Annotated in this window: 99 protein-coding genes and 2 pseudogenes (2 of these 101 cut by a window edge); 20 read left to right on the top strand and 81 right to left on the bottom strand. The window is 41.5% G+C overall.

The features are described from left to right. Window positions 1–219: the 3' portion of a DUF2750 domain-containing protein gene (locus tag BB427_RS11755; RefSeq protein ID WP_010605663.1), read on the top strand. It extends 138 nt beyond the left edge of the window; the window shows 219 of its 357 coding nt (coding positions 139–357); the start codon falls outside the window, past its left edge; its stop codon occupies window positions 217–219. A 43-nt stretch (window positions 220–262) separates the two neighbouring features. Here the strand turns inward: BB427_RS11755 and BB427_RS11750 are convergent, their stop codons facing one another. The 10 genes from BB427_RS11750 to ndk form a co-directional block, all read right to left on the bottom strand. Continuing rightward, window positions 263–649 (bottom strand): VOC family protein, encoded by a 387-nt coding sequence (locus BB427_RS11750; protein WP_045988585.1) that lies wholly within the window; start codon window positions 647–649, stop codon window positions 263–265. A gap of 397 nt (window positions 650–1,046) precedes the next feature. Further along, a complete protein-coding gene (gene der, locus BB427_RS11745) occupies window positions 1,047–2,516 on the bottom strand; it encodes a ribosome biogenesis GTPase Der (protein WP_039494393.1) in 1,470 nt (489 codons plus the stop codon). 74 nt (window positions 2,517–2,590) lie between these two features. Beyond that, window positions 2,591–3,772, bottom strand: a complete 1,182-nt coding sequence (bamB, locus tag BB427_RS11740) for an outer membrane protein assembly factor BamB (protein ID WP_069020892.1) — start codon at window positions 3,770–3,772, stop codon at window positions 2,591–2,593. Between the two features lie 9 nt (window positions 3,773–3,781). Then, complete coding sequence (locus BB427_RS11735) at window positions 3,782–4,399, bottom strand: YfgM family protein (protein WP_045987786.1); 618 nt, start codon at window positions 4,397–4,399, stop codon at window positions 3,782–3,784. A gap of 9 nt (window positions 4,400–4,408) precedes the next feature. Further along, entirely contained in the window at window positions 4,409–5,686 is a 1,278-nt protein-coding gene (gene hisS, locus BB427_RS11730; protein ID WP_045987785.1) for a histidine--tRNA ligase, read from the bottom strand. A 177-nt stretch (window positions 5,687–5,863) separates the two neighbouring features. Next, window positions 5,864–6,982, bottom strand: a complete 1,119-nt coding sequence (ispG, locus tag BB427_RS11725; RefSeq protein WP_017217050.1) for a flavodoxin-dependent (E)-4-hydroxy-3-methylbut-2-enyl-diphosphate synthase — start codon at window positions 6,980–6,982, stop codon at window positions 5,864–5,866. A gap of 5 nt (window positions 6,983–6,987) precedes the next feature. After that, window positions 6,988–7,839 carry a RodZ domain-containing protein gene (locus BB427_RS11720; RefSeq protein WP_239652594.1) on the bottom strand — a complete coding sequence of 284 codons (852 nt, stop codon included), beginning with the start codon at window positions 7,837–7,839 and terminating at the stop codon, window positions 6,988–6,990. An 8-nt stretch (window positions 7,840–7,847) separates the two neighbouring features. Continuing rightward, window positions 7,848–9,341 carry a type IV pilus biogenesis/stability protein PilW gene (gene pilW / locus BB427_RS11715; protein WP_069020891.1) on the bottom strand — a complete coding sequence of 498 codons (1,494 nt, stop codon included), beginning with the start codon at window positions 9,339–9,341 and terminating at the stop codon, window positions 7,848–7,850. 141 nt (window positions 9,342–9,482) lie between these two features. After that, window positions 9,483–10,619 (bottom strand): bifunctional tRNA (adenosine(37)-C2)-methyltransferase TrmG/ribosomal RNA large subunit methyltransferase RlmN, encoded by a 1,137-nt coding sequence (locus tag BB427_RS11710; RefSeq protein ID WP_069020890.1) that lies wholly within the window; start codon window positions 10,617–10,619, stop codon window positions 9,483–9,485. A gap of 195 nt (window positions 10,620–10,814) precedes the next feature. Continuing rightward, window positions 10,815–11,246 carry a nucleoside-diphosphate kinase gene (gene ndk / locus BB427_RS11705; protein ID WP_010377338.1) on the bottom strand — a complete coding sequence of 144 codons (432 nt, stop codon included), beginning with the start codon at window positions 11,244–11,246 and terminating at the stop codon, window positions 10,815–10,817. Between the two features lie 551 nt (window positions 11,247–11,797). Here ndk and trhP point away from each other — a divergent pair. The 7 genes from trhP to BB427_RS11670 all read left to right on the top strand — a co-directional run bounded on the left by trhP (window position 11,798) and on the right by BB427_RS11670 (window position 20,029). Further along, the gene (trhP, locus tag BB427_RS11700) at window positions 11,798–13,156 is read left to right on the top strand and encodes a prephenate-dependent tRNA uridine(34) hydroxylase TrhP (RefSeq protein ID WP_069020889.1); all 1,359 of its coding nucleotides are present in this window, start codon (window positions 11,798–11,800) and stop codon (window positions 13,154–13,156) included. A 2-nt stretch (window positions 13,157–13,158) separates the two neighbouring features. Beyond that, entirely contained in the window at window positions 13,159–13,404 is a 246-nt protein-coding gene (locus BB427_RS11695) for a YfhL family 4Fe-4S dicluster ferredoxin (RefSeq protein WP_010377334.1), read from the top strand. Between the two features lie 233 nt (window positions 13,405–13,637). Then, entirely contained in the window at window positions 13,638–16,325 is a 2,688-nt protein-coding gene (locus BB427_RS11690) for a PAS domain-containing sensor histidine kinase (RefSeq protein WP_069020888.1), read from the top strand. A 2-nt stretch (window positions 16,326–16,327) separates the two neighbouring features. After that, a complete protein-coding gene (locus tag BB427_RS11685; protein WP_010605674.1) occupies window positions 16,328–16,732 on the top strand; it encodes a response regulator in 405 nt (134 codons plus the stop codon). A gap of 2 nt (window positions 16,733–16,734) precedes the next feature. After that, window positions 16,735–17,667 (top strand): GGDEF domain-containing protein, encoded by a 933-nt coding sequence (locus tag BB427_RS11680; protein WP_010377329.1) that lies wholly within the window; start codon window positions 16,735–16,737, stop codon window positions 17,665–17,667. A gap of 357 nt (window positions 17,668–18,024) precedes the next feature. Beyond that, the gene (locus tag BB427_RS11675; RefSeq protein ID WP_069020887.1) at window positions 18,025–19,185 is read left to right on the top strand and encodes a M23 family metallopeptidase; all 1,161 of its coding nucleotides are present in this window, start codon (window positions 18,025–18,027) and stop codon (window positions 19,183–19,185) included. Between the two features lie 130 nt (window positions 19,186–19,315). Next, on the top strand, window positions 19,316–20,029 hold the full coding sequence (locus BB427_RS11670) for a response regulator transcription factor (protein ID WP_069020886.1): 714 nt from the start codon (window positions 19,316–19,318) through the stop codon (window positions 20,027–20,029). A gap of 92 nt (window positions 20,030–20,121) precedes the next feature. Here BB427_RS11670 and pyrE read toward each other — a convergent pair whose 3' ends face one another. Next, a complete protein-coding gene (gene pyrE / locus BB427_RS11665) occupies window positions 20,122–20,766 on the bottom strand; it encodes an orotate phosphoribosyltransferase (protein ID WP_017217061.1) in 645 nt (214 codons plus the stop codon). A 21-nt stretch (window positions 20,767–20,787) separates the two neighbouring features. After that, window positions 20,788–21,501: a ribonuclease PH gene (gene rph, locus BB427_RS11660; RefSeq protein ID WP_010377321.1), complete on the bottom strand. Its 714-nt coding sequence runs from the start codon at window positions 21,499–21,501 to the stop codon at window positions 20,788–20,790. Window positions 21,502–21,654: 153 nt separating this feature from the next. On the opposite strand from rph, the gene BB427_RS11655 reads away from it, so the two are divergent. Both BB427_RS11655 and BB427_RS11650 read left to right on the top strand, forming a co-directional pair. Further along, window positions 21,655–22,515: a YicC/YloC family endoribonuclease gene (locus tag BB427_RS11655; protein WP_069020885.1), complete on the top strand. Its 861-nt coding sequence runs from the start codon at window positions 21,655–21,657 to the stop codon at window positions 22,513–22,515. Between the two features lie 129 nt (window positions 22,516–22,644). Continuing rightward, entirely contained in the window at window positions 22,645–23,190 is a 546-nt protein-coding gene (locus BB427_RS11650; protein ID WP_069020884.1) for a DUF6933 domain-containing protein, read from the top strand. A gap of 16 nt (window positions 23,191–23,206) precedes the next feature. Here the strand turns inward: BB427_RS11650 and BB427_RS11645 are convergent. Beyond that, window positions 23,207–23,668: pseudogene (locus BB427_RS11645) on the bottom strand (DUF3427 domain-containing protein); the annotation flags it as partial. A gap of 246 nt (window positions 23,669–23,914) precedes the next feature. Between BB427_RS11645 and BB427_RS11640 the strand changes: the two are divergent. Continuing rightward, complete coding sequence (locus BB427_RS11640) at window positions 23,915–25,228, top strand: ATP-binding protein (RefSeq protein ID WP_069020882.1); 1,314 nt, start codon at window positions 23,915–23,917, stop codon at window positions 25,226–25,228. Between the two features lie 532 nt (window positions 25,229–25,760). Here BB427_RS11640 and BB427_RS11635 read toward each other — a convergent pair. The 3 genes from BB427_RS11635 to BB427_RS11625 form a co-directional block, all read right to left on the bottom strand. After that, window positions 25,761–27,644, bottom strand: a complete 1,884-nt coding sequence (locus BB427_RS11635) for a hypothetical protein (protein WP_069020881.1) — start codon at window positions 27,642–27,644, stop codon at window positions 25,761–25,763. Between the two features lie 137 nt (window positions 27,645–27,781). After that, window positions 27,782–30,214 (bottom strand): YbcC family protein, encoded by a 2,433-nt coding sequence (locus BB427_RS11630; RefSeq protein ID WP_069020880.1) that lies wholly within the window; start codon window positions 30,212–30,214, stop codon window positions 27,782–27,784. Then, on the bottom strand, window positions 30,214–31,782 hold the full coding sequence (locus BB427_RS11625; RefSeq protein ID WP_069020879.1) for an NADH-quinone oxidoreductase subunit L: 1,569 nt from the start codon (window positions 31,780–31,782) through the stop codon (window positions 30,214–30,216). The genes BB427_RS11630 and BB427_RS11625 overlap by 1 nt, the downstream gene beginning before the upstream one ends. 110 nt (window positions 31,783–31,892) lie before the next feature. Between BB427_RS11625 and BB427_RS11620 the strand changes: the two genes are divergently transcribed. Beyond that, window positions 31,893–32,786: a LysR family transcriptional regulator gene (locus BB427_RS11620; protein ID WP_045990266.1), complete on the top strand. Its 894-nt coding sequence runs from the start codon at window positions 31,893–31,895 to the stop codon at window positions 32,784–32,786. Window positions 32,787–32,949: 163 nt separating this feature from the next. Continuing rightward, a complete protein-coding gene (locus tag BB427_RS11615; RefSeq protein WP_069020878.1) occupies window positions 32,950–34,569 on the top strand; it encodes a DUF342 domain-containing protein in 1,620 nt (539 codons plus the stop codon). Between the two features lie 13 nt (window positions 34,570–34,582). On the opposite strand, the gene mutM is transcribed toward BB427_RS11615, so the two are convergent. Both mutM and BB427_RS11605 read right to left on the bottom strand, forming a co-directional pair. Further along, window positions 34,583–35,392 (bottom strand): bifunctional DNA-formamidopyrimidine glycosylase/DNA-(apurinic or apyrimidinic site) lyase, encoded by an 810-nt coding sequence (gene mutM, locus BB427_RS11610; RefSeq protein WP_069020877.1) that lies wholly within the window; start codon window positions 35,390–35,392, stop codon window positions 34,583–34,585. Between the two features lie 24 nt (window positions 35,393–35,416). Further along, window positions 35,417–35,902: a hypothetical protein gene (locus BB427_RS11605; protein ID WP_069020876.1), complete on the bottom strand. Its 486-nt coding sequence runs from the start codon at window positions 35,900–35,902 to the stop codon at window positions 35,417–35,419. A 207-nt stretch (window positions 35,903–36,109) separates the two neighbouring features. Between BB427_RS11605 and BB427_RS11600 the strand changes: the two genes are divergently transcribed. Together BB427_RS11600 and BB427_RS11595 are read left to right on the top strand one after the other, a co-directional pair. Further along, window positions 36,110–37,033 carry a manganese-dependent inorganic pyrophosphatase gene (locus tag BB427_RS11600; protein WP_069020875.1) on the top strand — a complete coding sequence of 308 codons (924 nt, stop codon included), beginning with the start codon at window positions 36,110–36,112 and terminating at the stop codon, window positions 37,031–37,033. Window positions 37,034–37,068: 35 nt separating this feature from the next. Further along, on the top strand, window positions 37,069–37,758 hold the full coding sequence (locus BB427_RS11595; RefSeq protein ID WP_069020874.1) for a helix-turn-helix transcriptional regulator: 690 nt from the start codon (window positions 37,069–37,071) through the stop codon (window positions 37,756–37,758). Here the strand turns inward: BB427_RS11595 and BB427_RS11590 are convergent. Then, a complete protein-coding gene (locus tag BB427_RS11590; protein ID WP_069020873.1) occupies window positions 37,755–38,153 on the bottom strand; it encodes a hypothetical protein in 399 nt (132 codons plus the stop codon). The two genes, BB427_RS11595 and BB427_RS11590, sit on opposite strands and share 4 nt — an antisense overlap. A gap of 237 nt (window positions 38,154–38,390) precedes the next feature. On the opposite strand from BB427_RS11590, the gene BB427_RS11585 reads away from it, so the two are divergent. Continuing rightward, the gene (locus BB427_RS11585; RefSeq protein ID WP_069020872.1) at window positions 38,391–39,092 is read left to right on the top strand and encodes a transglutaminase-like domain-containing protein; all 702 of its coding nucleotides are present in this window, start codon (window positions 38,391–38,393) and stop codon (window positions 39,090–39,092) included. Between the two features lie 57 nt (window positions 39,093–39,149). Here BB427_RS11585 and BB427_RS11580 read toward each other — a convergent pair whose 3' ends face one another. Together BB427_RS11580 and panP are read right to left on the bottom strand one after the other, a co-directional pair. After that, window positions 39,150–40,193 carry a sensor domain-containing diguanylate cyclase gene (locus BB427_RS11580; RefSeq protein WP_069020871.1) on the bottom strand — a complete coding sequence of 348 codons (1,044 nt, stop codon included), beginning with the start codon at window positions 40,191–40,193 and terminating at the stop codon, window positions 39,150–39,152. A gap of 210 nt (window positions 40,194–40,403) precedes the next feature. Next, the gene (gene panP, locus BB427_RS11575) at window positions 40,404–42,032 is read right to left on the bottom strand and encodes a pyridoxal-dependent aspartate 1-decarboxylase PanP (RefSeq protein WP_069020870.1); all 1,629 of its coding nucleotides are present in this window, start codon (window positions 42,030–42,032) and stop codon (window positions 40,404–40,406) included. Between the two features lie 468 nt (window positions 42,033–42,500). Here panP and BB427_RS11570 point away from each other — a divergent pair, with 468 nt between their 5' ends. After that, window positions 42,501–44,423, top strand: a complete 1,923-nt coding sequence (locus tag BB427_RS11570; protein ID WP_069020869.1) for an EAL domain-containing protein — start codon at window positions 42,501–42,503, stop codon at window positions 44,421–44,423. Between the two features lie 43 nt (window positions 44,424–44,466). On the opposite strand, the gene trmB is transcribed toward BB427_RS11570, so the two are convergent. The 10 genes from trmB to BB427_RS11520 form a co-directional block, all read right to left on the bottom strand. After that, window positions 44,467–45,132 carry a tRNA (guanine(46)-N(7))-methyltransferase TrmB gene (gene trmB, locus BB427_RS11565; RefSeq protein WP_069020868.1) on the bottom strand — a complete coding sequence of 222 codons (666 nt, stop codon included), beginning with the start codon at window positions 45,130–45,132 and terminating at the stop codon, window positions 44,467–44,469. A 93-nt stretch (window positions 45,133–45,225) separates the two neighbouring features. Beyond that, on the bottom strand, window positions 45,226–45,993 hold the full coding sequence (locus BB427_RS11560) for an ABC transporter permease (protein WP_069020867.1): 768 nt from the start codon (window positions 45,991–45,993) through the stop codon (window positions 45,226–45,228). 2 nt (window positions 45,994–45,995) lie between these two features. Further along, window positions 45,996–46,916, bottom strand: a complete 921-nt coding sequence (locus BB427_RS11555; protein ID WP_010605732.1) for an ABC transporter ATP-binding protein — start codon at window positions 46,914–46,916, stop codon at window positions 45,996–45,998. 6 nt (window positions 46,917–46,922) lie between these two features. Further along, on the bottom strand, window positions 46,923–47,546 hold the full coding sequence (locus BB427_RS11550; RefSeq protein ID WP_069020866.1) for a flavin prenyltransferase UbiX: 624 nt from the start codon (window positions 47,544–47,546) through the stop codon (window positions 46,923–46,925). Between the two features lie 5 nt (window positions 47,547–47,551). Further along, window positions 47,552–48,895: a UDP-N-acetylmuramate:L-alanyl-gamma-D-glutamyl-meso-diaminopimelate ligase gene (gene mpl, locus BB427_RS11545; RefSeq protein ID WP_069020865.1), complete on the bottom strand. Its 1,344-nt coding sequence runs from the start codon at window positions 48,893–48,895 to the stop codon at window positions 47,552–47,554. Between the two features lie 176 nt (window positions 48,896–49,071). Beyond that, window positions 49,072–49,302 carry a hypothetical protein gene (locus BB427_RS11540; protein WP_069020864.1) on the bottom strand — a complete coding sequence of 77 codons (231 nt, stop codon included), beginning with the start codon at window positions 49,300–49,302 and terminating at the stop codon, window positions 49,072–49,074. Then, a complete protein-coding gene (locus BB427_RS11535; RefSeq protein WP_069020863.1) occupies window positions 49,278–50,051 on the bottom strand; it encodes a CsgG/HfaB family protein in 774 nt (257 codons plus the stop codon). The genes BB427_RS11540 and BB427_RS11535 overlap by 25 nt, the downstream gene beginning before the upstream one ends. Continuing rightward, complete coding sequence (locus tag BB427_RS11530; RefSeq protein WP_010368509.1) at window positions 50,052–50,501, bottom strand: curli assembly protein CsgF; 450 nt, start codon at window positions 50,499–50,501, stop codon at window positions 50,052–50,054. It lies immediately after the preceding gene. A 1-nt stretch (window position 50,502) separates the two neighbouring features. After that, on the bottom strand, window positions 50,503–50,892 hold the full coding sequence (locus tag BB427_RS11525) for a CsgE family curli-type amyloid fiber assembly protein (protein WP_302622132.1): 390 nt from the start codon (window positions 50,890–50,892) through the stop codon (window positions 50,503–50,505). Window positions 50,893–51,008: 116 nt separating this feature from the next. Next, on the bottom strand, window positions 51,009–52,532 hold the full coding sequence (locus BB427_RS11520; protein WP_069020861.1) for a curlin: 1,524 nt from the start codon (window positions 52,530–52,532) through the stop codon (window positions 51,009–51,011). Between the two features lie 627 nt (window positions 52,533–53,159). Here BB427_RS11520 and BB427_RS11515 point away from each other — a divergent pair. Then, window positions 53,160–55,658 carry a S8 family serine peptidase gene (locus BB427_RS11515; protein WP_302622131.1) on the top strand — a complete coding sequence of 833 codons (2,499 nt, stop codon included), beginning with the start codon at window positions 53,160–53,162 and terminating at the stop codon, window positions 55,656–55,658. 598 nt (window positions 55,659–56,256) lie between these two features. Continuing rightward, window positions 56,257–57,153 carry a UTP--glucose-1-phosphate uridylyltransferase GalU gene (gene galU / locus BB427_RS11510; protein ID WP_069020859.1) on the top strand — a complete coding sequence of 299 codons (897 nt, stop codon included), beginning with the start codon at window positions 56,257–56,259 and terminating at the stop codon, window positions 57,151–57,153. Window positions 57,154–57,721: 568 nt separating this feature from the next. Here the strand turns inward: galU and BB427_RS11505 are convergent. Together BB427_RS11505 and BB427_RS11500 are read right to left on the bottom strand one after the other, a co-directional pair. Then, complete coding sequence (locus BB427_RS11505; RefSeq protein WP_069020858.1) at window positions 57,722–58,168, bottom strand: REP-associated tyrosine transposase; 447 nt, start codon at window positions 58,166–58,168, stop codon at window positions 57,722–57,724. 441 nt (window positions 58,169–58,609) lie between these two features. Next, window positions 58,610–59,005: a VOC family protein gene (locus BB427_RS11500; RefSeq protein ID WP_069020857.1), complete on the bottom strand. Its 396-nt coding sequence runs from the start codon at window positions 59,003–59,005 to the stop codon at window positions 58,610–58,612. 21 nt (window positions 59,006–59,026) lie between these two features. Between BB427_RS11500 and BB427_RS11495 the strand changes: the two genes are divergently transcribed. Further along, window positions 59,027–59,317, top strand: a complete 291-nt coding sequence (locus BB427_RS11495) for a ribbon-helix-helix domain-containing protein (RefSeq protein ID WP_069020856.1) — start codon at window positions 59,027–59,029, stop codon at window positions 59,315–59,317. 10 nt (window positions 59,318–59,327) lie between these two features. On the opposite strand, the gene BB427_RS11490 is transcribed toward BB427_RS11495, so the two are convergent. The 48 genes and pseudogenes from BB427_RS11490 to gspG all read right to left on the bottom strand — a co-directional run. Next, complete coding sequence (locus tag BB427_RS11490) at window positions 59,328–60,005, bottom strand: hypothetical protein (protein ID WP_175401275.1); 678 nt, start codon at window positions 60,003–60,005, stop codon at window positions 59,328–59,330. A gap of 882 nt (window positions 60,006–60,887) precedes the next feature. Then, window positions 60,888–62,504: a hypothetical protein gene (locus BB427_RS11485; RefSeq protein ID WP_069020854.1), complete on the bottom strand. Its 1,617-nt coding sequence runs from the start codon at window positions 62,502–62,504 to the stop codon at window positions 60,888–60,890. 547 nt (window positions 62,505–63,051) lie between these two features. After that, entirely contained in the window at window positions 63,052–64,650 is a 1,599-nt protein-coding gene (locus tag BB427_RS11480) for a hypothetical protein (RefSeq protein WP_069020852.1), read from the bottom strand. Window positions 64,651–65,389: 739 nt separating this feature from the next. Continuing rightward, window positions 65,390–67,510 carry a YjbH domain-containing protein gene (locus BB427_RS11475; RefSeq protein ID WP_069020850.1) on the bottom strand — a complete coding sequence of 707 codons (2,121 nt, stop codon included), beginning with the start codon at window positions 67,508–67,510 and terminating at the stop codon, window positions 65,390–65,392. A 251-nt stretch (window positions 67,511–67,761) separates the two neighbouring features. Next, a complete protein-coding gene (locus BB427_RS11470; protein WP_069020848.1) occupies window positions 67,762–69,723 on the bottom strand; it encodes a polysaccharide biosynthesis protein in 1,962 nt (653 codons plus the stop codon). A gap of 147 nt (window positions 69,724–69,870) precedes the next feature. After that, window positions 69,871–70,875 (bottom strand): NAD-dependent epimerase, encoded by a 1,005-nt coding sequence (locus BB427_RS11465; protein ID WP_069020846.1) that lies wholly within the window; start codon window positions 70,873–70,875, stop codon window positions 69,871–69,873. A 152-nt stretch (window positions 70,876–71,027) separates the two neighbouring features. Then, window positions 71,028–71,576, bottom strand: coding sequence for a sugar transferase (locus tag BB427_RS11460; protein WP_069020844.1), 549 nt, complete (start codon window positions 71,574–71,576; stop codon window positions 71,028–71,030). A 14-nt stretch (window positions 71,577–71,590) separates the two neighbouring features. Then, window positions 71,591–72,517, bottom strand: a complete 927-nt coding sequence (locus tag BB427_RS11455; RefSeq protein ID WP_069020842.1) for a UDP-glucose 4-epimerase family protein — start codon at window positions 72,515–72,517, stop codon at window positions 71,591–71,593. A gap of 2 nt (window positions 72,518–72,519) precedes the next feature. Next, window positions 72,520–73,668, bottom strand: coding sequence for a glycosyltransferase family 4 protein (locus BB427_RS11450; protein ID WP_069020840.1), 1,149 nt, complete (start codon window positions 73,666–73,668; stop codon window positions 72,520–72,522). Window positions 73,669–73,696: 28 nt separating this feature from the next. Beyond that, window positions 73,697–74,761, bottom strand: a complete 1,065-nt coding sequence (locus BB427_RS11445) for a glycosyltransferase (RefSeq protein ID WP_069020838.1) — start codon at window positions 74,759–74,761, stop codon at window positions 73,697–73,699. Beyond that, window positions 74,758–75,669: a hypothetical protein gene (locus tag BB427_RS11440; RefSeq protein WP_139119067.1), complete on the bottom strand. Its 912-nt coding sequence runs from the start codon at window positions 75,667–75,669 to the stop codon at window positions 74,758–74,760. The genes BB427_RS11445 and BB427_RS11440 overlap by 4 nt, the downstream gene beginning before the upstream one ends. A 202-nt stretch (window positions 75,670–75,871) precedes the next feature. After that, on the bottom strand, window positions 75,872–77,002 hold the full coding sequence (locus BB427_RS11435; protein WP_069020834.1) for a glycosyltransferase: 1,131 nt from the start codon (window positions 77,000–77,002) through the stop codon (window positions 75,872–75,874). Then, window positions 76,999–78,339 (bottom strand): polysaccharide pyruvyl transferase family protein, encoded by a 1,341-nt coding sequence (locus tag BB427_RS11430; protein ID WP_069020832.1) that lies wholly within the window; start codon window positions 78,337–78,339, stop codon window positions 76,999–77,001. Before BB427_RS11430 ends, BB427_RS11435 begins: the two co-directional genes overlap by 4 nt. Next, window positions 78,336–79,478 carry a polysaccharide pyruvyl transferase family protein gene (locus tag BB427_RS11425; RefSeq protein WP_069020830.1) on the bottom strand — a complete coding sequence of 381 codons (1,143 nt, stop codon included), beginning with the start codon at window positions 79,476–79,478 and terminating at the stop codon, window positions 78,336–78,338. Before BB427_RS11425 ends, BB427_RS11430 begins: the two co-directional genes overlap by 4 nt. Window positions 79,479–79,482: 4 nt before the next feature. Then, entirely contained in the window at window positions 79,483–80,739 is a 1,257-nt protein-coding gene (locus BB427_RS11420; RefSeq protein ID WP_069020828.1) for an oligosaccharide flippase family protein, read from the bottom strand. Between the two features lie 23 nt (window positions 80,740–80,762). After that, complete coding sequence (locus tag BB427_RS11415; protein ID WP_069020826.1) at window positions 80,763–82,985, bottom strand: polysaccharide biosynthesis tyrosine autokinase; 2,223 nt, start codon at window positions 82,983–82,985, stop codon at window positions 80,763–80,765. A gap of 14 nt (window positions 82,986–82,999) precedes the next feature. Next, window positions 83,000–83,434 (bottom strand): low molecular weight protein-tyrosine-phosphatase, encoded by a 435-nt coding sequence (locus BB427_RS11410; protein ID WP_069020824.1) that lies wholly within the window; start codon window positions 83,432–83,434, stop codon window positions 83,000–83,002. An 11-nt stretch (window positions 83,435–83,445) separates the two neighbouring features. Next, window positions 83,446–84,561: a polysaccharide export protein gene (locus BB427_RS11405; RefSeq protein WP_010368555.1), complete on the bottom strand. Its 1,116-nt coding sequence runs from the start codon at window positions 84,559–84,561 to the stop codon at window positions 83,446–83,448. 1,113 nt (window positions 84,562–85,674) lie between these two features. Then, window positions 85,675–86,154, bottom strand: coding sequence for a transcription/translation regulatory transformer protein RfaH (gene rfaH / locus BB427_RS11395; RefSeq protein WP_069020821.1), 480 nt, complete (start codon window positions 86,152–86,154; stop codon window positions 85,675–85,677). Window positions 86,155–86,229: 75 nt separating this feature from the next. Then, the gene (locus BB427_RS11390) at window positions 86,230–87,396 is read right to left on the bottom strand and encodes a nucleotide sugar dehydrogenase (RefSeq protein ID WP_069020819.1); all 1,167 of its coding nucleotides are present in this window, start codon (window positions 87,394–87,396) and stop codon (window positions 86,230–86,232) included. A gap of 9 nt (window positions 87,397–87,405) precedes the next feature. After that, complete coding sequence (gene wecB / locus BB427_RS11385) at window positions 87,406–88,524, bottom strand: non-hydrolyzing UDP-N-acetylglucosamine 2-epimerase (RefSeq protein ID WP_069020817.1); 1,119 nt, start codon at window positions 88,522–88,524, stop codon at window positions 87,406–87,408. A 14-nt stretch (window positions 88,525–88,538) separates the two neighbouring features. Continuing rightward, window positions 88,539–89,777 carry a UDP-N-acetyl-D-mannosamine dehydrogenase gene (gene wecC, locus BB427_RS11380; RefSeq protein WP_069020815.1) on the bottom strand — a complete coding sequence of 413 codons (1,239 nt, stop codon included), beginning with the start codon at window positions 89,775–89,777 and terminating at the stop codon, window positions 88,539–88,541. 21 nt (window positions 89,778–89,798) lie between these two features. After that, complete coding sequence (locus BB427_RS11375; RefSeq protein ID WP_010368568.1) at window positions 89,799–90,521, bottom strand: WecB/TagA/CpsF family glycosyltransferase; 723 nt, start codon at window positions 90,519–90,521, stop codon at window positions 89,799–89,801. Continuing rightward, complete coding sequence (locus BB427_RS11370) at window positions 90,518–91,477, bottom strand: glycosyltransferase family 4 protein (protein WP_254663621.1); 960 nt, start codon at window positions 91,475–91,477, stop codon at window positions 90,518–90,520. Before BB427_RS11370 ends, BB427_RS11375 begins: the two co-directional genes overlap by 4 nt. A gap of 83 nt (window positions 91,478–91,560) precedes the next feature. After that, the gene (locus BB427_RS11365) at window positions 91,561–93,069 is read right to left on the bottom strand and encodes a hypothetical protein (protein ID WP_069020811.1); all 1,509 of its coding nucleotides are present in this window, start codon (window positions 93,067–93,069) and stop codon (window positions 91,561–91,563) included. 4 nt (window positions 93,070–93,073) lie between these two features. Beyond that, on the bottom strand, window positions 93,074–94,012 hold the full coding sequence (locus BB427_RS11360) for a glycosyltransferase family 2 protein (RefSeq protein ID WP_069020809.1): 939 nt from the start codon (window positions 94,010–94,012) through the stop codon (window positions 93,074–93,076). 9 nt (window positions 94,013–94,021) lie between these two features. Next, window positions 94,022–95,299, bottom strand: a complete 1,278-nt coding sequence (locus BB427_RS11355; RefSeq protein ID WP_069020807.1) for an EpsG family protein — start codon at window positions 95,297–95,299, stop codon at window positions 94,022–94,024. Window positions 95,300–95,302: 3 nt separating this feature from the next. Then, the gene (locus BB427_RS11350) at window positions 95,303–96,232 is read right to left on the bottom strand and encodes a Wzz/FepE/Etk N-terminal domain-containing protein (RefSeq protein ID WP_069020805.1); all 930 of its coding nucleotides are present in this window, start codon (window positions 96,230–96,232) and stop codon (window positions 95,303–95,305) included. Further along, a complete protein-coding gene (rfbA, locus tag BB427_RS11345; RefSeq protein WP_069020803.1) occupies window positions 96,225–97,103 on the bottom strand; it encodes a glucose-1-phosphate thymidylyltransferase RfbA in 879 nt (292 codons plus the stop codon). The genes BB427_RS11350 and rfbA overlap by 8 nt, the downstream gene beginning before the upstream one ends. Further along, on the bottom strand, window positions 97,100–98,164 hold the full coding sequence (gene rfbB, locus BB427_RS11340) for a dTDP-glucose 4,6-dehydratase (RefSeq protein WP_069020801.1): 1,065 nt from the start codon (window positions 98,162–98,164) through the stop codon (window positions 97,100–97,102). The genes rfbA and rfbB overlap by 4 nt, the downstream gene beginning before the upstream one ends. Window positions 98,165–98,208: 44 nt before the next feature. Then, on the bottom strand, window positions 98,209–99,981 hold the full coding sequence (locus BB427_RS11335) for an asparagine synthase-related protein (protein ID WP_069020799.1): 1,773 nt from the start codon (window positions 99,979–99,981) through the stop codon (window positions 98,209–98,211). A gap of 1 nt (window position 99,982) precedes the next feature. Further along, window positions 99,983–101,398, bottom strand: a complete 1,416-nt coding sequence (locus BB427_RS11330; RefSeq protein ID WP_069020797.1) for an MOP flippase family protein — start codon at window positions 101,396–101,398, stop codon at window positions 99,983–99,985. Window positions 101,399–101,403: 5 nt separating this feature from the next. After that, on the bottom strand, window positions 101,404–102,426 hold the full coding sequence (locus tag BB427_RS11325; protein ID WP_069020795.1) for a TDP-N-acetylfucosamine:lipid II N-acetylfucosaminyltransferase: 1,023 nt from the start codon (window positions 102,424–102,426) through the stop codon (window positions 101,404–101,406). After that, window positions 102,423–102,998, bottom strand: a complete 576-nt coding sequence (locus BB427_RS11320) for an acyltransferase (RefSeq protein ID WP_069020794.1) — start codon at window positions 102,996–102,998, stop codon at window positions 102,423–102,425. The genes BB427_RS11325 and BB427_RS11320 overlap by 4 nt, the downstream gene beginning before the upstream one ends. Next, on the bottom strand, window positions 102,998–104,095 hold the full coding sequence (locus BB427_RS11315; protein ID WP_069020793.1) for a DegT/DnrJ/EryC1/StrS family aminotransferase: 1,098 nt from the start codon (window positions 104,093–104,095) through the stop codon (window positions 102,998–103,000). The genes BB427_RS11320 and BB427_RS11315 overlap by 1 nt, the downstream gene beginning before the upstream one ends. A 124-nt stretch (window positions 104,096–104,219) precedes the next feature. Further along, the gene (locus tag BB427_RS11310; protein ID WP_069020791.1) at window positions 104,220–105,536 is read right to left on the bottom strand and encodes a hypothetical protein; all 1,317 of its coding nucleotides are present in this window, start codon (window positions 105,534–105,536) and stop codon (window positions 104,220–104,222) included. Between the two features lie 311 nt (window positions 105,537–105,847). Then, window positions 105,848–107,896 carry a secretin N-terminal domain-containing protein gene (locus tag BB427_RS11305; protein WP_069020789.1) on the bottom strand — a complete coding sequence of 683 codons (2,049 nt, stop codon included), beginning with the start codon at window positions 107,894–107,896 and terminating at the stop codon, window positions 105,848–105,850. A gap of 8 nt (window positions 107,897–107,904) precedes the next feature. Beyond that, window positions 107,905–108,417, bottom strand: coding sequence for a hypothetical protein (locus BB427_RS11300; protein WP_010368598.1), 513 nt, complete (start codon window positions 108,415–108,417; stop codon window positions 107,905–107,907). Next, window positions 108,414–108,974: a hypothetical protein gene (locus BB427_RS11295; protein WP_069020787.1), complete on the bottom strand. Its 561-nt coding sequence runs from the start codon at window positions 108,972–108,974 to the stop codon at window positions 108,414–108,416. The genes BB427_RS11300 and BB427_RS11295 overlap by 4 nt, the downstream gene beginning before the upstream one ends. Next, complete coding sequence (locus BB427_RS11290; RefSeq protein ID WP_069020785.1) at window positions 108,974–110,089, bottom strand: hypothetical protein; 1,116 nt, start codon at window positions 110,087–110,089, stop codon at window positions 108,974–108,976. The genes BB427_RS11295 and BB427_RS11290 overlap by 1 nt, the downstream gene beginning before the upstream one ends. A gap of 2 nt (window positions 110,090–110,091) precedes the next feature. Next, the gene (locus BB427_RS11285; RefSeq protein WP_069020784.1) at window positions 110,092–110,952 is read right to left on the bottom strand and encodes a Type II secretory pathway component PulK-like protein; all 861 of its coding nucleotides are present in this window, start codon (window positions 110,950–110,952) and stop codon (window positions 110,092–110,094) included. Beyond that, on the bottom strand, window positions 110,949–111,623 hold the full coding sequence (locus tag BB427_RS11280) for a PulJ/GspJ family protein (RefSeq protein WP_069020782.1): 675 nt from the start codon (window positions 111,621–111,623) through the stop codon (window positions 110,949–110,951). Before BB427_RS11280 ends, BB427_RS11285 begins: the two co-directional genes overlap by 4 nt. Continuing rightward, window positions 111,610–112,044, bottom strand: a complete 435-nt coding sequence (locus BB427_RS11275; RefSeq protein ID WP_276327935.1) for a PulJ/GspJ family protein — start codon at window positions 112,042–112,044, stop codon at window positions 111,610–111,612. The genes BB427_RS11280 and BB427_RS11275 overlap by 14 nt, the downstream gene beginning before the upstream one ends. A gap of 1 nt (window position 112,045) precedes the next feature. Further along, window positions 112,046–112,348 (bottom strand): type II secretion system protein, encoded by a 303-nt coding sequence (locus BB427_RS11270; RefSeq protein ID WP_254663623.1) that lies wholly within the window; start codon window positions 112,346–112,348, stop codon window positions 112,046–112,048. A gap of 12 nt (window positions 112,349–112,360) precedes the next feature. Next, window positions 112,361–112,444: pseudogene (locus BB427_RS24715) on the bottom strand (prepilin-type N-terminal cleavage/methylation domain-containing protein); the annotation flags it as partial. Then, window positions 112,445–113,647, bottom strand: a complete 1,203-nt coding sequence (locus BB427_RS11265) for a type II secretion system F family protein (protein ID WP_069020779.1) — start codon at window positions 113,645–113,647, stop codon at window positions 112,445–112,447. It lies immediately after the preceding pseudogene. Further along, on the bottom strand, window positions 113,647–115,290 hold the full coding sequence (locus tag BB427_RS11260) for a GspE/PulE family protein (protein WP_069020778.1): 1,644 nt from the start codon (window positions 115,288–115,290) through the stop codon (window positions 113,647–113,649). The genes BB427_RS11265 and BB427_RS11260 overlap by 1 nt, the downstream gene beginning before the upstream one ends. A 1-nt stretch (window position 115,291) precedes the next feature. Beyond that, window positions 115,292–115,343, bottom strand: the 3' end of a protein-coding gene (gene gspG / locus BB427_RS11255; protein ID WP_069020776.1) for a type II secretion system major pseudopilin GspG. The gene runs 347 nt beyond the window's last position; 52 of the gene's 399 nt are visible here — the last part of the coding sequence; the start codon falls outside the window, past its right edge; the stop codon is at window positions 115,292–115,294.

Below are 115,343 nucleotides of genomic sequence, written 5' to 3'. Positions count from 1 at the left end.
TTATTGCTGTGGGATAGTGAAGAAAAAGCGCAAGCTCAATGTCGCGACGAGTGGAGTGAGTTTTCACCGATGAGTATTGATGTTGAAAGTTTTCTTGACGAATGGGTACTCGACCTAAAAGAAGATGATGCACTCGTTGGTCTAAACTGGAATGATGACAACGTTTGTGTTGAAATCGAGCCCGTTGGTCTTGCGAGACTACTTGTCGATATCGAATAAAAGCACACCGCATCAAAGTGGCGCTCATCATTTGTGAGTGCCGCTATTCACCCGGCTTTGACACCAAAGCAATTAAAGTCCCTTCAATGGCTCTTACATAAGCTTGTGTTACTCTGCCCTTTTGGTTTGGTGGGCTTAATGGCTCAGCCCCAGCGGCGACCGCTTTATCATAGCATTCAGGGACATTTTCACAGCTGATGGTAATTTCAAACCCAAGTGCAGGCTGTTTAGGATGGCAACGAATATAGTCTTGCCTAAACTGTGATTGAGCTAACGGGTGGCTGGCAAAGGCGAGTTTCACTTCACCTGTGTCTAACTCACCATAATCCCCTTCATCGGTCATATCAAAAGTGCTCAAGCCAAATGCTTGATAGTAAAAATCCAGCACTTCCTCAACACTTTCTACATAAATCACCGCTTTAGCAAACACCTAAGCCTCACTATCAATAAAACCTAATGTAACTTAACCTGAGTTTTGGGTAAGAAATGAGCTAACTCTTTATTTTTCAAGCTTGTCTAAACCATATACTTGTCTAGCCAGAGAGTTTTAGGGATAACTAGGCGGATTTACGCACCAATAGCTGGCTATTGGAAGTAAATCCAACAAAGTGAGCGCTGAAACTAACTGCTAGAAAGGCATTAATTATCCGAAGCTCAGGTTATATATAACTTAAGCACAAATGTTGGGCAAGGTAAAACAAAGTAAAAGAGTTCTGGGTTAAATATAGTCAGGTGTGGAAACAGGAATTGGTTGGATAGATATGAAGCTTATGTTTAGCTCGACACACTCACCAGATAGTGTCGAGCTACAATTCCCGCAAAAAGCCTTACGACTTATTGCGGTTTTCTTTTGCGAATGCGCGAAGCTTACGCTTTTGTGAGAGCGTCATTTTGTTTGAACGACCAGCGTAAGGGTTATCCCCTTCACGGAATTCAATCTTAATCGGCGTACCCATTACGTTAAGCGCTTTACGATAGTAGTTCATCAAATAGCGCTTATAGCTATCTGGCAGTTCATGCACCATATTGCCGTGGATAACAATACGCGGCGGGTTATAACCACCTGCGTGTGCGTACTTAAGCTTCACACGGCGTCCACGAACTAGTGGTGGCTGGTGATCCGCCTGAGCCATATCCATAATACGACGTAACATTGCCGTGCTTACTCGCTTAGTCGCTGATTCATAAGCTTCGTCAATCGACTCAAACAAGTGACCAACACCTGTACCATGTAATGCGCTAATAAAGTGCAGACGAGCAAAATCAACAAAGCCCAGTCGTCTGTCTAGCTCAGTTTTAATACGCTCTTTGACATAGTCATCAAGACCATCCCACTTGTTTACCGCAATAACCAACGAGCGACCCGCATTTAGTGCAAAACCAAGTAGACTCAAGTCTTGATCTGAGATCCCCTCGCGCGCGTCTACAACGAGCAATACCACGTTGGCATCTTCAATCGCTTGCAGGGTTTTGATAACTGAGAATTTCTCTACGACATCGCTGACTTTCTTACGTTTACGCACGCCGGCGGTGTCGATTAACACGTACTCTTTATCATTGCGCGTCATCGGAATGTATATTGAATCGCGTGTTGTGCCCGGCATATCGTAAACGATAACGCGGTCTTCACCTAAAATACGGTTAGTTAGTGTTGACTTACCTACATTTGGACGACCGATAATCGCGAGTTTAACAGGCTTGTCTTCAAAACCTGTTTTGCCGTCTTCGGCTTCTTCACCTTCAAGGTAAAGCTCGGCAATATCTTCATCGTCATGCTCAAGCTCTTCATCTTGAGCCGTAAGCTCAGCGATAACCGGTTGTAGCGTCAACTCTAATAATTGAGTAACACCACGACCATGCGCGGCGGCGATCTGTTGAACGTCACCGAGCGCTAGCTGGTAAAACTCAGCACAGTTGGAGTCAGCATCAATGCCATCCGTTTTATTGGCGACAACAAAGCAGTTTTTCTGTTGTTTACGAAGGTGCTGTGCGATGGCTTGATCAGCAACCGTCATACCTGCGCGCGCATCCACCAAAAATAGCACAATATCCGCTTCTTCAATTGCAAGCAGCGACTGCTCGGCCATTTCAGTTTCAATGCCTTCTTCAGAGCCATCGATACCACCCGTGTCTACCACAATAAACTCGTAGCCTTCATAGTTTGCTTGGCCGTATTTACGGTCGCGAGTCAGACCCGGAAAGTCAGCAACTAACGCGTCACGAGTACGTGTTAAACGATTAAACAGTGTGGATTTACCCACATTAGGTCGCCCAACCAGAGCGATCACAGGAAGCATAGACTACCTCTTTTAAAAACAACAAAAGGCTTCGCAAAAGCGAAGCCCCATAAAATATCTAAAAATTCAGAAAGTTACTGCGGAATTTGAACTGCGCTAAGTTCACCATCACGCGTGTAAACAAATACTTTGCCATCGACCACAATCGGTTCGACAAAAAAACCTGAACTATCAAACTCGGTACGCGATACCAACTCACCAGAACTCTTATCCAGCCAGTGTAAGTTACCTTCCTGATCGCCAACCACTACGTAGTTGCCAGCAACCGTAGGAGCGGTTAGATACCAACCGCGCAGAGCTGGTTGTGTCCAACGTTCAATACCTGAGTTTTTGTCTAGTGCGTACAGTACGCCATCGCTATCAACCAAATAAATTACGTCAAGATCGAGTGTGAGATCTCGGTAACTACTGTACTCACGATCCCACACTACATTACCGCTGCGCACATCAATGGCGACTAGTTTACCATTATAGGCGATAGAATACACATATGCGCCGCTTACAACGGGTTTAGTATCAACATCCACCAAACGTTCAAACTCAGAAGCCCCTTTTGCAATTGCAACATCTGAGCTCCATGCGGTAAAACCGTTTTCAGCGATAAGTGCTGTTAACTTACCACTTTCTTCGCCAACCAATACGCCACCATTCGCGCTGGTCGGTGAGCTTAAACCACGTAATGTCAGCGCAGGGACTTCTTGCTCATAGTGCCAACGCTCTTCACCTGTATCTGGGTGTAGCGCAACCAGCTTGCCTGAACCTAAGTTAACGTAAAGAAGACCATCGCCTGCAGCTGGCGCTGACAGCGCTTCACCTGGTACCGACTTACGCCAAACTATTTCGCCGGTTTCACGGTCAAGCGCAAAAACCTGTCCGTGCTCAGAGCCAACATATAGTTTGCCATAAGCTTGTGTGATCCCACCTGACAGCTTCGCACTGTCATTGTCTTCCCATGGCCAAAAGTTCTTATTCTCACGAACATCAACTCGCCACTTTTCTTTACCTGTTTCAGTATCAAACGCTGTCACTATACCTTCACGGGCAGCTGCAAAAACAGTGCTCTGGTAGCTTACTGGAGATAAACGCGAAAAGTAGTGCTCAACCCCGTCTCCAATCCCCTCTTGCCATACAACAGTGGCGTCGAATTGATTGTTGATCTCAGGGAGTTTTAACTCTTCTTCATCATCACTAGAAGAACAACCTGCGGTGAGTGCTGCAACACATAAAGCCAATGAGGCCATCGTTAACTTCTTCATGGCAACTCCTTAAACCGTTGTCTTTTGTGCAAGATCATCCAGTTTAATTTGCAGCATAGGGTTGCTATTGCCTTCCGCCGCTTCTAATGCCGATTGATAAGCACTACGTGCTTTATCTTTATCGCCTTGAGCAAGGTAAATATCACCTTGGATCTCAGCAAGCTGCGCCTTAAACGCTTCAGGCATAGGCTTAGCCAGTGTTGCAAGTGCTTGTTCGTATTGAGACTGAGACGCTTGTACACGTGCAAGTCTTAACAAAGCCGTTGCTTTTAGCTCAGCGTTGGCAACATTATCAGCCGCCCAAGTTAGCTTCTCAGCTGCTAGCTTAAGATCGTCTTTGTCGATTGCCTCTTTAGCAGCAACGAAAGCCGCTAACACGGCGTAGTTAGAATCTGCATTTGCAGCAACAAAGGCGTCGCTTTTTGCTAGTACATCGTCACTTTCAACAACCTGAGTGAATGCTTCTGATGCTGCTTCTGCGCTATCGATCTGGCTTTGGTTATACGCTTTCCAGCCATACAGACCACCTAAACCAAGCACGGCACCGACTACTATCGTTGTACCATTTTCACGGAAAAATCGTTTTATTGCTTCTGCTTGTTGTTCTTCTGTTGAATAAATTTCCATTCTAACCTCTTAGCTTACCAGCTCTGCTAACAGCGTTTTTACTTCTGCAAGTGGTAAGGTGATTTGTTCTTTCTCTTCACGCAGATACTTCACTGTCACTTTGCCTTCAGCGAGTTCATCTTCGCCTAGCACGAGCGCAATAACAGCATCGCTTTTATCTGCACGTTTAAATTGTTTCTTAAAGTTGCCACCGCCACAGTGAACCATCACGCGAAGGCCAGCAATATCATCTCGTAATTGCTGTGCAACTACTGGAGCTTGAATCGCCGCTTTGTCACCCATCGCAACGACATATACATCAGCATTACGACGAATATCACCCACACATTCCAGCGTTTGTAGCATCAACACTAAACGTTCGATACCCATCGCAAAACCAACGGCTGGCGTTGCTTTGCCGCCAAGTTGCTCAACCAAGCCATCGTAACGGCCGCCAGCACATACAGTACCCTGAGAACCTAAGCTTGTTGTCACCCACTCAAATACGGTGCGGTTGTAGTAATCTAGGCCACGTACCAGTTTTTCATTAACTTGGTATTCGACGCCAGCTGCGTCTAAACGTTCACACAAATTAGCAAAATGTTCGCGTGATTCTTCATCTAAGTGTTCAGAAAGCTTAGGTGCATCAACCAGTACAGCTTGCACCTCTGGGTTTTTGCTATCTAACACGCGCAGTGGATTGCTGTACATACGGCGCAGGCTGTCTTCGTCAAGCACTTCTTTGTGTTGCTCCAGATATGCAATCAGAGCATCGCGATATTCAGCACGCGCTTCATTTGACCCCAAAGAATTTAGCTCAAGCTTTACATGATCTTGAATGCCAAACTGCTGCCATAAGCGCGCCGTCATTAGGATCACTTCAGCATCAATATCTGGTGTTGCCATACCAAAAGTTTCAACACCAAATTGATGGAATTGACGGTAACGGCCTTTTTGCGGTCTTTCGTGGCGGAACATCGGCCCCATGTACCAAAGGCGCTGTTCTTGGTTATATAGCAAACCATTTTGATTTCCCGCTCGTACGCACACAGCAGTACCTTCCGGGCGTAGCGTTAAGCTATCGCCATTACGGTCATCAAAGGTATACATTTCTTTTTCGACGATATCGGTCACTTCACCGATAGAGCGCTTAAATAGATCGGTCGACTCAACGACTGGAAAGCGGATCTCTTGATAACCAAAAGCCGCTACTGTCTCTCTTAATACCGATTCTACTTTCTGCCAGACTTGCGTGTCACCTGGCAGACAATCATTCATTCCACGGATTGCCTGAAGTTGTTTAGTCACTGAAAACCCTAACTTAAATTTGTCACCAATCGATTTACTGCTGCTTGAACCTTTGGCTAAATACGCTCAAACAGCCTCATCGCATTGGTTTTATTTCTTTAATGCCATTTATCGTCGTGCAGTTTAGCACGCCGTGAGAAAGCGCGAAATTCGCTTATCTTAACGATTACACAGGTGTCAGTCGATGATTTTTACATCGATTTTTTCTTCACTTTCTTTTTTCTCTACATATTCTCGGATCTGAGACTCTAATTGAGCGACGATATCATCATTATCAATCCGTGTTTTTTGGCGCTCGCCATTGATATAAAGGCCTGAACGGCGATTTGCACCAGCAAGACCTAAGTCACTGACAAGTGCTTCACCAGGGCCATTGACCACGCAGCCAATCACAGACACCGAAATTGGCGTGACGATATCTTCTAACCGCTCTTCCAGCTGATTCATTGTATTCACTACATCAAACTCTTGGCGAGAGCAACTTGGGCAAGCAATAAAATTAATGCCGCGCGAACGTATTCGCAGTGACTTTAGAATATCAAAACCCACTTTGATTTCTTGCACTGGATCAGCCGCAAGTGAAACACGTAATGTATCACCAATTCCTTCAGCAAGTAACATCCCTAGACCAACTGCCGATTTAACCGAACCGGCTCTAAAACCACCTGCTTCGGTGATCCCAAGGTGCAGAGGCTGGTCGATTTCTTTTGCTAATAAACGATAAGCGCCTACGGCTAAGAACACGTCGGAAGCTTTTACCGAGACTTTAAACTGATCAAAGTTATGGCGCTGGAGAATTTCGACATGTCGCATCGCAGACTCAAGCAAGGCTTCAGGTGTTGGTTCACCATACTTTTCTTGCAAATCGCGCTCTAATGAGCCGCCATTTACGCCAATACGAATTGGGATATTGTGCTCACCCGCCGCGTCAATCACTGCACGAATACGGTCTTCACTGCCAATATTCCCAGGATTTATCCGCAAACAATCGGCACCGTACTTAGCCACTTGTAATGCAATACGATAATCGAAGTGAATATCCGTGACGAGTGGAATATCCACTTGCTCTTTAATGCTTTTGAATGCTTCAGCTGCATCCATTGTCGGCACAGAAACACGGACAATATCCGCTCCGGCGTCTTGGATAGCTTTAATTTGTGCCACCGTCGCATCAACATCTAGAGTATTGGTGTTCGTCATAGACTGTACTGCTATCGGTGCGCCATCACCAATAGGCACATTACCGACATAGATCCTTGTTGATTTTCTACGCTTTATAGGTGGTTCTGAAAACATGCTGACTACTCTGTTAACGGTAAATTGAATTTAGCTAGACGGTTTTTAGTAAACGCAGGCAATGACACTGGTTTACCGTCAAGCGTGACCTCTACGGCCTGATGCTTGCCGAGTATAACAGAAAAAGGGGCCTTACCTTCAACTGTCATAGTATATCCCGCTTTTTTAACACCAAATGCAACACGCTCTTGTGTTGCGTCAAACATTTCAACCCAACTTTCTTCGTTGAAATGCATGACTACCGTGCTCAATGCTGGGTCTCGTTTTGCCGCTTGCGGTTTCGCTTCAACAGGCACAGAAACCTCCGTTTCGTTCGCTTGCGCCTCACTTTGCGGGGTTGTGTCATTGTTTTGCTCAGTAGGTAATGCTAACTCATCAACCTTTGGCGTTGTGGCATTTTCAACTGGCGTCTCAAGCTGAGTGACCGGCGTTTCAGGCACCACTTCTTGCTCTGAGCTACTGGTCTGCCAAAACCAAAATGCCGACGACCCCAGCACGATAGCCAGCACAATGTAGCTCACCATCATTAGGCGGTTATCGTGGGCTTCTTTATGAGTGCGGCGAGAAAAGCTTTGCATTCGCTTTTTCTGTGGCGGCAACTCCGGAGATTGATATCGAGCCAGTACTTCCGTCGGATTCAATCCCAGTAACGCGGCGTAATTTTTAATATAGCCACGCACAAAGGTTTCAGGCCCTAGGTCTTGATAGTCATCCTGCTCGAGCTTGGTAAGTTGGGCATGAGTCATCTTTAAGCGCGATTCAATTTCAGCAAAGCTGATCCCGGCATTTTGTCTTGCCGTTGCTAAAGTTTGCCCGAGTGAAGGCTGCTCTTGTTCAGGTGCTTCCTGCTCTTTCATTGTTTGGTTCATAAAACGTAATTTGTTGGGTCTACAATTAGTAATCCGTGGCCTGCTTGCAGCGCCACATCAGGAGTGAGTTTATTCCATCGCATAATTTCATCGATCAACACACCATATCGATCGGCAATACTGAGCAAAGTATCTCCCGCCGTAATTTCATGCACGACATTGGGATTGTTAAGATACACCTTTTGACCTGCGTACAATCTTGCAGATTCCCGCACTTGATTATATTCCATCAATTCAACCATTTTAATGTCGTATTTGACTGAAATACTAAATAGGTTTTCACCTGCAATAACAGTATGAAAAGGTACCTGAGGAGGCGCAACGTCACGATTTAATAACGGCACACTTGAACTACTTGATGAGGTAGTCGCTAACACTTGAGGCTCACGTGAGCGAGGACTAAATGTGACTTCCGATGGGTCTGGTTGATAAAACTCAACCCGAGCTTCAGAGTCCGAGCTAACGTTCACTAAAGACGTGCTTTTTGCCACTTCAGGTTTTGCCGAAGGCGCAAAATTATTGGCCTCAGCGGGTGAATCAACGGTGAATGACTGGGTTGAATTCGATTGCGTTTTCTTACGTTTAATTTTAATTTTTGGATTCGCAACAATATGACTAGGCGACGCCTCGGCAAGCTTATTTAACTGTGCTTCTCGGTAGCGATTGCGCAACCGTTCAAATTCACTTGCAGCGATATTATTCGTTAAGATCAGCCCTGCTTGAGCAGATTTTGGGTAACTTTGCACCAAAGTCGTGGCGATGTCTTGCGCCTTCTGTAAGTGGCCCATTTGCATATGCACTAAGTGCCCAAGCATTAAGCTTCTTGGTGAAATAAATCCACGCTTGGCAACGTTATCAAGCACATCTTCTGCTCTTAAGAAATCGCTGCGAGCATAGTACAGGCCCGCGAGCGCAAGCTGCGATGACATCTGCTGAGCGTTATGCTTAATCGCGCTTTGCAGATACTCTTCAGCTAGGGAATACTCATTTTGTTTCAGCGCACACAGCGCCAAGTTTTCATAGCTTGCCGATACCCGCAAATAACTCGGTACCTCTATCGCTTTGAAAAAATATTGGCTCGCCTTGTCATACTGACCAACTCGGCAAAGAAAAGTGCCATAGTTGTTTAGCGTGTCGGGGTTATCTGGCTCAATATCCAAAGCCGCCTGATAGGCATTATCAGCGCGATGTTGCTCCCCCACCTGCTCGTAATAATACGCCAACGTATAATGGGCTTCGGCCAGTTTTGGCGCTAGCTGTAATGCCCGCTCTAAATTAAATTTGGCTGAGGTAGTGTTACCTGAATTGAGATATTGAAGTGCCAGTGCAATGCGAGTTCTTGCGGCATTGGTGTTATTGACTTGTTGTTCGGCCACAGGACGCCCGTCGGAGCGATAACTACTCTCCGTCACACAACCTGACAGAACTAAACTCGCGCCTGCGAGAATGGATGCAGCCAATCCTGTTTTGCGATAATTTCGCGATTGCATCACTCACCTTTGAATGCCACTGGGTTCTATGTGTGCCCTATATTACCCAAAAGGCTAAGAGATTCATCTATTTTTTACCAGATAGTCAGAACTTATCTGTGGTCAAGATGAAATGAGCTGGGTAAACCCAGCTCATGAATATTATTGTGCGCTCACATTGACAGCAATGGCATTATCGTCACGCTGTTTTTTCTTAGCTAAACGCTTGGTTCTGTCTACAACATCACCTACTAGCTGTCCACATGCAGCGTCAATGTCATCGCCACGGGTACGACGAACGATACAGGTAAGTCCTGCAGCTTGTAACACCTTAGAAAATCTATCGATGCGGCTGTTGCTAGAGCGACCATATTCATTACCCGGGAACGGGTTAAATGGGATCAGGTTAATTTTTGACGGCGTGCCTTTGAGAACTTGCACCAACTCATGGGCATGATCTGTACTGTCATTAACATCTTGTAGCATCACATACTCAATGGTGACGTCTTTATTTGCTTTAGAACCATCGATATAGCGACGACATGCTGCTAGGAACTCTTCAATCGGATACTTTTTGTTGATTGGTACAAGCACATCACGTAGTGGATTGTTTGGCGCATGTAGCGAAATCGCCAGTGCCACATCAATCTTTTCTTTCAAAATATCAAGCGCAGGTACCACACCCGATGTACTTAGCGTAACGCGGCGCTTGGATAAACCAAATGCCCAATCGTCCATCATTAGTTCCATCGCTGGTACAACGTTATTTAGGTTTAACAGAGGCTCACCCATCCCCATCATAACAATGTTAGTAATTGGGCGTTTAGTGCTATCGCCTTTATGCAGACCAATGTCGGTTGCCACGCGCCAAACCTGGCCAATGATCTCAGACACTTTTAAGTTACGGTTAAAGCCCTGCTGCGCCGTTGAGCAGAAAGTACATTCCAAAGCACAACCAACCTGAGAAGACACACACAGTGTTGCTCGGTCTTTTTCTGGGATCCACACAGTTTCAACTTCTTGGCCGCCTTCAAGTACTAGTGCGTACTTAATGGTACCGTCAGAAGCCACCTGCTTTACTGAAATTTCAGGTGCTTTAATCTCACACTCAGCCTGCAACCGCGCACGCAACTTTTTGTTCAAATTGCTCATGTCATCAAAGTTGTCGATACCAAAATGATAAATCCATTTCATCACCTGATCCGCGCGAAACGGCTTTTCGCCATATGATGCAAACAACTCGCGCATCCCCTCGCGATTTAAATCAAGTAAGTTAATTTTTTTCTCAATAGTGGTCATGAACAACCTCGGTTAAAGACGGTAAGAACAGCTAAATTGCCAACAACATATTGTACAAAAAAGCAGCAAACATCACAAATAATGTAACGTGTTTTGTGAAGTAGTGTGATTACTTTACAAAGCACGCTAATCCCTTTACTTAGCTACGGGACAAAAAAAGGGCTCGAAAGCCCTTCTTTGGCACCAAGTCTCGAATTAACGAGTACGTGGGCAGATTTCTTCTTCAGCGAAGAAGTAAGCGATTTCGCGAGCAGCAGACTCAGGCGCGTCAGAACCGTGTACTGCGTTTTCGTCGATGCTGTCTGCGTAGTCAGCACGTAGTGTACCAGCTAGCGCTTCAGCAGGGTTAGTAGCACCCATGATTTCGCGGTTTTTACGAACTGCGTCTTCACCTTCAAGCACCTGAACCATTACTGGACCAGAAGTCATGAAAGAAACTAGTGCACCAAAGAAAGGACGCTCTTTGTGCTCTGCGTAGAAACCTTCAGCTTTCTCTTGAGAAAGGTGAACCATTTTTGATGCAACGATTTTAAGACCAGCAGACTCAAAACGGTTGTAGATAGCACCGATGTGGTTTTTAGCTACAGCATCAGGCTTGATGATTGAAAAAGTGCGCTCTAAAGCCATCTTTTTTGCTCCAAAATATTATTGTGAATATTAACGGGCGCGAATTATACGTGTTTTGGTAGAAAAAACCTACTATCTCGCGCCGCTTTCTTTGCGAAGAAACGAAAGTTTGGTGAATTATTTGTCGATTAAATACGCAGAATTGCCAGCAGAAGCCTTAACAGCAAGGTCACTTGCCCTTCCTTGCACAATGTCAAAAAACCTGATCTACATCAAAATTACTTACTTAGCTTTCTTCTATACTGCGCCGCTTTTTAGAATCAGCACGCGAAATCACTCAACAGCTGACCCGTAATTAGGGCCTGTTTATCTTTCAAGTTTGTTTTTGCAGCAGTTTGATTGGTATTTATACAAGACAGAGCCTGCGTAGCATAGTTGTTCTATGTGAGTCAGGCGATAACACAGTAGAAATGCCAATCAAGCGCTGCCCTTTGGGTTCACCTGAGTGCGCTTTGTTCATTGTTGCTAGCGTCGCGACCAAAACACACTCAGGAGAACAAAAATAAAACAGCAAAGGTCAACAGGCCCTAGTTCAATGTATGAGGTAAACCATGTTTGTACCAGAACTTCTCTCTCCTGCCGGCAGTTTAAAGAATATGCGTTACGCTTTTGCGTACGGTGCCGACGCTGTTTACGCCGGACAACCAAGATACAGTCTGCGCGTACGTAATAACGAATTTGACCTAAACAACCTCGAAATCGGTATTAACGAAGCCCACCAGCAGAACAAAAAGCTCTATGTCGTATCAAATATTGCGCCACACAACGGCAAAGTGAAAACTTACTTACGTGATATTGAACCCGTTATCGCGATGAAGCCAGACGCGCTTATCATGTCCGATCCCGGGCTAATTATGCTGGTTCGAGATAAGTGGCCAGACATGCCAATTCACTTATCCGTGCAAGCAAATGCTGTTAACTATGCGGCGGTGCAATTTTGGGCAAAACAAGGGGTTGAGCGCGTTATTCTTTCTCGCGAGTTGTCGCTACAAGAAATAGAAGAAATTCGTACATTGTGTCCAGACACTGAGCTTGAAGTGTTCGTTCACGGTGCCCTATGCATGGCTTATTCTGGTCGCTGTTTATTGTCGGGTTATATCAACAAGCGCGATCCAAACCAAGGCACTTGTACTAATGCCTGCCGCTGGAGCTACGATGTCAAGCCTGGTCAAGAAAACGAAACTGGCGATGTTGTTCATAAGGTCGATCCAAAAGCAATTATTCCAACCTTAGGGGAGGGTCAACCAAGCGACGAAGTGTTTATGCTCGAAGAGCAAGGTCGCCCAGGTGAATACATGCCAGCATTTGAGGATGAGCATGGTACTTACATCATGAATTCCAAAGATTTACGTGCTGTCCAGTATGTTGATCAACTGACTCGCATGGGCGTGCACAGCCTTAAGATCGAAGGCCGTACCAAATCATTCTATTATGTTGCTCGCACCGCACAAGTCTATCGTAAAGCCATTGATGATGCTGTTGCGGGTAAACCATTTGACCCAAGCTTAATGAAAACCCTAGAAAACCTAGCCCACCGAGGATATACCGAGGGCTTCTTGAAACGTCATGTACATCAAGACTATCAAAATTACGACTACGGTCATTCGGTGTCTGACCAACAGCAGTTTGTTGGTGAAGTGCTAGGTCGCACTAATAATGGTCTCGTTGAAATTGAGGTTAAAAACAAGTTCTGTACTGGCCACAGCTTGGAATTAATGACACCTAAGGGCAATATTCACTTTAATCTTGAACACATGGAAAATAAAAAAGGCGAAGCGATAGATGACGCCAAGGGCTCTGGTCATATCGTCAAAATTCCACTGCCAGAAGACATAGACTTAAGTCACGCCATTTTAATGCGCAATTTGGGCCAAAGTGAGGACACTCGTAATCCTTTTAAAAAGGCATAACGATGGCACTGCTTATTAATGATAAATGTATCAACTGTGATATGTGCGACCCTGAGTGTCCTAATCAAGCCATTTACATGGGCGATAAAATTTATCAAATTGACCCTGACAAATGCACTGAATGCGTCGGCCATTACGACACACCAACCTGTGTAAGTGTCTGCCCCATTGATTGCATTAAACCAGATCCAAACCACAAAGAAAGCCTTGACCAGTTAGCCGAAAAGTACCTTCGACTCACTGAATAACAAGGTGAAGCCAGGCGCTTCACCTTGTTAATCTCTCAACCCCCCCTCTTCCCTACCTCACGATAAAGATTTCTTACACCTCTTGTCGAAATTTCAAATAGATATACTACAGTTAAAGCAGAGCATTAGGACTTTTAAAGCGTATTTTACTATCGCCGCTTGAGTGCGCTTTTAGCGTCTTAACCGCGGATATTTTTATATGAATTGGCTACACGTTGAGGTAAGGAAATAACATGGATTTGAACTCATTTGAGTCATTTTTTAATAGCGCGTACATGCCACATGGTCATTGCTATTTGTGGCAACCTCACCTGCTATGGACCAATGTCATCTCCGATATCTTGATAGCCGCAGCCTACTTTTCGATTCCCATGGCGATTATGATTTATGCAAAACAGCGCCCTGATGTTGGCAGAAATTGGGTCTTTGTGTTGTTTTGTAGCTTCATCACTTTATGTGGACTCACGCACTTAATTGGCGTTTATACCGTTTGGCATGGCGCTTATGGTATTCATGGCATTTCAAAAGCAGTCACAGCGTTTATCTCAATGGTAACGGCGGTTTATCTTTTTAGACTTATCCCAAGCGCTGTCGCAATCCCAACCCCCAATCAATTCCATGGCGTAACCGCAAGGCTCAAACGTATTACCGATGAAAAGCAGGCGCTTCATTCGCAACTAGACCAACACAGAGTTACCGAGTTTATGCTCGATGCCTTACCCACCAGTACCTTGCTACTTGACCAGCTACTCACCGTGAGTAAGTGCAATCCTTATTTTTATCGCGAGCTTGGGTACGACACGCCAGATGCATTAATTGGGCTGAGATTACACGATATCGTCAGTTTGGATGATCCGTTCGACAGCTTAGAGTCCATTAGCCAATCTCTACTTAACCAAAACGATTACAGTAAAGAAGCACTGTGCCATGTGAAAGACAAATTTGGCAATCAAATCCCGATGGAGATGCGCTTAGTACAAGAACCCCATGACGGTGCTAATCTCATTTTAGCGGTGTTTAATAACCTTTCGTCACTTAAACGCACAGAGCAAGCACTAGCGGAATCCACCGAACAAATGAAGCGTGCAATCGGGGCAACCGAAGATGGCATTTGGGAGTGGAACGTTGTCGACAACAGCGTCAGCTATTCATCTCGTTTAAAAACCATGATAGGTAAACGCGATGACGAAAAAGTCACCTATGACGACTGGTTTGCACATATCCACCCAGACCATCAGGGCAAAGTGCAAGATGCCATAGACCATCACTTTGCCACCAAAGACCAATATTTTGTCGAGTACTTAGGGCGAGACAACAAAGGAGAATACGCTTGGTTTTCCGCCGTAGGCAACAGCCAATTTGACGACCACGGTAAAGCATTGGTGATGTCTGGAGCACTTAGAAATATCCATCAGAAAAAATCCCTTGAGCTGCAAGTTGCGGAAAAAAGCAAAATTCTCAATGCCATCTACGAAGGTGCAAGTCAGGCTATTTGGCTATTAAAGGTAGAAGAAAAGCAAACATTTCGAGTGCTCGAGTACAATAAGTTTGCCTGCCAGCGCACTGGCGTAAAGCTCGAGCAAATACTAGGGAAAACCCTCAGCGAACTAAGAGGGACAGTGTTAGAAGCGGAGCTAGTAGATAGAATCGAAAAAAACTACCAACTTTGCGTTGAGGTCGCAAAACCCGTAGATTATACCGAAATGATACCATTCAAAAATAAAGAACATTGGTATCAGACGACTCTTTATCCACTTAAAGACAGTAAAAACCAAGTTGAGCGGATCGTTGGTATCGCCGTCGATATTACTGCGCGAAAATTCGCAGAAAAAGAGCTTGAAGACAACCAACGCTTTTTACAGCGAATGATAGATTCAGCGGTGTGTGGCCTTTATCTCTACGACTTAAAACTCCACAAAAACACGCGCATAAACAAGCGTTATACTCAACTCCTTGGTTATACAATTCAAGAGTTAGAAAGTTCAAATTTAGAACTATGTTTTCATGAAAGTGAACGCGCACTCGTTTACGAGCATATTGATGAAGTGAGAGCCAGCCAAGACGGTGAACTTATCCCGATAAAGTATCGTTTTAGACACAAAGAAGGGCATTGGGTTTGGTGTTACTCCGTCGATACCGTGATCACTCGAGCTCACAATGGCGAGCCAGAGTTGATGCTGGGTACTTTTGTCGATATGACCGAGCACACCGAATTGCTATTACAGCTGCAAGAATCCAACGCCCACCTTGAGCACTTTGCCTATATTGCTTCTCATGATTTGCAAGAGCCACTCAGAAAGATCACCGCTTTTTCGGACAGTTTGGCGCAAAGAATTACGCCAGAACTCAAAGACTACGACGATGCAAAGTTTGAAATAGAGCGCTTGGTTGATGCCAGTCAACGAATGCGGATCATGATCCAAGACCTACTCAAGTTATCACGCTTACATTCCCATGAGTTGAAGCTACAAACAACCAATCTAACTTTGTTGTTAGAAGATGTTTGTGAAGTGATGAGCTTTAGTATCGAGGAAAGCGGCGCAGAAATTAAACTAGAGAATGGTGATTTACCTATCGAACTTGATCCCTCGCTTTTTCTTCAAGTGCTGCAAAACTTAATCAGTAACAGCATTAAGTTTAAGTCACCAGAGCGTGCGCCCGTGATCCAAATTTACGCCAGCCAAACCGGCCATGAAACGGTGATCCATTACAAAGACAATGGGCTTGGGATCCCAAAATCTCGACGTCAGCAAATCTTTGAACCGTTCAGGCGTTTTGGCACCACACAAGAGTATGGCAGTGGTATTGGACTAGCGCTGTGCCGACAAATCGTAAAACTGCATGGCGGCACAATAAAATGCCTGCAAAGTGATGATGGCGCTTTATTTGAAATCATACTGCCAAAAGAAGTTAAGGAGTAATAATGGAACTGTTATTAGTTGAAGATGATCCAGATGATGTCTACTTTTTTAAAAGAGCATACAGCAGTATTACCAATGCGCCAGAGCTTAAAATTTTTTCTGACGGTCATGAGCTGCTGCATTACCTCGATTCTATCGCAACCTACGACCAAGTTATTTTGCTGGATTTAAACATGCCAAAAATGAGTGGCTTTGAAGTTATGGAAGCTTTAAAAAATGAACAAGTTGCCGATAAATTAATAACGGTGTGCTATACCACCTCTACTCACCACAGTGACATTCGTAAAGCATATCAATTGGGTGCTAAGTCATATATTACCAAGCCCGGACGCTTAAGTGATTTAGAGTCGTTGATCAAATTAATCAAGCAGTATTGGTTTGACAATAACTGTGTCGTGCAAGGGTAACTATGAATACATGGCTGATTTATCTTCTTGAAGACAACGATGAAGATGCTTACTTAGTAAAGCGCACACTTGCAAGTACTGATGGTAGACAAAAGTTTAACGTGAAACACTTCAAAAATTTAGAACAACTTGAAACCGCCTTAAACACAGTCAAGCCAGAAGCTATCCTTATCGATTTAAATATCGATGAGAGCCAAGGTCTTACCACGCTGATTAAAGTAAAACAGTTGCCAATCAGCGCCCCTATAATCGTGCTAACTGGGGTATCTGAAACACTGTTTGGCGAAAAGGCAATTCAACTTGGTGCGCAAGATTATATCCCAAAACACGAAGTAAGCGGCCCACTACTGGCACGTACAATCACCTTCTCAAAAGAACGCTACGAAATGCAGCGGAATCTAGAGAACCTAGTGGTGATGGATAGACTCACTATGCTACATAACCGCGGCGCATTTGATAACGAATTAGAAAGAGCGATTTCTGAGTCAGAGCGGTATGGTCATGGATTTGGTGTGCTGTTTATTGATCTCGACAACTTTAAACCAGTCAATGATCAGCTTGGTCATCAAGCGGGCGATCAATTGCTAAAAATACTGGCAGCAAAACTTAAAATGTATAAACGTGCGTCAGACTTTGTTGCACGCTACGGTGGTGATGAATTCGTGGTTATCGCCCCTCATCTAACAGAAAAAAATCAGTTACGAAAACTGGCTCAGCATAAGTATGACTTGCTCAGTGATAATTACTGTCTCCAAGATGAAAGCGCAAATATCCGCGAAGTAAAACTGGACTTAAGCATTGGCGCAGTGATTTATCCAACTGACGCCACATCTGCAGAAGAGTTAGTTGCTAAAGCAGATAAAGCTATGTATCACGCGAAGACGAATCAATTGCCTTACGCGTTTTACTCGGATGCAGGACTCACAGCAAAATAGTAGAGTGAGGAGTGTACTAATCCATTCTATTTTTTAGGTATTGTTTGTCGGCTTTTCTCCTTACGTGGTTGCGCCTTTCCACGAAAGGCAAAACATTACTTCGTTGTTTTCGACGCTCTCCCCCCTGCCTTTCCTCTAGCAACTCTTCTAGTTGAGACAGAGTAATTAGCCTTTTCATAGCAACCTCCACATCACACCACTTTCTTTTTTATAGTCGCTTTTACAAAAAACCCCAATCTAGCAGGCAAAAATCTAAGCCCACCACTCAACAAAATCACATTTTAAACTTTTATTTTACAAAATACTCACATTTAGGTATAACTTGATTGAACAAAAAACAAACAGAAAGGATACAACATGAAACGCCACTATCTATCAGCGTGTTTAATCGCGCTCCTCTCACATCAGGCAACAGCTGCAGGTCAGCATGACTCTGTAGCTATGCCTGAATTTACTGCTGAACACATCAGTGCCTTACCTATTTCTAGTGTAATAGCAGTAAACCCTGAACTGTTTCTTTTCAGCAATGCTTTACAACAAGTAGATTGGCAGCAGGTGCTTGACAGCACGGCACCGCATTTAAGCGACAAGCTCGAAGTGATCTTGCACTATGCTGGATATGCCAGTATTAACCCTAAATTGTTGCTGGCACTAATGGAACTTGAGTCTGGTGTGATAAGTAACCCAGATAAACAATCCCTCTTTGCACCGTTTGGTACACTCTCTCATGAACAGGGATTTGATGCGCAAGTAAAAGATGTAGCGCTTAATCTCAGTGCAAGATACTACGCATTCCAAAAACTTCGTGATGAAGGCAAAGCTAAAAAATTACCAGCAGTCAACGAAGCAACTGTTGCACTTGCAGATCTGACACACACATCGGCAGATGCCCTATTCAATACTTATCAAACGTTATTTAACGGTGAGTCATTAGCATTAAAAGCGGACAACAGCATCGCTTTTAATGAACAAGCTTCAACACAAGCGGTATCAGCTGCTAGCTTTAGCATGAGCTTCCCGTGGCCATCCGGTTACGCTTGGTATAGCGGTGGTGCACACTCAAATACAGGCTCTGGTTACCCTTACTCGTCGCTTGATTTTAATAACGGCTCAGGTGGCTGGGGAAGTAATACACCTTGGGTTCAAGCAGCGCATGGCGGCACAGTCACTCGTTACTCAGCTTGTAATATTCGCGTGACTCACTCAAGCGGTTATTCAACTCAGTATTACCATATGGAAAGTTTGCAATATAACACTGGTGATGTCATTTCTGCAGGCGCTTGGCTTGGCCGTTATGCGGACGATAAAGCAACGGCATTGTGCCAAGGTGGCCAATCAACCGGCCCTCACGTTCACTTTTCGCTACTGTACAACGGTGGGCATATTTCGCTGCATAACTGGTACATCAGTGGCTATCGTATAGATGTGGGTAACTCCAACTATGACGATAACTGTAATCGCTTCTTCTTTGAGAAGAACGGCTATCGTACTTGTGCATGGCGTGCATTGTACAAATAAACAGCCTTAGCTTACACAAGCATGGTATTAGGCTCAGCTTTTTAGTTTGAGCCTAATAAATAACTTAAATTTTTTGTAAAACAAATGTATATTAAATTTAATCTGGAATAAAAAAGGATTTAATACTTCTATGTTTGCAAAGGAATATTCCAACAACTCGCTAGCATGGCAAGATCGAGCATTTTTTATTCTGACTCATGCTCGAGCCAATACCAGTTCCACCAATTATACTGTGCTAATCAAAGTGCTGGAGACGCTAGGACATACAGTCAAAGTTGATACTCGACTACCAGAGCCAGCGCTGCGTGAACAAATCGCATTATTTTTGGTGGATACAGAACACCGAGATTGTAATGAACTTATCAGTGCTGAAGTAAAGCTATTGGCGGCTAAACACAAAGTACTGCTCTTTAATGCCTATGAAGACAGCGTGAATGAAAAAACGGCGCTACTTGGCAATGTGAAAGGTATACTCTATCACCATGCTCCGCCAGAGACGTTATTTCAAGGATTAAGCAGTGTGCTCAAAGGCGAGCTTTGGTTTTGTCGCAGTGCTATCTCAGAGGCATTTAGCGAACTGATCGCCGCGATGCCACAAGCATTGCCTAACAGCGACATTATCTTAAGTAATGAAGAGTTAAATATGCTTACCGGCAGAGAAAAGTCTGTGATCAAGCTTATTGCTGCTGGTGCTAAAAACGAAGATATCGCTGATAGACTAAACATCAGTAGTCACACAGTAAAAACGCATATCTACAGCGCATTTAAAAAAACCAATTCACGCAACCGAGTTGAGCTTGCTAATTGGGCGCTACGCCATATACCAATAGTGAGTTTGAATTAAGAGCTGTGTAAAAACACACAATAAAACTGAGATAAAAGAGAAGTAAATAGATGGCTAGCATGGTACTAGCCATCTGCAGAAAATCATAGGGCTTACGCTACACCGTAGCTATCACGGTATGCTTTAACTGCATCCAAGTGCGCATCCATACCACCTTGTTGCTCAAGGTAAGTGATAAGATCAGCCAATTTCACGATAGACACTACTTGAGTATTAAAGTCGCGCTCAACTTCCTGAATAGCAGAAAGCTCAGCTTTGCCTTTTTCTTGGCGATCTAATGCGATTAATACGCCAGCAAGATCGGCACCATTAGCAGCGATAATTTCCATCGACTCACGAATAGCAGTACCCGCGGTGATCACATCATCAACAAGCATAATACGACCTTCAAGCGCCGAACCTACTAAGTTTCCGCCTTCGCCATGCTCTTTCTTTTCTTTACGATTAAAGCAATAAGGCACATCTTTATTGTGATGATCGGCAAGTGCAACGGCTGTCGTTGTCGCAATAGGAATACCCTTGTACGCTGGGCCAAACAACACATCAAACTCAATGCCAGCATCTTCCAATGCCGAAGCATAGAAACGACCTAAACGCGCCAGATCACGACCCGTGTTAAACAAGCCTGCATTGAAAAAATAAGGGCTAGTACGACCAGACTTTAACGTAAACTCGCCAAACTTAAGCACCTGCTTTTCTAAGGCAAATTCAATAAACTCTTTTTGATACGGTTTCATGTTTTTCCTACTGAGTGTTGATTACGCTAACGCTTGCTTTTGTAGATCAATGATTTCACGAATTGAGTGTTTCGCAAGACCTAGTAACTCATCTAGCTCGTCGAACGAGAATGGTTCGCCTTCAGCTGTCCCTTGTACTTCAATCAGTTTGCCAGTTTCAGTCATGATCACGTTCATGTCTGTCTCAGCCTCTGAATCCTCAAGATACTCAAGATCGGTAATTGGCTGACCTTTATAAACCCCAACCGAGATTGCCGCTATCATAAATTTTAACGGGTTTACATTGATCATGCCTTTGGCACGCATGTGTGTTAATGCATCGACCAATGCCACACAAGCACCGCTAATTGACGCCGTGCGTGTACCACCGTCCGCTTGAATAACATCACAGTCGATAGTAATGGTATTCTCACCTAGCGCTTTTAAATCAACTGCGGCACGGAGAGCGCGCGCGATTAAGCGTTGAATTTCCATGGTACGGCCGCCTTGTTTGCCACGTGCCGCTTCACGGTTGTTACGCGTATGTGTAGAGCGCGGAAGCATACCGTATTCTGCGGTGATCCAGCCCTTGCCTTGACCTTTCATAAAGCGTGGCACACCCGCTTCTACAGAAGCCGTACATAACACTTTGGTGTTACCAAACTCTACCATTACTGAGCCTTCAGCGTGCATTGTATAGTTACGAGTAAATGTAACCGGCCTGATCTGATTTGCAGTTCTTTCGCTTGGACGCATCCACGTTCCCCCATCATCAAAATTTGCCGTACATTATAAAGGGATCATAGAGACTATGCCACGCGATCCGACTAAAAATAAAATTCACTTTAGGGCTGTGTGGAAATTCGGCTATAATGCTCCGGTTAAACCAAGCTAATTTAGGGACTTTATATGATCCATAGTATGACCGCCTACGCCCGCAAAGAAGTGAAAGGTGACTGGGGCACTGGGGTTTGGGAAATTCGTTCAGTTAATCAACGCTACCTCGAAACCTTTATCCGCGCACCAGAACAATTTAGAGGCTTAGAGCCAGTAATACGTGAACGCCTGCGTAAACACCTACAACGCGGCAAAGTTGAAGTATTCCTAAAGTTCACCGCAAATCCTGCACACGTTGGCCAACTAACCGTCAACGAATCGCTTGCAAAGCAACTTGTTGAAAGCGCAAAGTGGCTACAATCACAAAGCGGCGGTGATATCAATCCAGTAGACATTCTGCGCTGGCCAGGTGTAATGGAAGCCGAAGAAGTCGATTTAGACACCGTAAACAGCGAACTGTTAGGTGGCTTTGATGAGCTAGTTGAAGACTTTAAAGCTGCACGAGCAAGTGAAGGTGAAAACCTAGAAACCATGCTCACCACTCGTCTTGACGGTATTCTAGAGCAAGTTGCCATCGTTGAAAGCTACATGCCTGAAGTCACGAAGTGGCAACGTGAAAAACTTTCACAAAAGTTAGAAGAACTAAAAACCGACATCGACGAAGGCCGCCTAGAGCAAGAGCTGATTTACCTTGCGCAAAAGCAAGACGTTGCAGAAGAACTCGACCGCCTCAAGTCACACGTCAAAGAAACCCACAAAATCCTCAAAAAAGGAGGCGCTTGTGGCCGTCGTTTAGACTTTATGATGCAAGAATTCAACCGCGAATCTAACACCCTAGCCTCAAAGTCAATCAACAGCGACATCACCAACGCCGCCGTTGAACTTAAAGTGTTAATTGAGCAAATGCGCGAGCAAATTCAGAATATTGAATAACACGCCGATATTCTATCAGCTTTGAAAAACCGCCTCTCGGCGGTTTTTTATTGGGTTCATTTTATGGAGTATATTAACCTTCATAGTTTCGCTAAACTTCAACTGTCATTAGAATAAAAAGGCAACTGCATGATTAACCTGTTCTGTACACAAAAACTCATTGCAAAGCTCCCTGTCAATGAAGGAGTTATACCCACTTGTTCCGATACAAAACTGACTGATTTAAGTCCGCCAGACACTCACCCTTTGTCAGATTGGCATGCTAATTTGCTCACAATACAACGCAGAAACTGTGTGATCCTGACGCATAATCAAACCCGCTTTCCGGTATTTATTATTGGTCTCACCAAACCAGATTTTGCAAAGTTAGATTTTCTATTTGCTGATAGCTTTATGAATACCTTGCTAAAAGTAGATGCAAATAACCAACAATTACAAAAAGCAGCCTCATTACTCGGCCCGCTAACAATCGCCAAAGCCAATAACCGTAGTGTGCAAGGGACGATGAATCAAATGAAAGGCGATATAGAGCATCAACTTTGGTTCGACCAAATTAACATCATGGATTGTTCGCCGTATAGAACTGCAGCCTGGTTAGCTGAACGCCCATGCATGGTTAAAGGACAAAAAGACTGTATTTGGCCAATTAAGGAAATGCTCGCTTTATTAAGCTAACACCCAATAACAAAAGCTATGCCATTGCTAACTTAGCCGCCTGTTTCCACATGAATGCCGGCATGCTATTTCGCAACTGCCAAGTGATACTCATGGGTTGGCTACCAGTGTGCGATACATAGTCAACTTCGCCAAAATTAACAAATCCTATGGTTTTGCCAAATTCGTCTTTTGCTTGCTCTCTAACAAACAGAAAAAGTCGCTTACCCTTTGCTTTGTGAGTGATATAGTCTAGACCTCTACCATAATCAGGCCTTGCTGAGTTTTGGCTTTGCCAATGGAAAAGCTGTTCATTTATCGCGTAGTCGTGATACATAGTAGTGGGCGAAAACTGCTTTTCGTTTTTATTCAACGTAACGAATAGCTGCTCAATATTTTGCTCTCGAATGCTAAAAACACCTTCTCGAGAATTAGCCTGCTTTTCAAAAGTAGACACACCAAAGCCAACCAATATTTGCTCTCTGGCATAACGAGCCCCAGAATTTACATAATGCCCCAAGTGATAAATACCGTGTGGGCAGGGTTAGTGTGTGACTAAGTGGCGTGAATTAAGACTTTGCCCATACTGCCCCCTTGTCAAAAAGAGAAAGTCTTTCTCAACTAGAACGAACACCCAACACTTTTATGCGCGTAAAAATGTAAAAAACTACACTTTTATGCGCATAAAAGTGTAGCTTGAGTTATAGTATAGGTCGTTAACAATCTTAATTGGCGGGAAATAACAATGCAGCGTAACTTACTTAACGCCTTAATGGCATGGAAAAACCAATCTGTACGCAAGCCATTATTAATCGATGGCGCAAGACAAACAGGTAAAACCTATCTGCTGCAAGAGTTGTTTGGTAACACCTTTGCCAACATCCTTCGTATCGACTTTCTTGAAAATCCAGCCTACAAAGAAGCGTTCGATGGCTCACTCTCACCTGACGAGCTAATAATGAACATTGAGCTTTTGACCAATCAGGTGTTCAACCCAGAAACCGATCTGCTGATATTAGATGAAATTGGCGAATGTGAACGTGCCGTTACCTCACTTAAGTACTTTGCCGAGAAAGCACCCTCCTATTTTGTCGCTGCCAGCGGTTCAAATATTGGTTTGCTCAACACCTTCCCTGTGGGCAAGGTAGAACAATACAATTTACGACCACTGACCTTCCAAGAATTTATTTATGCATCAAACGAGCAAGCGCTGATCAAAGCGTTTGACAGCCAAGCAAGCACACCTGCGGTGCACACTAAATTGATGGATAAACTAACAGATTACTTTTTTACCGGTGGTATGCCGGAAGCCGTTTCTGCTTGGTATCAGTTTAAAGATTCAAGCATTTTAGAGCGGGTTGAAAAAGTCACAAAAATTCATGCCGATTTAGTTGAAGGTTATCGCCGCGATTTTGGTAAGTACGCAGGCAAGGTCGATGCTACACTGATTGAATCTGTGTTTAATAGCATTCCAGCGCAGCTATCACTTGTCAGCGATGAGTCCGTTAAACGCTTTAAATTTAAACATGTGCATGAGCGTAAATCTCGTTATAGCGATTTTGCAACCGCGATCCATTGGCTTCATTGCTGCCGTTTAGCTTTGCCAAACTACCCTGTTGAAGGATTGCCAAAATCGCCACTAGCGGCCTATAAAAAAGAAAATATGGTTAAATTGTTTCTATTTGATGTGGGGCTGCTTAATCATATGCTAGGCAGCAGTTATAAAGAGATTAAGCAACAACGCTATGAATACAAAGGTTACGTGGCTGAAAACTTCGTGCAGCAAGAGCTCACAGCCATCGGCGTTGACCCAAGTTATTCATGGAATGACGCCCGCGCCGAAATCGAATTTATTTTGGCAACCGATGAAGGCGATATCATCCCTATTGAAGTCAAAAGTGGTAACCGTACAAGGGCAAAATCGTTGGCATCTTATGTTGAAAAATGTGCACCAAGTAAAACTTTTAAGTTAACTGGTACACAAGGCTCATCAGCGTTAGAACAAACCAAAATCGTAATGCCTTTGTATTTCACGCAGTATTTACCTCAGAGATGGTAAAAGCGCGTTATCTAGAAGCACAAGATCTACACAAAGTTACCTTATGGGTAACAATTTGAGGCCTGAATGCCTACCATTCGACACTCTGATTTATCACTCTTGGATACCATAGTATCCATATTGAGTTTATTTCTATTGAAATGGACACCATAATGTCCACTTCAGGCTAGGTAAGTTTTCTGCTGACTCATCTCTATCGCATAGAACCAGCAAAAAATAGCCAAACTATGTTGACAGAAATCGTGCTCGATAAAGCCCTTCAAAACTTCTATTTTTAAGTCCTAATAGCAGTATAAAAACGGCACTGTTTTTCCGTAGTCATAGCCAAGAAGCACCACTAAGATTTAGTAAAAGCCATAGACAAGTGGTGGGCAGCTTGGTGAGAAAACAGGCATTTTTGAGCGGTTTATTTTCAGTAAACTTTTGAATTTTTTAATGTTTAGATTGCCACTCAATGAGCAAATTCAAAAAATATATTGAATAAAGCTCACTAACCTCAACAAAAACGCCACCCGAGGGTGGCATTTGTCTTTTACTCTTCTTTATTTTCGAGTGCTTCTTCTCGGCGTAAATAAGCACCAGCTTCATCACTACTTGCACGCAGTTGATGGTTTTGGTCCACTGCTCTCGTTTGCTGATTGAGTTGGTACACTTGTGAGGCATTGCCTAAATCACGCTCGCTGGTAATCGCGGCGATGGATTCTCGGTCTTTTAAGAAGCTAATCACATCTTTACGGATGTCGCTTAGCTGTGCATCGTCTTTATGCATTTCTAAAATATGTCTTGGGTGCTCTAGGTTTTTCATGCCCGTGGCAGCGAAGGTCGTTGATACAATTCTCGACACCACTACCCAAGGGGTAATACTGCTGCGTACTAGCGTATTTTCAGAGCGTGTGGAATCGTGAATACCAGTACCTGTTGATATTTTAGACTCAGTAAATGTCCCTTCACACTTAAAATAAACCAGCAGAGATTCAAACTGCATCTCGGCATAGAATACGTGTGCAGCATTGGTTAGCATTGACGCAAACGATTTAATCAATAAGCCACTTAGCAGTAAATGCACGGCTACCATCACAACAGCGCTGAATGACGCGATGTTTTCTTCGCTGAAGGCACTAGAAAAATTACTGATATTGGCGCTCGTTACATAGTGGTAAATATCTACTATGGCATAAGCAAAAAAGACGCTTAATCCAAGGGTCACTAGCAGCAATAAGTTACCACCAAGTAAGGATAAAAACCTAAAGCGTTCAAATGATTTACCTAAATCTAGGGGTAGAACTTTAGGTTGTACTTCTTGGATCATTTCGCCTTTAAAGCCACCTTTACCATCAACTTGTTCTTGCAAGCTGGGATCTAGCTCCCGATAAACCCGGTTTGGTACTTCTTTATAACGGCGATTAGCCATCACCAAGTTGTCGAGGTTAATAAATATCTCGTTTGGATGTACTGATTCTTGCCAGTTCTCTCTTAATTCAGACACTTCAACCACTGGATTTACTTTGTCTAAACGCGCTTTAAGCATAACAGCAATAATCGCGCTACAGCCAAGTGCAAGCACGATAACGCCCGTGAGATAAGCCCAAGTATGAAAACTAGGCAAAGGCGCAAAAAAGAGCTCAATATCGGCTTTACTTAACTTTCCTTCATCCATGATGTAAGACAAAGTTAAGCCAATCAGGATTGGTAGCACAAAAGAGAGCGAAATCACTTTAGCGAGGGTCGCACTCCCCAAAGATTCAATAGCATGTTCCGCTTTGCGTGAAATCGGTTTAGCCGCGCTGTACCAGCATGACAAAATATATATCATCAGTAAGGTGCTATAGATTGGAAAAGTCAGCTCCCCAGCATCACCGGCAAAGCCAGAAAGCGATACAAACGCCACCACACCATAAAGCACAATTGCGGTTAATGTACTCACCCATGCACCAAATAAGCGTTGGCTCATATTTCTGATAGGATAAGGGAGAAAGAGTAATTTAGGTGCAATGCTGTGAAGCAAACGCGATAAGAACCCTTTCGGTTCTACAAACGTGCTGTTCTTTCGGCCAATCAACATTTCTTCTAGCGTTTTCGCCGCATAAGCCACATCAGCCTTTTCTTGCTGGGCGGTTGAAGTTTCTGACTTACTGAAGTTATACGCTAAAGAGGTGGGATGGTTACGACCCACAAAAAAACGCAGCGTTGCATATATTCCTTTTGCAAGAGAAGTGATCCCAAGACCTAAAATCAACATGCCAAATAGCATGATGATCCAACCCATACCCGCATCGCTCTTAACTGAGCTGGCGGCAATCACCAGTAATGCAATTCCAGCAATAGTTTGTATTGCACCACGAATAGCTGTGATTTTACCTTCCGTTTTAAATGGGTTTTTAAGCCCTAAATCAATAGAGCCATAATCAAAAGCCACTAGCAGCCTCCTTGTATAAACAGTCCAATGTCGGTGGCTAGGAGGTCGTCTAGTTTACGCAGCGTCCAGCCACACCTTTCAATTTCTGCAATACTCTGCACAATAACTTGTTAAGTTGCAACGAGTTTCGTTTGAATTCAAAGAAGTTCCCACTTACTGTTATCAAATCGTCTAACTTCGTTACAATTAGGCGAAATAGACAGAAGATAAAGCCACTCGTTTTCTACCAATTGTTTTACAACTGGATGTGCTGCCATGATTTGCTCTAGTGCTTCGGTTGGTGCTTGTACAATGACGCTTAAACGTTGTGGGGTATGCATCCATTTGTCACCGTTGTGAACGGATTGCATTGGCAAACCAATTCGCAAATCTCCGCCATTGCCCTCAAACACTCCAATTCTGCCCCCCACGATATTATGCAACACCTTGTTACCACTGCCGTATTTGTGGGTATCGGTTACCGAAGCGTTATATTGCATATTGATCCAGTTAGTGACGAGCATAGGGGCGGTTAAAATAGCAGTTAACTGGCTAAAGTCTTGATCTTGCTCGGCGCTGTATTCGTGCAAAAAGACTCGACCTTGCAGGTCAATCCCCTGCGTAACTTGTCTCGGCGCAACCACAAATGCCGCATTGTTGGCAAGGCCCCATTCTGGCCTAACTTGAGACCAATCTTTAGTACGGGCTATAAATTGCTGCTCTAATTGCTGTACGGATAACGCTTTACCAGTTATCGCAAGTGTATGGGCACGCTCTACTCGAGCCAGATGCGCTGCCTGCTTTAACCAGCGGGTTATCTCTGTATCTATTTCGCCATAGGGGGTAATTGTTTCAGTGGTGGTATTATGCAGCGCTGCAATAAACCGCGTTTGCGGCGGAATAGCGATGCCAAGCGCGATTAATTCTGCGCGTACCGCTTGGTCATTAAGAAGTTGCGCGAGTACTTTAACATTCACTTCTCCCGACTGGCCGCCACATGCACCACATTGCAGCCCGGCTTCATGTAAATTATTGGTGGTATGCGCTCCGTGGCCAACCAGTAGGACCGTATCAGCAAATTCGGTCAGTCCCATCCCTTTTAATATGCCAGCTGCGAGTTTAGCTTGCTCCAAAACAGTAACTTCGTGTTCGCCTTGTTTTAATTGCCACTTCCTTGAATCAATATGGCTATCGACGGGATGCTGAGTTTGTTGTAGTGAAAACACTTTGCTAAATAGCTGATAAAAGTAACTCATCCCCATCGACTCCACCATCGAAAATGAAGCCGCAGCAGAATGAGACCAGCTATGCCAACGACCAGCTTGCTGCCGTTTTGTGGCAAGGTGCTGGGGTGCAGGCGTTTGTATTGCGGTGATTGGCGCTTTTAGTAATCCGGGTAACTGTGGCCGACTAAAACGGCAGTTAGTCGCATGATAATCAATCGGTAGGCCAAAGAAACCAGCATAGCCTATGGTTTGAATGCCTGCGCTTTGAGCTTCCAGCGCACGGCGGATCACCTCTGAGCGCACATCAATACAAAAAGCAGCTTGTAAGGTCGGTGTAGCTTGCTCACGAGCCCCCTCAGATTTTACCTGCTGAGTTTTTAGCTGCCCTACTAAAGTGGCTTGATAACAGAGCTCGAGTGCCCGCTGAAATACCAGGCGCGGCAACAATGCTTTTTTATGCTCAAGCACAATCTCAGCAAGTTGCTGCTTTTGCTTGTTCCAATGGTATTGAATACGGGTAAAGGTCGTTGGATGGCGTTCACTCACGTAACGCCAAATCACCAGCTCCCACGCCATTCGAATGGCCAATAGGGCACGCATATCGGAAGCCGGATGCTGGGCAAGATCTGCTTGCCAGCGTTCATAAGCCGCCCAAGATGCCCAACCATTAATATCTAACAGTAGCATGTGTGCATAATCACTCAGCTCATTAAAACCAATCCCTAAGGTGTCGACAGCGAGTGCAATTAAAGACTCAGGAGACGTTGGCAAAGCCTTAAAGTAATCCACTAAACCCGACTCCCCCATAACGATGCTTATTCCCAAATCTCGTGATACGGTTTCATGCCAGTGACGATACACACAGAGTTTATCCTCACCTTGGGTTTGTTTGAGAATAGGCTGCACCTGCTGATAATGCGCGGCGCAAAATTGGCTAATTTGGTGGCTGATCTCCTCTTGCCATGGCATCTTATGCTCAGAGCGATAACGGTCAAGCAAATCCGCTAATGTATGCCAGTGTGGCAATTCGCCGCAATGACTTTTTTTGAGCCAATTGAGTAGTGCATTGGTGCTGCGATCCACCGCGTAATGTGCCGCAGATTGCTGCAATGCTTGCTCTGAAATCGCCTCTTGCTGCCATTTTTCAAGATAAAATGCCACGGGCATCAGCATTCTAACCTGTGCCAATGCACTCATTTTATTGACCACCGCATCAAAGGGCAGATCGCGCATTCCCCAAAATGGATTCACTGCGATCAATTGATCGAGTGGCCAAGTTGGCGCAATACGTGTTTCAGCGCTCAGGAGTTGTTGCTGTTGCGGCTTAGATAGCTGAGTCTGTTTGTTGTCTTGTGTCTCTATCATTACTTCTGCTCCTCGTGCCCTGCAGCATAGCGATGAATGGCTAGGTGTTTCTGCTTTTTAATACTTGGCAAATGGACGGGCCAAAGTAATATGGTTAATCGCGTCATCCACTCGTCTAGGTACAGGCCGGCATACAACACCCGAGAGAGTTTTTGCACCGTTATCAAATGTGCGCGGTAATAGAGCAGATAATTTACTACGATAAGTACCACTACTAAGCTGAGCAACCAAATATCAGCACCATCGAGTGCTTGCGCTCTAAGATCATTTGGTAGCGCGACCACCAAGTGCAATAGCCACTTTTGCGCACTATAGGCTGCCAACAACACAACGGCTGCGGTGATGATTCTAAAATAGCTGCTAGGGGCTTGCGCCTCAAAACGCAGCGCTAACCACACCGTTAATGCGCCAACCATTAATCCCCAAATACTGATAGGACCTTGATATTCAATGACAACTGCAGCTGCTGTAGTGAGGCCAGTTGCCACGGCAAGTGCAATGAGCCATTGCCACAAGGGCGGTTCAAGCTGGTCGCTCAAGCGACGAGTCAAATCTTCATGGATCCACTGGCTTGAGTTTAAAAATGCGTGGGCCTTGTAGGCTGAATGCGCTAATAAGTGTAACAGCGCTAATTCATATAGTCCCAAAGCACACTCCACTAGCATCAGTCCCATTTGTGCACAGGTTGACCAAGCCAAGCGCACTTTTAAACTGATCCGCGTTGTCATGATTAGCGCGGCCAATAATGTCGTTATTCCTGCCACGATCAAGATCAGCCATTTCGCAGCTTCTACGCGTAAAATCAAAGGGCCAAACACCATCACCAAAAAACCACCCAGATTAATGATCCCTGCATGCAGCAGCGCACTTACCGGTGTGGGTGATTCAACCACTTGCATCAACCAGCCATGCACTGGCAGTTGCGCGCACTTTATCAGCGCCACAATTGCAAGTAAGCCAGCTGCTGATTGCTCTAGCGCAGTCAGTGTCGTTGAATGAGTTAAGTAATAGTTTGTGATGTCATTAAGCTGGAGCATACCAGTGCTGAGGTAGATACAAATAAAAGCCCCCATTAGTGCACTTTCTGCCAAGCGCGCCAAAATAAACTTTTTGTGTGCGGCCAATGCCGCTCTCGGGCGGTTAGGATAAAACAGCAGTAGACGATGCAAGCTCAAGCTAATGCCGACCCAAGCCAACCAAAATAGGACTAAGTGATTACTGAGCACCACGATAGTTACGCTCAGTAATGTGGTGAGTAGATAGCGAAAATAGCGGCCCCGGTGTTTTTCACCATGTAAATAGTGAATGGAGTAACGCAGTAAAATAAAGCTCATAAAGCCAATCAATGACACCACGCTAAGCCTTAAAAAGTTTATTTCAAACAGGCTACTGGCAATATCACCTTGCGTTGCCCAACTTCCCCAGCCAAGAGCGATACAAATTGCCACACCGATAGCAAAACCGTTCGCGATACGAAATAACCCAGCGTTACTACGAGACGCTTTGCTCATGAAAGACGCAGCAATCAAAAAGTGTAATAGCAACAGCACCACTAAGATATTAATCATCTCTTTCTATGCTTCTCACCTAAGTCTTGAATTAGGTCATTATTCCAACCTTTTTAATTTAATAAAAATAGATATAATTTAACTATTCGTTCTGTTTTACTTATATATAGATGAGCCGACTTAATTATCACCACCTTTACTACTTTTGGCAGGTTGCCAAGCTCGGAAACCTGACTCAGGCCGCTAAAGAATTACATGTTTCGCAATCTGCGCTCTCTGCGCAAATCAAACAGTTGGAACATAATGTCGGGGTATCACTATTTGAGCGCGTAGGCCGCAGCCTAATGCTTACCGATCAGGGTAAAAAGGTGCTGAGCTATGCCGACGATATTTTTACCACAGGGCAAGAGCTCGAAGCCTTGCTAAGCAAAGGCGTACAGTCAACCACCCACGTGACTATTGGGGTGTTGACCACTCTGTCACGTAACTTTGTAGAGGCTTTTATTAGTCCTTTGATGCGGCGCAGCGATGTGCAATTTAAGTTAAAGTCAGGCAGTATTTCTGAGCTACTCAACGGCTTAACCAATTATGAGCTGGACTTAGTGCTTACCAACCGAACAATAAACCTAGATACTTCAGACCCCTATTGGCAGTGCCAACTGGTTGCCAAGCAACCGCTGGCGATCATTGGTCCGCCTGCGCTCAAGCCAAGCACGCCATTTCCACAAGGCTTTGAAAAAACACGCTGGATCTTGCCACCTGCCAACTCAGATTTACGCACCGCATTTAATGCACTGTGCGCTCAGTATCAGTATTTCCCCAACATTTTGGCAGAGGTCGACGATATGGCGATGATGCGACTACTGGCACGAGACAGTGGCGCGGTGGCTGTTTTACCTGCCGTAGTAGTAAAAGACGAAATAGCCCAAGGGGTGCTACAGCAATATCAGGAACTACCTAATATTTATGAGTATTTTTATGCGATTTCAACACAGAAAAAGGTTGTTCCTGAAGCGATTAAAATCCTGCTGCAAGAAGCTCATGATAAGCCCGCACATTTTTAAGCGCGCTGATTTTATTCATCTGAAAGTATTAGAAAATCACGATTTATTTCTGTTTTTTAACTTAGCCCATATTAACGTAAGAAAATTGGCCTAAGCACTTGACCAATTGGTGTTTCTTTAGCAAGCTGAAACTATAGGATAAAAATTCGACGAGGCAGTTATCGTGTTCAAGCTTGCGCACAATGGCAATATCTTAATGGATGTGAAGTCTGCTTCACCACCAAGTGCTGCGTTTGTGGTTGAAGCCCTTGAAAAGTCGCAATTTGCCGACTGCGAAATTGATCACGACTCGATTAATGCCTTTTTCCAAAGCGACTTCCCCGAGAGCCAAATTGTCGTAGCTAAACAACATGATGCCGAGTTTGAAGTCACCTTAAGTGACGATAAAATGCAGGCCTTTGGGCAACTTAAAACGGCTCGCGGTGGTAAAGCGATATCATTAGAAGAAGCGAAAAAAGCCATTGTTAAAGCAGGCGTCAGTCGTGGCTATAAGCAAGCTTACCTAGAAAATATCCTGCGCAAACAATTTGAACTTCCACCTGGTGAAGAAGCATCTGGATTAATCGCCCAAGGCCGACCACCACAAGACGGCCAGTCAGCAAAATTACTGCCGCATGTACAAACTTTAAAAGAGAGACTCAAGCAGCCTAGAATGCGTGAAGATGGCACCGTTGACATGCGTGATTTTGGTAAGCTTGCAAGCGTTGCACCGGGTGATTTATTGGTGACTCAAAAGCCCGCAACACCAGGTAAAGAAGGCTTTACGGTTAGCGGTGAAAGTATTGAAGCAAAGCCCGGCGACTCATTCCAGCTTATGGCGGGTGAAGGCACCGAGATCAACCCCACCAACCCACTAGAGCTTATCGCAACTATCGCAGGTTGCCCCTCAGATATCGCCAACGGTATGCGCGTGGATGATGTATTTACGATTGCCGATGTCACAGTAAAAAGTGGTCATGTCGACTTTAATGGCAGCGTTGTGGTCACCCATAATGTGGAGCCGGGTATGCACGTAACCGCACAAGGCGATATCACAGTGCTCGGCACGGTAGAATCTGGAGAACTTATCGCAGGTGGTCATATTGAAGTGCGAGGTGGCGTGATTGGCCATGTCGACCATCAAAATAATGAACAAGGCTTAACCTGCAAGCTTATCGCCAAAGGCAATGTTGAGATTGCCCATGGACAATATACTTACCTTGAAGGCGATAACATTATTATCAATAAGCAAAGTAACCACTGCGATATTAAAGCGCAAAAGCTGATACAAGTTGGCACTGGCGATCATCCAAATGGCAAGTTGATAGGTGGCTCAATTATCGATGCACAAATGGTAGTTGCGGGAGAGATTGGCAGTGAGTCTGGCGCTAAGATGATGATTTATCTGGCACGCAAAGGCCTTAAAATCACCCAAGAAACCGATACCCTTTTCAAAGAAGTCGCCGCCACCAATGATGCCCTAGATCAACTACAGCAAGCGATTGAAAAAGCAGAGTTAGTTAAAGACGCCGCTAAAAAGCAACAACTCAAAACTAAAATTGGTGCGACACAGATGCACTACTGTCAACAAGCCGAGCACCTTGAGCAAAAGCTCAGCCAGCTTGATCACGACTTACACGATCTACTAGAGAACACGAAACTTGCAGCAAACAAAGCGCTTCATTCAGGGGTTGAAATCCATATCTTTGACCGCGTGTATAAAACAACCCGCAGTTATCCCCCTTGCTCCGCAACGCTGCAAGAAAACCAAGTTAAGATAGACTTTAAAACCGCAGGATCCTAACCAGCACTTTGCTCTAGCGCTGACATTTAGAACAATACACTGTACTGCGTTGCCCTAGACGTATTTCTTTTAATGGCGTTTTGCAACTTACGCAAGGCTCACCTTTGCGACCATACACCAGCAATTCTTGGGCAAAATAACCCGGTTTACCATCACTTTGAGCAAAGTCTTTGAGTGTCGTTCCCCCTTGTTTGATAGCTGCACTTAAGGTTTCCTTGATGATCGGTGTCAGTAATTGGTAGCGTTTAAGTGAAATTTTACCAGCTTCTTTTTTGGGGTGGATCCCCGCTTTAAACAAAGATTCGTTGGCATAAATATTACCCACACCAACCACCACATGATTATCCATAACAAATTGTTTAATCGGCTGCTTTTTGCCTCTGCTTTTTTCAAATAAGTACTCTGCAGTAAAAAGCTCGGTCAACGGCTCAGGACCCAGCTTTTCAAAAACGCTATGATCTTCGCCCGCACCTTGCCATAAAAAAGCGCCAAAACGACGCGGGTCGTTCAATCTGAGCGACTTACCTGAGGCTAGAATGATCTCCACATGATCATGCTTTTTTAGTGGCTCCGCGCCATCAACAACACGTAAGTTCCCTGACATCCCCAAATGCAAAATCGCAGTGCCATGTTTGGATTCGATAAGCAAATATTTTGCCCGTCGCTTAACCGCAAGCACCTTCTCACCTTCAAGCAATTGTACTTCCTCTGGTACGGGCCATCTCAGCTTACCATTGTGCACTTTTACGCTTTGGATAATATGTTGCTCTAAATACGGTTGAATGCCTAAACGGCTCACTTCGACTTCTGGTAACTCAGGCATAATTCACTCTATTACTATGTGGTATTACAATTCTATCGGTAGAAATAATGCTTTGGCTTGCACGCTATCAAGCTCAAACCAACGCTGTTGTTGTTTATCAAATAATACAAAGCCATCATCGCTAGGATACAGCTGATAGCTAAGCGGAAGCTCTTGGGTTGCCAGCCAAAACTGCGCAGCGCTCAGCGCGGGCTCCAACTGCTTTGGCGCCTCAACAACCAATAGCTGTAAACTTTGCCACTTGGCAACAAGCGCACGTAAGGCATCTTCACTAAAGCTCTGGTTTGAACCTTGCGGTAACTCTATACGCCAGCTCGTGCCAATGCGTTCAATTTTATAGCCAGGAAATGCCACGGTTAAGACAAAGCTTTGCTCTGGTAGCACAGCTTGTATCTTTGCTTTGTCGTCACTGGGATTCAATTTATAGTGGAGGCCGTTGAGAAAAAAGATCATCAGTAACATGGAAAAGATCACCACGTTATTCCACGCCTTACGGCTCATTTGAATCATACCCATCTCCTAAGCGTTTGAGCGGTTAGTGTATAATACTAATTTGTATTTATACATGCTCAATTAGCCCTTGCTCGCCGAGGCTATTTCGCCTAATTCAACAATCTGTCGTTACCGTCCCCTATCTACGCCAAATTGCGCATTTACACTATTTAAATGACAAGTTATTTTGCTAGAATGTGGGCAAAATTTTAAGGAGTTCCGTCAATGGCAATGTATGTAGTGGGTCATAAGATCCCTGATTCAGATTCAATCTGCGGTGCAATCGCACTCGCTTATTTAAAAAACCAAATTGGTGAAGAAGCAATCCCAACGCGTTTGGGTGAAGTTTCGCCGGAGACTCAGTTTATTCTTGACCGTTTTGGTTTTGAAGCACCAGAGCTTAAGATGAGCTATGTTGGCGAAGATGTGTATATCGTTGACCACACTGAAAAAACGCAAGCACCAGACGACATCGATAAAGCAACTGTAGTTGGCGTAGTTGATCACCACAAACTAGGCGACCTTACGACTTCAACACCACTTGAGTGTTGGATCCGCCCAGTTGGCTGTAGTAACACGATCATTAAAATGATGTACGACTTCTACGATGTAGAAATCCCAGCAAACATTGCTGGTATCATGATGTGTGCAATCCTAAGCGACACAGTCATCTTCAAATCACCAACTTGCACCACTGCGGATATCAAATGTGTTGAAGCGCTTGCAAAAATCGCGGGTGTTGAAGATGCTAAAGAGCTTGGCATGGAAATGTTCAAGGTGAAATCAGCAGTTGAAGACACACCAATTCGTGACCTAGTCATGCGTGATTTCAAAGACTTTAACATGAATGGCAACCTTGTTGGTATTGGCCAGCTTGAAGTGGTTGATCTTACTGTATTTGATAAGATCAAAGATGAGCTACATGCCGACATCGCAAAATTAAAAGAAGAAGGTAATCGCCACAGTGTGATGCTACTACTTACTGATATCATGAAAGAAGGCTCACAAATGCTGATCGCTTCTGATGATGAAGCGATCATCGCAAAAGCATACGACGTTGAGCCTGAAGCAAGCAAAGTATGGTTGGACGGCGTACTGAGCCGTAAAAAGCAAGTTGTACCACCATTGCAAGACGCATTCGCTGGTTAATACTGCTCGCCGAGACGAAAGTCTCGGCTGTTTTTATGCTGCACCTCACTCCGGGTATATTCGCCGCATTTGTCAAAGACTTGAATGCCGCGTGCCATTCACACCACCTTATTCAAATCAACCTGCCCTTGAGCGACTGTATCGCGAAAATCGGTGACAAGACGCTATCTGGCCCAAGCGTAATTGCTAGTGGCGTAGAACATAGCTTAAAAATGACCTTAGGCTGGGTGATATTAGTCGAGCCAAAAAGCTTGTATGGTAAGCAACTCCAGAGCAACGGCTGTGCAGCAATCAAGATAAATACTGCACCAAAAAGCAATGCCAAGCTTGCCGAGTTAATACGTACTGTAGGACTTACCGAACTCCCAACGACGGATTTAGATCCACGAATTGACCATGTATTGGCGCAATTAAATGCGTGTTTTAGCGCACAAACCTGCCTTAAACCCAGTCACTTCAGCGCAAATACAATTGCCGAATCGCTTTATCTCTCACCAAGTCGCTTTTTACATCTGTTTACCGAACAAGTAGGGATAGCATGGCGACCTTATGTGCTGTGGCGCAGGCTGATCTGCTCAGTTGTTGCCATACAGCAAGGCAACAACCTTACACAAGCAGCCATGCTCGCGGGGTTTGCAGATAGCGCTCATTTAAGCCGTACATTTAAACGGCAGTTTGGCATTACACCGACTGAAGCATTAAAAACACAAAGCGCTATAAACTAAGCCGCCTGTTTATTACCTCGTTTATAAGCTTCATCAATCAACTTAACCATAGGTAGCGACGATATGGTTAATACGACGAGAAAAATAATCGAATGAACAATCATTTCATCGACCGTATAGCCAATACGAAACTGAATACATGCTTGGATCTGAATGTAAACATTGGCAGCAATAAATAGTGCTAATGACACGCTCCAAAACCACACATCTGTGATAGGACGCTTGCCATAAGCGACGCAAAAGGCACCAAATACATTTAAGAGATCTGCGACCAATAACACAATCCCAGTAAACACGCTCGATTCTATTGCTAAATGATCCGGCAGCGTAAATGCATCATAGATTGAGGCAATAAACGTCAGTAGTAAGAAATAAAATAAGACTTTCCACATCATGCAAGCGACCCTCCATAATCGTAAAACATGTCATCGTGGTCACTTGGTCGCTGCTTCCGTGCTTTCTCAGTACATATCTTATCAACAATCTTTGTTGTTTTTCTCATAGGTTCCTTCCCTAAATACAAAATAAAAAAATCTATTTGTATACCCATTAACTAACCATGAACTTAGCCAGTTTATTCAAGCTTAGTTACCTAAGTTGCATCACACTACTACCAAAATAGGAGCATAACCATGAAGCAATTTTTAGTAACTACCCCTTTAGTTGATTATCAACATTCAGAGATCCAAGGCTTAATAGAAGCAAAAGGTTGGCGGCGACTTGACGCCATCGCGGCAGCGGAACAAATCTATAACTTCGTCAAAGACGACATCGAATTTGGTTATAGTAAGATAGATACACTAACTGCAAGCCAAGTGCTTAAGCAAGGCTATGGACAATGTAATACCAAAGGAACATTACTGGTCGCATTGCTAAGGGCTTGTGATATTCCCACCCGAGTTCATGGGTTTGAGATAGTCAACGATCTTAAACAAGGGTTATTTCCTAGCCTACTGACGTGGTTTGCTCCAAAAAGTATTATCCATAGTTGGGTTGAAGTTTATCTAGAGGAGCGCTGGATAGAGCTTGAAGGTTACATAATAGATGACGGCTACCTAAAACAAGTTCAGCAACAGTTCTCGAAGGCAAAAAACTTTACTGGGTTTGGTATTTCCACTCCCTGTTTACAGCAACCCGATAATCGCTTTTCGTTAAATGGTGCATATATTCAAAAGCAAAGTATCACACGCGATTTAGGGCTTTATACAAGTCCAGATGCGCTTTATCAGCAACACAAAAACCTAACTGGCATCAAGCAATGGCTCTATGCACACTGCTTTAGACATTGGATAAACCAAAGGGTAAAGCGCGTCAGAGCCGGACGCTTCAACTAACTTGGGCGTGCAATAGCAAATTGGCTGCGATTGTGGTTGGTGTATTCAACACCACCTCTATTGCGCGGGGATCACGCAGTTGCGGCCTGCAGCTTTGGCTTGATAGACCGCGTGATCAACGGCTTTTAACGAATGACCAAAAGGTAAATTGGTATTGACTGCTGCGACCCCAAAGCTTGATGTAATGGTGATCTCCCCTGATGGCGTAGAGATAACCGATTGCTCTATTTCTTGTCGTAGGCGCTCGGCGATCACCATCGCTGAATTTACCGGCGTGTTAGGTAACAGCACAATAAACTCTTCCCCCCCTAAACGACACATACAATCTTCTAACCTTAAGGTATTTACGCAGATTTCGGCAAAGCTTTTTAACACTAAATCACCGGTTTCATGGCCGTGATTATCGTTGATTTTTTTAAAGTGATCTATGTCTAGCATCATCATGCTAAATGGATGATCAAAGCGGGCATGACGACTGATCTCACGTTTTGCGTTATCCATTAAAAAACGTCGATTACTCAACCCAGTGAGTGGATCTTTAAACGCCATGTCAGTGAGTTGCAGCTGTAACTGCCATAACTCTTTAACCAGTAATCGGCGACTGCAGCAGTCCGCAATCATCTCTGCAAACGCGATTTCATCTTTGTGCCACGTACGTACGCCATTATTCCCCTCACAGCACACCACTCCGTGAGGAATACCATTTTTAAAGATCACCGTATCTAACATGGTTACTATGTGGTTTGGAGTTAAATAACACTCTTGAAATTCAGAGGTTCTGGGATCGGCAGCAGCGTCGTTCGCATCTATCGATTGACCACTGTTGATTGCTGAAAAATAAGCGGGAAAGTTTTCATACGTTAAAGCAGGCAATTGCACAGGTAACTCATCATCCTGCCAATCTGTATTAGCAACATTGATAAGTTCAGAGGGTTTGTCAAGATCGTCAAACAACCAAACGGAAACCCGAGTGACGTCTAAGGTAAGCTTACCTTCATCTAGTAAATCAATCAGGAAGCTTTGAAATGTTCCCGATACATCAAGCTCCTGCGAACTGAGCCGCCTAAGCCTCTGAGTGACATTGCTAAAGTTCTTCAACATAATACGAAGATTTTATTCTTTTCTGCTAGCATAACGCGCCATAATTTTTAAGCATAGTCTTAAATACTAGAATTAACCTATGTTTAGGAATATTTTCACACGATTATGTAAGAAATAAGAATATAAGTAGAGCAATCCGTAAAGGAGGTAATGCTAAAAGGTAATAAATCTGAGATTATTTAAGTGGCACGAGGCCACTTTATTCGTTGATTATTTAATATATTTTGCGAGGTATTTTTTAAATACCGGATCTGACATTGCCAATTGGCGTTGCTCGTCCATGATTTCTTTAAGCAACGACTCCGATGTCAGAGGATTGGCCAAAACCACTCGGAATACCACCGTAGGTTGGCGGTCATATTGCTCTGGCGTTAAGCGTGTTCGAGAAACAAAAGAGCGCCCAGCTTCACGCTGACGCTTTTGCATGCTTGCAGTAAAACGGTTGAGTGCGGCATAAATCTCTATCTTTTCTTGTTCATCCGCTTGTGCGATTGCCGTTTTTATTTGTTCCGGCACATAGCGGTAAGTCAGCAAACATAGCTCAGGTTCAGAGATCAGCTCAAAATCAGGGGTTTGTTTAATTAGTTCAGCAAAATACCGTGCCTTTTCAATCCCTTTATCGATGAGCATCTCATAGCCTTGACGACCAATGACACGCAGACATGCGTGCACTAACATCGCCATACCAGGACGACTCCCCTCTAAAGTATGACTACCCAGATCTTTTGAGCCTTTCCGTAAGATGTATTCGGCGTGATGTTCAATTGCATCAGATGCTGCAGGGTCTTTAAATAGCACCATACCCGCCCCCATCGGCACATACATTTGTTTGTGCGCATCTATGGTTATTGAATCTGCTCGCTCCACCCCTTTAAGAAGGTGGCGATTGTTATTCGAGAGTAGTGTTGCGCCACCCCAAGCAGCGTCAACATGAAAGTGACAATTGAGCTCTTCGGCTAAGTCAGCCATCTCTTCTAACGGGTCAATATTACCCGTTTCGGTTGTCCCTGCAACACCAACTAAAGCCAGTACTTTAATCCCTTGCGCTTCAAGCTCATGAGCTTTAGCTCGCATGGCATCAACATCAACCTTATTGTTGCCAGCTGTTTTGATTGAAATGAAGTTATCACGGCCAATACCTAGTACATCTGCGGCCTTACCTAGTGAATAATGACCTCTTTCAGAAACCAATACCGCTAAGCCTCGGTAGCCATAATGTAGCATTGCAGCCACAATACCCGATGCGCCAATGCCTTTAAATTCACCATCTGCTTTTAATAAGCGGTTTCTTGCAATCCAAAGCGCGGTTATATTGGCAATTGTGCCACCAGAACAAAAAGCACCAAGTGACGTTTTTGCGCTGTGCATCCACTTATCGTAGAAAGCATCATCGCTGCCATAAACCAAGTGATGCATCATTCCCAACACTTGACGTTCAAGTGGAGTAAAGGCTTTTGACGTTTCAATTTTGACTAGGTTTTGATTGAGTCCCACCATCAACTTCGACAGAGGCAACACGAAATGCGGTAAAGCTGAAGTCATATGCCCAATAAAGCTTGGGGCTGCGGTATGTACTGAGTGAGCAACTAATTGCTCCATGATATCTTGCGCATAGTCTGAGACAAACATCGGCACTTCGGGGATCACTGCCGACTGAAAGTCTTTTTCAACTTCGTGCAGTGGCTTTTCGATTGCCGCAATATTCTCATTTAAAAAGCCAGCCAAATTGCTCGAGATTTCTTGCTCGATTCTGCTTAAAGTTGAATCAGGCGCCTCTGGCACGGTAAATATACGCATTAAGCTTTCTTCAGACGCAACGGCGCAACGCTTTGGACCCATCAATACTACCTAAACATCAAACGGTGCAGTAGCCTATCTACCCATTTTAGAAATTGAGTAAATACAAATTGCACAAGAGATTGTGATACATGAAATGGCTAACTTTACTGTAAAGAAAGGGAATTGTCTTCTATTGTCTAGTTAAAATTCATGAAACATTGACAATTTTATGAAAACCCAACGAAAGTTCAGTGAAAAATCCACCAGTATCTTGACGTTTCTATTTTACATTCTCGTCAAAAATAAGGTATAAAATGGGGACATAAACCCAGCAAAACGGTATATTGCCGATTTGCTCGCAACAATGCATTTTATTGATCATTGGAGAAAAAGTTTTTTGCTTTATTTCTTCTCAAGACGTCAATTTATGTTGTATTGTTTATATTATGTAACAAAGCAGCCACCACGCTTACGCCAGTTAGGCATTTTATCGTTGTTAGATAACGATATTGTGGATAAAGGATTATCATGAATACTCGGAGTATCGCTCAACCGCTCAAAGCTAAATCTAGGCAGCCTACAGCAAAAGCAACTCAGTTTTTAGGGCTCACAGGTTACACTTCCCGACTCCCAGTTGCTTGGCTCGTTTTAGCCTCTTTTATCTTTTTAGCTGCCCTATCGATTTATGTTATCGCCAACTATTATGATACGCGCCGCGATATCATGGCAAGGATCGACGCCCAGCTAATCAATGCTGCTACCAGCGCCAACGTCATTGTAGGTAAAAAATATCACGAGTCACCAGAGCAAATAACCCCTGCCGAATTTAAGCAAAAAAGTCATGCCCTCACCGAGCTTGCCCGTGCTCTAAATGTTGAATACGTCTATACCATGGTGCTTAAGCCACCTTACGTGCACTTTACCGCGTCCAGTTACACCCGAGAAGATCTTAAACTCAACCGACTTACACGTTATCAAGACGTTTATTCCGAGGCCTCAATTACCCTAAAAAGCGCCTTTCATTCTACTGAGCCTGTATTTGAAATAGCCAAAGACAAATGGGGTCACTTTAAAAGTGTGTTTATTCCTTTTGTGCTACCCGATGGCACTACTTATATAGCAGGTGCGGATTTAACCATTCACGATTTAGAAAGTCGGTTACAAGAAAGTGTAATGGATGCCGCCATTGACGCTAGCTTCTTTTTTGTGATGTTTTTGGTCGTCGTGAGCTTGTACTTTATGTACTACAAGAAGACCTTAACAACTGATAGCCGCACCGGATTTGGCAACCGAATCGCCCTTGAGCAAGCACTTAAATATTCTAAATCGCAACACCTATGCTTAAGCGTGGTGTGGGTTAAAGAGCTTGAGGATATCATTAGCTTCTATGGCACGGAAGTTGGCGATAACGTTATGGCAAAAGTCATGAGTTACTTTAGCGAGTTTACCCATCCATTTGAGGTTTATCGCCTTACTACCTCTAAAATTGCGCTAGTTACCAGTATCGAAAACGGTGAGCATTATTTGGCGAACTTAACAGAGTCATTCCCTTGTGCAAAACCCATATACGACGCGCCGCATTTATACGTTAATTTGTGTGCGGGTGTTGCTAAAGGCAATTGCGCGCTGTTACTTGAAAATGCCTTTCTCGCGCTACGTCAGGCTCAACAGCAAAATACCCAAGTGTGTTATTTTGATTCTCAGCTGCAACTGAATCCTCAACAACAATCAAAAAATCTCCACCTCACCCGTTTACTACAAAGCGCGTGTGAATCAGACCGCATCATTCCTTTCTTTACGCCGCGTAAAGCTTGTCATGATCATGCTGACATTCAGTACCATTGCACGGCACGCGTCCTTAACGAGCGCGGCGCTATCATCGACGCTGAACATTTTTACCCAGTGATGAAGCAACCAAAACTCCGCGCCCAAATTAGTATGAAGCTACTTGAGTTATGCGTCACCCGTTTTCGTAAATCAAATCATGCTTGGAGCATGCAATTGAGCCACAGTGAAATCGCGGATGCGGAATATTTTGAATATATCAGCCAGATCCTACGCCGTTACCCGCAGCCACAGCTCATCACATTTGAGTTTAATGAAACGGATGTACTCAAAAACTTTAGTGATATGAGCTTAATGATGCAGTCATTAAAAGCAAAAGGTGCAAATGTTGCGGTAACGGGTGTGAATAGCGGCTTTCTTACCATCAACCGGATCTTAAAACTCCCACTGGATGCCATTTGTTTAGAAGCCAGTATTTGTGAAAACTTGGATGAAGATGAGATGCTGCTGAGCTCCATTGAATATCTTGCAAGCCATTGCAATGCCAAGCGGATCGACTTGATTGTACCCTGTGTTGCCACCAGCAAACAGGCAAAACAATTGGAAGCTGCAGGCGTTGCAAGATTAGAAGGGAGTTGGATAGGCAAAGCAAGCGGCCATCTTTAAGCCGCTTATATCAATTTGAAGGGTAGATCTGTAATAGGTTAAATTAAAGCGTTACAACTAAGCGGGTACTTGATTGACCACTTGCCCAATACTTACGCTCAAAGGGCGTAATAGCCTCATCACTTTCGTAGGCTTCCACTTCAACATCAACACCGCTAAGCGCCAAAGCTCTGGCAAACTCTTTTACATAGATATCCCAATTACTGCGCAGCTCCAACTTACCGCCTAGCTTGACGATAAAGGGAAACACCGCGCTACCATGCCAGCGTCTTTGAATATGTTTAGCTTTCGGCCACGGATTAGGATACAGCAAATAATGGTGAGTTGGCTGCCAATCTGCTTCCAGCGCTAATCGCCAAAAGTCATTGAGATCGGCTTGCACCAAAATATATTGGCCTTGTTCTGTTTGTTTATATTCAACATCGTGTTTATCTAGTCGATGCGCAGACTTGTCGATGCCAATTACCAACGCATCAGGGTGTCGCTTCGCCAAATTTGCAGTACTTTCACCAACACCACAACATGAATCCAAAATAATCGGTCCATTAAAGGCCTGTACTCGTGCATTAACCTCATCGAAAGCACTTTGTGTATGTGCCGCAATGGGTTTTTTAAACTCAGCGGTTAGATGCTTAGTAACGATTTCATCGAGCTTTTCGTGTAGCCCTTGTTGATTAGTGGTGATACTACGAGAGTTTGCTTCTGTCATAACCAGTCATTATTAAGGGGAATGGTGAGGATTTTACCTGAAATAACGCAAGAGCGCTGCAATTGATGACAGCGCTCATTCTTTATCCTGCGGTTAGTGTCTTAGTCCAACACCGCGTTTAATTAAGTACAGTGACAACCAAAATAGACCACATATAAATACACCTAATACCGTAAAGGCGACGCCAATATCAACGTCCGAAACACCTAAAAAGCCAAAACGGAAGGCATTTACCATATAAATGATTGGATTTACCTGCGACACACCTTGCCAAAACTCCGGTAGTAATGTGATTGAGTAAAATACACCGCCAAGATAAGTCAGGGGTGTCAGCACAAAGGTTGGAATTATACTAATATCGTCGAAACTGTTGGCAAACACCGCATTGATCAAACCGCCTAATGCAAACACGGCTGACGTTAAAATAACCGTAATAACAATAACCGCTAGGTTGTGAATTTGAATATCCACAAAAAACAGACTGACGACAGTAACAATAAGCCCAACGAGCATACCTCGCGCCATACCACCGCCCATATAGCCAAGTACAATAATATAGTTAGGCACAGGTGCAACGAGTAGTTCTTCAATGCTCTTTTGAAACTTGGTGGAATAAAAACTCGAGGCAACATTAGAATAGGAGTTGGTGATCACCGACATCATGATTAAGCCAGGAACAATAAACTCCATGTAACTAAAGCCACCCATATCACCAATGCGCGAGCCGATTAAACTGCCAAATATCACAAAATAAAGTGTCATGGTGATCGCTGGGGGTACTAAGGTTTGCACCCAAATACGTAAAAACCGAATACACTCTTTTATCCAAATACTTTTTAACGCGACGCCATATTTCAACACGATTATGCCCCTCTCCCCTGCTCCAGTAAGCCAACAAACAACTCTTCCAAACGGTTAGCTTTGTTACGCATACTTAATACTTGATTACCTTGCTCTGTGAGTTGTGTGAATACTCCATTGAGCCCTTGCGACTTAGCTACTTCTACCTCAATAGTATGGTCATCGACGGTGGTAAATTGGTAACCATCGAGTGCCACAGGCTGCATGGGTGGCTTAAGATCAAGTACAAACGTTTCTTTGTCTAACTTTGCGAGTAATGCCTTGATGGTCGTATGCTCAACAATCGTGCCTTTATCGATAATCGCAATATTACGGCACAACAGCTCAGCTTCTTCTAAGTAATGTGTTGTGAGTATAATCGTTACGCCTTGCTTATTAATTTCACGCAAAAAATCCCACATAGAACGGCGTAGTTCAATGTCCACACCAGCCGTAGGTTCATCCAAAATAAGAAGCTTAGGCTCATGCATCAATGCTCTTGCAATCATCAAGCGCCGTTTCATACCGCCGGATAACGTGCGAGCTTGCTTGTCTTTTTTATCAAATAGTCCAAGCTGCTTGAGATACTTCTCGGCTCGCTGATGGGCAACGTCTCTTGGCACACCATAATAGCCCGCCTGAGTCACTAGAATTTGGTTAAGCGTCTCGAATTGGCTAAAGTTGAATTCCTGTGGTACTAAACCTAAGTTCGACTTAGCGTCTTCCAAATGAGTATCAATACTATGGCCAAAAACTTCTACACTGCCTTGGGTTTTATTTACCAGTGAGGCAATAACCCCTATTGTGGTAGATTTACCCGCCCCATTTGGACCAAGCAATGCGAAGAAGTCCCCTTCTTGAACTTCGAGATCAATGCCTTTAACGGCTTCGACGCCGTTACTATAAACTTTCTTTAACCCTTTGATGTTCAGTGCTATTGTCATATTTTATTATTCTCCATAACCCCAGCGCTTAGCTAAGGTATGCTCGATGTGTAGATGATCTAAAATACGGGCCACCATAAAGTCGACCAAATCGTCGATACTTTGTGGCTGATGATAAAAACCAGGCGCTGCCGGCATGATAGTCACCCCCAAGCGGCTCAGCTTGAGCATGTTTTCAAGATGAATTGGACTAAAGGGCGTCTCGCGCGGCACTAATATTAATTGGCCACGTTCTTTGATCACCACATCTGCTGCACGCTCAAGCAAATTATCAGATGCCCCAAGCGCAATGGCTGACACGCTTCCTGCGCTACACGGACACACCACCATCTGCTTGGGTGCGGCCGAGCCAGATGCTACAGGGCTAAACCAGTTATCTTTACCAAACACCTGAATTTGCTTATCTTTAGCACAGAAAAGTGCCTGTAGTTGCTCCGTTGCTTTTTGTTCATTACCAGAGAGTTTTAGATTGGACTCAGTATCCAGCACCACTCTGGCTGCGCTCGAGATTAGCACGTAAACTTGATAGTTTAACGACACCAATACCTCGAGTAATCTCAGTCCGTATGGGGCGCCCGACGCACCACTAAAGGCCAGCGTAATTGGCCCATTAAATGTTTGTTCTGACATAGTGATTACTTTTTCAATGCAGTTAAAAGTTTGTCGTGGATGCCACCAAAACCACCATTACTCATGATCAGCACATGCTGGTTTGGTGCTTGATTTGTCACTACCTGTGCGACAATCTCATCTACGCTTGCAAAACACTGACGACCCGCGGCTTCGGCTTGCGCTTTAAGAGACCAAGATAGGCCATCTGGTTCGAATAGATACACGTCATCTGCCACATCAAGTGATTGCAATAAAGTTTCTTGATGAATGCCAAGCTTCATCGTATTTGAGCGAGGCTCTAAAATAGCAATGATAGGTGCATCTCCAACTTTGGCCCTAAGCCCTGCTAGGGTCGTTGCTATTGCAGTGGGGTGATGCGCGAAGTCATCATAGACAGTAACGCCATTGGCCTCTCCTTTAATTTCCATACGGCGTTTGGGAGAAATAAATTGCCCTAGCGCTTCGATACTTACCTCGATTGGAATGCCCACATGCCTTGCCGCTGCAATCGCCATCATGGCATTTTTGACATTATGCACACCAATCGCCTGCCAATTTACTTCGCCTTTTTCTTCGCCTTCAAATAACACTGTAAAGCGAGAGCCGTCGGCTTTGAGCAGGTTATACGACCATTCTTTACCAAGGGATTCCTGCTCGCTCCAAAAACCACGTTCAATGACGTTTTGTAACGCAGCATCATCTGCTGGATATATGGCCTTACCTTGGCTGGGTAGCGTGCGAATTAAATGATGAAACTGGGTTTGAATGGCATTTAAATCAGGAAAAATATCAGCGTGATCATATTCAAGATTATTGAGTATTAACGTGCGAGGTAAGTAATGGACAAACTTGCTGCGTTTATCGAAAAACGCCGTATCGTATTCGTCGGCTTCGATAACAAAGAATGGCGTATCTGACGTGCGCGCCGACACACCAAAGTTTTGCACTATGCCACCAATCAAAAAACCTGGGCGTAATCCTGCGTATTCGAGTAACCACGCTAACATGCTTGCAGTGGTTGTTTTGCCATGCGTTCCGGCCACAGCCAACACCCATGACTGGCGTAATACATGGTCTTTTAACCATTCAGGGCCTGAGGTATAACGCATCCCTTTTTCTAAAACATATTCAACGCACGGATTACCACGGCTCATGGCATTGCCGATGATCACCACATCAGCCTCAACATCGATGAGTTGCTTAGGGTCGTACCCTTGAGTTAGTTCAATTCCGAGTGATTCAAGTTGTGTACTCATCGGCGGGTAAACATTGAGATCTGAACCTGTGACTTTGTGCCCCAATGATTGAGCGATGGCTGCGATCCCGCCCATAAAGGTACCGCAAATCCCTAAAATATGTACGTGCATGATGTTAGCGTTCTTTATTATTTCATTGCCAATTAGATTAACATACTCAGCTTATTGGTGGCTGACTTTATTGTTGAATCTCATGCACCAGTATTATTCTTTATTTTAAAGTGGGTGGTGTGAGCACGTGATCAAGGTTGTGTCGTGCTTAAAAATGTGTCGCGCTAAAGCACGACCTACGGTTGATGTGCGTGCCATATAAAAGGAAGCGTTGTGGTGAAGATGTGTCGTGCTAAAGCACGACCTACGGTTGGTGGTGCGTGCCGTGTAAAAACGAGCGTTGTGGTAAAGGTTTGTTGCGCTAAAGCACGACCTACGGTTGGTGGTGTCTGCCGAGTAAAATCGAGCGTTGTGGTAAAGGTTTGTCGCGCTAAAGCGCGACCTACGATGCGGTAGCGGCCGACCACACGCCTTTTTCAATGCCTTGTTGTACCATCAAAGTCAGCGCTTTTTCTATCGCTTGGGTTACACAAATGTGCATTGGTTCATTATCGCTAAAACCCGCTTCGGCTTCAGCCAAACGTTTATAACTTACATAGCGGAAAAACCCTGCCCGAACCTCCATGGATAGCACCTTTTTGCTACTCGCGACGGAGAGCAACACTTGCCCGGTACGAACATCAACTGCGCGCATATAAATAGAGATAACATCCTCACGGTAAAGCTCAGATGCACCTATGCCAAAATATTCCATCCCCAAACCGCCTGTGCGGATATTAGAGTCATAGCTGATGATCCCGCCTTCTAAAATGATCTTTGCAGTCATTAAAGGTGGCAAAGCGTTTGTGTCATTATCATCACTTGCTGCACGAATAATTTTGCGCTCGGTCAGCAAGTTTTGCAGTCCTTCACGTTCTACCGGAATAAACCAATCCGTTTCGTGTAGTGCCTGCATTAAAATAGAGTTAGCGCCTTGAGTCACCGCTGTTGAAAATGAACTTACATTATCTTGTGGTTTGTATTGCCCTGTTTGATCCCGAAATGAATAAACAGAAACGGGAATTCGCCCTTTCGGTGTAGGTAAGTTTTTTAGTTCTGCAAAGGTTTCGGTGTCAATCAGCTCAATTGCTACACTTTGCGAAGGTGGCAATACGCGAGACATGCTAGAACAACCGCTAAGCAGTAATAAAAATATCAATAAAATTACGCGGAGCATTTAATATCCTCCACCAGCAGATGAGGCAAATCTGGGGACCTCTAGAATGGTTTCTTCACCCGATGCTGTATTCGTGATCCTAACCGTGATGGTGTCGGGTGTACTGGTGATCACTTGAATTTGATAGTCACCACTCATAAATGTCGCGTCTTGATTAAAGATACTGTCTTGAATATCTTCACCAAACGCAACATCCGTGATTTCTCTTACCAAACGGTTGAGATATGTACGCTCGAGTGATTCTTGAAACTTTTCGTCATAGGTTTTTTCTATGATTGGTGCTCTATGTTTATTTTGAGATTGTGCTTTACTCAGTAACATATTGGCATTTAACGGATTACCACCAAATGCAGGGTTAATTGGTTTATATACAAGCTCAGTCGCTGTCACATGAGCACTACCAAGTAGTATTAAACCAGCGAACATGATTGTTGTTTTTATTGTTGTCATTTTACCACCCGCTCGCAGCTAGATCTTCAGAGCCATTCTGTTGATATTGTTCTCTCGCCATCGCATCCATAATGGTGAAAATAGCAGCTTCAACTCGTTCATCAACGGAGCCGCCCCTTCTTCCCATTGCTGTTGCGTACACTGCGCGACTGTTCATTAATACTTCTAACCGAGTGCCTGCTCTTGGCAAAACCGTTTCTTTAACCGTGATATTAATTCCCGAGGTGTTAGGAACATCTCTCCACAGCTGTGAAAATTGAAAGTAAAACTGGTGACCAAATCGGCTAATACTCTGATCTATGACTAAACCATCAATTTCTACATCTTCTTGTGCATTTAGTGAAAATGTAGAAACGAGCATAGCGCTCAAGAGTGTTATTATTCTTATCATTATCTGTTTACTCACGGCGTAGAATATCTTTACTGACGAGATTCACATTGATGTTTTGGTTAGCTGGATAGTACAAAATATGGGGGCTGGTTTTGCCCCCTATCTAAATTACTTAGTTATTGCTGAGTGATAGTCGCAACGTTGTTGTCACCAACCTGAGTTACGGTAATGTTTTGACCACTACCTGTAATTCCACCTTGGACTAAGTTGCCGTCACCAATTTGGCTGACTGTAAACGCATTATCATCGCCATTGATGATGAATGCCTCAGAACCCATACCCATCACAAAGTTGTTGCTACCATTTTGTGTGATGTCTAGCATATTGCGACTACCTTCGAGCATCAGATCAATCGCGTTGAACTCGCCAGACTGCGCAATATCTACTTGGTTTGAGCTACTATCAAATACGCTGCTCATTGTCACAACAACACCATTGCCTGTGCCACTTTGAGAAATATCAACTGCGTTATCATTACTTGCCAGGCTAACGTCTGGATAAGATGACTGCACCACAGCCTCGTTTTCATCACCCGTTTGGGTAACATCAACATCATTATCACTGCCGTTGAAGTTCGCAATGTGTGCGATGTTCGCATCACCTACTTGAGTTGCTGAGAATTCATTGTTCTCGCCAGCAACCCCAAGATACATCTCGTTACCATTACCGATTTGCATCGCAGTAAATTCGTTATTATCACCGATCACGTCAGCTTGGGCTTTGTTCTCGTCGCCACGTTGTTCAGTCATCACTTCGTTGTCGTTACCAACTAATAAATCTGACGCGAAGGTGTTAGTTGAGCCTTCCTGATCGATACTAAGCTCGTTATTGTCTCCAGTAATTTCAAATACGTTAACCGTATTGCTATCACCTTCCGATTGCTCGATCTCAACTTGGTTGTCATCACCAATCACAGTCTCTACAGAGATAACATTGAAGTTGCCGCTTTGGCTCGATTCAATTTCGTTTTCATTACCTTGTAGACTAACTACTTTATATTGGTTATACACACCATCTTGATCTAAGGTGATTTGGTTCATGTCACCTTGTACTGACTCAAGTGTCGCTTCGTTCCACGTACCTGTTTGTGTCGCTGTTACTTCGTTTTGGCTACCTTGCATATTTAGGTTGTAGAACCATTGGCCGCCAGAACCTTGAGATACTGTAATAGTATTTTGATCGCCATTAATCACATTGATGGCTTCGTTGTTAATCCCAAGGATCCCGCTACCTGATTGCTGAATGTCAATCGCGTTATCATCACCAGTAACCTCGGTTAATGCGCCGTTAGATTCACCATCTTGGCTATATACTTGGTTATTGTTATTTCCGGTGGTCGTAACAATAGCGACGTTACCAGTACCATTCTGATCGGCCTCAGTAATATTGTTGTCGCCAATCGTAGTCACATCTGTCAGGTTAGAAGTACCCAGTTGCACCGAAGCTAACTCGTTACCACCTTGGCTACCTGACGTTTGTGAAAGTTTGAGTTCGTTACTTGTTCCACTTGCACGCTCCACTTGTGAAAGTGCAGAAGTTGAAAGTGGTTTATTATCTGATTTTGCCTCAGCATGTGCTGTAACTGAATGTGTTAGTGCAAGCGCGATAGCGCAACTTACGATTGATTTTGAAAACTTCACACTGTTCTCCTTAGAGATTTATTATATTATTTTTCAATTAAGTGAGCGGTGCAGGCATTGAGTTGTTGCCGAACTCAGCCAACTGCAACTTTCCACTTAACTAACGTCCTGTTATGACTCATTACTCCTGAGTCGCTCCCACCTGTGCCAGTTACCAGAGTGTTACATTTTTAGTGAAAAACATAATCTATATCAAAGTCAGCAAATTCATATGTTGAAATAATATATTTTATTACGTCTTGTCACCTTTAACTCTAAGATGGGAACAACTGAAGATAAATAAGAAGATTTTATGAAAAAAATACTCCATTATTTTCAATAAAGTACAGGGGTAAACTCACACAAAATTACGAATAAAATATGGAGGTACAAAAAAAGTATGACTAAAGTTCAATCGTACCCATATCCACTCACCCCATAAAAAAGAACCAAATAATCTATTCCAAAAATTAAAAATCAGTAAAAAAAACTGATTTTATTAATTAACTCTTTTTTTACATTGCACTGCTCAATATCTGGGTCTAGGTTTTAAGACGTTGCCAAAAAGACCACAGCCACTACCAGAAAAACTACCAACCCAAAAATTGTGTATTGATGGATACGCTTGAAATTAAAAAGGTTATTAATATGAGATCTAAACTTTCTGCATTGTCTTTGGCTTTGCTTCCTGTACTTGCTTTCACTTCTCAAGCAGCTGTTCAAATCGAAACTACAACAGCAACCGCAGATGACAGCATCTTAGTTGTGTTTAAAGAAAACACTTCTGCTGCACTTCGTGCCAATGCAAGAAACCTTGTAAAAGCCAAGATGGCGGATTTGAACGCTGATGGCGTAGACGACAAATATCGCAATGTTTTAAAAGGTCGCCTAGCAAACTTTAAACTAGATAGCATCACAGCAAAGCAAGCAATTGAAAAACTAGCTAACCACCCGGCCATTGAATATGTCGAACCTGACTATCAAGTAAAAGCACTTGGAATCCCAGATGATAGTCGCTTTGATGAGCTTTGGGGCATGCATAACACAGGTCAAACAGGTGGTACGGCTGATGCCGATATTGACGCTCCTGAAGCGTGGGATATTACGGTTGGCTCACGTGATGTTATCGTCGGTGTGATCGATACGGGTATTGATTATACCCACCCAGATCTCGCGGCAAACGCATGGCGCAATCCAGGAGAGATCGCTGGAGATGGCATTGATAATGATGGTAACGGCTATATTGATGACGTTCACGGTATTAACGCAATCACAGGCAGTGGCGACCCGATGGACGACCAAGGTCACGGTACACACGTTTCAGGTACTATCGGTGCCTCTGGCAACGACGCAACAGGCGTTGCTGGTGTGAACCATGAAGTCTCAATCGTGGGCTGTAAATTCCTAGATGCATCAGGCTCAGGCTCAACTTCAGATGCGATTGAGTGTATTGACTATATCGTAGCGCTTAAAAATGCCGGTCACAACGTTCGCGTTACTAATAACAGCTGGGGCGGCGGCGGCTTTAGCCAAGCACTCTCTGATGCAATCACTGCAAGTGAAAATGCGGACATCTTATTTGTAGCGGCGGCCGGTAACAGTGCGGTAGATAACGATGTAAACCCTCACTATCCTTCAAGCTATGAGCACGACAGCGTATTCTCTATCGCTAGTACAACTCACACTGACGCGATGTCTTCATTTTCACAGTGGGGTCTAACGTCTGTAGACATGGGTGCACCAGGTAGCGCAATTTTATCTACCGTTCCGGGTGGTGGTTACTCAAGCTACTCAGGTACTTCGATGGCGACGCCTCACGTTGCTGGTGCAGCGGCCCTAGTACTTTCTATCAACCCGACTCTCACTGCTATTGAGCTTAAAAACCTACTGATGCAAAGTGGTGATGTTAATGCTGACCTTACAGATAAAACAGTATCTGGTAAGCGCTTAAATGTGAATCAAGCAGTAATTGATGCAGATCCAGAGCCAGGCTTTAGAGTATCAGCTCGTCCTGCTAATCAAGAAATCACAGCGGGCGATACTGCAACATACGAATTTACTTTTGCTTCAGTCGCTGACTGGCAGGGCACTATTGATTTGTCCGTTACTTCACCAATTGCAGGTGCGACATTGTCTGCGACTAATGCAATGCCAGGCGATACAGTAACTCTTTCAGTACCAACTACAGCTTCAACTCAGTGGGGTGAGTATAGCTTCACTCTTAACGCAACATCTGGCGAGCTTGCCGATCAAGAGCAAGTAGGGCTGTATGTATTACCTCAGGGGTTAAGCGATTTCAGCTATGAAAATACTACCGCGGTAGACATTCCAGATAACGATGCTTCAGGTATTACTTCTGTGATCACCGTGGCTGACAGCGTTACTGTATTTGATAGTAATACCTTAGTGGATATTACACACACCTACATCGGCGACTTAATTGTTACGCTTACTTCTCCTGCAGGTACAGTGGCAACACTGCATAACCGTCAAGGTGGCGGTGCTGATGACATTAACCAAACCTTTAACTCTGCGGCATTTAATGGTGAAGTTGCAACGGGTGATTGGACATTAGCAGTCTCAGATAATGCAGGTATCGATACTGGTACATTGAACAGCTGGACTTTAAACCTAACAGGTCTAGGCGAAGCATCACCTCAACCTCCTGTTGCGGGCTTTAGCTTTGCAGCTTCAGGCCTTACCGTGACATTCACTGATGAAAGCCGTGATCCGAATGATGATATCGTTAGCTGGGCATGGGACTTTGGTGATGGCAGCATCAGTACTGACGCAAGCCCAATTCATGAATTTGCAGCATCTGGTGAGTACAGCGTTTCTCTAACGGTGACTGATAGTGAAGGCAACAGCCACACCACCACTCAGTCTGTTGCGGTTAGCACTGATGAGGTTGAGCTATCGCTGGTTCGCGCTAATAAGTCTCGCTTAGGCTTTATCCGCGTAGAGCTTTCATGGCAAGGCAGCAGTGCTGATGAAGTAACGATTTACCGTGATGGTCAAGCACTTGAAACGGTTGCAAACACAGGTAAGTTCAGAGACTTCTCACGTGATTTAGAAGCCACCAGCTACACATATAAAGTATGTCAATCTGGTGAAATTTGCTCAAACGAAATCACAGTCAACTTTTAATTATTCCATATCTAAAGGTTAATTTAAGCCCCGAAAGGGGCTTTTTTATTACGACTATCCAATTTAATTTTAACGTACGGCCTAAAAATAACCGAATAAAATAGATATGATATTTAACCCTATAAGTACAGATCGCGATAAAAGCAGTTGTAATACAAGCTAACATCGCTTTGATGAGATGACTACGCTACGCCTTCACATTCAACCCACATTCCTGCCGTAAAGTCGAACTTAATAAAAAATTAAGCCTAATTTAATGTTTCACTAGATAGAGCCTAATATGCAAGACAAAATCAGTTTACTTTCTTATGCACAGTAACTCTCAATTGAGATATAAAAAAGCATAGAAAGATCAAAGCTGTAATCTCCAAAATCAGTGCTCATTCAGCTCTCGTCGTGCATCATGTTTTCATTCGCCTAATGGCTTGAGCAAATAGCTCTAAGATAGTTAAGAAGCGAAGCAACGGCATAAAATGAAGTATTAGAGTATACTCCTAAATACTATTGAAGAAATTGCAACTTAATCTGGTTTGCAACTTTTGTATGACACGTTACAATACGGATGAAAATTGGAAACCAGTCAAAATATGGATTTTTTATGAAAGCAGTTATTCCTGTCGCGGGCCTTGGTACTCGCATGCTCCCAATGACCAAAGCCATTCCTAAAGAAATGTTGCCTTTGGTAGATAAGCCACTCATTCAATATATTGTCAAAGAATGTGTTGCTGCGGGTATTAAAGAAATTGTGTTAGTGACTCACTCGTCAAAAAATGCAATTGAAAACCATTTTGATACCAGCTTTGAATTGGAAGCAACGCTCGAAAAACGTGTTAAGCGTAAACTTTTACAAGAAGTACGCTCGATTTGCCCTGAACACGTTACGATTATGCATGTTCGTCAAGGTGAAGCCAAAGGTCTTGGCCATGCTGTTTTGTGCGCGCAACCTATCGTTGGGGATAACGATTTTGTTGTTGTACTGCCCGATGTCATTTTGGATGAATACACAGCCGATCAGGGAAATGAAAATTTAGCTGCAATGCTATCTCGTTTCAACCAAACGAAAGCTAGCCAAATTATGTTAGAGCCTGTACCACAGCAGGATGTCTGCAAGTATGGTATTGCTGATATCAACGGTGTGTCGCTACGTCCAGGTGAAAGTAGTGCAATAAAGCATATGGTAGAAAAGCCAGCCATAGAAGCAGCTCCTTCCAATCTAGCAGTTGTTGGTCGTTATGTGCTTTCTAAAAATATTTGGCCACTACTAAGAAAAACACCAGTCGGTGCTGGTGGAGAAATCCAGTTAACCGATGCTATCGATATGCTGATGGAACAGGAAACCGTTGAGGCTTTTCATATGAGCGGTCGTTCGCACGATTGTGGCGACAAGCTTGGTTACCTTAAAGCCATCGTTGAATATGCTATTCGTGATGAGCAATTAGGTGAAGAGTTTTCGCAATTTTTGAAGCGCTTTCATCAATTAAGCCTAGCTTCTTAATTTGTCGCGGGATAAACCCGCTGCTACAGGTTTTCGTACATTCGTAGCAGCGACTTTAGGTCGCGACTGTTTTCACGCCTTGACGTCGTGGCACCTTTAACGAATTTATGTCGCGATTGCCAACCTTGATCGCGGGATAAACCCGCTGCTACAGGTTTGCGTATATTCGTAGCAGCGACTTTAGGTCGCGACTGCTTTCATGCCTTCACGTCGCGGCATCTTTAACGATTTTATATCGCAATTGCCAACCTTGGTCGCGGGATAAACCTGCTGCTACAGGTTTATGTACATCCGTAGCAGCGACTTTAGGTCGCGATTGTTTTCACGCCTTGACGTCGCAAATCCTTTAACGATTTTATGTCGTAATTGTCAACCTTGGTCTCTGGTTCCCCCCAGATACAGGTTTGTGTACATTCGTAGCAGCGACTTTACGTCGCGACTGTTTTCATGCTTTTATGTCGCGGGATAAACCCGCTGCTACAGGTTTATCCACATCCGTAGCAGCGACTTTAGGTCGCGACCTTTTTACTTTGGGTCGCGACTGTTTAACTGCAATCACCTTAATAAATCACACCCAAATACAAAACCAATATGGATATTCACCTACCCGCGTAACAAGCTTAGCCCTAATTGGATTCTGAATTATATACCTTGCTTGTTCTCTTAAGTCGTCTTCGCTTCGAATTAAATGTTCATAATAACCTTTTTGCCATAAGCCAAATACTCCGAAAGAACGCAGACTGGTTGCTATGCGGCCTTTTATCGCTCGAATAGAACCTGGTAACTTTAAAGAACCATTTAATTGAATAATTAAGTGAAGATGATCTGGCATTAATACGAAAGCAATAACTTTAAAAAGCTGCGCCTGCTCACAAGCCATGATCGTCTTAGCGACCTCAGCACAAATCGAAAAGGAGTTAAAGTACGATTTTCTATCTTTGCACGTTAAGGTAATTGCATAGAAATGATTTACGAGTGAGACCCGCTTATTCCTCAAGTTTTGACTTTTGTACATGTTATATCCTTATAACCCTGCATACTTAAAGAATAGAGCAGATTTGAAAGAGAGCAAACTTCAAAAGTATATTGGAATCAACTTTGGCCGCAGGATCCCCCCAGATACAGGGTTGCGTACATTCGTAGCAGCGACTTTAGGTCGCGATTGCTTTTACGCCTTGTTGACGTCGTGACACTTTTGACAATTTTATGTCGCAATAACCAACCTTGGTCGCGGGATAAACCCGCTGCTACAGGTTTATCCACATTCGTAGCAGCGACTTTAGGTCGCGATTGCTTTTACGCCTTGTTGACGTCGCGGCACCTTTAACGAATTTATGTCGCAATTGCTAACCTTGGTCGCGGGATAAACCCGCTGCTACAAGTTTATTCACATTCGTAGCAGCGACTTTAGGTCGCGATTGTTTTCATGCCTTTACATCGCGGGCTAAACCCTAAGCTACCGATATACATCGCTTTTTTCAATTACTTCAATATCATAACCATCAGGATCTTTAATAAAAAAGAATCTTGCTATTAATACATTTTTATTATAAAAATCTTTGATTTCTTTAGGGCAATAACTATTCTTTTGAGCCTTGTTGTAGACAGCCTGCAAGCTATCCGTGGCGAAAGCCAAATGCCCATAGCCATTACCGATTGTATAATCTACAGTGGTGTCATGATTCCAAGTTAGCTCCAGTTCAAACGAAGTTTCATCGTTGCCAAGGTAGATAAGAGAAAAATCATTAAAGTCGATGCGTCGTTTCACTGCCAACGCAAATACATCATGATAAAATTTGATTGAGCGATCAGCGTCTTTCACTCTGATCATTGAGTGGATCATTTTTGCCATTACTTTACCTACGGAATTTATATGTGTGAACTTTACGCATCAACTGAGCCTCATCGTTACGAAGTAGCCAAACGTTCTATTCGTATTCAAGGAGCTGTTACTAGCCTCGCGTTAGAAAATGAAATATGGCAAGTATTAGAAACCATAGCTCAACGGGAAGATCTGGGCCTTGCCGAGTTTATTTCTTTACTTTACCAAGAAGTGATTGAACGTCATGGTGAGATCAAAAACTTGGCGTCTATGCTGCGTATTACTTGCTTAACTTATCTTGCAAATAATAATGCGCTTGACGTAAGAAGTGGTAGTAACTGAGTACTACGTTTTAGTGCCGCTCCGAAAAGCGTTTCCATGTGATATTGGGATTAATCACCCGGATCGGAGAAATAACTTGCTTGAGCAAGTGGAAAGGTGGGCGCGTAACTTCATGTCCATCTTGCTTTAAACCCAATAAATATTGAAAACTGTCTTTAGTCCCGAGCTGAATAGCTGATATTCTGATTTGTTGCTCGAAGTTTAGTCGTAAACTGCTGATCGCCGTTTTCATTCCTTGCTGATCAACATTGGGTAAACCACATTTTTGTAGATATCCCTGTCTTTCCCCCTCTCCAGAAAACCATATTCTAACTTTTTCGCTATAACGACCAGTTTTTGCAGGTAAATCAAACATAAGACGTCGATGTCCTTGCTGTTTTACCAATGCTAGATATTGCTCCAAACCTGCTTGCCATAATGCGGGATGAATAGGCACCACTCGCGGTTGAATTTTACCGTGGGTGTTAAAGTGAAATACATGAACGTGGTCTTCGTAGTAAACATCATTAAGTGTAAGTGAGCCAATTTCATCACTATACGCACCAGTGTAATAGCTCAGTAAAGGTAGCCAAAAATGCCAATGTTTAGGCTGTTCACGCTTTAGTTTTTCATCTGAGTAGATATAGCCGTTAAACAAGGTATGAAGCTCCATAGTGGAAAATGCTCTTCGGCCTAAATGAGATTTCATACTGTAGTCAACGTATTGAGTATACTAAAGATCTTAAGTTTAACGGTTTTTAGTCTTTTTCGGAAGTTTGATAGTCACCTTCCCGCCTAGACCCAGGCTTGTCCGTCGGCAGGAGCGTCATAGCGTCACCTTTACATAAAATTATAGAAAGAGTCGCGACATAAAGTCGCTGCTACGCCAAACTCGTAGCAGCGGCTTTATCCCGCGATAGAGAACCAATAATGGCGACAGGATCTTCACAATAAAAAAAGACCGTGACATAAGCCTATAGAAAGAGCCCTGAAATAAAGGCATGAAAAGAGTCGCGACATAAAGTTGCTGCTACGCCAAACTCGTAGCAGCGGGTTTATCCCGCGATAGAAAACCAATAATGGCGGCAGGATCTTCACAATAAAAAAAGACCGTGACATAAGCCTATAGAAAGAATTCTGAAATAAAGGCATGAAAACAGTCGCGACATAAAGCCGCTGCTACGCCAAACTCGTAGCAGCGGCTTTATCCCGCGATAGAGAACCAATAATGGCGACAGGATCTTCACAATAAAAAAAGACCGTGACATAAGCCTATAGAAAAAACCCTGAAATAAAGGCATAAAAACAGTCGCGACCTAAAGTCGCTGCTACGCCAAACTCGTAGCAGCGGGTTTATCCCGCGATAGAAAACCAATAATGGCGGCAGGATCTTCACAATAAAAAAAGACCGTGGCATAAGCCTATAGAAAGAATTCTGAAATAAAGTCATAAAAGAGTCGCGACATAAAGTCGCTGCTACGAAAGAAAGGTTAATTCTGGGGGTATGATTTTATGAATAAAAATATTTAAGATTTAGGCAAGAAAAAAGCCGCGTCTCCGCGGCTTAACTGATTGGACTAATCATTCTGTATTAACTACCCGTTACAGTGTCACAAGCCACTGAAACATCGATAGTTTCATCTGTTCCATCTGGCGTAATAGACGTTGTAAATGGTGCTGAAATTCGAGGATCTACACTAACGGCATATGACGCAACATCACCGTTTAGTGCTGACAATGCAAAAGTACCGTCACCATTGTTCGCTGCTGTGCGGAATGGCTTAGTCGTACTTGATCTATACTTTACAATCGCACCTGGGATAACTTCTGTTACCGTTGTATCGTTAGAACACACAGCTCTAACAGTTACATTTTCGTTAACTGTGGTTTGAATTGGATTTGCTAGCGTGATCGAAACTGGGCCATTACATACCTGAACTTCAGCATTTGTTGATGAAGCATTCCCCCACACGTTACCTGCAGCATCACGGATAACTACACGTGCTGTTGCTGTTGAACTAATACCATAACGCGCTGAAGTGCTAGCTGAAACAACTGTTTTTGATGTACTACCACCACGTAAATAACTTGATACGCTCGCATCAGCAGAGGTCATACTCACATATAGACCTGAACTCGGCACAGTATCGCCAGTCACATTAACAGTAATACCTTGCGTACAGATTGGAACTGAGCGAGACAGTGTAAAAAACGTAAGGTGATCGGTTTTAAAAGATGCTTTGTAAGCCGTGCCTTCAGCGTTCAACGCACCAACAGTTGCTTTATTCGTTTCTGACTGCCATTTACCAGTATCTTCATTGTTTGAAGAAACATCAAACTGATCTCCCATTTGAATTGTTCTATCACCAGATGGTGCTAAGGTCGCGACAGGAAGTGAAACAGAAACATCGATCTCTTGGCTAAATTGTTTGATCTTAGTTCCATTGTTATCTTGCATAACGATATTACTTACACCAACTGGCTTTTTAATGCTGGTTGTACTACCAGCACTCAACCCTGCAGGCAAAACCGCTGAAATCTTGCTAGACGTAGGATCCGCAGAGCCAACAGTTAATGATACAGAAGTACCTGTAACGGCATTACCACTTGCATCTCTTAGTTGCACGCCTGCAGGAACCGTTACATCAGAACCAGCTTTACCTTTTGCAGCCGCAGCTGTAACAGGAGAAGCTGTTGTTGCGTTAGTTACACTTTCAGAAACGCTTGCTTCAACAACTTCGTCACCACCTTTTGACACAAGCGCCAATTCAGCTTCTAGCGTTGCTGCCGAATCTTCATTACTTAAGTCGATGTCAAAGCTTTTTGAAAAATAACCATCAGCAGCGACTACTGCAGTTACAATCCCAACATTCGCCCCTTCTTTTACAGTAAAGGTATAGCTACCATCTTCTGTTGTGATCTGAGTGATTGCGTCGCCATTAACGTTAACCAAATTTGAGGTTGGTTCTCCATCTTCAAAAAAGGTAATTGTCGCCGGCGCAACGATATCAACAGTATCAACATCAACTACGTTACCACTTACAGCAAATGCTAAAGCTGCAGGCGTTTCTGGTGCAACAACTACCGGATCTGTTGGCTCAGGTGGCGGAGTGATTACCACATTGTTATCGTCATCGCTAAAACAGCCCGAAAGTGCTAAAGCTGAAGCTACAGATAAAGCGAGTAAAGATTTTTTGTTCGAAATCATGATTGGTCCTTGTTCCCTTTTTTGAAAGTGCCAAGCGGCACTAACGCGCGTTTTATTACATCGAAACTTAAATATAGAGAAAGTTCAAAGATTGTCCAGCTAGTAATTAAAATATTTTTACACTGAGGTGTGCGAGTTAGTTCGTGATTGGCGAGAGCTGCCAAGATAACAAATGCTTTTACTTCATAGCCTTAGTTTGTCGTAACAACTACTGACATATTTTAAATACAAGGTCGCACAACAACGCCTTTTAATAGACACTACTAAATAACCTGAGCTGCGGATAATTAATGCCTTTCTAGCAGCCAGTTTTAGCGCTAACTGCGTTGAATTCACTTCCAATAGCCAGCTATTGGTGCGTAAATTCGCCTTGTTTTCCCTAAAACTCTCTGGCTAGAAAAGGAAAAAACTAAGTTGTTCTTTAGGAACAATGAGTTGGAACATTCCTTATCCAAACCTCAGGTTAAATAAGAAACAGACACAAAAAAGCCGCATTTAAGCGGCTTTTTAATCTTACTAAGACGTAAATTGCCTTAATCGATAGTTATTAAGAACCAGTTACTTCGTCACATGCTACAGTGATTTCAGCTGACTCATCAGTACCATCAGCAGTGATAGTAAAGTTTTGAGCACCTAGGCCCGCAAACTTAGCACCACGTGGTACAACGCGTACTTCATATGAAGACGTTTCTACTAGGTCTGTTAGCTCGTATGTACCGCCAGTACCAGCAGCTGATTCAAAGCCTTTGTTTTCTAGACGGTATTTAACTACAGCACCTGTTAGTGGTGTAGTTACTGTGTTGTCGTTTTCACAAACAGCAGTTACTGCGAATGACTCAGCAACAAGTGTAACAGGGTTAGATAGCGCAACGTTTACGTTACCACAAACTGACACTTCAGTTTCGCTATCGAACCACGTGTTACCGTTTTTGTCTTTAACAGTTACACGTGCAGTTGCATCAGCAGCAATGCCTTTTTGTGATGCCTTGTTTGCAGAAATAACAGTTTGTGATGTAGAACCTGCTTTTGCTTGTACAGAAGCTTTATAGTCGCTAGATTCCATCTTAACAGTTAAACCGTTAGCTGGGATTGCATCACCAGAGAAAGTTACATTGATGTCTGATTGACATGCATCGAATGTATCTACCGCAGAGAAGAACGTAAGGTGGTCAGTCATGAATGAACCAGCGTATGTGCCGTTTGCTTCATTCAATGCACCAACAGTTACTTTGTTTGTCTCAGTAGACCAAACACCTGTATCTTCGTTGTGAGAGGTTAGCGTTAGTTCATCACCTGTTTTAACAACTTCACCGCTACTTAGTGTAGTTGTAGCTGGAATTGCCATTGTTACTTCGATAGGCTGGCTGAACTTCTTGATTTTGTTACCAGCATCGTCAGTCATTACGATGTTAGTTACAGCAACTGGAGTTTTAACTTCAGCAGCACCTGCTGCGTTAAGACCTTCAGGAAGAATCGCACCTGCACTTGCTGATGTGCTATCAGCAGCAGTAACATTTAGTGAAATTGTAGAACCTGACACTGGATTGTTGTTTGCATCAAGTAGCTGAGTATTTGCTGGAACCGCTACGTCAGCACCTGCTTTACCAGATTCAGCTTTTGCTGTGATTACTTCAGCAGTCGTCGCATCAGTTACAGAAGCTTCTACCACTTTATCAGCTAGACCTTCAGCGTTCTTAGAAACAAGCTCTAGTTGAGCTGGAACTACTGACTCGCCTTCAGCAAGTGTTAAATCAACAATAAAGCTCTTAGATACATAACCTTCAGCTGTTACGTTAACAGTAATTGAATCAACAGAAGCACCTTCTTTCAGTGTGAAAGTAAAGTCACCTTCAGTTGCGTCAATCACGTTTACTGCAGTGCCATTTACGTCAACAGTGTTTGCACTTAGCTCACCGTTTTCAAGCAGGGTTACTTGCGCTTTGATCGCGTCGAAGTCTGCATTAACAACGTTACCGTTTACAACTAGTGCTAGCGCATCTGGAGTCTCAGGTGCAACGATTACTGGATCAGTAGGCTCTGGTGGAGGCGTGATAGTTACGTTGTTGTCATCATCGCTAAAACAGCCAGACAGCGTTAGCGCAGACGCTACAGAGAGCGCAAGAAGAGATTTTTTATTTGCAATCATGATTAGTCCTTGTTTTCCTTCTGTTAACTTACGCCAATTTGACGCGTTAACTCATAAAAAAAGCCATATCGCGAGAGAGCAATATAAGCTTAAGTTTTAAATCATTTAATAAGACAGACAGGGACTAAGTCGCTCCCTGACTAAAGCCAACTCAGTTATTCTACCAATCTAGCGGAAAAACAACCATATAGTCGGAGTTAGCTGCCTTAATTTATCACAGAAAAGCGGTAGTTCCAACCGCCTGTAATAAGTTGAAAGTAGGATACCTTTAGAACACTAAATAGACAATGAATGAAGTCAAATTTATAGCAAAAAGTTGCAATATAGTGCTTAATTATTAACAAGGTATATAAATTTAATAGCTAGAATGAGATGGCGGTGTGATTTCCGCAGGTTTTAGCAACAGCAGGTTTATCCCGCGACAGGAGCATCGCGACACAAAGTCGCTGCTACGAATCCATAATCCGCGGCAAGTGCATCGAAGCATCTCTCGTAGCGGCGGGTTTATCCCGCGACGAGAGCCTCGCGACGTAAGTCGCTGCTACGAATCCATAAGCCTGCGACAAGTGCATCAAAACACCACTCCCGTAGCAGCGGGTTTATCCCGCGACGAAAACATCGCGACGTAACGTCGCTGCTACGAATACATAACCTTGCGACAAAAACACCGCAACACCGCTCCCGTAGCAGCAGGTTCATCCCGCGACAGGAGCATCGCGACACAAAGTCGCTGCTACTGTTATCTGTAAGTTAGGTATGCTTCTCGTAATCTTGCCAAATTGCTGTAAATATAACTACTAGACAAGCGTCCTTGATTAAGGAATGTCTTATCCAAATTCACAGGTGTTTTAACTGAATGTCCACGGCCAATCACCAATGCATTTGTTGACTCACCAATACGTGTACTCACTTCATGGCGCCAAGCTTCATTCCCTTTTATCTGGCCATAACGGATTGGTGCCATATCTTTACGTGGAGTAAGCGGGATGCTAAACGCAATACCTGCGACTTGTACATCTGTATCTTGAGCAAAGATTGAAATATAGCTGTCGCCAAACCAAAAGCGAGTTTCTAGTTTTACACCGCTATCTTCATAAAAGAACCGACCTGCTGTTGCGTGAAAACTCACATCCTGCTCAACCCAGTTATAACGATAAGACAAAGTTTGATAGTCTCTGTCTAAGTCATAGTCATCATATTCTAAATAACCAATTTCAGCATTAAGCTGGTGACGACCGTTTTCACTAAGCCAAGTCGTTTCGTTTTTGATACCGGTATAGTCATTAAACTCTTTAAAGAAACCAATATGGGTTTGGTTATAGATTCCATACGGTAAATCTAACGTTTGATAGATTGTCGCTTGCGTAACACCACTGTCTTTTGCAAAGCGACCAAATGCTTTGCCTGTTTCGTAGTCATCTGTTTTGGCAACTTCGGTTTCAGCGCTAACGCTTATACCACCGCCGTACCACATCGGCACATCCACATCGGCTTTAATTGCGAGTGAAAAGTCATAAACACCTATCTCAGTCGCAAAGTGTGAATCTAGAGAAGGCCCTATCGTTACACGTGGTCTAAAATATGGACTGTTGGCTTTAGGCATTCCCACCCAAGATACACTGCCAATCGGATCCATTTCACCGCGACGAATATCCATATCTGGTGTACTGCTGGTATTAATAAATTCACGGTAATTATCGATATCACCACGCACAGAAAGCATCGGAATACCACGGTTTAATAACTGAATCGTATATTTAGCTTCAGGCTCATCTATATGTTCAGCAATACGACCAAGCACAAGACCAATAGCGTCTATATCATTACGATTAAAAACATAGTTTTCAAAACTTACAACAATATGTGGGTCACGATTAAAGCCCACACTAATCGCCTCTAAGCCGTCGTCGATTAGTGCATTTTTAAGCTCCCGAGTTTGTAGTGTAAGTGACTTTCTGTATTCATCACGCTCCGTTACTTCTTGCTTAGCTTCTTCTAGCGGCTTTTGAGCCAACTCTCGTTGCTGTTGATAGTGCGCTTCAAATGCAGCCTCACGCTTTTTATGGTTATCTAAAATCGGTGCTGGTGCTGCTTCTGTTGGATCATTTAGCTTAGCCTGCTCAAAAAGCGGCATCGAAAAGTTAACTCCCCAAAAGGTATCCTTTTCTGCATGGTCTGTATTGCTGTAAAACTTGCTAGTTAACGTGAGTGTACCTACATCGTAAATCCACTCTTTAGGTACAGTTAAACGTAAGCCCGCATTCACTGCATCCGCATCATGCTCAACCTGCAATGCAAACCAATCCAACGGCTGCCATTCAATACCAGCAAAAGCGCCATCCATTTGCCCGGTTGCGCGATCACTTACCGCAAAACCAGCAGAAAACCTAAAGTCATTCCATTCGCGTGAACCAGCTAAATAATAGGTTTCATATTTATTAGCTGCACCACCTAGGTCTTTCCCACCTATTGCTAAGTTAAACCACTCTTTAGGCACAAAAGGGAGTTGGTATTTAAGATTAAAAGAAAGATCACGAGTCTGCTTTTCAGCTTTTATTTCAGCGTTAAATAGATTGTCATGCATCGAACTTGCAGCTATTTGACCACTTACTTCTAAGCCATCAAACAATCCAGCAGCAAAAATATAATTATGCCCATCAACATACCGCTCGCCACGAAGGTCTAAGTTATTATTGTAACCAATATCTATACTTCCCTTTTTAAGTACCTCGGCAGTAGGGGTATTAAAAATACCAGTGTAGCCCGCAAATGCGGTGTAGTTATTTATTTGGGTATCAGCTAAAACAGGTATGCTTGCAAGTGCAATGCTACCTGCAAGAATCGTATTTATTTTTGACATGTGCGCAGACCGATTTTTATTTTCAATTCTTGAATTTAATGTGAAAGAGCAAATTAACCAACTCAGACACCGTTATAAATATTATGTAGATATCGTACAATGAAGTATAGAAAAACCCAACCTTGTAGCAGCGGGTTTACCCCGCGACAACAGTACCGAAACGCCACTCCCGTAGCAGCGGGTTTATCCCAAGATAAGAGCTGCGCGACATAAAGTCGCTGCTACAAATAAACAACTTCCCAAAAGGAGCGTTACACGCTCCTAAAATTGATCACTTTCCGTTCAGACTCACGTTGAGCTTCAAGCACTTGGCGTTTTTCATTCCACACCAAGTCACAAATACCGTCTGTAGGATTAAACCCTGTAGGCGCCTCTAACAACAATTTACGAATAAGCTCATGATCAAAGTTATGACAAGCTGTATCCATTGCACTCATAAAGTCTTCTAGCTCTGCCATTGGTAATTTTACTTCATTGGCCGTCATGATCCGTGGATGAGAGGTCTCTTCAACATTGTCACCAATCAATAACTCTTCATATAACTTTTCGCCCGGGCGTAATCCTGTGCATTCAATTTCAATATCGCCATGAGGGTTTGACTCTGATTTAACCTCTAAGCCAGAAAGGTGCACCATTTTGGTCGCTAAGTCTTTGATCTTAACAGACTCACCCATATCTAACACAAATACGTCACCACCCTTACCCATGGCACCCGCCTGAATAACTAACTGCGCAGCTTCTGGTATGGTCATAAAAAACCGAGTGATATCCTTATGTGTTAAGGTAATTGGTCCGCCTTCTTTAATCTGCTTACGGAATAGAGGCACAACTGAACCACTAGAACCAAGCACATTACCAAAACGTACCATGCAAAAACGGGTATTTTTAGACGTTACTTTACTTTCAGCCAAGGCTTGTAACACTAACTCTGCCATACGCTTGGTTGCACCCATTACATTGGTAGGGCGCACCGCTTTATCTGTAGAGATTAATACAAAGGTCTCTACTCCTGCGTTAATAGCGGCTTTAGCCGTGTAATAAGTACCAAATACATTATTACGAACACCCTCAACAACATTTTGCTCTACAAGCGGTACATGCTTGTAGGCCGCAGCATGATAGACAGTTTGCACCCCAAAGGCTTTCATACAAGTTTCAATACGGTTGATACGTTGCACCGACCCCATCACTGGTACTATTTCCAACGATATGCCTTTATTCAATGCAAGCTGATTCAGCTCCTTTTCAATGCTATATAAACCAAACTCAGACACTTCAAAGAGCACCAACTTTTTAGGCCCATTTAATATAATTTGCCTACATAGTTCAGAGCCTATAGAACCACCTGCACCAGTTACCATAATGACTTTATCTTTTATATTTGCAGCCATCAGCTCTGCTTGTGGCGTCACTGGATCTCTGCCCAATAAGTCTTCGATTTCGACTTCTTTTATCTCGTTAAGCTGCGCTTTACCGTCAATAACATCTGCCATACCAGGCACTGTCATCACCTCGAGCGGCAGTTTTTCTAACTTAGTGAGTATTTCTTTACGGCGAGAGCGCGACACACTTGGTAAAGCAAGTAAAACCTTGTTTACTCGCTTTTTATCTATCAAATTATAGATTTCATCAAAGGCGACAACCGGGATCCCTTGGATAATAGCATTATGTTTAGTTGGATCGTCGTCCAGATACGCCGTAACATAATAGTCAGGCCCTGTTGCGAGCGCGGTAGCTAACTGCCGACCTGCATCCCCTGCACCATAAATTACCACCGGTGTTTTTGTAAATGAGGTTAAGCGCCAAATCAAAGCTCTAACCAAAATACGCGAGCCACCTACTGAGAGTATCATTAACCAAGCATAAATAAATGGCATGGTTCTCGGAATTGAAGTTTGCGTAAAAAATGAAGAAAGCACTAAAACAACAGTGCTTACAATTGTGCCTAAAACAACAGCACCGACAGCATTTGCCCCAACGTAACGGAGTACAGCACGATATAGCCCTAGTTTTACAAAAATAACCAAGCTAACAGGCAATAGCAAAGCAAGAACGAGCCAGTTTTTAAAGCTCGCCAATGGAGCCAAGCTATCTAGCCTAACGATAAGCGCTAACCAAAATGCCGTGACAATAAATATAGAATCTAATACAAGCGTGAGAAGTCGCTTTTGGTTACGAGAAGCGCCAAGCAAGGCGCGAAACCAACTATCCATTGTGTTCCCTTTTTATTCTAATCCGAACTAAAACCGCAGACGAACTAAAGCATAGTACATGCTGCAGTATACACAAAAGTAGCAAAAATGTATGAGGATACTTTTAGCTATAAATAATTAGCTGTATAAGTTACTGACTATTAAAGGTTAATAGTAAAATGATTTATACCACTGTACCATTTTTGTTATACCTTCATTTAAGCCTACTTTTGGCTTATAACCCGTAGCCTGAAATAAACTTTCTGTATCGGCAAACGTTTTGTAAACATCCCCCGCTTGCATTTCGCGAAAGTTCTTTTTAGCCTCAATTCCCAGCTCATTTTCAATGGTTTTAATGAAATCCATTAAGTTGATAGGGCTACCATGGCCAATATTATATATTGCAAACGGAGCTGAACTCGACGCTGGCGAACCTGTTTCAACTCTCCAATCCAAGTTGCTTTTGGGAACAACCTCTGCCGACTTAATTATTCCTTCAACAATATCGTCAATGTAGGTAAAGTCCCTCCACATATCACCATTGTTGTTTACGTCTATTGTTTCACCATTTGAGATTTTCTTTGTAAAAATAAATGGCGCCATATCAGGTCGACCCCAAGGGCCATAAACAGTAAAAAAGCGTAACCCCGTAGTTGGCAGTTTATACAAGTGCGAGTAACTGTGTGCCATGAGCTCATTGGCTTTTTTTGTCGCTGCATAAAAAGACACAGGATGATCTACACTATCTGTGGTACTAAAAGGTGTTTTTTCATTTAGACCATACACAGAGCTCGATGAAGCATAAACTAGGTGCCCAACACCGGTATTACGACACCCTTCAAGAATATTTAAGTGGCCAACTAAGTTAGTATCGGCATAAGCTTCAGGGTTTTCAATAGAGTAACGTACCCCAGCTTGAGCTGCTAAATGAATAACTCGATCAAATTGATGGTGTTCAAATACTCCCTTTATTTTTTCCCTATCCCCAATATCGCCTTTAATAAAAGTAAAGTTAGCGTGTTCTTCAAACTGAGCTAAACGAGCTAACTTTAAATTCACGTCATAGTAGTCATTTAAATTGTCAATACCAACCACATTATGCCCAGAATCCAAAAGGCGTTGACATGTCGCAGCTCCAATAAAGCCCGCGGCTCCCGTTACTAAGTAATGCATTGTTTTCAATTCCGTGTTAGTTGATATAAATTAGTCACTGTCAAAAAATCATCCAAATCTATGATTCTCTACCTACAAGCTTTCGCTCGCAAATAATAACTTCAGTACCAAGCAATATAGTCAATTCGTGCTTAGCTTATTGTTAGCTATGTTTATTTAACACGGTCACCACTGCCACTACCTGTAACTGTCATTAATATGTACTTAAAGTAATTGCTTAAGTTAAGCGTATCAATCATCTCACGATCTGTTTTTGCAAGCAGTTCAGGGGTAGACATATCAATTTCATTTACTTGCGCAAGGCCAGTGATACCTGGGCGCACGTCAAATACATTTTTAGCATCGCGTGCTGCGGTAAGCTCTTCTTGATTAAATAAACCAGGACGCGGGCCAACTAAGCTCATTTCACCTTTGAGTACATTCCAAAGCTGTGGAAGTTCATCTAACTTTGTTTTACGTAAAAAGCCGCCGAAGGGAGTAATAGAAGCTGTACTTGCCAAATGGCTAGCAACAGAAGCTGTATCCAGCTTCATTGTTCTAAATTTTACCAAAGTAAAAGGCTTTTTATTACGCCCAACTCGTTCTTGGGTAAAAATCGGCGAACCGGTATCAAATAAGCCAACAAGATATAAAAGAACCAAAAAAGGAAAAGCAATCAAAAGGCCAAAAAAAGCCAATAAAAAGTCGAGTAAACGTATCATCAACATTCCAAGTATTAATTTTTTGCAGCAAGCTTGAAGCCATGCTCAACAGAATAAAGCGGAGACCAGCTAAGTGTATTTTTAGTATGAGTTATATCTAATTGAAGTGAGCCTAAAAGCCGATCAATCACATCATTTTTATTAAGTAATTTACCTGCAAGTTGAAAGCACCAAACAGGCACAGGTAATGCCAAATTTTTCTTACCTTGCACTTTTGCCATCAGTGCTACCATTTCGGCCGTTGATAAGTCATGATCATCGCTTACTAAAAATATTTGATTTGCGGCTTTAGGATGCTCAATACACACAGTAATTAAATCAACTAAATTATAAACTGATACTAAGCTACGTTTGTTATTTTTAATTGCTCTAAAAGGCAATGGTAAACCTTTACTAACAAGCTTCAGCAGTGATGCAAAGTTAGCTTTAACACCCTTACCATAAACGAGTGGCGGCCTAATAATAACAATCTCCATACTGGTTTGTTTACCTAGCTCTAATAACTGCTGTTCTGCTTCTGCTTTTGATATACCGTAAGGGTCTTCAGGCTGCGGACTATCAGCATTGCTAAAGGGGGGGTTGCCAGATGTACTCTCGCCATTCACTTTTATAGAACTCACAAAAATAAATCGCTTAACACCTGCTTTAGCTGCTTGCTTAGCTAAGTTTAATGTTCCAACTGTATTGACAGTTCTAAATTCTTTAAGAGGATCACTGGAAGTATCATCCATAATGTGAACCCGTGCAGCACCATGTATTAAAACATCTACAGAACGTAATGCATTTTGCAAATCTAAATTTTGCGTGTCTGATAAATCAAAAAAGCTGAAGTGAGGATAATTGGGCAACTGCTTTCGTCCTAGCAGCAAAGTAGTTTCACGTTTGAGCTGCTGCAATAAAGTACTGCCAACAAAACCTGTGTAGCCAGTTAGTGCTATCATTTTTATACCTTAAAACTACCTAAAAGCATTTTATATGTATCACAATGCTGCTCAAAAACACTTTGGTTAGAAAACTTTTCTTCTACAAGTTTACGACCATTTTTACCAAACTCTGCTTTTAAAGAGCTGTCAACAGCAAGCTTTTTTAGTGATAGAGTTAATGATTCCACTGAATTAGGCTCCACAAGCAATCCGTTATAGTTATCTATGCATATATCTTTGCATCCACCGAGTGGAGTTGTTATTACAGGACGCCCAACAGCACAAGCTTCAATTAAAATCCTTGGAACCCCCTCACCATAAGTTGTTGGAAGACAAACTGCATCTGAGTCTGTAATTAAATTTTTAATATCACTTCTTTTTCCAAGCCAGTCTACAAAATCAAAAGAAGCCATTTCTTCAATTTCTTGCTGCGTGTATGCAAAAGGTGAGTCAAAATCAAATATTCCAGCAACTTTTAGCCTTACTTTAATTCCTTGTTGATTTAACTGCTTTACTGACTCAAATAACAACGAAAGACCTTTGTTTTTTAATAATCGACTAGCAAATAATAAGTTTAGGGTGCCAGTTCTATCGCTTGCAATATCAGAAAAAGAGAATGAATCTAAATTAATTCCGGCACCATAAACTCGTATCAAGCGACTTTGAGGAATCACTTTCATCTTATTGAAAAGTTGTAAATCTTCTTCATTTTCAAAAAGAGCTATATTTCGTTGTTTTTTAGAAAATATTCTTAGCAGACTAAAAATAACTTTTCTAGATAAAACATACTTGGAATCCTTTGAAACACCAAGAGTACCTAGGCCTGGGTATGTAGAAACCAATGGGATTTTTTTTATACAACAAATGATTGTAGAATAAAGGTTAGGCTTTATTGTTACTGAATGTATTATGTCAGGTTTCACAGCATCAATTACTTGATATAACCTTTTTAATACCTTGAGCTCATTCAAGATAGACATACTGGTTCTTTCAATAGGTAAAGCTGTTACAGCAAACCCTAAATTTTCAAGACGATTAAAGATCTCAGGCTCATTAACCGGCATTACAATATGAACTTTGTAACCAATTTCTTTAAAAAACACCGCCCTTTCAAGCCAATGTAAGTCAAAATACCAGTCAGCATTAATAATATATAACAGTTTTTTCAAAGTCCCTCCAACACAAAAAACAATTCAACTAACTATCAAACTCTTGATAAATTTTCTCTAATTTTATGTTGTTATATTCTATTGTGAACTGTTTATAAGACTCATACAGTAGTTTATCATTACCAACACATGAGTATGTCACAATTTCATTGACCCAAGAATTTATGTTATCTAAGCTTAAGAAAGTTACATAATTAGAAATAGCAACATCTTTAGGCACATTATCAGAAACTATAGTTGGTACATTAAAGTATTGTGCCTCTATAGCAACAAGGCCTAGACCTTCAAATTTCGAAGGGAGAACAAATATGTTTGCAATATTCTTAAGAATTGAATGAACATCTTTTCTAACTCCAAGAAAAAGCACTTGATCTTGTAAGCCGAGCTTATTAACTTCTCGAATGACATCATCCTTCAAAGGCCCCTCTCCAATAAGCAAAAGCTTTGTATTACGATCGTCTAAAACTTTTAGTAACCTGATAATATATAAATGATTCTTTTGTTTAACAAACCTCCCAACATGAACAATAACCCTATCAGACTCTTTTAAACCTAAGTCCCCTCTATTAGTAGTAGCTAGAGGATCAGTAAAAGATAATCCGCAAGGTATTATCTCCACATCACTAAATTCATAAAACATTGAATTTGAACAGGATTCTGACACGGCTATTCTTCGATTGGCAAAAATCAACAAGCCAATTTTCATAAATTTGTAATAAAGCCTCTTAGTCAAATTAAGCTTTTTATATTCACTTCTTTTATCATTATGACAATGCGCGATTCTTCCTTTGACACCAGCAAGCCACGCAACTAGCAACATTAAAGTAGAGGCTAAATTAACATGGGAGTGCATAATACCAATCCCATTGAATTTTAAATACTTATACAGCTCATAATAAAACCCTAACCTGTTACCATTTAACTTAATCAACCGAAGATGAGCACCATTCTCTCTCACAATATCATCATAAAACCCCTTACCACTTTTATGAACTATGATATGCATTTTATCGCCCTGAAATTTTGAGAGATCTTTAAGCCAAGTCTCAACCCCTCCAGGGTTGAGCTTTCCAATAATATGGACTACCTTCATTTAAACTTCCTTAAAAAAAACTTTGTTGAAAAAAAGTAGAATAAGAGTATATAAGTCACTGGTATTTTTTTTCTAAAAAAGTTATCTGCTATATAAGCATTTCCAATAGAATCATAACCACTTGCATAGGTGACTCGAAAAGCACTAACCAATGACAAGGTTAAACCTATAATCATAACCATAGAAAAATACTTAATAGCTTCTTCTTTATCTTTAGTAACAGTAATTTTGAAAATTATAATGAGGTGAACTAAAAATATTACTACACCTTCTAATGTAGAAAAAGGTGAAACTATAAAATTATCTAAATTTAAAAAGTTAGGCACAAAATAGACAACCAAAACCCCATAAAAAATAAATAAAATTGATTTTAAACCAAAAAAACTTATAAAACCAACTGATAAAAACGTAGTCAGATATAAGTAACCACGAGATAGATAACCTGTTGAAATTACTAAAAGAAGAATGTAAACCGGAGCGTAAACCCTAAATAGCATAGATAAAACAATTGATAAAAATAAAAGAACAAGCTTCAGAAAAGTAAATTTTTCATTAACTTTAACCCATAGATAAAAAGATAATACTGCAAAAAAAAGAGAGAAGTAATCTTTAATAAAATAAGAAAGCTGAGAAAAAACTAAGGGAGACAAGAAACAAAAAAATGCAAATAACCTTTCATTAAAAGCTTCTCTATATAATAGTCGACCAGATTTTACCAATAAAACAACTGAAATAGAATGAAGTAGGTAGTTAATAAAGACAAGTAACTGCGGTTTCTGGTCGTTTATAAAAAAGCCTAATACTTTATATGTAAAACCTGAAGCGACAACTGTTGAGACATGTTCCTTCCCATAATAACTATATAAAAACGCTTCAGTATAGAATTTATCAGAATCTATTGGGCTCATAGCTACTGAGTAATCAGTAGTATAAAAAAAGCCAAAAGACAATATACAATAATAAAAAAAATATTTCCTTTCTATCGCGGTAGAGAATAATACTAAAAATAATGAAATTGAAAAAAGCTTAAACTCCAAGGTTAACTTAAAGTTATAAAAAAAAATAAAAAGTGTAAATAACATTATGCACGATATGAGCGCTTTTAGGATTTTATTTTCTGATAAACTGTTCATAAAACTTATATCTTTTTTCCTTTAACTTTTCTGACAAATAACTCTCAGCAATAGTCAAACTTCTTCGTGTATCTAAATCTATGTCATAGTTTTCTATAATGTTTTTGATATCTAAGCTAAGCTTATTAACATTTCCTCTTTCATGAATATATAAAGATCTAACAAGCTCAGGTAAACCACCTGCATTTGAAGCTAAAACAGGACAACCGCGACTCATAGCTTCTATCGTTGCTCTAGGTAGTCCTTCTTGGAAAGATGGCTGTAAATATATATCAATATCATCAAGCCATTTCATTATTTCACTTTTATCAGAAATAAACCCATCATGTCTAAAATCTACATTAACTTGCTTAGCTAATTGAGAATAGCTTTCATCATAGCCGGAACCTATTACATGCAATGATCCTTTAACACCCTTTAAAGCATTTATTGCAATATCAATCCCTTTTGTTTTATTCTTCATTGTCCCAATGAGCCCAAACTTCAGAGTCCCTTTCTGCTTTCTGGAATTAAACCTTCCCGACCTCACACTTATAGAGTCATAGTTAATATCTGATATTTCTACATTTGATGCATTAGCTACAATACCATTACAGGGATAACGACTTTGCAATTCATTTTTCGTAACATAAAGTGCTCCATCACATCTAGCGACCCACTTTTCCATCCTTAGCTTACTAAGGTATGAGTATACTTTAGCTTTAAGCGAGCCATGATAATTAAGCGCATCATGAGGGCATGCCACAACCTCACATACAACTATTTTATTTTGCTTCTTTGCTTCTTTTATTGCTTTAAAACCTATTTCACTCGGTAATCTGGCAACTACAACATCACATGATGTGACAGCTGCGTTTACTTCATGGCTATTTGCATTAAGTAGTAAAGACGATAAGTTAGATAAGTTTTCAGAGAAAACAAATGTTACATTTTCCCTTTCTGCCACAGCCCCTATTTTCACATGTTCGGAAAATCTCCCACAAACTATTACCTTAGTTGCTCCAGCATCAAAAAATCGGTTCCATACATGTGCATCTAACGTTCCACTTGTGTGAATATAGCCATCTTTCTTTGTAAAAATATGGTCATGGAAAAATCCTACTTTCATTTTTTTATCACCTTCCTTAGATCATCAGAAACAGACTGCTTATCAGTTTCAATGGATTTAAAAGCAATTTCTAGTTTGCTTTTATACTCCGCAGTGTTCTCCATAAGCCTTGTAAAAATAGCTTGAAGGCCTTCAGTAGTTATTTCATTTATATCTATTACATACTCATGTAGGTCAATTTCTTTCATAATTCCATGAGTTTTATTTCCGCCGTAAGCAATAGCTGCAGCAGGCACACCTTGAACTTGAGAAAATATTACGGAGTGAAACCTCGTGCCTATTAAAACATCTAACTTATCATAAACAGTCATTATTTCTTTATAATTAATATCGATATCGATGACAGTAAATTCGACGCCGGATTCAAGCTTAGAGACAACGTCATTAATTGCAATCATATCAGTTTCGTGTGCACTGGGACCTTGAACTTGAACTATAAAATGATATGCACAATTCTCTTTATTATCATTACAAAAAGCTGCAATCGATTGAATATAGTTTTCGTACCTTTCAGATGGATCTTCCGCAGACGGAAAACGATAAGGCCTGACTGTAATACCAACATTGGACTTATCACAACTCAGTTTATTAATGCACTCGTCCACTAGTTTTTTGTTAATACCGTCTGGGTAGCTTTCTTCAGCGTAATAACCCAAATCAAATGCATATTTAGCATTGTTTATACCAATTTCCTGGCAGAACTTTAATGATACACGTTCACGAACATATAGTAAATCGCACTTATTTAGAACCCACTTTGTAAACAACTTATTAGTAAAGCCTGTAATTGGGCCAATTGAGTTAGGAAGGACAATTAACTTCTTCTTTAACCTTTTACCAAGCAACAAATAATAAAGTCCAAACCATAAGTAATAAAGATCTTCTACCTTTCCGTATGTATGCAGAAAACCACCACCTTTAACCACGATTGAATCTGCGTTTTTAATAATATTAAATGTTTTTCGATGCTCTTTATTTGGAAAAAAAAGTTTAAACAAAAACTCAAAAGGAAAGCACAGTATCAGAAAATGTCTAATAAAATCTACAATAGCTAACAAGCCAGCAAGTAAAATACCTAATTTAGAACTATGAACGGTTGATTCAGATATAATTCGCTTGGGGTTCTCAACTATATTCCTAAAAACTTTAAAGCCTGCAGCCTTTGTTTGCCTAGATTGTTTCTCTCGATCTTGCTTATTATTTCCATAATCAACAATTGATATATCTAACTGTTCATCAAGTGCATTATCCAGAAGGTAAGCAGCTTCCCACACTAAAGCTTGATCTCCACGGTTTAGATCCGTGCAAGCAGGAACAATTAAAACTTTTTTTCTCATTTCATGTCCTTCAAATTTTGTATTAGTATTTTATTATATTCTTCTAAATTTACTCGAGGCTGTTCATTATAGTTTTTTAACCTATTATAAACTTCAGATGGGAGCGTACTAAAATCTATAAGAATATTGGACAAGTTTGCATCAGATAATATATTTTCTACTTTTACATCCCACTTTATTGCTACAACTTTTTTATCGTAACAAATTGATGGGACTATCGCATGTAAGCGCTGAGCAACAATATGATCTGAGATAGATATAACGTTTAATATATCATGATATGATAAGCTTCTATCAAGAATATTTATTTTACAATCCTTCCCGTTGAGATTAGCATAAGGTTCTATATATTCCTTGATAAAAAAATAGTCATTGGAGGAGCCGTTATTAGCAATATTAATACATTTATATTTAGTTGCGAAAAACTCTATCAAACAAAGCCACCATCTTTTCGCTTCTTCTCTATCTATGGTTAGATTAGAATGTCTCGAGCTTTCGTTAGGATCCATAATAAAAAGTGTAAGGCAACTTTCAATATTATTTGAGGTTTCAATTAGCTTTGCAGAAGTAAATGCACAATCATGTACTACTCCTTTTACATCGAGACCAAGGTTCTTAGCATTTAGAAAAGAGTTTTTATCGCGAGTGTAAACAGGAACTCTTTTCAATGTTTTTAAGAAAAAAAAATTATACAAATATGAATGTATATCTCCGACACCTACAGACCAGAAAAAACACTTTTTATCTTTTTCTAAAATCATTTTTATTACGCGAGTAAGTTTAGAACCAAACACGCCAAAATTATCTATTAACAAATGCCCTCCTCCAATAACAAAGGAGTCACAAGTCTCTATAAACTTATTTAAATCGTTATCAGAAACACTTGGATTGAACTTCTCTAAAAATAAGGTTTTTAAAAATCTTATTGAGTGGTTTCTTTTTTTCTCTTTTGCGCCTTTCAATGGTATGTTAAGCCCAAGTGGATGTTTAAATTCAATATCATATTGGCCTTTCGAAAGGTCATAAAACAGCACTTTTTCTACATAATTAAATTTTAATATTGACTCAGCCAAGCATTTTGCTATTAGCTGATCGCCTATATTAGTTGAATGCCCAACACCAACAATACCTACAATCATATAACTACCTTAAAGCACCTAAAATCGAAGTATCTACTCTATATTTTTTTAAAATAAACCTATGACATAGAAAGTTCCATAAAAAAATAGAGATTAAAGAAGTGAATGCAACCCCATTAATTCCATAGCTATTATAAAAAAAGAGTAAAAATACAAACTTAAAAATCAATGACGTTAATATATATATCGCAAGTCTTTTAATATGCTTTTTAATCTTCATAACTGTTAAAGATTGTCCGTAAAATGCATTAATTAACTGAGATAATGATAAAATAACTAATGCGCTCTTAGCATCTATATATTCACTTCCAAATACATTCAATATCAGCTCACCAAAAATAAAGACTATTATAAAAAAAACCAAGCTTGCTGAGAACCCAATTAATACTGGCAGCTTCAAATTCGAGGAAAAACTATTCTCAGCTCGGCTCTTAACTAATGTTGGGGTAATAATATTTGTTAATGCCATTAAAAAAACAGAGCTTAATAGTGTTATTTTCTGTGATGCTGAATAACTAGCTAGATCAAACTCATTTCCTACAGCCCCTAGAAACAGAACATCAACATTAGTCATGAGTGTAGTGAAAATCACTATAATACAGAGGTTTAACGAAGAAGTAAGCTCACTTTTTGCTAAATAACGTTTTCTTATTGGATAGACTACCTTTACTTTATTAAAACGACTTGAATAAGCAGCATTAGAAAATAAGTAGCTTAAAAAAATAGACAATCCAATTAACTCAGCACCGCCTATATTAACAAGATCGGATATAAAAATACCGAGTAACAAAAGTAAAAATAATAAAACGCCTCTAAAAACTCGATCGATTAATTGTGAAAATAAAACTTTTTCTTCCGCAAATAAAACAGCCTGTCTATAAATCATCAAAGAGGAAAGTAAAGATGAAGCTGTAATTAAAAATACTGTAAGATATGAATACTTTGATAAAAGCACATAAGTAAATACGCACAAGCTTACTATAAAATTAGCAACATAAAAGGTATTCACAGTTCTAATTTTTAACGAAGTTTTCCTTAAAGAACTTTTCCCAGGTAAATTCAATAATAGATACTGATTTAGGCCTAAGTTTGCAACAACCCCTGAAACAGCTAAAAGAGAGATTATAAATGAAAAAGTTGCAAACTCACTAACCCCAAATTCCCTAGCAATTAGAATATTTGTAAAAAAACTCAATAGTGCTGCAAAAAAGGAGATCCCTGCAGATAGCAGAGAATTAGACAGAAGCTTTTTAAAATTCAACTTACTTCCTAAGTAAATATAAATTATTTATACTCGTAGTTGTAATAACCGTAGTACCCATAAGCGTTACTTGCTTTACGTAACACGCCATTAAACACCACTCCTTTTACGTCTATGCCGTTTTGCTCAAAGCGGTTGCGTGTAAGCTCAATTTCGCGGGCATGATTTTGACCAAAGCGCGTTACTAGCAATGTTGTACCCGTATGAGCACTAACAATTGCAGGATCAGTTACCGCTAAAATAGGTGGTGTATCTATAATCACGATGTCGTATTTATTTTTAATCTCATCCACTAGTTTAGTGAAGTTAGCATGCATTAATAGCTCCGAAGGGTTTGGTGGTATTTGGCCTCGGGTGATTACATCTAAGCCTTCGACTTGGGAATGCTTAGTAACTTGCTCAAGAGTTAAGCGCCCTGATAGGTAATCACTTAAACCATCATTCCACTGCATACCAAACTGAGTTTGCAGATAACCCTTACGCATATCTCCGTCAATTACCAGTACCTTTTTACCGCTTTGTGCGAGTACAGTGGCTAGGTTCACCGTAATAAATGACTTACCAACACCTGGGCTTGGCCCTGATATAGCTATAACATTGTTTTTAGCTTCTAACATAGCAAAGTGTAGACTTGTACGTAGGCTTCGTAGAGCTTCTATCGAGAGGTCTGCGGGGTTATCAATTGCCAATATTGATTTTGCTTTTGCCGTTTTACCTTTCCGCGCTCTGGCAAAACCAGTCAGTTTTACTTGATATTCAGAGAATGGAACGCTTGCATAAACAGGTAAGCCTAACGCTTCAATTTCACTTGGATCCTCAATCCCTTTATGCAGTGCTTTTTGAATAAGTACAATCGCAATAGCTAACATACCACCGAGCATGGTTGCCATCATAACGATTAGTGCTTTTTTAGGTTTGACTGGTTGGGTTGTATTTACCTCTGCGTAATCTACGATGCGAACATTACCCACCGTACCTGCACGTACAATATCTAATTCCTGAGTTTTTCCTAAAAGTAGAGTATAAATTTCATTGTTTACTTCTACATCACGTTTTAAACGTAGTAACTCACGCTGGGTTTCTGGCAAGCCTTGAACTTCACCAGCCAATTCGTTGCGTTGGCGCTTTACAGTATCAATTTGCTCTACCACACCACGATATGAGGGGTGCTCGCGTTTAAATTTACGACCAAGTTCTAAGCGCTTTAATTCTAGTTCTTGCAGTTTTGTTTCTAATATCACAATTTGCTCGAGTACCGCCTGCGTTTCTAAGCTGATATCGATAGATTCTTGTCGAATTTGATATTCATTAAAGGCTTTTTCAGCACGCTCTAAGTTGCGCTTAACATCTGGTAGCTGAACTTCCAAGAACTCCAAAGATTGCTGTGCCTCAGCGCTGTTACGTTCAACGTTACGACGAACATAAATACTAGCTACTTTATCGAGTACTCTTTCTGCGTAGGCTGGGGTTTTATCTTGCAGCGCAAGATTGATAATACCCGAGTCTTTACCTTTCTCAGATGCTGAAATTGCGCCTTGTAAGTCTAATATAGTTTGAAGTCTATTACGTTTTACTATTGAGAATTCAGTACCTGGACGTGCAATCAGAGTTTTGATGGTTAATTCAAACTGACCAGCTTTGACTTCCTGCCCTACTTTACCAGAAAGCACTTCTTCGCCTTCTGCATTTAGTAGAACAAAACTCTCCCCCGTTTGCGCTAATAACGTGAACTCTGCTCCTTCAGCTCTTTTAGGCACTCTAAACCGATGGATCTCTACCTTTTCACCGCCCCATGCATAAGAGCTTGCGCCAAAACTTGGTTCAGCAACTTCACCTTCAGTTTGCGGTACAAACTGACGGAAGCTGCGCCCCCCAAATAGCGGGAATAGTTTAGGTTCAACAACCGTATCTAGACTAAGCGTATCGACGGCTTCTCCTATTACGCTTCTTGATTTGAGTAACTCGATTTCGGTTACCGCGGCAGAGGTGCTTTCAAACATGCCTGACATATCATCAAAGCCAGGAACTGAGCCGCCTTTTTCTTCTACCTGTACCATTGCGGTTGCTTGGTAGATTGGCGTGCTAAATATCGCGTAAGCCACACCTAGCAGCATAAATAATGACGTAACACCTGCAATAAACCATTTGGCGTCTAATAAAGCACCAAAGAGTGCCATTAAGTCGATCTCTTGCGTATCTTCTTGTTTAGATTTTTGCGGAGAAATTAGATTTGGCTGAGCATTCATATACTCGCAATTCCTTATAAATACTGTTGCCAAGCGCCGCAGGCGCTATCGATAAGCTCATACACGTGCTCAAACGCTTCTTTAGATTGGCGGTATGGATCGGGGATTTCTTTATCGCCAATCCATTTACCGAGTAAAAAGGTTTTACCGCGAGCTTGAGGGTAACGGCTGCATAAATCATCAAGGTGCCTATGCTCCATTACTAAGATGAGACTGTTTTGCGAAACAAGCGCACCACTGAGCTGACGCCCTTGATGCTCACTCATGTCGATACCTTGCATCTTAGTAAGTTCTTGTGCTATTGCATCGGCTGATTTACCTTCTAACGCGGTTAAGCCCGCCGACGACACTTGGATATTCTTACCTGCCAATTTGCTTTTTAATACATATTCTGCGGTTGGACTACGGCAAATATTGCCAGCGCAAACCATTAATACACTATCAAACATGAGCATTCACACTATTGATTTTCAATATCTTGAATTGCATCCACAGTTGATAGCGAAGGCAATAGTAGGCTGATAACTTTGTTCCAGCGAGCAAGTGGTGCGCTAGTTACGTATACGATATCTTGAGGTTGCAATTCAAATTGCTCTGCAAGTACCAGTGAGGCAACATTTTTTGCGTGTAGTTGATATACATCTGCAAGCACGCCGTCTTTTTGTAGGTCGCGTTTACGCAGTACAAAAACACCATTAGCATCAGCTGTGCGCTCATTAAAGCCACCTACATCAGTAAGTGCTTCGGCTAGACTCAAGCCATAGCGGTTTACGTCTACTTTGCCAGCTTTAATTACATCGCCTAACACATAAACATTACGCTTGTCATTACGGCTGATATGAATGATATCACCGTGTTGCAACAAACGGTTTTGTGAAATATCACCCTCAGCATAGAAATCATCGAGTTGAATAACCTCAGTTTTCTCTCCGCGAGTAAATGTTACGGTTTCCCAATCTGCACTTTCAGTCAGGCCGCCAGCTTGGTTTATTGCATCAATTAGCGTGACTGGCGTTTCTGTGATTGGGTATACACCCGGTTTTGTTACTTCGCCGGTTACGTATGTTTTTTGGCTTCTAAAGCCAACCACTTTAACATCAATTTGGGGTTCTTCGATAACACGGCTTAAGCGTTTGGTAAGATCTTCACGTAACTCATTTACTGTTCTACCTGCTGCCGGAACTTTTGGGGCGTAGGCAAAATTAATAGTGCCGTCGGCTTGAACACGGAAACCGTCAAACTCGGCTGTTCTTTGTACCGCAGCCGGGATTGTAAGTTCCGGGTGATCCCAAACGCCAATTGTAATGACATCCCCAACGCCTAAACGATATTCATAGTTTGAGACATCGATACCAGCAAGTGACGAACGGTCAATTTTTTTGGCTTGTTTGATTTTGTGTTCTTGAACTAACTGAGAGTCGATGATGTGAATATTTACTTTTTCTAAGTCGCGTTCTAGATTTGCGGTTTGTTCGCCAGAGCCGATTCCTTCAAAATGGCCACCAGGAACAAGTGTACAGCCGCTCATTGTCATCAGAACGGCTGAAGCAATGATAGTTTTACAGCGTAGCGCCATTGTTTCTTCCCAAAAGTGTTGTAATCTTTTCTTTTCATTACTTTTATTGCCCTTTATTAAATAGTAGAGGGACAATAAAAATTTCGTGGGCTAATTAAAGCATGCACGATTGTTAATCGCAAGTGAGTACTAGGTTTTGCATAAGATCTCACTCTATATTCTATGTTTTTACCTAGAGATGTGGTTAAAAGCCTTTATCAAGTTTGAGTTCATTTTTTAGATTGTTGTTTTTGTTGTTTCTTAATTTGCAATTTAGTCTTTGGTCCTTGATGGTGGCGTAAGCTGCACTAGAACCATTTTGTCGCGCCATAAAGTCGCTGCTACGGCATTCAGGCACGCTTCCGCCCTTAGGTTGTAGCTCCCAAATGCTGGTTTTAGTTTTAATGAAAGATCGCGAGGTGAACTCGCTCCTACCACGTTGACCTAAGATGTTTATGTCTCCGCAGCGTAAAACCATTCTGTCGCGGCGTAAAGCCGCTGCTACGGCATTCAGGCACGCTTCCGCCCTTAGGTTGTAGATCCCAAATGCTGGTTTTAGTTTTCGTGAAAGATCGCGAGGTGAACTCGCTCCTACCACATTAGCCTAAGGTGTTTATGTCTTCATGACATAAAGCCGCACTAGAACTATTCTGTCGCGACATAAAGTCGCTGCTACGGTATTCAGGCACCCTTCCGCCCTTAGGTTGCAGCTCCTAAATGCGGGTTTTAATTTTAGTGAAAGATCGCGAGGTGAACTCGCTCCTACCACATTGGCCTAATGTGTTTATGTCTTCGCGGCGTAGAGCCGCTGCTACGGCATTTAAGCACGCTCCCGCCCTTAGGTTGCAGCTCCTAAATGCTGGTTTTAGTTTTAGTGAAAGATCGCGAGGTGAATTCGCTCCTACCACATTGACTCAAGGTGTTTATGTCTTTGCGGCGTAAAGCCGCGCCAGAACCATTCTGTCGCGACATAAAGTCGCTGCTACGAAATGGTTTGAGCTTTTAAATTACGGCTACAAAATTACCAACGTTCCGCTATGAGAATGTAATTTTTCTAACAACGTGAAGAAGTTTACAGCCAAACCAGAGTACACCCTTTTTATAACAATTAAATAAGAATAAAGGATGAAGTTTTTATTGTACCTTTTTTATTGTACAGTTATCAACAACGATTTGTGCATAATGGTTAAGCAGTTTAATTAATAAAATGCTACGAAGTTCTCCATCAGGTTGTTGATACATGGCGTGAATGTCTTTGTAACAGCCGTCTGTTAACTGAACCAAGTCACCTTCTTGAAGGTCGAGCTCGTCCGCTATTTCATTTTTATTCATTAGTTGAGCGACGAGTTCATCTGGTACCATTTGCAGTTCGGTACCATAACGAATAAAGTCAGAAACACCGCGAGTGTTTTTTACAGCAGAAAAGTGTGAAGAATGTGGATCTAGCTTAACAAATAAATATCGTGGAAACAGCGGTTGCTTCACCGCCTTTGAGCTAGAGGTTTTTCTTTTTACGAAAGTTGGGAAGCAAGACTCTATCCCTTGATTTTGAAGATTTGACTGTGCTCTGTGTTCTTGTTTTGGTTTACAGTAGAGCAAATACCAGCATTCCATGCGTTGCGTTCCCTAAAAAAATAAGCCTAACGAATTAGGCCTACTATTATACGTATATTCTCAATTAGGTCTAGCCTAGTCACTGCCAAAAAGGTCTCTTGTGTAGACTTTTTCGGTAACGTCTTGTAACTCCTCAACCATACGATTAGAGATGATTACATCGCAGCTACGTTTGAATACATCTAGGTTGTTTTCTACTCTAGAATTAAAGAAAGTTGCCTCTTTCAGTACAGGCTCATAAACCACTACCTCGACTCCCTTCGCTTTTATTCTTTTCATCACACCTTGAATAGCAGAAGCTCTAAAGTTGTCCGATCCCGCTTTCATTATTAATCGGTAGATCCCAACCACCTTAGGATTTTTTTGCAAAATTGACTCAGCAATAAAGTCCTTTCTTGTTGTGTTTGCATCAACAATTGCTTGAATTATATTATTAGGTACATCTTTATAGTTGGCTAAAAGCTGCTTCGTATCTTTTGGTAAACAATAGCCACCGTAGCCAAATGAGGGATTGTTATAATGGCTACCGATTCGGGGGTCTAAACACACCCCCTCAATTATCTGCTTAGCGTTTAAACCATGAGATTCAGCATAGCTGTCTAACTCATTAAAGTAGGCTACGCGCATCGCCAAATAAGTATTCGAGAATAATTTGATCGCTTCGGCTTCTGTAGAATCAGTGAATAACGTGTCAATACTCTCTTTAATCGCACCTTGTGCTAGCAGATAAGCAAACACTTTTGCACGCTCAGAGCGTTCACCAACAATAATACGAGACGGATACAAATTATCGTAAAGGGCTTTCCCTTCTCGTAAGAACTCTGGTGAGAATATGATATTTTCAACACCTAAGGAGGATTTAATTTTTTGCGTAAAACCTACAGGTACGGTGGACTTTACGACTATAACTGCATTGCGATTATACTTTTTAACGTCCGCAATAACCGACTCTACAGAATTAGTATTAAAGTAGTTTGTCTCAGGGTCATAGTCTGTTGGCGTAGCGATGACTACATATTCAGCGCCTGTATAAGCAGATTCTTTATCTGTAGTTGCAGTTAAATTGAGCTTTTTTGTGGTCAAAAACGCTGAGATTTCCTTATCAACTATGGGTGACTGCTTATCATTGATCATATTCACTTTATTTTGATCAATATCTAAAGCCATAACTTCGTTATGCTGAGCTAATAATACTGAGTTCGAAAGCCCTACATACCCTGTTCCAACAACTACAATTTTCATCGTTACTTCCTAATTATAACTAAGAATAGCGTTAACTATTCGTTGGCACGCTTTGCCATCGCCATATGGATTATGGGCGTAGCTCATTTGATTATATAACTCAATGTCTTCAATTAATTGAGACACCATATCAACAATCTCATCTTTATTAGTGCCCACAAGCCTCACCGTACCTGCTGAAACCGCTTCAGGCCTCTCGGTAGTATCTCTCATTACTAATACGGGTTTCCCTAATGACGGCGCTTCCTCTTGAATGCCGCCGGAGTCTGTGAGTATGAGATACGATTTGTCCATTAGATATACAAATGGCAGGTAGTCTTGTGGCTCTATTAATTTAATATTCGCAACCCCTGCTAGCACGCGATTTACAGGTTCTTGTACATTTGGATTCAAATGAACTGGGTAGACAAAGTTAAAATGAGGATAACGCTTTGCGAGCTGCGCAATAGCCTCACAAATTCTTTCGAACCCTTCACCAAAACTCTCTCTTCGATGTCCTGTAATAAGCACATATGGCCTATTCGTAACATCTGCAAATTGCTGTTCCAGTGAAACTGTCAAAGCCCTTTCTGTTAAGACATTTTCTTTAACTGACAATAAAGCATCTACAACTGTGTTTCCCGTCACAACAATCTTTCGCTCACTGACTTGTTCTTTCTGCAAATTGCTGGCTGCAGCTTGAGTTGGAGCAAAGTGTAACTCAGCAAGCTTTCCTGTTAACGTACGATTAGCCTCTTCAGGCCATGGGCTTAGAATATTTCCAGTCCTTAGTCCAGCTTCAACATGACCAACCTTAATTTGCTTGTAAAAAGCAGCAAGTGAAGCTGATAAAGTCGTCGTTGTATCGCCGTGCACAAGCACCCAATCAGGTTTGAAGTCCTCTAAGACCTCGCGCAAGCCGAGTAATATTTTACTTGTAACATCATACAGATCTTGTCCAGCACGCATTACGTTTAGATCATAATCAGGTTGGATTGCAAACAGATGAAGCACTTGATCAAGCATTTCTCGATGCTGTGCGGTCACACATACTTTAGAATGGATCTGTTCGCACTCATCCAGCGCTTTTACAAGTGGTGCCATTTTAATGGCTTCAGGACGCGTACCAAATACTGTTAACACTTTCATTTTGTTGTCTTATTTTAGAAAATACCGCGACTGTCTATAAGCACTTTTTTAGCAACTTGCTCAGGGTCAATCTGTTTAAACTCTTTATGATCAACGAGCACTGCGACTGTGTTTGCTACAGCTAATGCTTCATCTATAGAAACTAGACGCACCTTCAAGCTTTGTAAGTGTTGTGGCAAGCTGTCAATATTAGGCTCTACGACCACAATTTCATAGTCGTGTTTTTTAGCCAGCATTTCTACAATGCCGAGTGCTGGGCTTTCTCTTAGATCGTCAATATCTGCTTTGAACGCAATCCCCAGACACGCAATTACTGGCTTTTTAAACTGATCAGCAGCTTCCTCAATTTGATTTAAAACAAATTGTGGTTTAGCGTCATTTACTTCTCTTGCTTGTCTAATTAACTTTGCACGTTCAGGCGCGCTACTCACGATAAACCAAGGATCAACGGCAATACAATGACCTCCAACGCCTGGGCCTGGGTTTAGAATATTCACACGAGGATGGCGATTTGCAAGCTTAATTAGCTCCCAAACATCAATATCAAGGTCATCACAAATCATCGAAAGCTCATTTGCAAACGCGATGTTAACATCTCTAAATGAATTTTCAGTTAACTTTGCCATTTCTGCTGTTCGTGCATTAGTTATCAGGCACTCCCCTTTTACAAAAATCTGATAAAGCTCAATAGCACTTCGGGTACAAGCATCTGACATACCACCAATAACGCGATCGTTCTCAACAAGCTCTTTCAATACATAACCAGGTAGAACACGTTCGGGGCAATGCGCTATTTTGATATCAGCATCATCACCAGCAGTCTGCGGGAACGTTAGATCAGGCCTTAGCTCACTTAACCACTCTGCCATTTGCTCAGTCGCACCGACCGGTGACGTGCTTTCAAGTACCACTAAATTACCTTTTTGCAATACTGGAGCTATCGATTCTGAAGCTGAGCGAATGTAACTGAGATCGGCTTCATAATTCTCTTTAAAGGGGGTAGGCACAGCGACTAAAAATGCATCAGCAGCTTGAGTACGAGTAGTCGCTTGTAGCTTTTTAGCTTGGACTGTACTTCTTACAACAATATCTAAATCAGGTTCAACGATGTGAACATCGCCATTGTTAATAGTATCAACCGTCTCTTGGTTAACATCAACTCCGATTACACTAATACCTCTAGAGGCAATTACGGCAGCGGTTGGCAGACCTATATAGCCTAACCCAACGACGGAAACGGTTTCTATTGACATATAATACTCATTAATTCGGTGTTAAATTTTACCAACAAGGTAGTAGTAAACAAACTTTAGCAACTTACCTTGTCGGAAAAGCCTTGAAGGTTGGGAAAGCAGTCGATAAAGCCACTCTAAATGTAGCTTTATCCAAAGTTTAGGCGCTCTTTTTACGTTACCAGTATACACATCATATGTACCGCCGACGCCCATATAAAAAGCATTAGGGACTTGCTTTCTGCATTCAAATATAAACTTTTCTTGTTTTGGTGACCCAAGAGCAACAGTAATAATTTGTGCTCCTGAATCTTTAATCTCAGCAATTACCTCTTCTCGGTCTTCAAAGTAGCCATCACGTGCACCTACAACATTAACTCCGAGACCTTGGAGTTTTGTTTTTGTTAATTCTATTACCGTTGCAGATGCGCCAAGCAAGTATACTGGTGTATTTAATGAAGCTGCGCTTATCATCAATTGCGTCCACAACTCACACCCGGGGATACGAGCCACTTTTGCATTTGATTTTTTGCTCATAACGTAACTAACACCAATCCCGTCAGCGTAACGCAAAGTAGCATCTAACAGTACTTGTCTTGTTTCTTGGTCGCGTTCCGCAACCATCACTTTCTCAGGATTGATTGCAACAGCAACACCAGGTACTACATTAGATTCACGTAATATAGCACTCTCAATTAAATCTTGGATCGAGCCAAATGCTGTAACGGGTATTCCACGTATTGTGATTTCGTTAGCGCTGTTCAATGATGCCTCGTAAGTATCAGTTTTTGGTATATGGTAAGCAAATTATTTACAATATAGGTTAAGCTATGCTGACTTACCGAATTTAATGCCTCTTTTTGCATCAATTGATAGTCGTTCATGCTCATTTTTAGCGCCTGATAAAGTGATTCATAACCTTTACTATCAAGCCACTCATCATCGTTTTGTAATAGCAAGCCATTTTGGCCGTCTATCACTTGCGCCCGAGAGCCATCAGTTTCTGTTGCAATAACGGGTGTACCTGAAGCCATAGCTTCAGTCATCACCAAGCCAAAAGATTCATTGCGTGAAAGGCTAAGTAAAAAACGCGAGCTGCAATAAAGCTTAACTAATTGCTCAGGTGCTAACACCCCATAAAAATCGACCCGTATATTACCATTTTGTGATGCCCACTGTGAAGTGGCCCCCTCACCGACCACCGCTATTTTAGCCCCTTTTTTTGCTATTTTTTGTAAACGGTCAATACCTTTGTTGTAATTTTGATGTCCTACAAATATGAAGTCATACTCATAAGTCTGATTTGTTGGTGGTTGATAAACATCTAAAATACCAGCACTCAAGAGTGAAGTTGATGCTTCTGACACATCAACGTAGCTCTTAAAACGCTCAAATAAGTTTTTACTAACGAATATTGCATGATCTAGCTTGGTAAATGCCCATTTGTACAATGCACTAGGAGGCTGATAAGCATAAACATCGCTACCGTGGAATGTAGCGATAAGTTTAACTTTACTATTAATCAAAGCCTTATAAGTAATAGCGAGTAGTATATTTGGGAAAAAGAAATGTACGTGGATAATATCTACTTTCTTTGCAAACAAAAACTTCGCCAAGAAATGAATATAGAAGAGTGGATACCTCAGTAAACGCTTTATTCTTCCAACCTCATCTTGTGTCAGGTAAAAATACTCAACTTCTAAATTTTTTTCCTTTTGCAATGCTTTGAACTGGTTATATACAAAGCGACCTGAATTAGGCTTCTTTGCACTTGGACCCATGTTTGAAAGTAGTAACAAGCGTATCATTTCTTCTTCTGCTCCTTGCTATTTTCTCTTTGCATCTGAATACCATAATTCGCTCGAGATGGGATTAAATGAAATAAAACCCGATACAATAACTGGACAGGAGGGATGAATATATGATGCGTCATCGGCGTATAGCCAGACTCAACTTTCACCTTTTTAAAACGATCTTCAGTGCATGCCCAAACATTTTTCAATAGTTTATAGCGAAAAGCATCGGAGAAGTTCTGATTGATGTAAGCAGAAAAGATACCCACAGAGGCAAACGGAGGTATAACACTAAAGCACTGGGCCGCCATCACGTTGCTTCCAAAAATGACGTATCTCCCTCCTCTACCATATAAAAACTCATAGTAAGTGACTTTTTGATAATCAGTCAGATTAAGATGCTTGGTTTTTTCGTCGAAGTCAGCCAGTAACTTACTCAACGAACGCGCATTACAGCCAGAATAACGTGCTTTTAATATTGTTTCTGCAGAAAAGCTGAACAACGAGTAAATAAGGGGAAATAATTTATATAGCTCACCTTTCCAACCTTTTGGTGTAATATATGTCGCCCGTTGAAGCACATCGCCAAGGTAGCCTTCGAAAAAAGCGGAAGCTTTACAAAATTTCTGGCTAATATAGTCATAATTACTCAAGAGCCCACCGATAGGGTTGAGTAAACCATGTGACATTTCCGCAATTATCTCTGCTTCATTTTCAAGCCCTGCACCTAGCTTGTATTCATACCCGTAATACTCATCAAACAAAGGAGCATATTGCTGCGCAATCTCTCTTTCAGGACTCCCCTCTGGACCATAAGTGAACCCATACGAAAATTCTGATGAAGCTAAGATGAGCCTGGAATCCATACCACTGCTAATTGGAAGGACACGCTCAGTTTTAGGCCATAAATCAACCAATCGTTCAATTTCACCAGAAACAGCTTCCAATGTAACTGTACTAGGCTTCGTGATATCTATATATTTCTCGGTACAGCCCACCTCTGTAACAGCTCCAGGCTCAAGTCGTTCAATACCATCATACAACGTAAAGTTCCCAAACATATGCTGCTTAGCAGCAAGTACGTCTTGCATTTCAGCATTTATTTTATGTTCAGATAACAATGGGCGCACCGCCGGCGCAACTTTTAATTTAGCTGATAACTTATCGATATAATGACTAGAAAGCCCAAAGGGATCATTGATGACCTGCAGTTTTCCATTCGATACCCAAAGTCCGACAAAAGAGCCTGCCTCAAGAGCCTTCAGCACTTCAATACCATTTGTAATAAGATCATGTAATAACTCAGACAAGGCATTGCGCTTTGATTTATACACAAACCAACCAGCAACATATAACTCATGCCCATCAACTTGTATTACCGGTGGCGCTTGCCATTCTCTTTCACTGTATATTAGGCAGCCGTTAAACCTTGGTAAAAGCAATACTCGGCTATGCTTTTCGGTAAAACTTTTAACATGTGGTAATGAATCCAAATTTGCATTTACATACAGCCCTCTCATGATATCAATTCCCTGACTGTAATGTTGAAGTGCGTTTTTGACGGCGAGCTAAATACCACTCCAGAGGCGCTTTACCAAAAATACTTCCAAAAACGAGTTTTACGTAAACTCTAGAGTTAAGCTTAGAATAGCTGAGTGAAGCTAGGTAGTGCTTAATACCACTCAGGCGTGCTTCGCTCCGTAATTCAAAGTCGCCTAAGCTTTCGTATTGCCTTGCAAGCCCCTTGCGCAAGCCCAAAGCTAAAAACTCAGCCTTATACTTATCAATTATCGCTTTATGCCCATTAACTTTAGTTTTTGGGTTGCAAGAAATACCATCTTCAGCTAATTGGTAGGTTAGCATTGGCGCTTTGATATGCACACCTGCAGAAACTTTAGCCAAGCGAAGCAACAAATCATAATCTTGCATACTCGGTAAACTGTTATCAAATCCCCCAATATCCTCTAACGCTCTTCGCTTGATTAATAAAGCGGATGTGCAAACGCCATAACCTTGCTCCAATAGCGTCACATACATATTTGTCGCAGAGAGACACTTAAACTCTTTTTTGAGCCCTTGGTATGTCAGATACATATCGCAATAACAAAAAGTGGCATCGGTGTGTTCATTTAGTGCAGCCAATTGCTTTTCTAGTTTATTTGCATCCCACAAATCATCATCATCTAGAAAAGCGATATATTCTCCCTTGGCACTTTGCCACCCTGTATTACGGGCAGCGCATGCACCCTTATTTGATTCATGCTGAATATAAGCCACTCTAGGGTCTTGCTGGTATCTAGCCATTACTGCTTCAGTTTCTACTCGGTATTGATCTGGATGGTTGTCATCTACGACGATCACTTTCCAATCTTGAAAAGACTGTAACTTAACGCTAGCAATTGCGCTATCTAACATATCTGCACGACGATACGTGGGGATAATAATACTTACTGTTTCTTGCATTGCTTTGCTCTATTTAATTCTGTAGCCATCGTAATATTGCAGATCTTCCTCAACATAGTGATTCAACTGCTTCAAATAAGTGTAGCCATTTAGTGACAGCGGATGAAACCGCTCGACTTTATAAAAAAAGTCACTTTCATTTAGATAAACCACATAGCTAAAGGCTAAAATTACGAATGACTTAATTGCGATTGTAAAGATAGAGGTTAGAGAAGAGGGAGAGTAAACCCCTAATGAGTGTATCAATAATGGGGCATACAAGAGATGTAGCGGCAGTATGATACGATGTAACTCTTCACCTATAAAAAATAGTGCGACGACACCTATTGCACAAAAATAAATGGAAATATTGAATAAAGTGATTTGATCTTTGCTTTTACTTTTATAGTAAGCTGGGCTACACAATAGGGTAAATACAACAAACAATAATAAAGATGGTAACTTCGAAAAGTTTGGTTCTATTACCAATCTTGTCAATACCTTGTTTATCATGTAGTGATTTACAACACTACCAACCACTTTAATACTAACTATAAATAAAGCGACTCCTGTTAGGAAAACTAAAAATAACCCAAAGAGTTGTGAGATCGTATACTTCTTACTTAATCTCTTATTCAATAGAAAAAGAGGTAATAATAACACCATAGTAGAAAAGTGGAAAAGACCCCCAATAATAAATATTAATAGCCCTTTTCTAAATTGCTCTTTAGAGATCCAAATTCCAATTAATATTATAGGAACAGCCATACATGCACGGATTAAATGCCACTGCGCTTGAAAAAATTTATAAAATAGTACAATAAGTAAAAAACACAGCAATGGATAAGCAACATTAACTGTTTTGCAAAAGCGCCAAATTAAGGCATAGGTAAAAAGTAATGTTACCAGATAATACACAAAGAGGTGGTTGTTAGTTAGTTTTGCAATTGACCAACTGAATAACGCAAAAAGAAAATCCGCATGCTGTCCATACAATAATGACGTAGTCATCATTGAACCAAACTCTTCATAGCGTTCATATGCCATCAAATATGTTGGCATATCATCTGATCCCCCCCACAAAAATCCGATCATCCTGCTTGAGATCAATAAAGCTAATGAAAAGCTAACTAAAAAAGGTAAAATATTTTTTGGCTTTTTTCCAATTTCAGAAGTGGAATAAATCAACACTAGAGCAAGCCAAAGCACTACCGGTAAAAAAAGCCAACTTAAAGATAAAAATAGTAGACTCGCATGCCTACTATTTATAGCTAACTCAATGATGCGCTGTTCGCTTTTAGCCCGCATTGACTAATACCCAGAGCCTTTTAATTCTTTCATAAAATGACGAACTAAGACTAAACCAGATGCAAAGAAAACACTAAATATCGCGGCTAAGATACAAATAACAGCTCTGCTTGGACTCTCTTTTCGTTCAGCAACAATCGGGCTTTCAATAATCCTAAAAGCAAAATCTTCCCGTACTTCTGCTAATAGCATTTGTTTAGTCTGCTCTTCAATAATGGTGTAAAACACATTTTTCATCTGCGCAACTTCTGTTTTATCCAACTGCTGTTGTATATAAGCGATACTGCGTGATTTTTCATCTAACTCACGTTGTCTTAATTGTTCATTAAGCTCAGAGATAAGGTTGCTAACCCATTGTTTAGCAATATGTGGATCGATACTTCGAATGCTAACAGTAACAAGATTTGTTACTTTGTTATGCTTAACGTCAAAAAGCTTATTAAAACTTTCATAGGTTTCAAAAAGTGTTGGCTCAAAGCTTTTACCTGTTTCTGGATTTACTTTCCACTTTCCAGAACTGAGTTCAAGCTTCTCCTCATCAAATAATAACTTTTCGCTATTTTTATCGTACTCTTTCGCTCCAAATAAAACTTTACTTACTTCATATTTGGAAAAAAATTCAAATAGAAAGTCTTTAGATTTTAATACCTCAAGATGCAGTAAAGTATCATTACTCCCACTGTCTAAATTCACTCCCGCTAAACTTGCAAAGCCACCAATCTGACTTCCTAGCGCCCCTAATGCAGAGCTTTCTTTGCTATCATGTGGAGCAAGTAAAACAGCAGACTTATAAATATTAGGCATAGTGAGTGAATACACCACGGCGAGAACACACGAAACAACTACAAAAATAAATATAAATAACTTTTGTTTCCAAAGAATCAGCCACATATTCACTAGATTCACCGAGGTGTCTTGCTGGCTATTATCCATGTATATGCTCCTGTGCAACTTTCGCAAGATACTGCCCATACTCGGTTTTACTCAGTCGTTTTGCTTCTTCTATCAGCTGTGATTTACTGATCCAGCCTTTTGCAAACGCAACTTCTTGTAAACAAGCAATTTTGAAACCTTGCCTTTTTTCAACAGTATGTACAAATTGTGATGCCTCCATCAAACTGTCATGCGTCCCAGTATCAAGCCACGCAAAACCTCGCCCAAGTACCTCTACTCGCAATTTATTCTCGGTTAGGTAGGCTTCATTTATGCATGTTATTTCAAGCTCTCCTCGCTCTGATGGTGAGATCGATTTAGCCTTTTTAACAACTGAATTGTCGTAAAAATACAATCCCGTTACAGCATAGTGGGACTTTGGCTTTGTCGGCTTTTCCTCAATCGAAAGTGCATTGAAGTCTTCATCAACTTCAACTACGCCGAATCGTTCAGGATCATTAACTTGATATGCGAATACGACAGCACCATCCTGAACTTCAGCGGCTTTAAGTAACTTAGGCGAAAAGCTAGCGCCATAAAAAACATTGTCACCTAAAATCAAACACACACTATCTTCGCCTATAAATTCTTCGCCTATAATAAAAGCTTGAGCTAGTCCTTCGGGTTTCGGCTGTATCGCAAAAGTTAGCTTAACTCCAAATCGGCTGCCATCACCCAAAAGTTTTATAAACTGGTTTTGATCTTCAGGCGTAGTAATAATCAGTATGTCTCTGATACCAGCTAGCATTAGTACCGAAAGGGGATAATAGATCATAGGTTTGTCATACACGGGCAATAACTGCTTGCTGACTCCCTCAGTTATTGGATGCAGTCGAGTTCCACTGCCTCCTGCTAAAATAATTCCTTTCATGATTTTACTCCTAACCTTTCTCTGAGGTAGTTCCCTGACTGCACTCGTTCACACCATGCTAAATTATTTAAATACCAAGACACTGTTTTTTCTATCCCCGATTCGAACGTTTCTGCAGGAACCCAGCCTATATCACGTCTTATTTTACCTGCGTCTATCGCATAACGGACATCATGTCCTGGTCTATCAGGGACAAAGGTGATCAACTCGCTAAACTTACTAATTCCGTTGGGCTTTTTCGTTACTTTTTGATCTAAGATAGAGCAAATAGTCTGAACAACTTCCAAATTCGTTTTTTCGTTGTGACCACCAATATTATAGGTTTCTCCAACTTTGCCAGAGAGTGCAACCTTTACGAGTGCTTTGGCATGATCCTCTACGAAAAGCCAGTCTCGAATTTGACTACCGTTGCCATAAATTGGTAAAGGTTTACCTTCTAGCGCATTTAGAATAACTAACGGAATAAGTTTTTCAGGGAAATGGAAAGGCCCGTAGTTGTTTGAGCAATTTGTGATTACCGTTGGTAGCCCATATGTTCTCCCCCAAGCTCTTACCAAGTGATCAGAACTCGCTTTACTGGCTGAGTAAGGTGAGCTTGGATCATAACTAGTCTGTTCGGTAAATAACTTGTCTGTATGCCCAAGATCTCCGTAGACTTCGTCAGTGGAGATATGATGGAACTTAAAGCTATCAGCTACCTTTTGATTTTTATTCAGGTATGCACGTGCGCACTGTAACAGTACGTAAGTTCCTATAATATTTGTTGTTATGAATTCGCCGGGTCCATCGATTGAACGGTCAACATGCGATTCAGCAGCCAAATGCATAATGAGATCTGGCTGATATTTGTTAAACACTTCAGATACCTTACTTTCATCGCAAATATCGCCGTGTTCAAAAAAGTAATTTGTATGCTGTGCAACGGATTCAAGAGAATCTAAATTTCCTGCGTAGGTTAACTTATCAAAGTTTACAACCCTAAAGTCTCCAAGCCCAATTAAATGGCGAACGACGGCACTTCCAATAAAGCCCGCACCGCCAGTTACTATCACTGTTTTCATTAAATGTTTTCCGTTGTCACTGCTCAACAAGACTCTGTATTATCTCAAAGATCGTACGAGCTTCCAAGTTTAAAACCTTTGTCATTTAACTGCCGCAAAAACAACTCCACGGTTATCAAGCTCCCAATGATTTCCGGCTTAATCGGCTTTTTACTTCTATAGAAAGCATCAATGTATTGTTTTATTTCTGAGCAGCTTAAAATTTTAGAAAGGTGACTATCTGTAAGTAATAAATCGTATACATAGGACTCAAATTTAGGTTCTCTCAACCATAGATCATATGCAACATAATGGTGTTTGGCGAATACACGGCGATATAAGCTTCTAGCCCATCGTTCAACAGGCGTTCCAATGATAAAAGCTTTTAAAGTGGATTTCATCCCGCTAGAGCTACTCTTAGGCGATTGGCTTTTTGATATAGGCTTGCCTGTCTGCTGCCATGGAATATCAGAAAAATACTCAGGATAAGTGTTGAGCAACATATGGTGATATAATTTCCCATCCTTTCGAAAAGCACTGGGTAGACCATATAAAAAGTCAACAAAATCATTATCCATAAAAGGTTTAAGTTGATGTAGCTCGTGACTAAGTAGGTCACTTCCCGCTGCGATAAATCGCATCCCACGGTTGTAAATGAAGATACTTTCTTCGCAATCAAAGTCAAAGTAACCTTCATCTGCCAGCGCTATACTAAAGTGCTTACCGTACTTTTGCTTAACAATAGAAAAAACATTTTCTTTGTCCGTTTCAGATGGAATATAACTGCCTCCAGCTGTCACATCACCTAAAAAGCCATTTAATAAATAGTTCGAGTGTTTTGCAATTTCAGCTACAGATGTCAGTGCATGCATATGCAGTACATTTTTCAGCCCATCAGTTAACCACACGCCTCTTTCTCGCCCGCAAAACCACTTTTCTCCATCTATACCAATAAAATGATGAGTAGCAGATGCCACATCTGACACATGTTTTGCGATCACATGGTCTGCACAACCAGCCTCACCAAAAGTAAAGGTGTGAATATCTCCCTTAAAGTACTTAGCCGCACCAGCTAACAAAGCTCTTGAATCAAGTCCACCACTTAACGTTATCGCTAATTTATCCTGAGTGATAGTCGATATTGCACGCCTCATCGCTTGATCAAATAACAAGCCTAATTTAGAAACTGCATCATCAAAGCTTATTCCTTCAAGTGGTTGTATGTCGTTCCAGCTCCAGTAGCGCACTAATTCCGTAGTTCGACTTTTTAAAGCAACACGCAAAATCGCTGCAGGTTCTAGACGTTTAATTTGCTTGAAAAGCGTAGTGTTACCGAGACAATGACCAATATCGATAAATGTATTCAAAGATGCTAAATCAATACTTACCTCACTTGTTTGCAAATTGAGTAATTCTTTAATTTCACTCGCATAACCAAGCAAGGTGTCCTCTTGCATCCATAAATATAACGGCTTCATGCCATATCTATCTGAGATCAACGTAACTTGTTCTGTGTTGAAATCAATAATAGAGATAATAAAATATCCATTTACATTGGCTAAGAACGCTTTTAGTGTGTTGTCGTTATAATGTAAATGGATCTCATTCAATGCGTCTGCAGCTTTACAGTCTATACCTGCTATCGAAAAGATATCCCCCCAGAGTGTAATCACTATTCCATCGCGCTCTAGTCGCTCAATAGCGATATTTTTCCTCTGTGCTTTAAGGTTTTGCTCGAAACTAAATCCAACGTCATTAGAGAAGCAAACATCACCCGCAGTAAAGTCACCTAAATTCTCGTTCGATTTACTGAGTAGAGAAGCGGAAAACCCCGGCATATTAGCTCCTTAAATTCTTTAATTGGGATATGAGTTGAGGAAGTATGAACATCATATATAAAGCACAACTAATAATTGCCAGCAATAACTGGTATTGAGATGCAATATATAATCTTGCTATAACGATAAAAGCACAGATGCAAACGGCGACTAAGAGTGGTAATTTAATCGCATTAAGAAGCTCTGAAAAACCAACTTGGGCTGCAGGCTGCAACAGCACCTTCCAATGCGCTAAAAACAGAAAGACCTGAAGTACAAATAACCCGAAAGTTAAACTAATTAGCCCGCTTGAAATCACGAGTAAAATAACTATAGGCCTTACAAGCGATACTCCAATATTCCATGAAAAGGCACGCTTAACTTCACCTGATGCTCTCATTAACACACCAACAGGATTCATAACAGAAATAAGTAACATATATAAAGATAGCCACTGAAGTACTGAGGCATGTTCCACCCAATCAGCACCAAAGAAAGCGTTTAAAACGAGTTCAGGAAAAAGTGCGATAAAGCTATACAGTGGAATATTGATATAGCTGAGAAGCCCAAGCATGCTTAAATACATCTTTTTAATTGAGTGCGATTCCTTAAACTTTACCATCAATGGAAAGGCCACTTTGTTTACAATTGGATTGATTAGCTGTAACGCTGGTTTAAATACCAAATCTTTGATGTAGGCATAAATACCAAGCTTCTCAGGCCCTAAAAACTTGCCCACTATGAGCTGGTCGAACTGGGCACTGCCATAATTAATCAAACTTTCACTGCTTTGATATAATCCATATTTTATAGGTTCAGATACCTCAGCCCAGTGCATTCTTCTTGGAGCTAATAAATGCTCATTTGAAAAGAGTAAGTAGCAGATACTGAGAACTGACGCGAGTGTAAGCTGCCCATATACCACAGCCCAAATAGTGTGTTCATATAATAACGCACCAATGACTACACTAAAGGCTAGTACTTGGCTAAGTACTTCAATTTTTGCGATCAGATTAAAGCGCATTTCTTGTTGGAGCTTTGCAAGTATTTGCTGGGAAAGGCTTCGAATGAAAAAAACAGGTGCGAGGACAACTAACAACGAAGCTAATTCAGTAACAGAAAAAAAGCTCGCAATCACAGGAGCTAACACAATGACTATGGTGCTTATCAGCGCGCCAAAAATGAGGTTAACACTGTAAAGCTGAGCTAATTGGCTTTTATTTAACGACTTATGATAAATTACTGCGTTAGAGAGCCCTGCATCACCAAATACCTGAGAAAACCCAATTACCAGATTTATAGCAGCAGTGATCCCAAGCTCTAAAGGCGTTAAAAACCTAGCAAGGATAATAAGCTGAAGTAATTGCAACCCACCTTTTATTAGAGTAGATGAAGCCACCCAAGACACGCCGGAAAGTGCTGACTTTATAATAGTCATTGCTGTTATTCACTCAACTGCTTTTGCCATCGAGGCAGTAGCGCTTCCTCGGTAAAATATTCGTTCATTAATTGTTGATTTTTAGCACTCTTACTTTTTACTGAAATGTCGAACTGCTCTTCACTCATGTTACCAAGTTGATTTGTAGATTGAAGTTCAAATCCCAAGGCAGATAAATCTTTATAGCTACTTGTGGATTCCAGTAAAAACATTGGTTTTGCCATTAAAAACATCGCATACGCAACATATAAACCTTGCTGTCGTTCTTGTGCGAATATTGTAGCGTCAACCGTATTCAATAATTGATCATATTCTGACTTCGCAAGCATTTTGGTGATCGGCTTAAACCGACTACCAAAAGTATTATGACCATGCCGAACTACATCATCGATATACGATTGCTCTCCTCCATAGTTCAAACAGGCAATAACCTCAAAGTCCACAGCCTTAAATTTACTCAACATATCAATAATAAAATTATGTCGATTACTTGCGGCAGCAGAGTTACCTATCAAGATCTGTATGACGGGATTAACTTTCGTTTCTTGTACTTTCATACCTATCAATGGATAAGGTAGCACCTCTACATTTCTACGAAACAATAGCTTAGATGTTAGCTCAGCATCACCTTGGTTTAACGCAAAAACTCTGTTAAACCGAAACAATAATGCAGAATGTATCACCCTCGCTAAACGTTCCTTAATATTCCGTCCTGGCTTCTGATGGCGATAGATCTCAGCTCCCCAAAGCACACAATTGCTCTTAGCCGTGATCGGATGCAACAACAGTCTTTTCCAAGTATGGATATCAAACACCCCATGAAACGTAACCCTTGCGTTGTCAGGCAATGCATTCAACAAATGGAATAGTTCGTCGTTATTGCTATAACACTTAAAACCTTGTTGAAGTAATGTTTCATCGTTTTCACTTTTGACCCAAAACTCTTGATCAATAAAAGACAACTTGCTGAAGAAGGCTTGCATCGGCCTAAAATGATGTGGTGTATCAGCGAAAATATGAATAATCATGAGGGTAAACTTAATTTGTGCTCAAAATCTAACTGCCACTTGAGTAAGTCACGTTTTCTCGGCTTTATGAATCTTACAGGTTGACCTGCATATATCGTAAACGGCTCTAAATCTTTATTAACTAAACTAAGTGCGCCGACAGCAGCCCCCTCATACAATGTCACATTAGGTAGAATCACACTACCACTACCAATGATCACATGAGGTTGCAGCGTCACCGTGCCGTGCTCTACGTTCGTAAAAGCGTTATCTACCATAGGGTTTGTCATCCATTCCCCACTATAGTCATCACTGCTCGAGTAAATTGCAACTCGAGAAGAAATATTGCAATAATTTGCAACCTCTATTGCTCCTGCACCAATCAAACAAGCGTATACCGCTATATGAATATAACAGCCAAGTTTGATGCCTCCCTCACCTGCAGATAGAACACAAAAGTCATCAATTCTGACACTATCACCAAGCTCTATATTCTTGGTACCGTAAAAAGAGGCTTTTTTAGATATTAAACAGTTTTGTCCAACCTTTGCAAAACCCAGTGCAAGCAGCTCTTCCCTTGTATAGTGTGACATTACTTGGCCTTTCGAATTTCTTTAAGGTGCTCAATAACCACAGAAGCAATATCGTCAACACCTTGCTTTGTAAGCTCTGTATACATTGGTAAACACAATGCTCTACGTGAAATATCATTGGCAATTGGCGTATTGCCTTTCATACCGTAAGCTGGAACTTCATTTAAACTTGGATAAAAGTAGCGTCTAGACTGAATTCCACTTTGTGTTAACACATCTACCAAACTAAGTAACTCTGCTTCATTTTGCAAAAAGATAGGAAAGTAGGAGCCATTAGGTAAACTGCTGGGCATCCATTCTATTGTATCAACCATATCACTAAGTGCAGCTTCGTAATGTTGGTAGAGTGATTGGCGATGTACTTTTATTTCTTCAAACTGAGGAAGTAGACTTAATCCCATGGCCGCATGCATTTCACTCATTTTTGCATTAGTGCCCACACAATCAGGAAACTGCTGTTTATTAAAACCAAAGTTAATAATTTCTTTTGCTTTTAAGTAATCTTTTTTGTGTTTAAAAATAACAGCACCACCCTCGATCGTATGGAATATCTTTGTAGCATGGAAGCTAACCGTCGCAGCATCTCCGTAAGCGAGTAAAGATTTATCTTGGTAATTTACTCCAAAGGTGTGGGCAGCATCATAAACAACTTTGAGATTATATTGCTCAGCTATTCGTTGTAACTGAGCGTCATCACAAGGGTTACCATAGACATGCACAGCAACAACAGCACTCGCTGATTGCAGTTGCCTTTCTGTCGCTGTCGTAATATCAATATTTAAGGTTTTACCATCGATATCGATAAACTCAGGTGATGCCCCATGTGTGATGAGGGAGCTGGCAGTTGCAGCAAACGAATATGGCGTTGTTAATACTGTGCCTGAGATGCCAAGAGCCTGATATGCGATATTCAGTGCGAGCGTGCCATTCGCGACCAGTAATACGTGCTCAACGTCAAGGTAATCTGCTAGCGCTTGCTCTAACTCTTGAACACAAGGTCCATTGTTAGTTACCCAACCACTATCATAAATATCAGCAATTCTCTTTTGATATGTTTCAAGCTTAGGGAGGTAAGGTTTAACAATAGGATATTTCACAAACAACTCTGCAACGAAAATTTTCGAGATAATAGCAAAGTCAGCAAAAAGGGTCTACATAGGGTAACTTTTGAAAACAAAAAACCCAGCCGAAGCTGGGTTTTTTTAAGCTTAAAACTCGTTATTAGTAAGTTTTAACGCGGTCAGCGTCAGCTTTGTGGTAGTAGATAGCATCAACAGAGATGTTAGCTGAAGGAGCATTAACAACTACGTTGATGTGAGCGTTACCAGTGATACCACTTTCAGCAGCAAAAGCTTTAACAGCTTGGCTGATGTTAGTTACTGACTTAGCAGCAGCAGTTTGGTCGATAGTCTTAGAGTAAGACATGCCGCCAGCAGTAAGTGTAACATTGATAGCACCAACTACTGAACCAGTGTTAGTTACGTTGATAGACTGAGCGTACTGAGCATCAAACGGCATGAACGTGATGTTGTCGTTTGAACCGTCTAGAGTCCATTTACCAGCATCTTTAGCAGCGATTGCTACAGAAGCAGTGCTACCAGCATTTGTTGCTGTAGATGCAAGAGTGAATGACTGAGGAGCTGTAATTACAGAACCTTTAGCAGTTTCACCTTTAACGTTAGTATCTACTGTGATGTCATCTAGAGTACCTACAGCAGTTTGCGTAACTGTTAGCTCAGTGTGTGCATCATTGATAGATAATACGTAAGTATCATCAGTACCAGCTACAGTGAACGCGCTAGCAAGTTCAGTTGCAGATAGTTTACCATCTTTGTCTGCATCATAGTCGATTGCGTAAGAGAAATCACCTTTCAGTACGTGAGTTACTTTAGAGAAAGTGATTGCATCAACGTCACCTGAGTTATCAGTGAAATCAACAGTTAGTACGTCTTTAAGAGTTGAACCTGAGTTAGTGAACTCTTTACGACCTTTAGAAGTTGATACTTCACCATCAAGCTTAGTTAGAGCAGATGTAAGCTGTGAACGGAAGGTAGCAACAGTTGTAGCTTTAGAAACGTCGTAATCACCGATTGAAGCGTTTACAGAGATAGCTTTTGCACCGAACTTAATTGTACCTTTATCAGCTGCAGAACCAGTCTTAAGGCTGAAACCACCGAAAGTGATTACACCGCCAGCAGCGTCTGGGTTGTTAGCTGTACTTACACGGAAACGTGCAGTAGTTGCGTTAGGGAAATCAACAAATGCAAAAGTAGCAGCACCAGTAGTAGTAGCTGTTGGATTTACAGTTGTGTCAAACTCAGCACCTTCAAGGCTGATCTGGAATACGTCGTTTACGATGTACTCAGCGCCGTTGTCGATAGTGATAGTACCAAGATCAGCTGCAGCAATAACTGAAGAACCAGCTTGCTTGTTACCTTCAAGTGAAATGTTTACAGCGCCAGAAGTAGCTACAGTACCTGCGTTAGCAGCAACTGAAACACCTGCTAAAGCAAGCGCTAGTAGAGATTTTTTGAACATTATCCATTCTCCAAAGTTTCATGAAACAGGAACAGTTTTTTATTAGTTCCAATTTTTAGTTTTTTGACTTTCAATTAGGCCGTCACCTAAGTGACTTACAGTCAAACAAGGTCTCAGTCTAAACAAAGTCATTCTATTGTCAAGCAGTTAACACTGCTAAAAAGTCTTTTCCACGAAAAAATTCCGTAAAAAAAAGTAAATAGGTGCAAAAAACAAACAAAAAGAGCAAAAAACAACCATCTACAAACAGTTAGCGCCTATTTTCTGTGCTCAATTCTACTTATTGTATAGCTAATATATTACAAGTTTAATTAATTTGTCACTTCCAATCGCATTAACGTTTGTTTAAATTCGTTCAATATTGAGTCCCAGTTATCTGTGGTTTGTACAATTCTTGGTGTTACAAATACAACAAGCTCTGTTTTAACTACATTATTGTCAGTGCCGTCAAACACCTTGCCAAGCAAAGGGATATCAGAGAAAAAAGGCACTCGTCTATCATTATATGTTGATTTTTCATCAATTAAACCACCGAGCATAACTGTTTGGCCATCTCCCGCAATTACTTCTGTTTTTAGTGCTCTATCAAGAATAATAGGGTTACCGCCAGCACCTGAACCGCTTGTTGATTGTGAGCTAATTTTTTGTTCTATCTCCATAAGCACCACCCCCTGAGCATTTACCGTTGGTGTTACTGTAAGCTCAATACCGGTATCAAGATAATTAACAGAGGTTTGGCTACCAACATCCGGCGAAGTAATAATTTCACCTACTACAGGAATTTTATCACCTACATTGATATTAGCTGCTACACCATCCCTCACAGCTAATGTTGGCCGTGATAAAACATTCACATTACTATTCGTTTCTAGTAAATTTAATGCAATATTACCTGATGCACCTTTCAGTGAGTACGTTAACCCAGTATCTGATTTTGACTCTAAACTAAAGCCTCCAGTGATGTCTGCACCAAGGTTACTTAGTGCGAATGTAACGCCTTGCTTAAAAATATCTGTCAGTTTTACTTCTGCAATTAATACTTCCAATACTACTTGTTTAGGTAAAACATCCAAGCGTTTTATCAAAGGCAGTAGCGATCGATACTTTTCTCCAGTAGTTTCAAATATTAACGAGTTTGAACGCTCATCAACAACCATATTTAAATCGTCGCTTTTTACAGCGACATTACTAGGCTGGGCACTAGTATCTTGTTGATTGGACTCATTTTGGCCTCGAGCCGAAGTTGAAGCCGTTAACCGGGCACTTCCTTGACCAAACAGGCGCTGCAAACTTTGCCCAAGATCTACTGCTCGTGCAAACTCAGGTTCAAAAATAAAAAACTGCTTTTCGTTACCATCTGCCGGTTTGTCTAGTTGCTCAGACCAAAATGCGACTCGACTCAAATATCGTTTATCATTTGAAAAGAAAATTAGCGTGTTAGTTCTTTGGATTGGCACAACTGACACAGCCTGTTCATCAGAGCTTTCCAAGCTAGCACTAATACCATCTTGTTTAAGTAGATTTAATAGGTCTTTACTTAGCTCTTCAGATGACACAAACTCGGCTTTATACATTGCTACTTGTCTATTTCTAAAAGCGGGCTGGTCCATTAAGTGCATGAACTCTAGCGCTTTTATAACATCTCTGCGCTTACCTTTGATAAGCAATGCTTTTTGTTCAAATAGTTGTCTAACGTCTATACGAGTTAACTGCTTAATAGTACCAGCCAAAGAAGCTTGAACACCGGCTTGATAAGGAGCAATTTGAATGATTTCGTTACTGGTGTTTGGTACATCTTCTATCAAATTGCCATATCCATAGACGAAATTATTCGCAGTCCCCTCTGAGTCTTTGTGAATGTATAACACTCCATCATTCGTCCTCAACGTGACACCACGTTCTTCTAACATGTCACGGCTAATTTCAAACAGCTCTCTCTTGCTAAGCTCTTTTTGGAAGTTAAGTGTTATTTTATCTTTGCTCTCGCTCAGTTCCTGCCCAAGTATATAATTTATTCCAAGTGTTTCACCGTAAACATAGTGAAGAAAGTCACGAATTAATAAAGTATCAATGCTGAGCTTTACCATATGTGACTCATCGAATTGCAGCTCTAATTCGCTTGCTTCACTCGACTCAACACGCTGGCTGTCTGCAGCTGAAAGATAGGTAAAGCCTGAAAAGTCCACCTTCTTTTGACTACTTTTGTTCTTCTCAAGCAGAACAGTGGAACGATTTGTATTTTTATCAGCATTGGTTAAATAGGAATCTTTAACTTGCACGCCTCTGGGTGTACTTCCGCACGCGCTAAGAATACAAAGGACAACACTACTTAATACTAATTTTTGAGAAAACTTTTTCATAAATTCATTTAACCGTTTGCAAGGCTTTCATTGCTGTAAATTACCAGAGTTACTTTCTGTTCTTGCCGTGAAAAGGTAACTTGTTTTGCATCCACAATAGAGACGTTATAGCCTTGATATTGCTGGCCATCAGTTAATCTAATTAACGAGGGCTGTTGAGAGGCTACATCAATAGCTTCAATAATCGCAAAACGTCTACTCCCTTCACCAATCACTCCCTTGAGTCTTAATTGCTTATCTTCCAAATAAAAATCAAACAGTTTACCAGTTTGGGCACGTTTAGCATCGTTTGACATCGAATCAGACGACGAGTTCGTGTTGCTAGAATCTTTATATTTTTCTATTACATTACTTACTGCCGCTAACGACGGCTGATTTAATTTAGGTAGAGCACTACCTGCCAGATTAAGGTTGATGTCATAAACCTTTGTCTGTTCGCCAACAAGTGAAAATGACTGAACTCCATGAAGCATAAGCCCCAAGGCAATAATCACACCGAAAAGCAACTTATTTCTCGTCATTTTTCGTCCTCTTGCTGTGCATACATCGCTAGTACCAATGTTGCCTCAGATAATCCAAGAGAATCACTAGTAAGATACTTGAAGGTAGACTTAAACTCACTCACAAAGACTTTATTCAACTTTGAATCAATTTCCATTAGCAACGCTTGTAAGTTCACTGTTTTTCCAGATACCGAAATCCTGACTTGGTGGCGTGTTAGTGCCGCGGACTCTATTTCTAAGCGAGTAAGCCAACCAATATTTTTAACCTCTAACTGATGCCTGCTAATTACTTCATTTAACTCCTTTTGCACTTGGAATCGAAAATCGGCCTCGTTAGCTGCTGGATATATAAACAACTTTAAAGTATCGCTTCGCTTACCTAGCTCCTCTTTGGCAGTATCTAGTGATTGCTGATTTTTGACTATCAAACTAGACTTTTCCAGTCTGGCTTCAATTTGCTTAATTTCTGCGGTTCTTTGCTCCTGCCAATCAAAAACAGGCACTATAATAAAACGTAAAACTAGTAAAATAGCTAGGATCGAGAGCAGACCCCTTTTGTTTTTTATTTCATCCACTACCACTGCTCTCCTAGCTTGACTTTTGCGCTTGAAGTATCAAGAATAAAGCTTGCTACAAACTGCTCTTGGCTACCAGAATTTCTGATAGGAAAATCAAATCGAGCATCAGATACATTATCTAACTGTTGTAAACTTTCTAAAACGGCTAATGCACTTGGTGCTACACCACGAATGATGATACGTGAGTCGCTTTTTTCCATACTCTGAACTTCTGAAACCTGAGATAGCGCATCTATCACTTTGACTGTGGGGCTGAGAATATCGAAATTTGCAAATAGTGCCACTCTCTCTTCTAACTGAAGCTTCCCCCGTTCAAAACGGTTTATTGCGTTCAAAGCAGTATCCACGGATTCTTTTTGCCCTTCTAGCCTTCCCTCAAGATGTACCCCGTAAAACGCTAGAAATGCGCTTGAAACAAACAGGTAAATGGCAAAAAGGGCCCCAAAAATCATCCCATAACTTTGCAAATCCTTAGTTAAACTAACACCATGGCCTTTATTTATGAACAGCGGCAAGTTAGTAATTTCTGACTTTAGCCCTTTAAGTAACAAGGTATTTCTGGTCGACTCAAGCTCAATAGTATTGGTTTGCTCAAAAGAGACACCGACTGAATGAGCAAAGCGATCATGACTAGAAATTAAAGAAGTTTTAAATCCTGAGAAGCAAAGCCCTGAAAATAATGCACAGTAAAACGCTTTCCCAACACTGTAGTCACAAACCTCATAGAAACTTTGCGACTTAGCCAATAGCAGTGTCTCTGGAAGCATTATCCAAGACGACGGTAACGTAGTTGCATATATCCAACTATTTATACTGGCTTGATTACCACTTACAACAATATCACCGGCAAGCATGATAGAGTCACGAGCTACTGCCTCTCTCTTAGCCACCAGTATCTTCTTTATTTGTTTCTTATCTGTTGTAGGTAGCTTCACCACCGCTTCTTGATAATGCGGTCTTGCATATATCGTAATCAGTGCTTTTGACTTTTTTACCGGCTCCAACTGCAATTTGCCATCTGCAAATTTAAAATCGTAGAAACCATTATCATAATAATTAACGAAACGACAAAAGAACCACTGCTGTAACTTGTTGACTAATGTATTCTTCATAATTATTTGATTTTTACAGACACCAATTCAACTGGATTAGTTTTTGCTGGTTTTAGTAAGTAATAATATGTCTTCACCACTTTAGTGCCATTTATATCCACACTGATGGATATCCTATAGTTATTTGATGGATAGAGAATGATTCCACTATTTTCCTGTATCATTGTTATATCGGAAAATGCTTTGCTACTTAGCTGCTTTGCATCTCTTAGTAGCTTAATACCGCGAAACTCTTGACTCGGTAAAAGCAACATTAATAGTGCATCCGGTGCCGTCATCGGGTTAAAACTACTTGACTTAAAAACTGTTGAGTTTTCTTCAAAAAAATGAATAAGCTTCAAGTCATCAGTAACGTTAGCCAGTTCAAAAGCGCTATTCAACGCCCCATGTTTGTATTGCGCTCCACCATTGCGACGCTGTAAACCTTCTTCGACCGACTGATAGTCAACTAGTGTGTCATAAAATAGCTTTGCATCATAATGAGAAAGACCATAACTGGTCAATACCTGAAGCACTCTTTGTTGATTGGGGTAGTTGAGGTTAAGCAATCCGCGCATATCTTGTAACGAAACCGTCGCATACTCAGAAGCTTGGAATGGTGCCCCATGATAGTTCCAAGTCTCTTGATACCCTAATAGGTTAGCTGGATATGTATCATTTGGTTTTTTTTCAAATGTGAGTAAGTTAAATAGCGTGAGGTTTGCTACCGAGTGTAGTTCTACAGAAGCTTTGGCTAGTGATTGAAACTGAGAAGAAAAATTAACTTGCTCTTTTGCTGTTTTCGAGAAGAAAACAGCCACAATCATCAATATAGTTGTTAGTACTAGCACCTGAATTAGGGCAATGCCATTATTCTTTATCATATGTTACTCGAATCAAAATAATGTCTGAGCCAGCGGTTAGGGTTTGGATCTAAGTTAGTTACAACAGCAAGCTGTTGCTGTCCTAATTGCAGAGTCAATGAAATCTCTGATGGTACAAGCTCTTGTTCTATACCTGAATATTTTGGTTGCCATACTGGATGCTCAACTCTAGCCGCTTTATCGCTAAGGTTTCGCCATCCAAAGTAACTTATCTCTAGCGTATCAACACTTTCAAGTAGGACAACAGATTGTGTAAAGTTTAACTGTTGTTGAGCAGAGCTAACAACTTGTTCCGCTAACTTTAACGATTGATATATCAGCTTGTTGCCTGATTTATCTTTAATCAAAGACAATCGGAAAACCACAGGTTGTTGATCGTAAATGAGCCCACTCGAAGCAACAGCTAGTATGCTGCTTCTACCACCTTCGAACAAAAATACAGGGATTCCTTGTTCATTTCTTATTACATAAGGCTGAATTGCAGATAGCAATCTATCTAACTGATAAACTAACTTGGTTGATTTAGCTGTCTGTTGAAAATTTCCTAATTGTGAATCCCAACGACTGACTAATTGAAAATAGACATAATTACCAGTAACCAACACCATGGATAGAATCGTAATGGCGATCAGCATTTCAACAAGGGTGAAGCCGCGGTTATCGTGAGGCATATTTCCAACTCACTTCATAAAACTCAAACTGCTCTTGGGCCCCCTTAAACTTGACAGTCAAGTTAACACGCCACAATTTATATTCATTGTAATCGAGATTTTGTTCAATCATAGACTCGTTTTTTGCTCTGTTATTACCTCTAATCTCTTTTTTCGAAATTGTGTTGGCTTGCCACTCATAGCTAACCTGCCCAAGCGTAGTCTGATCGGATAGCTGTGTGCTATTAAATTCAGCAGCCCTTATCTGTTTTTGGGCTTGATGCAAAATAGCTGGTATTTTAGCAGCCATAGCAACATGGGATTGTGCTTTTTCACTACTTACTAACGCCCCACGATAAATCATAGAAACACCAGTGATCGTGGTTACTAAAATGACCACAGAAACTAAAATTTCTACCAAGGTAAACCCACCTGACCGCATACTAGTCATTAAGTTGAAAGTGGCTTTCATTTCCCAAGTACCTAAAGCTAATAGAATTTGGAGATGCAAATCCTTGTGAATTAACCCTTACCAAAGTAGGCTCAAATTCGAGTTTTTTGAAGGCTTTCGAATCTAACATTGATGTTTTGGATACATCGTTATATATCGAAATTTTATCTCTTTCTACTTCAACCAATATCTCTGTACCCAATAAAAAGGCTCGATTACCGAGGTTTTTGAGCCACAGCTTTGTTTCTTGTAGTTCAGACTTCTCTGTTGCTCTATCTATTGCCGATACCGTCATCGGGCCCACTATAGATAAGACTAGAGAAATAACGCTCATAACGATTAGCAGCTCAATTAAAGTATAGCCAGAAACAACTCTCCCTCTACTTATCACTTAAAAGCTTACCTCATTTAGAGAGACCATACTCATCAACATGATCACAACCACTCCCCCCACAAAAACCCCCATGAATAGAATCATTAGCGGCTCTAATATTGCGGTCAAGCGTTCGGTCCAAGACTCAAAATCTTCTCTTGACCGCGAGGATATTTCATCAAATACAGGACCCAAAGAACCAGTTTCTTCACCGACTTCTAGTAGGGAAATATAAAAAGGAGGATAGATTGATGTTTGACTTAAGGTTTTCGATAAACTTTCACCCTCTTTAACTTTTTTTTGGGCAATATTCACTTCACTAGTCAAAATCGTATTTTTAATATTATTGCTCGCAAGCTCTAGCGCTTTATCAATAGCCAAGCCTGAGTTAACCATCAGTGCTAGCCCACTGTTAAAACGTATCCGTTCCAACGTCAAGGTTGCATTACACAAAATAGGCAGCCTGAGCATAAGTCGATCTATAAGACCTTGATACTTTTTAGAGTTAAATAACGAAACAAGCCCAGCTACAGAAAATACACTTGCAGCAATGATTGGGATCTGAAACCTAGTAACAAACTCACTTAGGTTTAGCATTAACTCAGTATACCAAGGTAAGTTCTCAGCTTGTGAAAACATGTCTGCCATTTTAGGAATGATTACATTGAAAATGAAAAAAATACTCAGAATGCAAACAAAAAAGATAACCGCTGGGTAAGTTAAAGAGCTGACTATTTTCCCTTGGAGCGTTCTTCTAAACTTAAGATCTCTCGCAAGTCCTTTAAATACGGTATTCAACTCCCCAGTAGACTCTCCCAACTCAACTAGGTTGCAGTATAAGCTATCGAAGACCTTATCGTGTTTGCGTAAGGCTTGAGATAATGAGTTGCCTGACTTTATTTCTGAGCTTAGACTATTTATTACGCCCGCTAACGCAGGTTTAGCTTTCGTTCTAGCTATGATGTTTAAGCCTTTATCAATACGAATTCCCGTTGCTAGTAATAAACTGAGCTCAGACGTAAAAAATTCAATATCTTTTAATGACACTTTAGACTCACCAAAAAACGATCTTTTCTTCTGGCTGTCATTAACTTTTATTTCATAGGGAACTAGACCATCTTTAGCCAATGCTTCATAGGCTGACTTTTTGTCTAATGCCGATATTTTCCCTTCAAACTTTGCACCAGACTGGTCATAAGCTCTATAATCAAAGGATTTCACTAACCTGCGACCCTCACAACCTCATCAATTGTAGTTAAACCTTGAAGCGCTTTATATAGGCCATCTTCCATCAAGGTGCGGCGCTCATTTTTAGCATTATGTGCTTTTGCGCTTGTAATGAACTGGCTATCCTTTGGTAAAGCTCTAATTGTTTCATCGCAAGCCAAGTACTCTGTTACCGCTAACCGTCCTTTATACCCCGTATGATTACAAAGTTCGCAACCCTTACCTTTTCTTAGATTCATTGTCTTTATATGAAACTTATCAGCCAAGCTTTGCAAGCCATACTGCTCAACTAACATGTCGATATTTTCTACAGGCTCACTACAGTTACTACAAACTTTTCTCACTAATCGCTGGGCAACGACAGAGATAAGCGCAGCATTTAATAAAAACTCCTCAACACCAAGGTCAAGTAGACGAGTATATGCGCTTGCTGCGTCGTTGGTGTGCACGGTAGAAAATACTAAATGGCCAGTTAATGCCGATTGCAGCGCTATCTGTGCGGTTTCTTGATCTCGTATTTCACCAAGCATAATGATGTCCGGATCTTGACGAACAATTGAGCGTAAACCAGCCGAGAAATCAAAACCTATATTCTTATTGACTTGAACTTGGTTAACCCCATCAAGTTGATATTCGACAGGATCTTCCAATGTTATGATTTTCACATCATCATTATTCAATGTATTCAAAAATGTATAAAGTGTAGTAGTTTTTCCTGATCCCGTTGGGCCGGTTAATAAAACTACTCCCGCCGTCTTCTTGATATCCCCAAGTAAACTTGACTTTATATCATCAGATAAACCTAGTACTTCTATATCATAGTTAATACTTTCTTTTCTCAAAAAGCGTAGAACCATAGATTCACCATCGTTGAGTGGTAGTGAGGAAACTCGAATATCTAGCTCTTCATTAGCTATTTTCATTTCGATCTTTCCGTCTTGTGGTCGACGCTTTTCAGCTATATCCATCCCTGATAGTATTTTCAATCTAGTAACGATAGGAAGTTCCATATGCTGTGGTATTTGCTCAGCTTCGTGCAATACACCATCAACTCGGAATCTGACTCGATACTTACTCTGAAAAGGTTCTAGATGCATATCTGAAGCACCTTGTCTAAGGCCTCGACTAATAAGTGAGTTTAGTAGATTAACAACAGGAGCCTCAGAAGCCAGCGCTCGGAGCTTTTCTTCTTCTTCAGTTAACTCAATTTCAAATTCAGTATTTTTTGACGTAAAAAGTTTTCTTGAAATTGCTTCTAGATCTTCTTTTGCCGCTACAAAGAATTTTAGCTCACAACTTTGTCTCGCAGCCCAATCATGTAGTTTAACATCTAAAGGGTCTGTAGAAGCGATTGAAATACAGTGCTCAGTTACTCGAAAAGGCAAATGCCCAAGTTCAATAAGCTCAGTAATCTCCTTACTCGAGCCTTCAAAAGAGCTCAAAGTATCTAAAAAAGATATATCAAACAGTGGTAAATCTAGTGACAGGCTTATAATATGCGGCAACTGATCTTCTGACAAGCTCCCCATATTCACTAGAATATTCTCGATTCTACCGCCAAACTTTTTCTGATATTGTTTTGCATTAGCCAAATCTGTTGGACTAACATCATATTGGTTAACTAAGATAGATTCCATATTACATGTGCACTATATCTTCGTTCTTACCTTCACCACCCTCTTGGCCATCA

The organism is Pseudoalteromonas sp. BMB, from assembly GCF_001709235.1.
GTDB lineage: Bacteria > Pseudomonadota > Gammaproteobacteria > Enterobacterales > Alteromonadaceae > Pseudoalteromonas > Pseudoalteromonas maricaloris.
Note: the sequence above shows the minus strand (reverse complement) of the source record. Positions and strands in the feature narration are given on the sequence as shown.

Coding starts and splice junctions, on each gene's coding strand:
- BB427_RS11350 (WP_069020805.1), bottom strand. CDS start 96,232: ATGGATAATAGCCAGCAAGACACCTCGGTGAATCTAGTGAATATGTGG.
- BB427_RS11465 (WP_069020846.1), bottom strand. CDS start 70,875: ATGCATTACTTAGTAACGGGAGCCGCGGGCTTTATTGGAGCTGCGACA.
- BB427_RS11595 (WP_069020874.1), top strand. CDS start 37,069: ATGCTGCACCTCACTCCGGGTATATTCGCCGCATTTGTCAAAGACTTG.
- BB427_RS11625 (WP_069020879.1), bottom strand. CDS start 31,782: ATGATTAATATCTTAGTGGTGCTGTTGCTATTACACTTTTTGATTGCT.
- BB427_RS11305 (WP_069020789.1), bottom strand. CDS start 107,896: ATGAAAAAGTTTTCTCAAAAATTAGTATTAAGTAGTGTTGTCCTTTGT.
- BB427_RS11675 (WP_069020887.1), top strand. CDS start 18,025: ATGAAACGCCACTATCTATCAGCGTGTTTAATCGCGCTCCTCTCACAT.
- BB427_RS11640 (WP_069020882.1), top strand. CDS start 23,915: ATGCAGCGTAACTTACTTAACGCCTTAATGGCATGGAAAAACCAATCT.
- BB427_RS11680 (WP_010377329.1), top strand. CDS start 16,735: ATGAATACATGGCTGATTTATCTTCTTGAAGACAACGATGAAGATGCT.
- galU (WP_069020859.1), top strand. CDS start 56,257: ATGAAAGCAGTTATTCCTGTCGCGGGCCTTGGTACTCGCATGCTCCCA.
- BB427_RS11415 (WP_069020826.1), bottom strand. CDS start 82,985: ATGAATGCTCAGCCAAATCTAATTTCTCCGCAAAAATCTAAACAAGAA.
- BB427_RS11535 (WP_069020863.1), bottom strand. CDS start 50,051: ATGCTCCGCGTAATTTTATTGATATTTTTATTACTGCTTAGCGGTTGT.
- BB427_RS11445 (WP_069020838.1), bottom strand. CDS start 74,761: ATGAAGGTAGTCCATATTATTGGAAAGCTCAACCCTGGAGGGGTTGAG.
- der (WP_039494393.1), bottom strand. CDS start 2,516: ATGCTTCCTGTGATCGCTCTGGTTGGGCGACCTAATGTGGGTAAATCC.
- BB427_RS11280 (WP_069020782.1), bottom strand. CDS start 111,623: ATGCCTCACGATAACCGCGGCTTCACCCTTGTTGAAATGCTGATCGCC.
- BB427_RS11470 (WP_069020848.1), bottom strand. CDS start 69,723: ATGGATAGTTGGTTTCGCGCCTTGCTTGGCGCTTCTCGTAACCAAAAG.
- BB427_RS11410 (WP_069020824.1), bottom strand. CDS start 83,434: ATGTTTGATAGTGTATTAATGGTTTGCGCTGGCAATATTTGCCGTAGT.
- BB427_RS11310 (WP_069020791.1), bottom strand. CDS start 105,536: ATGTTCAAAAAATCTCTACTAGCGCTTGCTTTAGCAGGTGTTTCAGTT.
- BB427_RS11695 (WP_010377334.1), top strand. CDS start 13,159: ATGGCACTGCTTATTAATGATAAATGTATCAACTGTGATATGTGCGAC.
- BB427_RS11685 (WP_010605674.1), top strand. CDS start 16,328: ATGGAACTGTTATTAGTTGAAGATGATCCAGATGATGTCTACTTTTTT.
- BB427_RS11605 (WP_069020876.1), bottom strand. CDS start 35,902: ATGATTCAAATGAGCCGTAAGGCGTGGAATAACGTGGTGATCTTTTCC.
- BB427_RS11365 (WP_069020811.1), bottom strand. CDS start 93,069: ATGAGAGGGCTGTATGTAAATGCAAATTTGGATTCATTACCACATGTT.
- BB427_RS11320 (WP_069020794.1), bottom strand. CDS start 102,998: ATGTCACACTATACAAGGGAAGAGCTGCTTGCACTGGGTTTTGCAAAG.
- mutM (WP_069020877.1), bottom strand. CDS start 35,392: ATGCCTGAGTTACCAGAAGTCGAAGTGAGCCGTTTAGGCATTCAACCG.
- BB427_RS11655 (WP_069020885.1), top strand. CDS start 21,655: ATGATCCATAGTATGACCGCCTACGCCCGCAAAGAAGTGAAAGGTGAC.
- BB427_RS11550 (WP_069020866.1), bottom strand. CDS start 47,546: ATGTCAGAACAAACATTTAATGGGCCAATTACGCTGGCCTTTAGTGGT.
- BB427_RS11275 (WP_276327935.1), bottom strand. CDS start 112,044: ATGCGGTCAGGTGGGTTTACCTTGGTAGAAATTTTAGTTTCTGTGGTC.
- mpl (WP_069020865.1), bottom strand. CDS start 48,895: ATGCACGTACATATTTTAGGGATTTGCGGTACCTTTATGGGCGGGATC.
- BB427_RS11480 (WP_069020852.1), bottom strand. CDS start 64,650: ATGATTGCAAATAAAAAATCTCTTCTTGCGCTCTCTGTAGCGTCTGCG.
- BB427_RS11435 (WP_069020834.1), bottom strand. CDS start 77,002: ATGAAAGTAGGATTTTTCCATGACCATATTTTTACAAAGAAAGATGGC.
- BB427_RS11580 (WP_069020871.1), bottom strand. CDS start 40,193: ATGTTGAAGAACTTTAGCAATGTCACTCAGAGGCTTAGGCGGCTCAGT.
- BB427_RS11325 (WP_069020795.1), bottom strand. CDS start 102,426: ATGATTATTCATATTTTCGCTGATACACCACATCATTTTAGGCCGATG.
- panP (WP_069020870.1), bottom strand. CDS start 42,032: ATGGGTCCAAAGCGTTGCGCCGTTGCGTCTGAAGAAAGCTTAATGCGT.
- BB427_RS11505 (WP_069020858.1), bottom strand. CDS start 58,168: ATGTACAAAAGTCAAAACTTGAGGAATAAGCGGGTCTCACTCGTAAAT.
- BB427_RS11600 (WP_069020875.1), top strand. CDS start 36,110: ATGGCAATGTATGTAGTGGGTCATAAGATCCCTGATTCAGATTCAATC.
- wecB (WP_069020817.1), bottom strand. CDS start 88,524: ATGAAAGTGTTAACAGTATTTGGTACGCGTCCTGAAGCCATTAAAATG.
- BB427_RS11710 (WP_069020890.1), bottom strand. CDS start 10,619: ATGACCACTATTGAGAAAAAAATTAACTTACTTGATTTAAATCGCGAG.
- BB427_RS11670 (WP_069020886.1), top strand. CDS start 19,316: ATGTTTGCAAAGGAATATTCCAACAACTCGCTAGCATGGCAAGATCGA.
- BB427_RS11525 (WP_302622132.1), bottom strand. CDS start 50,892: ATGATAAGAATAATAACACTCTTGAGCGCTATGCTCGTTTCTACATTT.
- BB427_RS11630 (WP_069020880.1), bottom strand. CDS start 30,214: ATGATAGAGACACAAGACAACAAACAGACTCAGCTATCTAAGCCGCAA.
- BB427_RS11270 (WP_254663623.1), bottom strand. CDS start 112,348: ATGACGGTATCGGCAATAGATAGAGCAACAGAGAAGTCTGAACTACAA.
- BB427_RS11620 (WP_045990266.1), top strand. CDS start 31,893: ATGAGCCGACTTAATTATCACCACCTTTACTACTTTTGGCAGGTTGCC.
- BB427_RS11555 (WP_010605732.1), bottom strand. CDS start 46,916: ATGACAATAGCACTGAACATCAAAGGGTTAAAGAAAGTTTATAGTAAC.
- BB427_RS11485 (WP_069020854.1), bottom strand. CDS start 62,504: ATGATTTCGAACAAAAAATCTTTACTCGCTTTATCTGTAGCTTCAGCT.
- pyrE (WP_017217061.1), bottom strand. CDS start 20,766: ATGAAACCGTATCAAAAAGAGTTTATTGAATTTGCCTTAGAAAAGCAG.
- BB427_RS11585 (WP_069020872.1), top strand. CDS start 38,391: ATGAAGCAATTTTTAGTAACTACCCCTTTAGTTGATTATCAACATTCA.
- BB427_RS11570 (WP_069020869.1), top strand. CDS start 42,501: ATGAATACTCGGAGTATCGCTCAACCGCTCAAAGCTAAATCTAGGCAG.
- BB427_RS11515 (WP_302622131.1), top strand. CDS start 53,160: ATGAGATCTAAACTTTCTGCATTGTCTTTGGCTTTGCTTCCTGTACTT.
- BB427_RS11735 (WP_045987786.1), bottom strand. CDS start 4,399: ATGGAAATTTATTCAACAGAAGAACAACAAGCAGAAGCAATAAAACGA.
- trhP (WP_069020889.1), top strand. CDS start 11,798: ATGTTTGTACCAGAACTTCTCTCTCCTGCCGGCAGTTTAAAGAATATG.
- BB427_RS11720 (WP_239652594.1), bottom strand. CDS start 7,839: ATGAAAGAGCAGGAAGCACCTGAACAAGAGCAGCCTTCACTCGGGCAA.
- BB427_RS11530 (WP_010368509.1), bottom strand. CDS start 50,501: ATGACAACAATAAAAACAACAATCATGTTCGCTGGTTTAATACTACTT.
- BB427_RS11390 (WP_069020819.1), bottom strand. CDS start 87,396: ATGAAAATTGTAGTTGTTGGAACAGGGTATGTAGGGCTTTCGAACTCA.
- BB427_RS11425 (WP_069020830.1), bottom strand. CDS start 79,478: ATGATTGTAGGTATTGTTGGTGTTGGGCATTCAACTAATATAGGCGAT.
- BB427_RS11330 (WP_069020797.1), bottom strand. CDS start 101,398: ATGACTATTATAAAGTCAGCACTTTCCGGCGTGTCTTGGGTGGCTTCA.
- BB427_RS11430 (WP_069020832.1), bottom strand. CDS start 78,339: ATGAGAAAAAAAGTTTTAATTGTTCCTGCTTGCACGGATCTAAACCGT.
- ndk (WP_010377338.1), bottom strand. CDS start 11,246: ATGGCTTTAGAGCGCACTTTTTCAATCATCAAGCCTGATGCTGTAGCT.
- BB427_RS11460 (WP_069020844.1), bottom strand. CDS start 71,576: ATGATACGTTTACTCGACTTTTTATTGGCTTTTTTTGGCCTTTTGATT.
- BB427_RS11590 (WP_069020873.1), bottom strand. CDS start 38,153: ATGATGTGGAAAGTCTTATTTTATTTCTTACTACTGACGTTTATTGCC.
- BB427_RS11500 (WP_069020857.1), bottom strand. CDS start 59,005: ATGGCAAAAATGATCCACTCAATGATCAGAGTGAAAGACGCTGATCGC.
- BB427_RS11360 (WP_069020809.1), bottom strand. CDS start 94,012: ATGCAAGAAACAGTAAGTATTATTATCCCCACGTATCGTCGTGCAGAT.
- BB427_RS11405 (WP_010368555.1), bottom strand. CDS start 84,561: ATGGCGCTACGCTGTAAAACTATCATTGCTTCAGCCGTTCTGATGACA.
- BB427_RS11455 (WP_069020842.1), bottom strand. CDS start 72,517: ATGATAGCACTAACTGGCTACACAGGTTTTGTTGGCAGTACTTTATTG.
- BB427_RS11300 (WP_010368598.1), bottom strand. CDS start 108,417: ATGACGAGAAATAAGTTGCTTTTCGGTGTGATTATTGCCTTGGGGCTT.
- BB427_RS11290 (WP_069020785.1), bottom strand. CDS start 110,089: ATGAAGAATACATTAGTCAACAAGTTACAGCAGTGGTTCTTTTGTCGT.
- BB427_RS11490 (WP_175401275.1), bottom strand. CDS start 60,005: ATGAAATCTCATTTAGGCCGAAGAGCATTTTCCACTATGGAGCTTCAT.
- BB427_RS11285 (WP_069020784.1), bottom strand. CDS start 110,952: ATGATAAAGAATAATGGCATTGCCCTAATTCAGGTGCTAGTACTAACA.
- rph (WP_010377321.1), bottom strand. CDS start 21,501: ATGCGTCCAAGCGAAAGAACTGCAAATCAGATCAGGCCGGTTACATTT.
- rfaH (WP_069020821.1), bottom strand. CDS start 86,154: ATGGAATGCTGGTATTTGCTCTACTGTAAACCAAAACAAGAACACAGA.
- trmB (WP_069020868.1), bottom strand. CDS start 45,132: ATGACAGAAGCAAACTCTCGTAGTATCACCACTAATCAACAAGGGCTA.
- rfbA (WP_069020803.1), bottom strand. CDS start 97,103: ATGAAAGGAATTATTTTAGCAGGAGGCAGTGGAACTCGACTGCATCCA.
- pilW (WP_069020891.1), bottom strand. CDS start 9,341: ATGCAATCGCGAAATTATCGCAAAACAGGATTGGCTGCATCCATTCTC.
- BB427_RS11335 (WP_069020799.1), bottom strand. CDS start 99,981: ATGCCGGGGTTTTCCGCTTCTCTACTCAGTAAATCGAACGAGAATTTA.
- BB427_RS11495 (WP_069020856.1), top strand. CDS start 59,027: ATGTGTGAACTTTACGCATCAACTGAGCCTCATCGTTACGAAGTAGCC.
- BB427_RS11475 (WP_069020850.1), bottom strand. CDS start 67,510: ATGTCAAAAATAAATACGATTCTTGCAGGTAGCATTGCACTTGCAAGC.
- BB427_RS11260 (WP_069020778.1), bottom strand. CDS start 115,290: ATGGAATCTATCTTAGTTAACCAATATGATGTTAGTCCAACAGATTTG.
- BB427_RS11650 (WP_069020884.1), top strand. CDS start 22,645: ATGATTAACCTGTTCTGTACACAAAAACTCATTGCAAAGCTCCCTGTC.
- bamB (WP_069020892.1), bottom strand. CDS start 3,772: ATGAAGAAGTTAACGATGGCCTCATTGGCTTTATGTGTTGCAGCACTC.
- BB427_RS11355 (WP_069020807.1), bottom strand. CDS start 95,299: ATGCGGGCTAAAAGCGAACAGCGCATCATTGAGTTAGCTATAAATAGT.
- ispG (WP_017217050.1), bottom strand. CDS start 6,982: ATGTTTTCAGAACCACCTATAAAGCGTAGAAAATCAACAAGGATCTAT.
- BB427_RS11440 (WP_139119067.1), bottom strand. CDS start 75,669: ATGAGCCCAATAGATTCTGATAAATTCTATACTGAAGCGTTTTTATAT.
- BB427_RS11690 (WP_069020888.1), top strand. CDS start 13,638: ATGGATTTGAACTCATTTGAGTCATTTTTTAATAGCGCGTACATGCCA.
- wecC (WP_069020815.1), bottom strand. CDS start 89,777: ATGTCAATAGAAACCGTTTCCGTCGTTGGGTTAGGCTATATAGGTCTG.
- rfbB (WP_069020801.1), bottom strand. CDS start 98,164: ATGAAAACAGTGATAGTAACTGGCGGTGCGGGCTTTATTGGAAGTGCC.